The sequence below is a fragment of the Vibrio sp. 661 genome (assembly GCF_033339315.1).
Lineage (GTDB): Bacteria > Pseudomonadota > Gammaproteobacteria > Enterobacterales > Vibrionaceae > Vibrio > Vibrio alginolyticus.
This window is the reverse complement of the sequence record NZ_JAWOUJ010000004.1, coordinates 216,969-330,885: the sequence shown is the minus strand read 5'-3', so window position 1 is coordinate 330,885 and position 113,917 is coordinate 216,969. Positions and strand designations below refer to the sequence as shown.

General features: G+C 45.8%; 97 protein-coding genes and 5 tRNA genes (1 of these 102 running past the window's edge). 64 read left to right on the top strand and 38 right to left on the bottom strand.

All coding sequences use genetic code 11. From position 1 onward, the window contains the following. Positions 1-162: 162 nt before the first annotated feature. The gene (gene ilvY / locus R7P69_RS11700) at positions 163-1,053 is read right to left on the bottom strand and encodes an HTH-type transcriptional activator IlvY (RefSeq protein ID WP_005379097.1); all 891 of its coding nucleotides are present in this window, start codon (positions 1,051-1,053) and stop codon (positions 163-165) included. Positions 1,054-1,196: 143 nt separating this feature from the next. On the opposite strand from ilvY, the gene ilvC reads away from it, so the two are divergent. After that, entirely contained in the window at positions 1,197-2,681 is a 1,485-nt protein-coding gene (ilvC, locus tag R7P69_RS11695; RefSeq protein WP_005379098.1) for a ketol-acid reductoisomerase, read from the top strand. A 278-nt stretch (positions 2,682-2,959) separates the two neighbouring features. On the opposite strand, the gene ubiK is transcribed toward ilvC, so the two are convergent. From ubiK to R7P69_RS11675, 4 genes are all read right to left on the bottom strand, one after another. Beyond that, on the bottom strand, positions 2,960-3,211 hold the full coding sequence (ubiK, locus tag R7P69_RS11690) for a ubiquinone biosynthesis accessory factor UbiK (protein ID WP_005379099.1): 252 nt from the start codon (positions 3,209-3,211) through the stop codon (positions 2,960-2,962). Positions 3,212-3,342: 131 nt separating this feature from the next. Beyond that, on the bottom strand, positions 3,343-6,465 hold the full coding sequence (vmeD, locus tag R7P69_RS11685) for a multidrug efflux RND transporter permease subunit VmeD (RefSeq protein ID WP_104975727.1): 3,123 nt from the start codon (positions 6,463-6,465) through the stop codon (positions 3,343-3,345). A gap of 12 nt (positions 6,466-6,477) precedes the next feature. After that, positions 6,478-7,581: an efflux RND transporter periplasmic adaptor subunit gene (locus tag R7P69_RS11680; RefSeq protein ID WP_053349778.1), complete on the bottom strand. Its 1,104-nt coding sequence runs from the start codon at positions 7,579-7,581 to the stop codon at positions 6,478-6,480. A gap of 18 nt (positions 7,582-7,599) precedes the next feature. After that, positions 7,600-8,181, bottom strand: coding sequence for a TetR/AcrR family transcriptional regulator (locus R7P69_RS11675; protein ID WP_005384254.1), 582 nt, complete (start codon positions 8,179-8,181; stop codon positions 7,600-7,602). A 170-nt stretch (positions 8,182-8,351) separates the two neighbouring features. Between R7P69_RS11675 and rep the strand changes: the two genes are divergently transcribed. Further along, the gene (gene rep, locus R7P69_RS11670) at positions 8,352-10,367 is read left to right on the top strand and encodes a DNA helicase Rep (protein ID WP_005379104.1); all 2,016 of its coding nucleotides are present in this window, start codon (positions 8,352-8,354) and stop codon (positions 10,365-10,367) included. A gap of 73 nt (positions 10,368-10,440) precedes the next feature. Here rep and R7P69_RS11665 read toward each other — a convergent pair whose 3' ends face one another. Continuing rightward, positions 10,441-10,854, bottom strand: a complete 414-nt coding sequence (locus R7P69_RS11665; protein WP_005384252.1) for a c-type cytochrome — start codon at positions 10,852-10,854, stop codon at positions 10,441-10,443. A 335-nt stretch (positions 10,855-11,189) separates the two neighbouring features. Here R7P69_RS11665 and R7P69_RS11660 point away from each other — a divergent pair. The 5 genes from R7P69_RS11660 to R7P69_RS11640 all read left to right on the top strand — a co-directional run bounded on the left by R7P69_RS11660 (position 11,190) and on the right by R7P69_RS11640 (position 11,786). After that, a tRNA-Arg gene (locus R7P69_RS11660) sits at positions 11,190-11,266 on the top strand. 33 nt (positions 11,267-11,299) lie between these two features. Then, positions 11,300-11,375: transfer RNA gene (locus R7P69_RS11655), tRNA-His, on the top strand. Positions 11,376-11,444: 69 nt separating this feature from the next. After that, a tRNA-Pro gene (locus R7P69_RS11650) sits at positions 11,445-11,521 on the top strand. 48 nt (positions 11,522-11,569) lie between these two features. Beyond that, positions 11,570-11,645 (top strand) — tRNA-His (locus R7P69_RS11645). 64 nt (positions 11,646-11,709) lie between these two features. Then, positions 11,710-11,786, top strand: a tRNA-Pro gene (locus R7P69_RS11640). A gap of 338 nt (positions 11,787-12,124) precedes the next feature. On the opposite strand, the gene R7P69_RS11635 is transcribed toward R7P69_RS11640, so the two are convergent. Beyond that, positions 12,125-12,850 carry an HAD family hydrolase gene (locus tag R7P69_RS11635; RefSeq protein WP_005379107.1) on the bottom strand — a complete coding sequence of 242 codons (726 nt, stop codon included), beginning with the start codon at positions 12,848-12,850 and terminating at the stop codon, positions 12,125-12,127. A 661-nt stretch (positions 12,851-13,511) separates the two neighbouring features. On the opposite strand from R7P69_RS11635, the gene R7P69_RS11630 reads away from it, so the two are divergent. The 5 genes from R7P69_RS11630 (at position 13,512) to R7P69_RS11610 (ending at position 20,128) form a co-directional block, all read left to right on the top strand. Further along, complete coding sequence (locus tag R7P69_RS11630) at positions 13,512-15,227, top strand: dipeptide ABC transporter ATP-binding protein (protein WP_005379108.1); 1,716 nt, start codon at positions 13,512-13,514, stop codon at positions 15,225-15,227. A gap of 92 nt (positions 15,228-15,319) precedes the next feature. After that, complete coding sequence (locus R7P69_RS11625) at positions 15,320-16,873, top strand: ABC transporter substrate-binding protein (RefSeq protein WP_005379109.1); 1,554 nt, start codon at positions 15,320-15,322, stop codon at positions 16,871-16,873. A 147-nt stretch (positions 16,874-17,020) separates the two neighbouring features. Continuing rightward, positions 17,021-17,998 carry an ABC transporter permease gene (locus R7P69_RS11620; RefSeq protein WP_005379110.1) on the top strand — a complete coding sequence of 326 codons (978 nt, stop codon included), beginning with the start codon at positions 17,021-17,023 and terminating at the stop codon, positions 17,996-17,998. 2 nt (positions 17,999-18,000) lie between these two features. Then, entirely contained in the window at positions 18,001-18,951 is a 951-nt protein-coding gene (locus tag R7P69_RS11615; RefSeq protein WP_054730225.1) for an ABC transporter permease, read from the top strand. Positions 18,952-19,108: 157 nt separating this feature from the next. Beyond that, a complete protein-coding gene (locus R7P69_RS11610) occupies positions 19,109-20,128 on the top strand; it encodes an SPOR domain-containing protein (RefSeq protein ID WP_213908236.1) in 1,020 nt (339 codons plus the stop codon). 208 nt (positions 20,129-20,336) lie between these two features. Here R7P69_RS11610 and R7P69_RS11605 read toward each other — a convergent pair whose 3' ends face one another. From R7P69_RS11605 to R7P69_RS11585, 5 genes are all read right to left on the bottom strand, one after another. Next, entirely contained in the window at positions 20,337-22,658 is a 2,322-nt protein-coding gene (locus R7P69_RS11605; RefSeq protein WP_318121592.1) for an acid phosphatase, read from the bottom strand. Positions 22,659-22,920: 262 nt separating this feature from the next. Next, positions 22,921-24,489, bottom strand: coding sequence for a hypothetical protein (locus tag R7P69_RS11600; protein WP_104979900.1), 1,569 nt, complete (start codon positions 24,487-24,489; stop codon positions 22,921-22,923). 2 nt (positions 24,490-24,491) lie between these two features. Beyond that, positions 24,492-25,064 carry a sigma-70 family RNA polymerase sigma factor gene (locus R7P69_RS11595; protein WP_104979902.1) on the bottom strand — a complete coding sequence of 191 codons (573 nt, stop codon included), beginning with the start codon at positions 25,062-25,064 and terminating at the stop codon, positions 24,492-24,494. Positions 25,065-25,066: 2 nt separating this feature from the next. Beyond that, positions 25,067-26,539, bottom strand: coding sequence for a chromosome partitioning protein ParA (locus R7P69_RS11590; RefSeq protein WP_104979903.1), 1,473 nt, complete (start codon positions 26,537-26,539; stop codon positions 25,067-25,069). 13 nt (positions 26,540-26,552) lie between these two features. Further along, a complete protein-coding gene (locus tag R7P69_RS11585; protein ID WP_053349772.1) occupies positions 26,553-27,905 on the bottom strand; it encodes a serine/threonine-protein kinase in 1,353 nt (450 codons plus the stop codon). Positions 27,906-28,124: 219 nt separating this feature from the next. Between R7P69_RS11585 and R7P69_RS11580 the strand changes: the two genes are divergently transcribed. The 4 genes from R7P69_RS11580 to R7P69_RS11565 all read left to right on the top strand — a co-directional run bounded on the left by R7P69_RS11580 (position 28,125) and on the right by R7P69_RS11565 (position 31,123). Continuing rightward, entirely contained in the window at positions 28,125-29,132 is a 1,008-nt protein-coding gene (locus R7P69_RS11580; protein WP_047103689.1) for a substrate-binding domain-containing protein, read from the top strand. A gap of 55 nt (positions 29,133-29,187) precedes the next feature. After that, positions 29,188-30,123 (top strand): LysR family transcriptional regulator, encoded by a 936-nt coding sequence (locus R7P69_RS11575; RefSeq protein WP_005379132.1) that lies wholly within the window; start codon positions 29,188-29,190, stop codon positions 30,121-30,123. Positions 30,124-30,392: 269 nt separating this feature from the next. Next, positions 30,393-30,797 carry an SMR family transporter gene (locus R7P69_RS11570; protein WP_005379135.1) on the top strand — a complete coding sequence of 135 codons (405 nt, stop codon included), beginning with the start codon at positions 30,393-30,395 and terminating at the stop codon, positions 30,795-30,797. Next, entirely contained in the window at positions 30,794-31,123 is a 330-nt protein-coding gene (locus tag R7P69_RS11565; RefSeq protein ID WP_005478614.1) for an SMR family transporter, read from the top strand. Before R7P69_RS11570 ends, R7P69_RS11565 begins: the two co-directional genes overlap by 4 nt. Before the next feature lie 1,782 nt (positions 31,124-32,905). Here R7P69_RS11565 and edd read toward each other — a convergent pair. Both edd and R7P69_RS11555 read right to left on the bottom strand, forming a co-directional pair. After that, complete coding sequence (edd, locus tag R7P69_RS11560; RefSeq protein WP_213912312.1) at positions 32,906-34,702, bottom strand: phosphogluconate dehydratase; 1,797 nt, start codon at positions 34,700-34,702, stop codon at positions 32,906-32,908. Continuing rightward, entirely contained in the window at positions 34,702-35,226 is a 525-nt protein-coding gene (locus tag R7P69_RS11555) for a gluconokinase (RefSeq protein ID WP_005379140.1), read from the bottom strand. The genes edd and R7P69_RS11555 overlap by 1 nt, the downstream gene beginning before the upstream one ends. Positions 35,227-35,393: 167 nt before the next feature. Between R7P69_RS11555 and R7P69_RS11550 the strand changes: the two genes are divergently transcribed. Beyond that, positions 35,394-36,770: a GntP family permease gene (locus tag R7P69_RS11550; RefSeq protein ID WP_182016010.1), complete on the top strand. Its 1,377-nt coding sequence runs from the start codon at positions 35,394-35,396 to the stop codon at positions 36,768-36,770. A 9-nt stretch (positions 36,771-36,779) separates the two neighbouring features. Further along, positions 36,780-37,391 (top strand): bifunctional 4-hydroxy-2-oxoglutarate aldolase/2-dehydro-3-deoxy-phosphogluconate aldolase, encoded by a 612-nt coding sequence (locus R7P69_RS11545; protein ID WP_005379148.1) that lies wholly within the window; start codon positions 36,780-36,782, stop codon positions 37,389-37,391. 105 nt (positions 37,392-37,496) lie between these two features. On the opposite strand, the gene xapA is transcribed toward R7P69_RS11545, so the two are convergent. Further along, complete coding sequence (gene xapA, locus R7P69_RS11540) at positions 37,497-38,321, bottom strand: xanthosine phosphorylase (protein WP_258619053.1); 825 nt, start codon at positions 38,319-38,321, stop codon at positions 37,497-37,499. Positions 38,322-38,442: 121 nt separating this feature from the next. Between xapA and R7P69_RS11535 the strand changes: the two genes are divergently transcribed. Beyond that, positions 38,443-39,348, top strand: coding sequence for a LysR family transcriptional regulator (locus tag R7P69_RS11535; RefSeq protein WP_005379156.1), 906 nt, complete (start codon positions 38,443-38,445; stop codon positions 39,346-39,348). Positions 39,349-39,429: 81 nt separating this feature from the next. Here the strand turns inward: R7P69_RS11535 and gorA are convergent, their stop codons facing one another. Both gorA and R7P69_RS11525 read right to left on the bottom strand, forming a co-directional pair. Further along, positions 39,430-40,785 carry a glutathione-disulfide reductase gene (gene gorA, locus R7P69_RS11530; RefSeq protein ID WP_005379157.1) on the bottom strand — a complete coding sequence of 452 codons (1,356 nt, stop codon included), beginning with the start codon at positions 40,783-40,785 and terminating at the stop codon, positions 39,430-39,432. Positions 40,786-41,044: 259 nt separating this feature from the next. Next, positions 41,045-41,884 carry a 23S rRNA (adenine(2030)-N(6))-methyltransferase RlmJ gene (locus tag R7P69_RS11525; protein ID WP_047103871.1) on the bottom strand — a complete coding sequence of 280 codons (840 nt, stop codon included), beginning with the start codon at positions 41,882-41,884 and terminating at the stop codon, positions 41,045-41,047. 399 nt (positions 41,885-42,283) lie between these two features. Here R7P69_RS11525 and prlC point away from each other — a divergent pair, with 399 nt between their 5' ends. After that, on the top strand, positions 42,284-44,326 hold the full coding sequence (prlC, locus tag R7P69_RS11520; protein ID WP_258619052.1) for an oligopeptidase A: 2,043 nt from the start codon (positions 42,284-42,286) through the stop codon (positions 44,324-44,326). 66 nt (positions 44,327-44,392) lie between these two features. On the opposite strand, the gene asnC is transcribed toward prlC, so the two are convergent. Next, positions 44,393-44,857, bottom strand: coding sequence for a transcriptional regulator AsnC (asnC, locus tag R7P69_RS11515; protein ID WP_005389595.1), 465 nt, complete (start codon positions 44,855-44,857; stop codon positions 44,393-44,395). Between the two features lie 113 nt (positions 44,858-44,970). Here asnC and R7P69_RS11510 point away from each other — a divergent pair, with 113 nt between their 5' ends. From R7P69_RS11510 to R7P69_RS11500, 3 genes are all read left to right on the top strand, one after another. After that, on the top strand, positions 44,971-48,096 hold the full coding sequence (locus R7P69_RS11510) for an EAL domain-containing protein (RefSeq protein WP_238952167.1): 3,126 nt from the start codon (positions 44,971-44,973) through the stop codon (positions 48,094-48,096). A gap of 89 nt (positions 48,097-48,185) precedes the next feature. Beyond that, on the top strand, positions 48,186-48,965 hold the full coding sequence (locus tag R7P69_RS11505) for a class I SAM-dependent methyltransferase (protein WP_005379162.1): 780 nt from the start codon (positions 48,186-48,188) through the stop codon (positions 48,963-48,965). Between the two features lie 186 nt (positions 48,966-49,151). Beyond that, on the top strand, positions 49,152-49,724 hold the full coding sequence (locus R7P69_RS11500; protein ID WP_213880019.1) for a hypothetical protein: 573 nt from the start codon (positions 49,152-49,154) through the stop codon (positions 49,722-49,724). Between the two features lie 69 nt (positions 49,725-49,793). Here the strand turns inward: R7P69_RS11500 and R7P69_RS11495 are convergent, their stop codons facing one another. Both R7P69_RS11495 and uspA read right to left on the bottom strand, forming a co-directional pair. Beyond that, positions 49,794-50,672: a carboxylate/amino acid/amine transporter gene (locus R7P69_RS11495; protein ID WP_238855441.1), complete on the bottom strand. Its 879-nt coding sequence runs from the start codon at positions 50,670-50,672 to the stop codon at positions 49,794-49,796. Between the two features lie 64 nt (positions 50,673-50,736). Beyond that, the gene (uspA, locus tag R7P69_RS11490; protein WP_005379165.1) at positions 50,737-51,162 is read right to left on the bottom strand and encodes a universal stress protein UspA; all 426 of its coding nucleotides are present in this window, start codon (positions 51,160-51,162) and stop codon (positions 50,737-50,739) included. A 282-nt stretch (positions 51,163-51,444) separates the two neighbouring features. Between uspA and ftnA the strand changes: the two genes are divergently transcribed. The 3 genes from ftnA (at position 51,445) to R7P69_RS11475 (ending at position 53,761) form a co-directional block, all read left to right on the top strand. Continuing rightward, positions 51,445-51,972, top strand: coding sequence for a non-heme ferritin (gene ftnA / locus R7P69_RS11485; protein WP_005379167.1), 528 nt, complete (start codon positions 51,445-51,447; stop codon positions 51,970-51,972). Positions 51,973-52,063: 91 nt separating this feature from the next. After that, positions 52,064-52,387 (top strand): universal stress protein UspB, encoded by a 324-nt coding sequence (gene uspB / locus R7P69_RS11480; protein ID WP_005379169.1) that lies wholly within the window; start codon positions 52,064-52,066, stop codon positions 52,385-52,387. Between the two features lie 180 nt (positions 52,388-52,567). After that, positions 52,568-53,761, top strand: a complete 1,194-nt coding sequence (locus R7P69_RS11475; RefSeq protein ID WP_005382944.1) for an NAD(P)/FAD-dependent oxidoreductase — start codon at positions 52,568-52,570, stop codon at positions 53,759-53,761. A 93-nt stretch (positions 53,762-53,854) separates the two neighbouring features. Here the strand turns inward: R7P69_RS11475 and R7P69_RS11470 are convergent, their stop codons facing one another. Then, a complete protein-coding gene (locus R7P69_RS11470) occupies positions 53,855-55,198 on the bottom strand; it encodes a sigma-54 interaction domain-containing protein (protein WP_005382945.1) in 1,344 nt (447 codons plus the stop codon). Positions 55,199-55,633: 435 nt separating this feature from the next. Here R7P69_RS11470 and R7P69_RS11465 point away from each other — a divergent pair, with 435 nt between their 5' ends. From R7P69_RS11465 to R7P69_RS11445, 5 genes are all read left to right on the top strand, one after another. Beyond that, entirely contained in the window at positions 55,634-56,185 is a 552-nt protein-coding gene (locus tag R7P69_RS11465) for a BON domain-containing protein (RefSeq protein WP_238952168.1), read from the top strand. 45 nt (positions 56,186-56,230) lie between these two features. Then, a complete protein-coding gene (locus R7P69_RS11460) occupies positions 56,231-56,407 on the top strand; it encodes a DUF1328 family protein (protein ID WP_005379177.1) in 177 nt (58 codons plus the stop codon). 8 nt (positions 56,408-56,415) lie between these two features. After that, positions 56,416-56,613 (top strand): hypothetical protein, encoded by a 198-nt coding sequence (locus tag R7P69_RS11455; RefSeq protein WP_017821108.1) that lies wholly within the window; start codon positions 56,416-56,418, stop codon positions 56,611-56,613. 104 nt (positions 56,614-56,717) lie between these two features. After that, a complete protein-coding gene (locus tag R7P69_RS11450; protein WP_017821107.1) occupies positions 56,718-57,149 on the top strand; it encodes a hemerythrin domain-containing protein in 432 nt (143 codons plus the stop codon). Between the two features lie 144 nt (positions 57,150-57,293). Continuing rightward, complete coding sequence (locus R7P69_RS11445) at positions 57,294-58,958, top strand: diacylglycerol kinase family protein (protein WP_053307270.1); 1,665 nt, start codon at positions 57,294-57,296, stop codon at positions 58,956-58,958. A 202-nt stretch (positions 58,959-59,160) separates the two neighbouring features. On the opposite strand, the gene R7P69_RS11440 is transcribed toward R7P69_RS11445, so the two are convergent. Both R7P69_RS11440 and R7P69_RS11435 read right to left on the bottom strand, forming a co-directional pair. After that, a complete protein-coding gene (locus R7P69_RS11440; RefSeq protein ID WP_005379193.1) occupies positions 59,161-59,559 on the bottom strand; it encodes a hypothetical protein in 399 nt (132 codons plus the stop codon). A 148-nt stretch (positions 59,560-59,707) separates the two neighbouring features. After that, complete coding sequence (locus R7P69_RS11435) at positions 59,708-60,145, bottom strand: DUF2383 domain-containing protein (RefSeq protein ID WP_005379194.1); 438 nt, start codon at positions 60,143-60,145, stop codon at positions 59,708-59,710. A gap of 361 nt (positions 60,146-60,506) precedes the next feature. On the opposite strand from R7P69_RS11435, the gene R7P69_RS11430 reads away from it, so the two are divergent. The 4 genes from R7P69_RS11430 to R7P69_RS11415 are packed head-to-tail and all read left to right on the top strand — an operon-like array spanning position 60,507 to position 62,748. Next, the gene (locus tag R7P69_RS11430) at positions 60,507-60,755 is read left to right on the top strand and encodes a hypothetical protein (protein ID WP_005379196.1); all 249 of its coding nucleotides are present in this window, start codon (positions 60,507-60,509) and stop codon (positions 60,753-60,755) included. Between the two features lie 48 nt (positions 60,756-60,803). Further along, the gene (locus R7P69_RS11425; RefSeq protein WP_005379198.1) at positions 60,804-61,316 is read left to right on the top strand and encodes a phage holin family protein; all 513 of its coding nucleotides are present in this window, start codon (positions 60,804-60,806) and stop codon (positions 61,314-61,316) included. Further along, positions 61,306-61,632 carry a hypothetical protein gene (locus R7P69_RS11420; RefSeq protein WP_005379200.1) on the top strand — a complete coding sequence of 109 codons (327 nt, stop codon included), beginning with the start codon at positions 61,306-61,308 and terminating at the stop codon, positions 61,630-61,632. Before R7P69_RS11425 ends, R7P69_RS11420 begins: the two co-directional genes overlap by 11 nt. Positions 61,633-61,677: 45 nt before the next feature. Beyond that, on the top strand, positions 61,678-62,748 hold the full coding sequence (locus tag R7P69_RS11415) for an AI-2E family transporter (RefSeq protein WP_005379202.1): 1,071 nt from the start codon (positions 61,678-61,680) through the stop codon (positions 62,746-62,748). An 18-nt stretch (positions 62,749-62,766) separates the two neighbouring features. On the opposite strand, the gene R7P69_RS11410 is transcribed toward R7P69_RS11415, so the two are convergent. Both R7P69_RS11410 and R7P69_RS11405 read right to left on the bottom strand, forming a co-directional pair. Continuing rightward, on the bottom strand, positions 62,767-65,214 hold the full coding sequence (locus tag R7P69_RS11410) for an EAL domain-containing protein (protein ID WP_238952169.1): 2,448 nt from the start codon (positions 65,212-65,214) through the stop codon (positions 62,767-62,769). Between the two features lie 194 nt (positions 65,215-65,408). Continuing rightward, the gene (locus tag R7P69_RS11405; RefSeq protein WP_025768291.1) at positions 65,409-66,314 is read right to left on the bottom strand and encodes a DMT family transporter; all 906 of its coding nucleotides are present in this window, start codon (positions 66,312-66,314) and stop codon (positions 65,409-65,411) included. 168 nt (positions 66,315-66,482) lie between these two features. On the opposite strand from R7P69_RS11405, the gene rmuC reads away from it, so the two are divergent. The 7 genes from rmuC to tatC all read left to right on the top strand — a co-directional run bounded on the left by rmuC (position 66,483) and on the right by tatC (position 72,671). After that, a complete protein-coding gene (rmuC, locus tag R7P69_RS11400) occupies positions 66,483-68,015 on the top strand; it encodes a DNA recombination protein RmuC (protein ID WP_005379209.1) in 1,533 nt (510 codons plus the stop codon). 77 nt (positions 68,016-68,092) lie between these two features. Then, positions 68,093-68,872, top strand: coding sequence for a bifunctional demethylmenaquinone methyltransferase/2-methoxy-6-polyprenyl-1,4-benzoquinol methylase UbiE (gene ubiE / locus R7P69_RS11395; protein WP_005379210.1), 780 nt, complete (start codon positions 68,093-68,095; stop codon positions 68,870-68,872). Positions 68,873-68,883: 11 nt separating this feature from the next. Continuing rightward, positions 68,884-69,519, top strand: coding sequence for an SCP2 domain-containing protein (locus R7P69_RS11390; RefSeq protein WP_005379213.1), 636 nt, complete (start codon positions 68,884-68,886; stop codon positions 69,517-69,519). Further along, entirely contained in the window at positions 69,516-71,150 is a 1,635-nt protein-coding gene (gene ubiB / locus R7P69_RS11385; protein WP_005379226.1) for a ubiquinone biosynthesis regulatory protein kinase UbiB, read from the top strand. Before R7P69_RS11390 ends, ubiB begins: the two co-directional genes overlap by 4 nt. 52 nt (positions 71,151-71,202) lie before the next feature. Continuing rightward, a complete protein-coding gene (gene tatA / locus R7P69_RS11380; protein ID WP_005382958.1) occupies positions 71,203-71,448 on the top strand; it encodes a Sec-independent protein translocase subunit TatA in 246 nt (81 codons plus the stop codon). Positions 71,449-71,451: 3 nt separating this feature from the next. After that, a complete protein-coding gene (gene tatB / locus R7P69_RS11375; RefSeq protein ID WP_017635021.1) occupies positions 71,452-71,850 on the top strand; it encodes a Sec-independent protein translocase protein TatB in 399 nt (132 codons plus the stop codon). A 68-nt stretch (positions 71,851-71,918) separates the two neighbouring features. Beyond that, the gene (gene tatC / locus R7P69_RS11370; RefSeq protein WP_005379234.1) at positions 71,919-72,671 is read left to right on the top strand and encodes a twin-arginine translocase subunit TatC; all 753 of its coding nucleotides are present in this window, start codon (positions 71,919-71,921) and stop codon (positions 72,669-72,671) included. 459 nt (positions 72,672-73,130) lie between these two features. Here the strand turns inward: tatC and R7P69_RS11365 are convergent, their stop codons facing one another. Further along, positions 73,131-73,892, bottom strand: coding sequence for a TatD family hydrolase (locus tag R7P69_RS11365; RefSeq protein WP_025768294.1), 762 nt, complete (start codon positions 73,890-73,892; stop codon positions 73,131-73,133). Between the two features lie 184 nt (positions 73,893-74,076). On the opposite strand from R7P69_RS11365, the gene hemB reads away from it, so the two are divergent. The 3 genes from hemB (at position 74,077) to polA (ending at position 79,106) form a co-directional block, all read left to right on the top strand. Continuing rightward, positions 74,077-75,138, top strand: coding sequence for a porphobilinogen synthase (gene hemB, locus R7P69_RS11360; RefSeq protein WP_031777176.1), 1,062 nt, complete (start codon positions 74,077-74,079; stop codon positions 75,136-75,138). Between the two features lie 127 nt (positions 75,139-75,265). Then, complete coding sequence (locus tag R7P69_RS11355) at positions 75,266-75,700, top strand: GNAT family N-acetyltransferase (protein ID WP_005379245.1); 435 nt, start codon at positions 75,266-75,268, stop codon at positions 75,698-75,700. 619 nt (positions 75,701-76,319) lie between these two features. Continuing rightward, the gene (gene polA, locus R7P69_RS11350) at positions 76,320-79,106 is read left to right on the top strand and encodes a DNA polymerase I (RefSeq protein ID WP_005379246.1); all 2,787 of its coding nucleotides are present in this window, start codon (positions 76,320-76,322) and stop codon (positions 79,104-79,106) included. A gap of 747 nt (positions 79,107-79,853) precedes the next feature. Here polA and yihA read toward each other — a convergent pair. Continuing rightward, positions 79,854-80,513 carry a ribosome biogenesis GTP-binding protein YihA/YsxC gene (gene yihA, locus R7P69_RS11345; RefSeq protein ID WP_017635019.1) on the bottom strand — a complete coding sequence of 220 codons (660 nt, stop codon included), beginning with the start codon at positions 80,511-80,513 and terminating at the stop codon, positions 79,854-79,856. 159 nt (positions 80,514-80,672) lie between these two features. Between yihA and R7P69_RS11340 the strand changes: the two genes are divergently transcribed. From R7P69_RS11340 to hemN, 5 genes are all read left to right on the top strand, one after another. After that, entirely contained in the window at positions 80,673-81,290 is a 618-nt protein-coding gene (locus R7P69_RS11340) for a c-type cytochrome (RefSeq protein ID WP_005379248.1), read from the top strand. An 838-nt stretch (positions 81,291-82,128) separates the two neighbouring features. After that, on the top strand, positions 82,129-82,767 hold the full coding sequence (locus tag R7P69_RS11335) for a class I SAM-dependent methyltransferase (protein ID WP_017821951.1): 639 nt from the start codon (positions 82,129-82,131) through the stop codon (positions 82,765-82,767). Continuing rightward, a complete protein-coding gene (yihI, locus tag R7P69_RS11330) occupies positions 82,767-83,309 on the top strand; it encodes a Der GTPase-activating protein YihI (RefSeq protein WP_005379252.1) in 543 nt (180 codons plus the stop codon). Before R7P69_RS11335 ends, yihI begins: the two co-directional genes overlap by 1 nt. Positions 83,310-83,316: 7 nt before the next feature. Then, entirely contained in the window at positions 83,317-83,805 is a 489-nt protein-coding gene (locus tag R7P69_RS11325; protein WP_005379254.1) for a DUF2489 domain-containing protein, read from the top strand. Between the two features lie 184 nt (positions 83,806-83,989). Beyond that, complete coding sequence (gene hemN, locus R7P69_RS11320) at positions 83,990-85,381, top strand: oxygen-independent coproporphyrinogen III oxidase (RefSeq protein WP_017635016.1); 1,392 nt, start codon at positions 83,990-83,992, stop codon at positions 85,379-85,381. Between the two features lie 69 nt (positions 85,382-85,450). Here hemN and add read toward each other — a convergent pair whose 3' ends face one another. The 6 genes from add to glnA form a co-directional block, all read right to left on the bottom strand. Beyond that, positions 85,451-86,455 carry an adenosine deaminase gene (add, locus tag R7P69_RS11315; protein WP_172563432.1) on the bottom strand — a complete coding sequence of 335 codons (1,005 nt, stop codon included), beginning with the start codon at positions 86,453-86,455 and terminating at the stop codon, positions 85,451-85,453. Between the two features lie 147 nt (positions 86,456-86,602). Further along, entirely contained in the window at positions 86,603-89,149 is a 2,547-nt protein-coding gene (locus tag R7P69_RS11310; protein WP_025768297.1) for an EAL domain-containing protein, read from the bottom strand. Between the two features lie 102 nt (positions 89,150-89,251). Then, positions 89,252-90,655 carry a nitrogen regulation protein NR(I) gene (glnG, locus tag R7P69_RS11305; RefSeq protein ID WP_005379267.1) on the bottom strand — a complete coding sequence of 468 codons (1,404 nt, stop codon included), beginning with the start codon at positions 90,653-90,655 and terminating at the stop codon, positions 89,252-89,254. A 57-nt stretch (positions 90,656-90,712) separates the two neighbouring features. After that, positions 90,713-91,759 carry a nitrogen regulation protein NR(II) gene (glnL, locus tag R7P69_RS11300; protein WP_017821940.1) on the bottom strand — a complete coding sequence of 349 codons (1,047 nt, stop codon included), beginning with the start codon at positions 91,757-91,759 and terminating at the stop codon, positions 90,713-90,715. Between the two features lie 132 nt (positions 91,760-91,891). Further along, the gene (locus tag R7P69_RS11295; protein ID WP_017635013.1) at positions 91,892-92,473 is read right to left on the bottom strand and encodes a DUF4124 domain-containing protein; all 582 of its coding nucleotides are present in this window, start codon (positions 92,471-92,473) and stop codon (positions 91,892-91,894) included. A gap of 195 nt (positions 92,474-92,668) precedes the next feature. Further along, on the bottom strand, positions 92,669-94,078 hold the full coding sequence (gene glnA / locus R7P69_RS11290; protein WP_005379275.1) for a glutamate--ammonia ligase: 1,410 nt from the start codon (positions 94,076-94,078) through the stop codon (positions 92,669-92,671). 530 nt (positions 94,079-94,608) lie between these two features. Between glnA and typA the strand changes: the two genes are divergently transcribed. Further along, entirely contained in the window at positions 94,609-96,438 is a 1,830-nt protein-coding gene (gene typA, locus R7P69_RS11285; RefSeq protein ID WP_005379276.1) for a translational GTPase TypA, read from the top strand. Between the two features lie 72 nt (positions 96,439-96,510). Then, positions 96,511-97,053 carry an AAA family ATPase gene (locus R7P69_RS11280; protein ID WP_065275007.1) on the top strand — a complete coding sequence of 181 codons (543 nt, stop codon included), beginning with the start codon at positions 96,511-96,513 and terminating at the stop codon, positions 97,051-97,053. 31 nt (positions 97,054-97,084) lie between these two features. Here R7P69_RS11280 and R7P69_RS11275 read toward each other — a convergent pair whose 3' ends face one another. Further along, a complete protein-coding gene (locus tag R7P69_RS11275; RefSeq protein WP_005382972.1) occupies positions 97,085-97,726 on the bottom strand; it encodes a DUF2959 domain-containing protein in 642 nt (213 codons plus the stop codon). A gap of 34 nt (positions 97,727-97,760) precedes the next feature. Between R7P69_RS11275 and R7P69_RS11270 the strand changes: the two genes are divergently transcribed. From R7P69_RS11270 to R7P69_RS11260, 3 genes are all read left to right on the top strand, one after another. Beyond that, positions 97,761-98,705: a virulence factor BrkB family protein gene (locus tag R7P69_RS11270; RefSeq protein WP_005379281.1), complete on the top strand. Its 945-nt coding sequence runs from the start codon at positions 97,761-97,763 to the stop codon at positions 98,703-98,705. After that, entirely contained in the window at positions 98,677-99,111 is a 435-nt protein-coding gene (gene dtd / locus R7P69_RS11265; protein ID WP_005379282.1) for a D-aminoacyl-tRNA deacylase, read from the top strand. Before R7P69_RS11270 ends, dtd begins: the two co-directional genes overlap by 29 nt. A 106-nt stretch (positions 99,112-99,217) precedes the next feature. Next, positions 99,218-100,135, top strand: a complete 918-nt coding sequence (locus tag R7P69_RS11260; protein ID WP_005379283.1) for a bifunctional GNAT family N-acetyltransferase/hotdog fold thioesterase — start codon at positions 99,218-99,220, stop codon at positions 100,133-100,135. On the opposite strand, the gene R7P69_RS11255 is transcribed toward R7P69_RS11260, so the two are convergent. The 4 genes from R7P69_RS11255 to hslR all read right to left on the bottom strand — a co-directional run bounded on the left by R7P69_RS11255 (position 100,121) and on the right by hslR (position 105,687). Next, on the bottom strand, positions 100,121-102,238 hold the full coding sequence (locus tag R7P69_RS11255; RefSeq protein WP_213905868.1) for an AsmA family protein: 2,118 nt from the start codon (positions 102,236-102,238) through the stop codon (positions 100,121-100,123). The genes R7P69_RS11260 and R7P69_RS11255 overlap by 15 nt on opposite strands. A 190-nt stretch (positions 102,239-102,428) precedes the next feature. Continuing rightward, complete coding sequence (gene pckA / locus R7P69_RS11250) at positions 102,429-104,057, bottom strand: phosphoenolpyruvate carboxykinase (ATP) (protein WP_005382981.1); 1,629 nt, start codon at positions 104,055-104,057, stop codon at positions 102,429-102,431. Between the two features lie 336 nt (positions 104,058-104,393). Continuing rightward, a complete protein-coding gene (gene hslO, locus R7P69_RS11245; protein WP_005379290.1) occupies positions 104,394-105,269 on the bottom strand; it encodes an Hsp33 family molecular chaperone HslO in 876 nt (291 codons plus the stop codon). Between the two features lie 31 nt (positions 105,270-105,300). Further along, positions 105,301-105,687, bottom strand: coding sequence for a ribosome-associated heat shock protein Hsp15 (gene hslR / locus R7P69_RS11240; protein ID WP_005379292.1), 387 nt, complete (start codon positions 105,685-105,687; stop codon positions 105,301-105,303). Positions 105,688-105,940: 253 nt separating this feature from the next. On the opposite strand from hslR, the gene gspC reads away from it, so the two are divergent. The 9 genes in view from gspC to gspK are tightly spaced (at most 59 nt apart) and all read left to right on the top strand, a layout consistent with a single transcriptional unit that may run on beyond the window. Beyond that, positions 105,941-106,867: a type II secretion system protein GspC gene (gene gspC, locus R7P69_RS11235; protein ID WP_005379294.1), complete on the top strand. Its 927-nt coding sequence runs from the start codon at positions 105,941-105,943 to the stop codon at positions 106,865-106,867. Positions 106,868-106,903: 36 nt separating this feature from the next. Beyond that, positions 106,904-108,922: a type II secretion system secretin GspD gene (gene gspD, locus R7P69_RS11230; RefSeq protein WP_005379295.1), complete on the top strand. Its 2,019-nt coding sequence runs from the start codon at positions 106,904-106,906 to the stop codon at positions 108,920-108,922. After that, a complete protein-coding gene (gene gspE / locus R7P69_RS11225) occupies positions 108,922-110,424 on the top strand; it encodes a type II secretion system ATPase GspE (RefSeq protein WP_005379296.1) in 1,503 nt (500 codons plus the stop codon). The genes gspD and gspE overlap by 1 nt, the downstream gene beginning before the upstream one ends. Further along, positions 110,424-111,641 (top strand): type II secretion system inner membrane protein GspF, encoded by a 1,218-nt coding sequence (gene gspF / locus R7P69_RS11220; RefSeq protein ID WP_005379297.1) that lies wholly within the window; start codon positions 110,424-110,426, stop codon positions 111,639-111,641. Before gspE ends, gspF begins: the two co-directional genes overlap by 1 nt. A gap of 59 nt (positions 111,642-111,700) precedes the next feature. Beyond that, the gene (gene gspG, locus R7P69_RS11215; RefSeq protein WP_005379298.1) at positions 111,701-112,144 is read left to right on the top strand and encodes a type II secretion system major pseudopilin GspG; all 444 of its coding nucleotides are present in this window, start codon (positions 111,701-111,703) and stop codon (positions 112,142-112,144) included. Positions 112,145-112,173: 29 nt separating this feature from the next. After that, positions 112,174-112,773, top strand: coding sequence for a prepilin-type N-terminal cleavage/methylation domain-containing protein (locus R7P69_RS11210; protein WP_031779019.1), 600 nt, complete (start codon positions 112,174-112,176; stop codon positions 112,771-112,773). After that, a complete protein-coding gene (gspI, locus tag R7P69_RS11205; protein ID WP_017635009.1) occupies positions 112,760-113,149 on the top strand; it encodes a type II secretion system minor pseudopilin GspI in 390 nt (129 codons plus the stop codon). Before R7P69_RS11210 ends, gspI begins: the two co-directional genes overlap by 14 nt. Beyond that, a complete protein-coding gene (gene gspJ, locus R7P69_RS11200) occupies positions 113,136-113,813 on the top strand; it encodes a type II secretion system minor pseudopilin GspJ (RefSeq protein WP_025768305.1) in 678 nt (225 codons plus the stop codon). The genes gspI and gspJ overlap by 14 nt, the downstream gene beginning before the upstream one ends. Then, positions 113,806-113,917: the beginning of a type II secretion system minor pseudopilin GspK gene (gspK, locus tag R7P69_RS11195; RefSeq protein ID WP_005379302.1), read on the top strand. It continues 899 nt past the right edge of the window; only the first 112 of its 1,011 coding nucleotides appear in the window; its start codon is at positions 113,806-113,808; its stop codon lies off the right edge, out of view. Before gspJ ends, gspK begins: the two co-directional genes overlap by 8 nt.

Genomic DNA, 113,917 nt, shown 5'->3' with positions numbered 1-113,917 from the left:
TCAGAAGTGAAACGAAATAGCGCCGATGGTAGTGTGGGGCTTCCCCATGTGAGAGTAGGACATCGCCAGGCTTTAAATTTAAGAAGCCCGCTCGAAAGAGCGGGCTTTTTTGCATCTATAGAGTTTTAAAATTAGCTCACTTTATACCTAAAAAGTGTTCATCTAAGGTGCGATATACTTGCTCTCTGCAACCTTCCAAAAGGCTTTAACAAGCGGATTCTCCAGCTGAGTTTTGTTGCAGCAAACACCAAGTTTAAAAGGTTTAATTGGTAAGACTTTTAAACGATTTATCTTTTCTCTTACCGGACTGTTGTTGATTACAACATCAGGTGCGATACCTACTCCACACCCCAATGCAACCATACTTACGATGGCTTCATGTCCGGAGGTTTGTGCGTAGATCTTTGGCTTTATTTTCATTTGTTTGAGCCAAGTATTGGCCCTGTCCCTAGCCGTTCCTGCTTCTGGGAGTATGAATGGAATGACCGACCAGTCTGGTTTTTCTTTTTGTAGCTCTTCAGCAAACGCACTAACCCCAACAGGTACGATGACAGAAAGTGGGATTTCACTGATCGTTTCAAATGCGATTTTATTTGGCATCTGTTCTGACTTGGCTGATATGGCAATATCGGCTTCATCTGCTAGTATTTTGTCGATCGCTTGAGCTGGATCGCCGGTTGATAGTTTGAATTCAATGAAAGGGTTCTGAATACGAAAGTCAGATATTAGCTCCGGAAGATGGCTGTAGCTTGCAGTAACAGAACAAAAGAGACGGATTTCTCCTTTCAATTCATCCTCGGTTCCCTTCAGATGACTCTGATACTGCTGCCATTCGCCAAGAATCTTTAAGGCGACTGGGACTAGCTTTTTACCTTGGATAGTTAAATCAACGCTACGGTTGTCGCGTAAAAACAATTGTTGGCTGGTTTCCTCCTCTAATTTTTGTATCTGTCGGCTTAAGGCTGAAGGGCTAATATGCATTGCCGCTGCGGTCTTGGCGAAACTTTTACTCTCACAGAGATGAATGAAAAGTTGCAGGCTTTTGATATTCATTAAATTTTCATTTCCACGTTGCATAAATTGCAATAACTAATTGTGAATATATCACTTTAAGCAATCTCATGTCTGTTTTAGTATAAAGTTATTCGGTAAGGCAATTACTGACCTCAATGGAAGAATCTCAAAGGAGCACCCAGATGGCTAATTATTTCAATACCCTAAACTTGCGCGAGCAGTTGGACCAATTAGGTCGTTGTCGTTTTATGGACCGCAGTGAGTTCGCTTCAGAAGCGGATTATCTGAAAGGTAAGAAAGTAGTCATTGTAGGTTGTGGTGCTCAAGGTCTTAACCAAGGTCTGAACATGCGCGACTCTGGTCTAGACGTTGCTTATGCGCTTCGCCAAGCCGCGATTGATGAGCAACGCCAGTCATTCAAAAACGCAAAAGACAACGGTTTTGAGGTAGGTAGCTACGAAACGCTAATTCCACAAGCTGATCTAGTAGTAAACCTTACTCCAGATAAGCAGCACACAAACGTTGTTGAGACGGTAATGCCGTTAATGAAAGAAGGCGCAGCACTAGGTTACTCTCACGGTTTCAACGTTGTTGAAGAAGGCATGCAAATCCGTAAAGACCTAACGGTAGTAATGGTTGCACCTAAATGTCCAGGTACGGAAGTTCGTGAAGAATATAAGCGCGGTTTCGGTGTACCGACTCTTATCGCTGTTCACCCAGAGAACGACCCAAAAGGTGAAGGTTGGGATATCGCGAAAGCTTGGGCTGCAGCAACAGGTGGTCACCGTGCAGGCTGTCTAGAGTCTTCTTTTGTTGCTGAGGTGAAATCTGACCTAATGGGTGAGCAAACTATCCTTTGTGGCATGCTACAGGCTGGCTCTATCGTATGTTACGAGAAGATGATTGCTGATGGTATCGATCCTGGCTACGCTGGTAAGCTTCTTCAATACGGTTGGGAAACCATCACTGAAGCACTGAAGTTTGGTGGTATCACTCACATGATGGATCGCCTAACTAACCCTGCAAAAGTGAAAGCATTTGAGCTTTCTGAAGAGCTAAAAGAACTGATGCGTCCGCTATACAACAAGCACATGGATGACATCATCACCGGTCACTTCTCTAGCACTATGATGGCTGACTGGGCAAACGACGATGCAAATCTACTAGGCTGGCGTGCAGAAACAGGTGAAACTGCTTTCGAAAACTACCCAGAAACTGACGTAGAAATCTCTGAGCAAGAGTACTTCGATAACGGTATCTTGATGGTTGCTATGGTTCGTGCGGGTGTTGAGCTAGCATTCGAAGCGATGACGGCATCTGGCATCATCGATGAGTCTGCTTACTATGAGTCTCTACACGAGCTGCCACTTATCGCAAACACTATCGCACGTAAGCGTTTATACGAGATGAACGTGGTTATCTCAGACACTGCGGAATACGGTAACTACCTGTTCGCTAACGTAGCAACGCCGCTTCTACGTGAGAAGTTTATGCCAGCCGTAAATACTGACGTAATTGGTAAAGGTTTAGGTGAAACGTCTAACCAAGTGGATAACGCGACTCTTATCGCTGTGAATGAAACAATCCGTAACCACCCTGTAGAGTACATCGGTGAAGAGCTACGTGGTTACATGACTGATATGAAGCGTATCGCGGTGGGCGGCTAAATGACTGGCCTTAAGGCTCCATTTCGGTGTCGAAGGTGCTCGTTTACTATCGTAAAGTTCGCGCCTTCTCCTAGAAATGAAACCTTAATACAGCGTAATTTACTTAGTCTCAAGTAACGCAGTAGATAAACTCCAGGCAGACTGGAGTGATAAATACAAAATAAAACACAACATCTAATCAAAAGGCTTGGTCGCCGTTGACCAAGCCTTTTTGTTTTTAGCCGATTTATCTGCGCGCCGATAAGAAAAACGCTCCTTTGTGAGGAGCGCTTTGATACTTATTTTTCAGCAAGCTTTTCTTCAAGTTGCGCCAACTTCTGTTCCATTTCTGTTAGCTTTTGACGTGTACGTAGTAAAACTTGAGTTTGAACATCAAACTCTTCGCGACTTACAACATCTAGCTTGTTTAGCTGGCCTTGGATTACTTGACGAACTTTCTGATCGACATCAGAGCCCAATTCTTTTACAGGTTGAGGCATTGAGTCGTGAATCTGTTTAGCAATTTGCTCTAATTTCTTTGGGTCAAACATAGTGGCTAAAACTCCTTTTGATTTGTCCTCATTTTAAGTAAATGATACGTGAAAGTCGCCACTTAGATGGCAAAAAAGAGAGCGGCAATAAAAAAGGCCACCGAAGTGACCTTTTTGAATGCCTTAATAGCTTATCTGTTATCCGCTAATTCACGATGAGCTGCTTTCGCTTCGTCAACTCGCGCTAACTTCTCCAAGTCTTTGTCTTCAACAAATACTGGCAGAGGTTTGTGTTTTTCAGCTAGGTAGCTGTAAATCACAGGTAGTACGAATAGTGTGAAGAGTGTACCGATTGCAAGGCCAGCAACTATGACGATACCGATACTGAAACGTTGCGCGGCACCTGCACCTGTTGCGTACATCAGCGGGATCAGACCTGCGATCATCGCTGCAGTGGTCATTAGGATAGGGCGAAGACGCACTTTCGCAGCTTCCATCACCGCATCAATACGAGACCGTTTATTATGTAACTGCTCTTCTTTGGCGACTTCACAGATCAAGATACCGTGCTTGGTTATTAGGCCGACCAGCGTTATCAAACCAACCTGCGAGTAGATGTTCATCGAGGCCGTACCCCAGGCCAATGCGATCAAGGCACCACATATTGCCAGAGGTACAGATACCATGATGACAATAGGATCGCGGAGTGATTCAAATTGAATCGCCAGAACGAGGAAGATGATCGCAAGTGCAAGACCGAAGGTTGCATACAAGGCACTACCTTCCGTTACAAACTGACGAGATTCGCCCATGTAATCATGGTTATACCCTGCAGGCAGTTTGGTTTGTGCAATATTTTCAAACCAATTAACTGCATCCCCCATCGAAACACCAGGGCCTGTAACAGCCCCCACAGTTGCTGAGTTTAGCTGGTTGAAGTGTGGCAAAGAGCGAGGCTCAGCCACCACATCAATGGTAATCAGACTACCTAATGGAACCGCTTTACCATCCACAGAGCGTACATAGTAGTTCTTCATCGATTCTGGGTTTAGACGCCATTTACGCTCAACCTGAGGAATTACCTCATAAGAGCGGCCATTTAGGTCGATACGGTTTACATAACCATCTGCCATCATGGTGCTGAGGGTGATACCAATGTCTTGCATAGTCACACCGTAGGCACCCGCTTTGTCTTTATCGATCTTGATCTTCATCGTTGCAGAATCATATTTCAGATCCAGATCGGAATAGACAAACATTGGACTGCTTGCTACTTCCGACAGAATGTCATTTGCAACGGTAAACAAACTTTCAAAGTTGTTTGGCGTTGTAATTACGAACTGTACAGGAAGGCCTGAACCAGCACCTGGTAGCTCCGGCATTTCGTAGGCAGCAATAGACATTCCCGGAATGCTCGAAACAAGCCCGCCAACACGCTGTTTGATTTCTGCTTGGCTCGCTTCTCGTTCGCCCCATGGTTTGAGTGTAGCTAAACCAAACGCTTGGTTAGAATCCGGTACACCGTTAAATACCTGAGCGTATTCCACTTCTGGTTGATCAGAGAGAATCTTATTCACATCATCCATGGTGTTTTGGATGTAGTCCAAATTCGAATTTGATGGTGCGGTCCCTATGAGTACTACAACACCTTTATCTTCAGATGGAGCTAGCTCGCTAGGAATAAACTTGAATAGGACTGGTAAACTTGCGAATACAATTATCGCAAACACGATCACCACTGGTCGGCTAGCCATTATTGCTTTTAACATGCTTGCGTAGCGATTAGTCATGCCATCAAGTACATGGTGAACTTTTTGCTCAAACTTGCTTGGCTTCTCGTTCGCCTTCAGCATCTTCGAACACATCATTGGTGATAGTGTCAAAGCGATGATGCCGGATACGAATACTGAACCTGCCAGTGTCAAAGCGAACTCTTTGAACAATGAACCGGTGATACCACCCATCAATGCGATCGGCGCGTACACTGCACCTAGCGTCAATGTCATCGCGATAACTGGAACCGCAATTTCACGCGTACCAATAATTGCAGCTCGGAATGGCGATTCCCCTTCTTTGATGTGACGGTCAACGTTTTCTAGTACAACGATCGCGTCATCCACCACCAGACCGATGGCAAGCACCATCGCCAGTAGCGTCATCAAGTTCCAAGAGAAACCCATTGCCTGCATCACCATTGCCACACCAATCAATGAAAGTGGAATGGTCACGATAGGAATGATTACCGCGCGGAATGAACCTAGGAACAGTGTGATAACCACAAGTACGATGACCGCTGCTTCAAGAATCGTTTTCACTACTTCGTGAATCGATTCGTTGATGGCGATAGTTGAGTCGTACATCACGTTCATTTTGATGTTACTTGGTAGGTTGCGCTCAAGCTGAGGCAACAGTTCAAGTACGTCTGCTGCAATGTTGATTGGGTTAGCGCTTGGTGCTGCGTTGATCGCCGCAACCACGGCTTCTTGACCGTTTGCACTTGCGCGATAAACGTCGTGACTCTTCTCCAGCGTTACTTTAGCGATATCACCTAGGCGGATGACATCCCCTTCACCAGTTTTCACGACCAATGCTTCAAGTTCAGCAACGTTTGATACCTGAGTATCTGCGCTACCGTTATAAAGTACGAACTCACCCGTCGCTTGACCGGTTGCAGATTGGTAGTTGTTGGCGTTAAGAACGCTCATCACATCCGTAGCGGTCAACTTCAAAGCGCCCATTTTGGCAGGATCTAACCATACGCGCAGTGCGTACTTCATACCACCATACAGGTCAACTTTGGATACACCGTTTACAGTGAACAACTGCGGGTTGATTACACGCTCAAGGTAGTCAGTGATCTGGCTTGAAGATAACTCGTCACTCGTAAAGCCGATGTACAGTACCGCCGTTGTCGAACCTGTCGACATGGTTACGGTTGGATCTTCGGCTTCTTTTGGAAGCTGAGAACGTACTGAGTTCGTTTTCGCTAAGATATCAGCCAATGCTGCATTCGGGTCAGTATTCAACTTCATGTTGACAGTAATGGTTGATTTACCTAGTACCGATTGCGAAGTCATGTAATCAATATTATCGGCTTGCGCTACCGCTTGCTCCAATGGCTGAGTAATAAAGCCTTGGATCAAGTTGGCACTTGCACCGTAGTAACTGGTGGTCACGGTGACCACCGTATTCGTCATTTCAGGGTACTCACGAACTTGCATTTTGAACACCGCTTGCAAACCAAGCAATGCAATCAAAAAGCTGATCGATACCGCTAAAACTGGACGTTTTATAAAAACATCTGTAAAGCGCATGATGCCTCCAACTTAAAGCATTGGTGTTTCAGCAGGTGGGGTAGTTGCATCGCTTTCGACAATGCTTACTTTCGCATGGTTACTCAAACGGACTTGACCCGATGTCACTACCACATCACCTGGCTTCACGCCTTCTAGAATGTGTGCGATATCTTTAGAGCGTTCGCCAACTTTTACCACATGCTGCTTAACGCGTTTTTCGCCATCTTCTTCTGTTACGATGTAAACATTGTCGCCATATAGCGTAAATGTGATCGCGGTTTGAGGTAGAGTGACCTGATTTTCTAACTTAGGCAGAATGATGTTTGCACGCGCGAACATACCACTACGCAGTTTGCCGTCACTGTTAGGGATATCCGCTTGAACTTGAATCAAACCACTTTGTACGTTTACAGCTGGTTCAATCGCAGAAATAGACCCTTTGAAAGGTTGGTCTGGATAAGCGTCAACAAAGATATCCACTTCTTGGTCGATATTGATACGTGAAATATCGGTTTGCGGCACGGTAAAGCGTAAACGCATCACGCTGGTGTCTTCCAGGCGAACAATATCGGTACCCGCTTGTAGGTACTGACCTAGGTACACGTTACGAATACCTACTACACCATCAAATGGCGCTTTGATTTCGCGTCGGTCGATGGTCGCTTTCAAGCTTTCAATGTCCGCTTTTAAGGAGAAGTAGTTCGCTTCTGCTTCGTCATACGCTTCTTTAGAAATAGAGCCTTTTTTAAATAGCCCTTGGTAGCGTTTGTATTTCGCTTCTGCTGCTGGCAACTTGGCTTGCGAGCTCTTTAAATTCGCTTTCTCAACGTCAGAGTCAAGCAGTACTAGTGGCTGACCTGCTTTGACTTGAGTACCGGAATCAAATGCGATTTTATCGATAACACCGCTCGTTTCGTTCGCTACCGTCACGCCTTGATTTGGCTCGATAAAACCAATTGCCTCGATGACTGGTACCCAATCCACCGCTTGCACTTCAGTTACGGTTACTGGGAATGCTGGTTCAGGGCGATTGGCAAACTGCTCCATTTTGTCTTTGATATCAATTAGTCTGTATGTAACAACGCTACCAAAAAGTAATAAAACAATTGATAGCATCAAAATCCACTTTTTCATTCTATTAAGAACTCCAAGTTAGTGTTTAATAATTGCATCCCAACTGGCTTCAATAGCCGCCTCTAATGCCGTCTTATCCAGTTGATAAAATCCCAAAGCGTGTTTCCGAGCAAGTGCAACACTTGCCTCAAAACTTAATCCAGAAAGTACTTCGTTATCGAGAAGCTTGAATACTCCCTCGTCTTTACCCTGATTAAAAAGAAGATCTACTTGGGCAAACATTTGTCTCTCAAGTTCCCGAGCTTTGCTACTATTTGAACAGGGTAAAGATTCATATTGGACTCGGTTGCTGATCGCACTTAAGTTCGAGCTCGCTAGATTCCAAATATTGAGCCACATGGTTCGATAACGCTGTTTTAAAGGCATCTCTTCACTAACACCTAGTTGCACCGCAGTAGCAACACGCTTAGCAACGTTAAGGCGTAGTTCCTCTAAAAGATGTTCTTTATCTGAGAAATAACGGTAAATCGTCCCTGCTGCGACACCTGCCTCATTGGCGAGCTTTTGCATGGAAAGCCCTTGAAAGCCAGATTCAGCAATGAGTTGTTCAGCAGCGACTAAGATTTGTTCTCGTTTATCTACAGCAGGGTTATCCTTCATAATGTCACCCTTTAGTGAATGAACGTTCATTCATTATAGCTTAAATACCCGCCATTTATGCAACAGAATATTGCACTTAATTGGTGTGAAAATTACAAGAAATCAGCATAGCTTTCACGAGGCCACCCCTTTATCATAGGCGCCACATTCATCACCCGCAGAGAATTTCTATGAAGCTGAACCCTAGTCAAGATGAAGCCGTGAAATACGTGTCTGGTCCATGCCTAGTGCTAGCTGGTGCTGGCTCGGGCAAAACTCGTGTTATTACCAATAAAATCGCTTATCTGGTTCAGCAATGTGGTTACAAAGCGCGTAACATTGCTGCGGTGACGTTTACCAACAAAGCAGCACGTGAAATGAAGGAGCGTGTAGGTCAAACGTTAGGGAAAGGTGAGTCTAAAGGTTTGATGGTATCAACATTCCACACTTTAGGATTGAACATCATCAAGCGTGAGTACAAGCATTTAGGGTTGAAAGCGGGCTTCTCACTGTTTGATGACCAAGACCAGCTAGCGCTGCTCAAAGAACTTACCGAAAAGCAGCTTGATGGTGATAAAGATCTGCTACGTCAGCTTCTGAGTTGTATTTCCAACTGGAAAAACGACATGTTGACGCCAGAGCAAGCCAAAGCGCGTGCGCAAGGTGAACAGCAACAATTGTTTGCGTTCTGTTTTGATATGTACCAAAAGCAAATGAAAGCCTATAACGCGCTCGATTTTGATGACCTAATTTTGATGCCCGTTTTACTCTTACGTAATCATGAAGATGTTCGTCAGCGTTGGCAGAATCGTATCCGTTACCTACTGGTTGACGAGTATCAAGATACCAACACGAGTCAGTATGAGCTGGTCAAATTAATTGTCGGAGAACGTGGGCGATTGACGGTTGTAGGGGATGACGATCAGTCTATTTATTCATGGCGTGGTGCGAAACCTCAGAACCTCGTGTTGCTGGGTGAAGATTATCCGAATTTGCGTTTGATTAAGCTAGAGCAAAACTACCGTTCAACGAGTCGAATCCTGCGTGCGGCCAACATTTTGATAGCTAACAACCCTCACGTCTATGAGAAGTCCTTGTTCTCTGAAATTCCTGACGGTGAAAAACTCAAAGTGTTGTTGGCTAAAAATGAAGAGCATGAAGCAGAGCGCGTAACGGGTGAACTAATTGCGCATAAGTTCCTAAACCGTACCGAATATAAAGATTATGCGATTCTATACCGTGGTAACCACCAATCACGTTTGATTGAAAAGTCTCTGATGCAAAACCGTGTACCGTATAAAATTTCTGGCGGCACCTCGTTTTTTGCGCGCGCAGAGATTAAAGACATCATGGCGTATTTGCGCGTTTTGGTTAATCCGGATGACGACAATGCATTTTTGCGCATTGTGAATACTCCACGACGTGAAATTGGCCCAGTAACGTTAGAGAAGTTAGGCAGTTATGCCAATATGCGAGGGAAGAGCCTGTTTGAGTCGAGCTTTGAAATGGGGCTCGAACAGCACCTAACGGGACGTGGCCTAGAAAACCTGCGTCGTTTCACCCAATGGCTAGTGGCGATTGCTGATCAAGCTGAGCGTGGTGATACCGTCGAAGCGGTTCGTTCGCTAGTTCGTGATATCCATTATGAAGATTGGCTATACGAAACTTCAGCAAGTCCGAAAGCCGCTGAAATGCGAATGAAGAACGTTTCTGATCTTTATTCATGGATAGTGGCGGACCTAGAGGGTGACAACTACGATCAAGAAGAGAAAACGTTAAAAGAAGTCGTTCAACGTTTGACCTTGCGTGACATGATGGAGCGCGGTGAAGAAGATGAAGACAGTGATGCAGTACAACTGATGACCTTGCACGCATCAAAAGGCCTTGAGTTCCCATATGTATACTTAATTGGGTCCGAAGAAGGTATTTTACCGCACCAAACCAGTATTGATGAAGATAACGTGGAAGAAGAGCGTCGCCTGATGTACGTTGGTATTACTCGCGCGCAACGTGAACTGACTTTCACTATGTGCAAAGAGCGTCGGCAGTTCGGCGAGTTGATCAAACCGACTCAAAGCCGCTTTTTGGATGAGTTGCCATTTGATGACGTTGAATGGGAAGTAAACAAAAAGCCAGTATCAGCAGAAGAGCGTATGGCGAAAGGTCAAGCACACATTGCCAATATTCGAGCAATGTTTAAGAAGTAAAGTAACCCTGTTCTCACTGACTAAAAACAAAAAGGCTTGCCAACTGGCAAGCCTTTTTCGTTGATGTCTTTACTTATAGACCTTCAATCATGTGGTCAATTGCTGCGATGATTTCATCGTCAGAACAGTCCATACAGGTTCCTTTGGCTGGCATCGCATTGAAGCCTTCTAATGCGTGCTTCACTAACGTATCTTTGCCTTGTGCAATACGTGGTGCCCAATCATCGGCATTACCTGTTTTAGGTGCGCCGTTTACACCAGATGCGTGACAAGCAATACAAAAAGTACCATAAACTGTGGCGCCATCACGTGGACCGGTTGGCTCTTCTTTCACTGGCTCAGAACCCGCTAGATAAACATCACCGACAGGTTGGATGCGTTCTGCGATCGCATCGTATTCAGTTTGGCTGATGTCAGAAGCTAAAGCTGCCGTAGAAAACGTTAAGGCAGCGAACAAAACGCTAATCATTTGTCGAGACATATCCATTAAACCCACTTCACATTCCCGAGGTAAGTGACTTACCTATTTATATAGTTAGAGTATTAATGCCGAGCAGAGAAATCATTAAATTCCACTGAATGGCATAGAATGATTAGACAACTTGGTTGCAGCTGTTAAATCAATGTAAATAATGGGTGATTATATCCCGATAACTTGTTGCAATAAACAACAAGTTATCCATGACAGGGCGTGAATCACATCAAAAATCCACTTTAACGGAAGATAACTGTCGAAAAAGAGACCAAACGATAAAAAAAGTAAAAAAAGTACTAGACGGCATAGTGTGATATCCGTATTATTCCACTCCGCCGATAGGGCATGCGCCCGTAGCTCAGTTGGATAGAGCGTTGGCCTCCGGAGCCAAAGGTCGAAGGTTCGAATCCTTTCGGGCGTACCATTGCCTCGGAGGATACATCGGTAAAAATCAGTGGTGGCTATAGCTCAGTTGGTAGAGCCCCGGATTGTGATTCCGGTTGTCGCGAGTTCAAGTCTCGTTAGCCACCCCATTCTTTCTTTTTTAGATTGAATGCGGTAGCATTGCTCCCAATCTTGATTCAATCAAGATAAAACATCGTCGGTGAATAGCGCAGCTTGGTAGCGCATCTGGTTTGGGACCAGAGGGTCGGGGGTTCGAATCCCTCTTCACCGACCACTATTTAGTTTATGGCTCTAATAGAGCGGTAAACAGCAAAAATTGATGGTGGCTATAGCTCAGTTGGTAGAGCCCTGGATTGTGATTCCGGTGGTCGCGAGTTCGAATCTCGTTAGCCACCCCATTAATTAAGGTGACTTCTTAGTTGAAGTGTCCTGTCTGATTTGAGAAAATCAGCAAATACAGTTCGGTGAATAGCGCAGCTTGGTAGCGCATCTGGTTTGGGACCAGAGGGTCGGGGGTTCGAATCCCTCTTCACCGACCACTATTAGAAAGCCTGCTTTTTAGCAGGCTTTCGTCGTTTTAGAGTTTATGATCTCGCTTGGACTGTATTAGTCGGTAATGTATCAATGGATTTGAACCCAAGTGGGGTTCGCCTGAAGTTAGAATTCGGCTCTTCACCGACCGCTATTTAGAGCCTCAGTCGAAAGACTGGGGCTTTTTTGCATCTCTCCTGAAAAGAATCGGCATTCCATTTCAATTTTTCCCAAAAGTGTACAGCTCTAGGGGCTTTTGACCACCTATGATCCAAATGCTTTTCGAGCTGACAAAATAAACCCCAGAGCAGTGTCTGGGGTTTTGTAGTTTTCTAATCCGCTGCTTTTATTGGGCGAGTGTTTTAAGGATTTCTTTCAGTTCTACCGTTTCTTGGATTTCAAAACTTGGCGTTATATCCGTTGAGTTACTTGCGCCTGTCGCATTCACCCACACACTCAAAATACCCATATTGTTAGCGCCAGCAATGTCAGCAGGTAAAGAGTCGCCCACGTGTAGAGCCTCTTCTGGTTTTACTTCGACCAAGTCGAGCGCTTTTTGGAAAATACTTGTAGCAGGTTTCTCTTCTGGCTCTTCTCCTCCCACAATAATATGGTCCACCCAGTTGCTCATTTGTGTCGCGTTTAATTTAGGGTGTTGAGAAAAAATCGGACCGTTAGTGATCACGACGAGTTTGTAATGTTGACGAAGGTCGCTGAGCATTTCTTTTACACCAGGGAAGAAAGTGAACGCGCCCATACGTGCAGAGTCAAAGTAGTCTTGAGCTTGTTGAGCCTCTTTTGCAGTGATGCTGACGCCTTGCTCCGCCAAGATGTTTTGGATCAGGCCACAACGGAAGGCATTTTCATCGGGTAGCAGAGCCACAAGGTGAGGGAACTCAGCATTCAGCTTTTTGTATACACCCTGTAAGTAGCGCTGCAAAAACGCTTTTGGCTCGGTAACTTGTGGGTAGGTCTTATGAATCCAAGTTGTAAACGCTTGTCCTGCAACTTTATCGGCTTGTGACGTTGCACATAAAGTCTCGTCCATATCAAAAAAAATCGCTTTAAGCACAGGGGCTCCTTTTATTTACGGCTTGGCTTTGACACTGTTCATCTATTATCCCACTCTCAATTGTGTCGTAAAGGGTTAAAACCGGCGAGTTTTCTTATGACGTACGAATGAGGATAGCGGTACTTTCCTTTGCTTAGTCAATAAACCGCTTAAGTGGCGCATAATCTGCGTTGGAGCAGGATTTGTGTGGTTTTGCTGTTTTGTTCACGTTTTGACCTATCCTTTCTCTTCCTAAGTTTGGCTTTTTGTATTTGCCGACTATTTTATTAATAGTTTTTTATGTTGAAAAAACACTTTTTGCATATGATATTGTTTGTTAAATGTTAATAAATGCACATGAATAATATGGTTAATAATCTTGTTTAGCTCATGTTTACTTTTAGAGCATTTTTCTAGTTTTATTGGTGCATGACGCACAAAAATAGTGTGATATGAAAATGGTTAAATACTTGTTAATGCATTTTTATTCGCTAATTGTGCGTTTATTTAATGTTTTTTCGGCGGAATATACTTTAATTGTTGCTTTTTTGTGTGATTTTTGCCAAATTATTTCCGCATTAAGATTTCAGAGTATTATTCTGAATTTGAACGGATTCATTCAGGTGATGAATGGTGCCTTTGGCATGATTCGATACCACAGACAAGGCAGTAGAGGTCTGAAATGTCACTATTAGAAGTGAAAAACCTTCGTATTGAATACCCATCCCGACACGGCGTTCACGCTGCCGTGAAGTCACTTTCTTTTCATATTGAACGTGGTGAAATCGTGGGTGTTGTTGGCGAATCAGGTGCGGGTAAATCCACCGTTGGTAACGCTGTTATCGATTTGCTTAGCCCTCCAGGTCGCGTTGCTAGCGGTGATGTATTCCTGGATGGAGAAAAAATTTCTGGCCTATCACCAGAAGCGATGCGCAAGGTTCGCGGCTCGAAAATAGGTTTTATTTTCCAAGATCCGATGACCTCGCTCAATCCACTTTTTACTGTTGAGCAACAGCTGAAAGAGACGATCCACGCCAACATGAAGGTCTCTGATGAAGAGGCGTATCAGCGCGCGCTTTCTCTTATGCAGCAGGTTGGTATTCCTCAACCAGAAAACCGCTTAAAGCAGTACCCGCATCAATTCTCTGGTGGTATGCGTCAGCGTGTTGTCATTGCCATTGCTTTGGCTGGTGAGCCTGATCTCATCATTGCGGACGAACCAACTACGGCGTTAGACGTTTCTATCCAAGACCAAATCCTCAACTTGATCCGCGAGCTGTGTATCAAGAACAATGTCGGCTGTATGTTGGTTACTCACGATATGGGGGTAGTCTCCAACGTCACCGATCGCGTGGCGGTAATGTATCGTGGTGACTTGGTGGAGTTTGGACCAACAGCCAAAGTATTGGGCGATCCTGATCACTCTTACACTCGCAGTCTAATTTCAGCGGTACCACGTTCAGACAGAAAGTTAGATCGTTTCCCGTTAGTAAGCTATATCGAAGAAGCGGCGGAAATGGAGCCACTCGATATCAAGAACCACTGGTTAGGACAAAGCCAAGATGAGCGTGAGTACACTGGCCCGCTTTTGGACGTGAAGAACGTCAATCTTCGCTTTGTGACCAAAGACTCTTTGTTCGAGAGCCGCCGAGAATACGTGCAAGCATCTAATAATGTGAGCTTTGAAGTGCACGAAGGCGAAACCTTTGGTTTGGTGGGCGAGTCTGGTTCAGGTAAATCGACCATTGCACGTGTGATTGCTGGTTTATACCAACCTAACTCTGGTCAGGTGAAATTCGAGGGCATTGACCTGACCGCTTTAACCTCTGAGAAAGAGCGCCGCCCGATGCGTCGTCAAATGCAGATGGTGTTCCAAAACCCATATACTTCAATGAACCCTCGTATGAAGGTATTCGATATTATTGCTGAGCCAATCCGTTTCCATAAATTGACGAAAAACGAGTCGGAAACTCGCCAAATCGTGAATGACCTATTGGATCATGTTGGTTTGGGTCGAATGGCTGGGCTTAAGTACCCTCATGAATTCTCCGGTGGTCAGCGTCAGCGTATTTCTATTGCGCGTGCGTTGGCGACTCGTCCTCGACTTTTGATTTGTGATGAACCGACCTCAGCACTGGACGTATCGGTACAGGCACAAATTCTAAACTTGCTGAAAGATCTGCAAAGTGAGCTGAACTTGACTATGTTGTTTATCAGCCACGATTTACCTGTTATTCGTCAGATGTGTGACCGAGTAGGTGTGATGCAAATGGGTACACTTTTAGAAGTGGCACCAACAGAACAGTTATTCACGGCACCTCAACACGAATACAGCAAAAAATTGATTTCTCTGATGCCGGAGTTTACAGGCTTGCGAGAAGAGATCGAAACGGCATAAACCAAGCAATTCGCTTGGCTAACCTTTAGTCATAACAAAGACGCAAACACAACAACAAGGGATCCGTATCCCCGCATGAAGGAGTTATGCAAATGAAAACCATGAAAAGCAAATTAGCAGTGGCGCTAATGGCTGCGGGCCTAAGCTTTAACGCAATGGCAGCAGATATCAAAGTTGGCTATGCAGCTGACCCAGTATCGCTTGACCCACATGAGCAGCTATCAGGTGGCACACTGCAAATGTCACACATGGTATTTGATCCGTTGGTTCGCTTTACTCAAAAAATGGATTTCGAGCCTCGCCTAGCAGAAAGCTGGGAACGTATTAACGATACGACTGTTCGTTTCAAACTGCGTGAAGGTGTGAAATTCCATTCTGGCAATACTCTAACGGCTGACGACGTCGTGTGGACGTTCCAGCGTTTACAAAGCTCTCCTGACTTTAAAAACATCTTCGACCCGTACGAAAAAATCGTCAAAGTTGACGACAACACGTTCGATCTTGTAACTAAAGGTCCTTACCCACTAGTGCTGCAAACCGCAACGTACATTTTCCCAATGGACAGCAAGTTCTACACGGGCAAAACTGCGGACGGCAAAGACAAGTCTGAGCTAGTGAAGCACGGTAACTCATTTGCATCGACTAACGTATCTGGCACGGGTCCATTCATTGTGACTTCACGTGAGCAGGGCGTAAAAGTGGAATTTGAACGCTTTAAAGATTACTGGGACAAAGAGTCGAAAGGTAACGTTGATAAGCTAACGCTTGTGCCAATTAAAGAAGACGCAACTCGTGTAGCAGCGCTGCTTTCTGGCGGTGTTGACATGATTCACCCTGTAGCGCCAAACGACCACAAACGCGTTGAAGATGCTGACGGCATCGACCTAGTTACGCTACCTGGTACTCGTATCATCACGTTCCAACTAAACCAAAACAGCAACGAAGCATTGAAAGACGTTCGCGTTCGCCAAGCGATTGTTCACGCAATCAATAACGAAGGTATCGTGAAGAAAATCATGAAAGGCTTCGCAACGGCCGCTGGTCAGCAAAGCCCGGCAGGTTACGTGGGTCACGATGACAAACTGGTTCCTCGCTACGATCTGAAGAAAGCGAAAGAGCTGATGAAAGAAGCGGGTTACGAAAATGGCCTGACGCTAACGATGATCGCACCAAACAACCGTTACGTGAATGATGCGAAAGTAGCACAAGCGGCGGCGGCAATGTTGTCTAAGATCGGTATCAAGGTTGATCTGAAGACCATGCCAAAAGCGCAGTACTGGCCTGAGTTCGACAAGTGTGCGGCAGACATGCTAATGATCGGTTGGCACTCAGATACAGAAGACTCAGCGAACTTCAACGAGTTCCTAACGATGACTCGTAACGAAGAAACCGGTCGTGGTCAGTACAACTGTGGTTACTACTCAAACCCAGAAATGGACAAAGTGGTTGAAGCTGCGAACGTAGAGACGGATCCTGCGAAACGTGCAGAAATGCTGAAGGGCGTAGAAGCGACACTATACAACGACGCAGCATTCGTACCGCTACACTGGCAAAGTGAAGCATGGGGCGCGAAGTCTAACGTGAAAGCGGCAGATATCGTTAACCCAATGGTAATGCCTTACTTCGGTGACCTAGTGGTTGAATAATCACGGTTAGTCTACTTTGAGGAGGGATGGATTTCCCTCCTCAACTTAAAGCACTCGACTCAATTTTGTTTCAGTCGGATTGAGTTGGTTATTTAGACTGAATTTTCTCTCTAATTTAGAGATCTATGGATAGTTAAGGGGCAAGGAATGTTTTCGTTTCTGGTCAAGCGCCTGTTTCAGGCACTGATAGTGATGTTTGTGATCAGTTTGGTGGCGTTTGCCATTCAGGACAACCTGGGTGATCCGCTGCGTGAGCTTGTAGGTCAGTCGGTTTCGGAATCGGAGCGTCAAGCGCTACGCGACGACTTGGGCCTGAACGATCCCTTTATCACAAAGTACACGCGCTTTGTGGGTAATGCACTGCAAGGTGATTTGGGTACCTCATATTTTTTCAAGCGACCTGCGGTTGAGGTGATTCTCGACAAGCTGGTGGCTACATTAGAGCTCGTGTTTGGCGCGACGCTTATCATCATTGTTTTCTCTATTCCGCTTGGGGTGTACTCTGCGATTCATCCTAAGAGTGTTTTTACCAAATTTGTGATGGCGATGAGCAGTGTCGGTATCTCGATTCCGGTGTTCTTAACCGCAATCATGCTGATGTATGTCTTTTCAATAGAACTCGGTTGGTTGCCTTCCTATGGGCGAGGTGAAACCGCTAACGTACTCGGTTGGGAATCTGGCTTCTTTACCATTGATGGTATCAAGCACCTCATCCTACCTTGTATTGCGCTAGCGTCTATCATGCTGCCGTTGTTCATCCGTTTGGTACGTTCAGAAATGCTGGAAGTTCTGAGTTCGGAATACATTAAGTTCGCCAAAGCAAAAGGTTTGAACTTACAAAAGATTTATTACCAACATGCACTTAAGAACACCATGCTACCAGTATTGACGGTAGGTGGCGTGCAGATTGGTACCATGGTGGCCTACACCATTCTTACTGAAACCGTCTTCCAATGGCCGGGCACTGGCTTCCTTTTCCTAGAGGCAATCAACCGTGTAGATACACCGCTGATCACTGCCTACGTTATCTTTGTTGGTCTGATCTTCGTGGTAACCAATACCATCGTTGACTTGCTGTACGGCATCATCAACCCAACTGTGAACCTAACTGGAAAAGGAGCTTAATCATGAGCCAATCAAATTTAACACCAGCTCCTGCTCCATCAGCGTGGCAGCGTTTCAAAGAGTCAGATTTTCTGTATTACTTCAAACGCGACAAAGTGGCGATGGCGAGTTTTACCGTCTTTATGATGTTCTTAGTATTGGCATTGGCTGCACCGATTCTTGCGCCAACAGACCCGTACGATCTGACGTCTATCGACATCATGGATTCAGAGCTACCACCGTCTTGGATGGAAGAGGGCGATGAGCGTTTTGTTCTTGGTACTGATGAGCAAGGCCGCGATATTTTATCGACCATTCTTTACGGTTCTCGTTTGTCTTTGACGATCGGCTTTTTAGCCGTCGGTCTTCAGTTGATTCTGGGTATCATCATTGGTTTGTCGGCGGGTTACTTCGGTGGTCGTATCGATAGCTTCTTGATGCGCTTTGCGGATGTTCAACTATCGTTCTCGACCATGATGGTGGCGATCATCGTCTCTGCAATCTTTAAAGCCAGCTTTGGCAGTGATTTTTACAGCCAATATGCGGTGGTCATGCTGGTGGTGATCATCGGTGTGGCAGAATGGCCGCAATACGCACGGACCATTCGCGCCTCGGTATTGGCAGAGAAGAAGAAAGAATACGTAGAAGCGGCACGAGTGATGGGCTTTAAAGCGCCACGCATCATGTTCCGTCACATCCTGCCGAACTGTCTATCACCAATCTTGGTTATCTCGACGGTACAGGTAGCGAATGCGATCATGTCGGAAGCGGCACTGTCATTCCTAGGTTTGGGTCTTCCTGTTGATCAGCCGTCACTAGGTGCGCTGATCAGCATCGGCTTTAACTACATCTTCTCAGGTGCGTGGTGGATTACTGCCTTCCCAGGCATCGTGTTGGTTACACTGGTTCTGGTTATCAACTTATTGGGTGACTGGTTACGAGATGTATTCAACCCGAAACTGTACAAAGGTTAAGAATTTTCCCGCCAAGCGTTGTAAATTCGCTTAATTCCTTCCTAAACTGAGAGCCGGATGCAAATTCCGGCTCTTTTTTTGCTAGTTATTCTTTGTTCACATTTTTTTGGCGCTTTGCCGCCATAATGACCTTACCCACTAATTTAGAGTGAAGTGTATGGAAATGAAGAAGGCACAACACCCATCTCGTATCTTCCAAGCAAGCCTAGCTTTCGGCTTGTTGCTGGTATGCGCCCAGTTTTCTAGCCCAGTATCGGCGGAGGAGTTCCTTTGCCAAGCCACTCAAGCCAGCGAGAAAGAATTACCGATGCTTGAGAAAACGTGCCCAATTGGTAACGGAGTATGGGGAAAGAAAGTGCCGCAGGGGGGCAACTACCTTTACTGGATTCAATGCGGATTGCTACCCAAGCCTATGTCTCTCGCGAAAGCTAAGCCTCTCTATAGTAAAATCACGACTGACGTATGGATGAAGCCTGAATCCAAAGGCTATCGCTGTTTGATTGGACCTTACAAGGCATTGTCTGATGCGAGGGATGACTTACGAGGAGTCAAAACCTTGTCGAACTACAAAGAGGCGTTCATCCGAGTGGTTGGGAAAGGGACGAAACAACCAGTAACACCACCTACACCTAAATCTACTGTATCGTCGAAATCAGCCGCATCTTCGGTTAAGCCAACACCGACGGTGACCCCGAAACCCGCGCCAGTTCCTGCTGTGCGAGCTGATACCGACGCCTTTAAAGCGCGGGCAGAGAAGCCAGATACCAAGGCAAAAAGTTCACGTGATAGCTCTTCGTCTACGCCTGTTGCTAAGACCAAAGCGAAGCCAATTGTCACTGGAAATGATGACATTGAAGTTCGGTTGAGAACTTCAGTACAGGGCAAAACGTACGTGGTCCCATATTTACTCGATCACCATAATCAGTTTTACATGGAACATGGTAAGCCGTGGAACCGCCTCAACTACGAAAACTCGCACAAAGTATGTCAGCAACTGGGTATGAACTTAGCTAACCCTGCAGAGTTTAAAGCGCTGAGGGCGTCTGGGGTGATGGAAAAAAATCAATGGCCACTGCAACTGCCGTATTGGGGCAAAGATAAGAAAGGTTTGTTCGCCGATCGTGAGCCCAATCAGCTCACCGGAACCTCATTATTGAACGTGGTGTGCGTGAAATAACGACTCAGATATTGCGGTCAAAATATAGAAGAAAGCCCCGAGTTCGGGGCTTTTTTGCGGTCTCAAATATTATCGCTATTTGAGTGGCGTTTCTTTGTGACAGTTAGAGCAGATATACACTTCTTTGATGCCGACCAATCGTTCCCAAAATGTTCTGCGTCTTCTACGCAAATGCACGCTATCACAGCAAGGGTTAACGATGGTTGCTTTAGTCATCATCACCAGGCTCCAAAATCGGTAGTGAACTCGCGATGCTTGTCATGGCTTCTTTGCTGTTAGAGTACAGACCATATTCCGGTGCGGATTCATGACCGTTTTGTTCTTTACTCCAACGAATACCAATATAAAAGTCACCAAAATCGCGGTTGATGTAACGATGACGAGTTTTGTAATCTGACTCTGAGCCTGTTTCTTCTAGAATCAGCAGTTCACGGTCTTCATCATTCTGGATTTCCCAATTACCTGGAGTTTGGAATCCTGTTGGCATGAACGAAGTGTAGTTGTAAGTATCAGTGTCGTATTCGTACGCACCTGACGAGTATTTCAGGACTGTGTCGTCGCCTGTGCCATTACTTTCTACCATCAAGTCATGCTCTACCGTGCCTTGTTTGATGTGTTCTGCAACCGAAAGTGATTCTGCGAATGGGGTATTGCTTGAGTCCATCCAGAACAGCTCATCATCTGAGATTTTAACGATCATTTGAGTGCCGTTATGCTCGGTTTTGTGCTGGTACAACATTTCATACTCGTCGCCGTAGCTGTTGTATAGCTTGCCGTCTTTCAACTCAACGTCGTTACAGTCTTTATTGTTGTATTCTGTGTAACCAGTTTGTTGGTCCAGATCGGCAAGAATGGCGTAAGCATCGTGTTCCCATGTGTCTTTTAGGAAGTCACTGATGTTCGCTTTGTACTCTTGACTCATCTCATCGTGGTTTGAACCCCAGCAGAATAGTAGGCCTTCAGAATCTTGCATCAACATGGCGTAGCCGATTTCACCATCTTTCTGTGCAAAGCTACCCATTTTCCATTCTTGACCGTTGAAGTGCTCGTGAGTGAAGCCCAAAGTCGGTACTACTGGTGGTGGCGTGACGCCTTCGATAACCGTTGGCATGCTGAGCGCAATTTGTACCGCGGTATGGCCATCTGTTGCGCTAATCGCAAGTACTGCTCCAGCTTCACCTGCTTTTGTTGGTGTGCCTTTAATGGTGATAATTGCATTACCATCCTCAGATACTGTTAGACCTTCAATGTCTACATAGTCCGCTGAGTAGTCGGTAATTTGACCGTCTTTATCTTGGAACAAACCAGAAATATCGAGTGTTTGTTCAAACACTTCACCTTGTTGTAGGTACCAACCATCAACGATGGACTGCAGACGCGCTTGTTCTGTTTCTACAACCATTGGTGGTAAGTTTGCCGATTCGATTTCGAACTGAAATACGGTGCTTACCGTACCCAAAACCTTACCTGACGAATCAATGTCTTGCGCCGTTAGAACAATCTCAAAATCACCAGCTTTCTCTACGATTGCAGTTGGATGTAGAACAATCAGGTTGCCAGTTTGCACAACTTCAATGCCTGTGCCTGCAAAGCTGTGCGTCAGTTTGGTTGTCACAAGGTTTTGGTCTTTGTCTGCAAATAGACCTTCAATGTCTAGCTCTAAGCCATCAAAGTCCACGCCTTGTACGATTTTTGGTAGTTTTTCTAGCTTATCTTTAGCTGCCTTTTCGACGATTTTGTTTATGGTTAGCTTGTTATTAACTGCCGTTTCAGGTGCTAAGGTGTCGCTGTCTGGGGTCGCGTCAGTGATGATTGGACGTAGATTTGGGTCATTGATGTTTTCGCCAGATGCAACAAGACGTTCCACTTCTTGGTTTGCCGCTTGAGCAAACTCCGTGGCTTTTTTCTCGTAGTTCGTTGGGTTTTGTGCTTTCGAGTCGGTCAGAATCTGAGCGGTTTTATGTAGTTCGGCGTTTTTTGTCGCACCTTCAACAAAATCACTGTACAGATCAATTGGTGCTTCTTCTGAGCCTCCTAGCGCTTGGTTTACTTTCGCTTTCGCATCTTCTTCACTAATGGCTGGATCTTTTGCCATTTCAATCGCCACAAGATCCGTGATAGGTGAAATCACGTTTGACGATGTTGGTGCACGGAATACGATTTCGTGCGCCATAGCTTGGCCTGGATGATCCATATCAACCGTGTATTTGCCAGCGTACTCTTTCGCATCCAAGGCGATGAGCTGTTTCTGCTTTGAACCGTTTGGTGTGATGGTCTGTAGCGCTAGAGTGCTTTCTGGTTTTGCATCCAATTTCAGTTGACCTTTCTCATCGGTCAGACCAAGGAATGTTTCTTGAGTGTCCCATTGGCCGTTGTTGTTCGTATCTTCAAAAACAACGGCATGCTTGAAGTAGCCGTCAAAACCTGTGATCACAACGCCGTCGTTAGCACTGTTTGAACCACCATCTGAACCGCCACAGCCTGTAAGAGCGATAGCCACTGACGCTGCTAGTAAACTCACCTTATTCATTATTTATTTGTCCTTGTTTCGTTTCCGAATGAGAAAGTCGCTTTTTTTATTATTTTTTTCTTTATATCTCACTAGTGAGATATAAGAGAGTGGTGTCTTTTTAATGACTATTGAGCTTAGGTTCAAGACACGAAAATCCGCACAAAACCCGTAAAATTTATTTCTATTTTTTGTCTATGATGGAAAATTTATAATTTGATCACGGTTCCAGTTTTATTTTGGGAATGATTGTTTTGTTAAAATAACCACCGGTAAAAAAGGTTTATTGGGTGTCGCTAAGGACAGGGGCGTGATAAATCATGTTGATCTTAAATTCCTCAACGCGATCAGCGAGCTCAGGTTTTGGACGTAAAATGTAGCTATACACCTCGCCATCAAGTAGCTCGTCGTAAGGGGAATAGTTAAGATCAAACGATAACGATTGTTGTCCAGTAGCAGGGGTGCTGATGAACTCGTGGCAATCAATTTGGTAAGTCGGATCGTCTGGGTTAGGGTCTGATATGATGTCGATTTGATAGTCTCCTTGACCAGCAATGACATGGCTGTGATACCAAATGGCGACATCGCTACAATACAGGTTAGGACCATAAGTGTGTAAATTGAAATCGGATTCGATGCTTTCACCATGAGGACCAATGACTTGAGTACCATAGTGATAAATATAATTGCCAACTTCAGCAACCAGATACCCCCCACTTGGGAGAGGTAGCAAATAATCAAAAAAGGAGATTTGATGCAGATATCGTCCTGTCGGTGCATTGATGCGCTTCTCCATGGACTGCTTGTTCTTTTGCATGGTATAGCTTTCGAATTGTTTACCATCAAACACGGTGGTGAAGTAGTTCCGAGTATCTTCATGAACCTGAGATGGGTATTCTTTTTTGATGGTCCAAATTTGGCGTACACCTTGGACATAAACGATCAACGAGTCATCACTGATTTTGTACTTGCCCACTTTTTTCAAGTCTCCCTTTTCAGGACACTGGCGTTTGTTGTGTGAGGCGGCATAACTTACTTCGCCCCCCTCAAACTGAAAGGCCTCGCAATACACCACTTCATACGCGTACGCGATACCTGCAAGATTTTGTGTCGTCTCTAGGCGATAAACTACATCGCCAACTAACGGGTGTTCTGTGTCATTTTGATCGGGTGTGATAACGGGTAACTCAAAGCGCGTTGTGACCCATGCATGATCGCTATTACCGTGATAATCATCGCGCGCTGCTACCGCCAAATATGTGGTGGTTTTTATTTCCTCAGGCGCTCCTTGCACCATCATTTGTCCTTGGTTGAGGACTCTTAACCCATTGGCGTTTTCAAGCCAAATCTGAGTGGTGAGGAGATCGCCATCTGGGTCTTCAAAAAGCTGGTTAAGGTTGAGCGAATAACTCACCGGAGAGTTTTGTTTCAGCTCCCAAGCATAAATAATGGTTTGTAGCTGCTGTTCCACAGTGAGGTTGATGATGGGTTTATTATTCTCTGATGGGTCCTCTTGTGGTCGGCTGTTCTTATCACCCAATGCTGACTCGTAAAACGTGTTGTCTTCTGTGGTATGAAATGGATTCGTAACAGGGCCTGGTTGTCCTAAAAGGGCGGAGTTAAATGCGTCATCTCCCGTTTTTTTAGGAGTGCGATCCAACGCAGAACCTGTCAACGCTTGCTTTACTTCAACTAAAGATGTGCGCTCATATTGACGATGTGCTTGCTGGGTTGACTTGTCGGCGTTGTCTGACGAGTATTTCACAGATGCCAAATTGTGTTTGTTTGAAATGAAGTAAATACCGAACAAACCGACGCATACTGCGCCGATTATCCAAAGCTTTTTGTTCATGATTACGTGTGCGCCATTCGTGATTGTAGCCAACTGCGAGAGAATTTGAGGTCTTTCTCTATCAGGCTTGCGCTGCACTCGAGTAGCTCACTGATTTCTTGGTTTTTCATGCCCATTAAATACTTGAGTTTGAGTGCGCTCGATTGGCGTGGATAGCGGCTACTGAAACTATCCAGAGCTTTATCCATGATAATCAATTGCTCGAAACGATCTTCTTCATCTCTCATCAATGTAATGTGTTGACGCTTTTGTGCTTGGTGCGAGCGTGCGTTGTCGATCAAGATTTGACGCATCACTTTGGCGGCCATCAAAAAGAAATCGCGCTTTGTTTCAATTTCACTCATGTCGCAGTTGGACATTTTCAGGTAAGCATCATGAATTAATGCCGTGGTGCTGTTGACGCTGTCTGCCAGTACTTTGTTGTCGGTGCCGTACTTTTCTGCATTTCGTTCACGCTCGTGTTGGGCGATCTTACGCAACTGTAAATAAGCAAACTGATAGAGCTCGCTCTCAGCTTGTTTATCACCAGATTGCCATTGTTGAATGATTTGTGTCAGTGCTACTGCTGTTGCCATGGTTATACATCCTCGCTCACTTTGACAAATTCAGAAATGGTGTGGGTTTCAATGCGATCGGAACCGTCTTGGTTGCGCAGAACATTTTGTTGATAGCGATATAAAATGCCTTGCTCCCAAGTTGCACCAGCTGGCAAGTATTCCCAGGTGGTGTAATTGATTTCGGATGGGGTTGTTGACCAACGTACCATGACGTTCATTTGCGCGAGTTCGGCTTTGGGGGCGCTATTGTTGACCCACCACATGTCGGCAAATTCGCGGGTAACATCTTGGGTGTACAGGCTTGTATCGGTTGGGCAGGTGTCCGTATTTTTCGGCAGTCGCATGACTTGTTGATGGCGCATCAATAGGCACGATTGTGTCATGGACTGTTGGTGGTATTCGGTTTGCTGCCACACGCCGAGGTAGTCAATGTCGTGTTCGCTAGTATTGGGATACGTAAACCAGAGCATTTCTGTGCGGTTATTGTGTTGGATGTTTTTTTTACGCCCGAGACCTTGTACTTTTTCCATCAATAACTCGGTGCTCGGATCAAAATTGAGGGCAACGGAGCGGTACTTCCAGTCGCCTTCATCATCGAAGTCTTCGAGAGAAAAGCCATTCAAGTCGTTGCGGGTGCACCCTGTGATTGAACAACCAACGATATTAAACCAATCCGCAAACTTGCTTATCGGTTCGACGACATCTTCCGTGATAGGGCGCTTCATCGAGAGGAAGCAGCCTTGAAAATGGTCGCCAATGCTTGGGTGTTCAATCAATGAGTCTTTGGTGATGGTGAATCGAGTTTCACCAATAGGAGGACGATATTTGGGATGATGCTGATAGCGTAGATCGTAAGCACAAGCGCGGCCTTGCCAATCCTTCTTTTTGATGACGATGTTTTTGAACGTTATGTCGCGAGGTTCAAAAATGATCTCATCAGAGGTAAAGTTTTTTTCAATGTACTGCTGGCTTTCGTTTAGGTGCTCAATCGCCTCATTGACAGATACCCAATCGAGATTGAGGTAGCGTTTAGCGTCATCCAGGTAATTGAGATCAAGGCCTTTGAGCTGGCTTTGAAAGTGAGGATCAGACAGCACACGGTTTGCTAGGACAATTTCCTCACGATTCTCAGGCGTGCTGTCGAGAGAAAGCAGCAGACGCGTCATATTGATGCTGCGGCTAGGTTTGGTTGTCGCCATCGTCGGCGTCAGCACTTCTTGGCTTGATAAGGTCGTCAGCAGATAACCTTTATCATCGTTACCAAGGAAGAAGCTAATTACATCACCGGGTTGGTAATGAAATGCTCCTTGCTGAGTGACGCCAGTGATATTGGAACTGGTTTTGTAATACAGGCCAGTCACTGGGGCGTCGATAAAGTAGCCTTGCTTCAAGGTTGAAGCTGGTGGGTGTGAAGTGGCAACTGAAACGTCTGCTGCCAACGTGGACGTAGCCGTCAATGCAGACAGCCAAAATACCACTGAACGTGTATACATCTTGTTTTAAGCCTTATTGGTTGGTGCTGTCCTTAGACGCACAATTTGGCTGACAACTCATTGGTGTAGTTAGGTGCTTCTCTGGCACCGGTGTCATCATCGCCAACAACATTTTTTGTTTTATATGTTTGGGGATATCTGGGTTAGAGAGTATCCGCCTTCGTGTTAACTCCATCATGGAGTTCACTGAGAGATGTTCGACATTTTGCCCCTTCGCGTGGAAGATGAGGCGAGTCATTTCGTACATCATATCTTCTGCAATCTTCTTCTCTTGTTGCAGCTGGATATTCTTTTGCATCATGGCGCTGCCAAATAACACACCAGAGAGCACAATGATGCCTGACAATACCGAAGCAAGGGGACGTCGTTGTACCAAGCGAAAGGCGCTATACAATGGCCAGTTTTTTTTCTGCTCGATTGGACGGCGTTCGATAATTCGTTCGATATCAATGCGCAATGCTCGAACATTGATATATCGCATTTGAGTGGCAGGACGCGTTGCGCGTCTTATCACCCAGTAAACATCAGACCAAATTGTTGGTGATGGAAACATCAAAGCGAGAATTTTGCCTAAGGAGTACACGTCGCTTTGCTCTGTTAGAACCTGTCCTGCTTGCTGCTCTGGGCTGGCAAAATTTTGGCTAAACGCAATCAGCGCTGAGGGTGAATCTTCTCGGTTGGAGTGCGCTTTTTGAGTCAAGTTGAAGTCAAGCAGCTTGGGACGCTTGCTACGATCAATCAGTATATTTTCTGGTTTTAGATCGGCATGCAAAACCTGGTGCTGATGGGCGTGCTCCATCGCCTGACAGATCTGCTTAAACAGCAGCAGCTTCTCCGTTTTTTCTAGCTTATTTTCAGATAGGTACTCATCCAAAGTTTGACCAAACACCCGCTCCATCACGATGTAAACCGAATCTTGATGGAGACCGCCGTCAAACACTTTCGCGATGTAAGGATGGTTTAGACGCGCGAGAAGTTGAGCTTCATCGAAGAGTGCGCGTTGCCCTAACACATTGCTCAAATTGCTTTGAATAAACTTGATAGCCAGATCTTGCTCGAACGTTTCATCTGCACGTAGAGCTGCGTATACGACACCCATGCCACCACGCCCCAACTCATGAGTTAGGCGGTACTTACTGATAATTTCTCCGCTTAGATCGACGTCTTGGTTCGTTGCCTGATGAGCACCAAAATAAAGTAACTGCGTTAGTTGTTCTTCCGGTGTCTCGTTGGCTAAAAGAGGAACGAGTTGTCGATACAGCTCAGGTTGACTTCGTTGCAATGCTTGGAGGTATTGCTGCTTTTGGGAGTCGTCCAGATCAAGCAGGTGGTAGTAAATCTGGGTTTCGCTAGAGCCTAACTGCACTGTGACTAATGTCTTATTCTTTTAGGTACGGCATTTTATAAGAACTTTGATATAAATGTCATTTATTTATTCGGTTTTGATTCACAATCCATGAAACGCAATTTGATGGCTAATGGAGTAATAACGTCATGATTTTGCGAATTATTTTCACTGAACTTGTCGGCAGAGAGTCTATTCGTCATAATGTTACTTGTAACATTACTGATAAATCACATATTTATGGCTCAACAGAATAAGAAAACTCGTACGACATTGCAGGATGTCGCAGACCAGGTTGGCGTCACGAAGATGACCGTTTCACGCTATATGCGTAACCCTGAATCGGTGGCAGAAAAGACTCGGGCCAAGATTGCGACTGCGATTGAAGAGATGGGTTACATCGAAAACCGTGCACCGGCGATGTTGTCAAAGTCCTCCAGTAAAGCCATTGGTATTTTACTGCCGTCTTTGTCCAACCAAATTTTTGCTTCCTTTGTTCAGGGCATAGAGATGGTGACCAAAGCCAATGGCTATGAGACGCTTTTAGCGCATTTTAGCTACGATGAGCTTGAAGAAGAGCGCAAGATCGCGTCATTACTCTCTTATCAAGTCGATGGGCTTATTCTAACTGAAAGCCATCACACGCCGCGTACATTACAGATGATCAAAAATGCGGGCATTCCGGTGGTCGAAACCATGGAACTGCCATCGGAGCCGATTGATATGGCGGTTGGACTCGATCATGAAGATGCGTCGTACACCGTGGTTAAGCAGATGCTAGATACGGGGAAGCGTACAATCGTCTATTTTGGCGCGCGTCTGGATACGCGAACCAAATTGCGGATGCAAGGTTACGATCGCGCGATGACAGAAGCAGGGCTAGAACCCAAACATGTATTAACTGGTGATCATTCTAGTTTTTCTTTAGCGCATGATTTGCTCGAACGCGCACTGGAAACGCACCCAACGCTCGATGGGGTGTTCTGTACCAACGATGACATCGCAATTGGCACCATGCTGAGTGCGCAGCAACGTGGCATTCAAGTTCCACAGCAATTGGCAGTGGCGGGCTATAACGCGCTGGATATCGGTCAAACCATCAGCCCGAAACTGATCAGCGTTGATACGCCGCGTTTCCAAATTGGTGTAAAGAGCGCAGAGCTATTAATTGCGCGCCTGAAAGGCGAAACGCAAGAAGAAAAAGTCTTCGATATGGGGTATCAGATCACGTCGGGAGAGAGTGTTTAACTAATTGTTAACTGCTCTTTGTATTCGCTCATCAATGGTATTGGTAGGTTAGGGTATGGCACATCAGCTGGATGCATTGGATCTCAACTTAATGCGTTTATTAAAAGCCGTGGTGGAAAACCGCAGCATCAAGCTGGCCGCAATGCAGCTTGGCATTTCTCAACCGAGCGCCAGCCGCGGCGTGATGAAGTTGAAGCAAGTGTTTGATGACCCGCTTTTTGTGCGTAAAGCACATGGGGTAGAGCCATCACCCATGGCGATTCGTCTCGCCGCCGAGTTCGACAATATGGTTGCACCACTGGAAAAAGTGGTGCAAGAATTTGAAGTGTTCGACCCGCTGCAATACCAAGGGCAGATTGCTATTGTAACTGACCCTTATTTGATGGATGAACAAGGGCAGCGACTGCTCACTGGTTGTCATCGAGCCTTTCCCAAAGCGCACTTTGCTTTTTCCAGCTGGAATACTTACTCGCACGATGAAATGTTAGAAGGCGAGCACGATTACTGCATTCTTGACCAAGAGACCGAGCTGTCGAAAGACATTTACATGCGCCCGTTATTCGTTGAAAAACGAGTGATTTTGGCGCGCAAAAACCACCCAACGTTGTCGAAAGTCAGCAATGATTGGGACACGGTGTCCAAACTACCACTTGTCTCTTTGCCTGCGCCCGCGTCATATAAACCGCTTTGTACCGTGGAGTCCGAGTATCGACGCATGGGTTATGAGCCAGTAGTGTTACTGAAGTCCTATAATTTGCGTTTGGCTTGCCAAATGTTGCAAGAAACCGACGCGATTATGTATGCCAGTCAAAGCTCGGCATTGTTGATGCCAGAACTCGCCTCTTACGCAATGCCACCCGTTAATCGTGAGTTTAGCCAGTTTGTTGTCTCTGGCGGTTTCCTTCAAACCAACCGCAACCATCCTTTGCACAGACACCTACATAAAGTGGTGCGACAAACCCTCAATACGCCGCTGATTTTTACGCAATGACGTCACCTTATGGCATCGGCTGAATGAGAGAGTAGATGCTTTAACCTTATCAATGTTGTGTGATTACATAGACAACTTATTTCTTAAGATATTCAAAAATGAATATCTCAATTACCTGTCTCTTTTTCCTACCCAGCGCTAACCTTATCTCAAATAGTCAGGAGAAGTGGCTCATTTTTATCTTTTTAACTTTTTGAATGTCGATACAGGTACGTGGCATTCACCATTCTCCGTTATGCATTTTTTTAATTTCTGATGGAGGATTAATCATGCTAGTTGCACGTCTATTTTTATTGCTCGCCATCGTTGCCGAAGTGGCTGGCACCAGCACTATGTCTCTTATCGGACAAGGGCACGGGTGGTGGGGCTACATCGTAATGTATGTGCTGATCGCAATCTCTTACTACTTTCTCGCGTTTGCCGCGAAGAAAATATCTATCGGTGTGGCATACGCTGTCTGGGAAGGGTTAGGTATCTCGTTGATCACCGTGGTGTCGATCATCGCCTTTGATGCCAACTTAAACCATCAAGAGTTGTTTGGTTTGATGTTAGCCGTTGTTGGCATTGTGTGTGTGACCTTAGGGGAATCACATGGTCAACCTAACGCCAAGAAAAATGCCGATAAACCGGCAAAAGAACGTTCATTTTCTACTAGTACAAGGTGCGAATCATGAGTCAATTTTTTACGATGTCATTTGGATTTGTCGTGATGGCTGCCTTGGTCGATATCATGGCCAATATGGCGCTGACACGCTCAAAAGGTTTTAAATATAAAGGCTGGGGCATTGCGGCGATTGTGTTGGTACTGACAGCATTCACGCTGTTGGCACAAGCGGTGAAAGAGATCGACTTAGCCATTGCTTATGCCTCTTGGGGTGCGATCGGTATCTTGGGTACCGCAGTGGGTGGAGCCTTGCTGTTTAAGCAGAAACTCAAGCCAATCGGCTGGTTTGGTATCTTTGTGGTGATTGCTGCCGTCGTGGTGATGAAGACCGCTTGATGTAATTTAATGAATGCTAGATATCGTCATTCTGAGTAGCAAGAGACGAGTGTGATTCAGAATCTACCAACAAAAAGTGCTGTGGAAGAGGGGTTTTCTCTGGCTTCACAGCACCTTGATATTAGATTCCTGATCTCGCCTAGGCTCGTCGGAATGACGGACTCATTCATTTTTAAAAAGAACAGAGGCCAATCCTAAAGTTCGTCATTTTGAACAGCAAGAGACGAGCGTGATTCAGAATCTACCAACAAAAAGTGCTGTGGAAGAGGGATTTTCTCTGGCTTCACAGCATTTTGCTATTAGATTCCTGATCTCGCCTAGGCTCGTCGGAATGACGGATTCATTCGTTTTTTGGAAAGAACTGAGGCTAATCCCAAAGCTCGTCATTCTGAACAGCGAGGGACGAGCGTGATTCAGAATCTACCAACAAAAAGTGCTGTGGAAGAGGGGTTTTCTCTAGCTTCACAACACGTTGATAGTAGATTCCTGATCTCGCCTAGGCTCGTCGGAATGACGGATTCATTCGTTTAAAAAGAACCGAGGCCAATCCTAAAGCTTGCCATTCTGAACTGCGAGGGACGGTCGTGATTCAGAATCTACCAACAAAAAGTGCTGTGGCAGAAGTGTTTTTTCTGGCTTCACAGCACGTTGATATTAGATTCCTGATCTTGCTGAGGCTCGTCGGAATGACGGATTCATTCGTTTTTTAGAAAGAACCGAGGCCAATCCTAAAGTTCGTCATTTAGAACAGCGAGGGACGAGCGTGATTCAGAATCTACTAACAAAAAAGTACAGTGGCAGAGGAGTTTTCTCTGGCTTCACAGCACGTTGATATTAAATTCCGATCCTGCTGAGGCTCGTCGGAATGACGGATTCATTCGCTTTTTAGAAAGAACAGAGGCCAATCCTAAAGCTCGTCATTCTGAACTGCGAGGGACGAGTGTGATTTAGAATCTACCAACAAAAAGTGCTGTGGTAGAGGGGTTTTCTCTGGCTTCACAGCACGTTGATATTAAATTCCTGATCTTGCTTGGGCTCTTCGGAGCGACGGATTCATTCGTTTTTAGAAAGAACTGAGGCCAATTCCAACGCTCGTCATTCTGAACAGCGAGGGACGGGCGTGATTTAGAATCTACCAACAAAAAGTGCTGTGGCAGAGGTGTTTTCTCTGGCTTCACAGCTCGTTGATATTAGATTCCCGATCTCGCTTAGGCTCGTCGGAATGACGGATTCATTCGTTTTTAGAAAGAGCGGTGGCCAATCCCAAAGCTCGTCATTCTGAACTGCGAGGGACGAGCGTGATTCAGAATCTACTAACAAAAAAGTGCTGTGGCAGAGGAGTTTTCTCTGACGTCATAGCATGTCGATATTAGATTCCTGATCTCGCCTAGGCTCGTCGGAATGACGGATTCATTCGTTTTTAGAAATAGCGGTGGCCAATCTCAAAGCTCGTCATTCTGAATAGTGAGGGACGAGTGTGATTCAGAATCTACCAACAAAAAGTGCTGTAACAGAGGGGGATTTTCTCTTGCTTCACAGCACGTTGATAGTAGATTCCTAATCTTGCTTAGGCTCGTCGGAATGACGGACTCATTCATTTTTAAAAAGAACCGAGGCCAATCCCAACGCTCGTCATTCTGAACAGCGAGGGACGAGCGTGATTCAGAATCTACCAACAAAAAGTGCTGTGGCAGAGGAGTTTTCTCTGGCTTCACAGCACGTTGATATTAAATTCCTGATCTTGCTTGGGCTCGTCGGAACGACGAGGTCTTTCTTCTCGCCTTAAACAATAAAGCTTGCGCCTTCTTCTGCACTCGATACGTTTTGGCGGATCACGCTAAACAGACCTCGTCCCCAAGTTTGTTGGGTCGATTCGGTATCGAAATGAATCAACTCGCGACCAGTGGTGTCGCTTAAGTTGTTCAGTTCACCCGTTTGGCAATCCAGACGAATCAAATCACCGTTGCGCACCAAACCAATCGCGCCACCACGAATGGCTTCTGGAGAAACGTGAATCGCAGACGGAATTTTACCGGATGCACCAGATAAACGACCGTCCGTCACTAGCGCGACTTTAAAGCCCGCTTTTTGCACGTTCCCTAAAATTGGCATCAGCTTGTGCAGTTCAGGCATGCCGTTTGCCGCTGGGCCGTTGTGTGTGACCACAACGATGCAGTCTTTGTTCAGGTCGCCACGTTTGTACGCGGCCTCCACTTCGTGTTGGCATTGGAATACGATCGCTGGTGCCACAATCACGCGTTGCTCTTCTTTCACCGCAGACACTTTCACCACGGCTTTGCCTAAGTTGCCAGTCAATACGCGAGTGCCGCCAGTATTTTGGAATGTGGCGTCTGGTTTGGCGATCACGTCACCGTCTTGGCTGCCTTGGCACGATGTCCAGGTCAGTTGACCATCGACAAGGCTCGGTAGCGTCATTTGGTCTTCAAATTCACCAAACACGGGTTTCACATCGCGATGCAAAAGCTCGGATTCGTTCAAGCGGTGCAATAACGCAGGCACGCCACCCGCGTCTTGGAACGCGTTCATATCGGCTGGGCCGTTCGGGTAAACGCGAGCTAACAAAGGAACCACATCCGACAGATCGCTGATGTCTTGCCACGTGAGCAAGATGCCAGCAGCACGCGCCACGGCGATCATATGAATGGTGTGATTGGTACTGCCGCCAGATGCGAGTAGAGCGATGATGCCGTTGACCAAGCTCTTTTCTGTGACCACTTCTGCCAACGGACGGAAGTGTGCAGAACCCGCCGTCATTGAGGCGATTTTCAGAGCCGCGTGATCGGTTAACGCTTTACGCAGTTGGGTATGGGGATGAATGAATGCCGAACCTGGCAGCATCAAGCCCATGGCTTCGAACACCAACTGGTTGGTGTTGGCTGTGCCGTAAAACGTACACGTCCCCGCAGAGTGGTAAGCGCGACACTCCATATCCAGCAGAGCGTCTTTGCCGACTTCACCCGCTGCGTATTTTTGGCGCACGTCGACTTTCTCTTCGTTGCTGATGCCCGTAGCCATCAGACCCGCTGGTACAAACGCAGTCGGCAGGTGCGCGTAAGACAGTGCGCCCATCAGTTGCCCCGGTGCGATTTTGTCACAGATGCCAAGCAGTAATGTGGCATCAAAGACATTGTGACTCAAAGACAATGCCGTTGATTGCGCAATTAAGTCACGCGAAAACAGCGACATATCCATGCCTGCTTGACCTTGAGTCACCCCATCGCACATCGCTGGCACACAACCTGCGACTTGCGCCGTATGGCCGTAGTCCGCCAGCACTTTTTTGATTTGTGCTGGGTAGTCTTGGTACGGCTGGTGGGCGCTCAACATGTCGTTGTAGGCGCTGATCAGCGCGACATTGGCATGAGTAAAATCGAGAATATTTTTCTTTTCAGAAGAGCAAGAAGCGGCGACTGCATGGGCTAAGTTACCACAAGATAAACCAACACGGCCTTTGCCAGCTTCGGCTTGCACTTCGGTGCGAGCAAGAAAGGCAGCGCGCGCTTCACGGCTGCGCTCGGTCAAACGCTGTGTGACCTCAAGAACAACAGAGTGAGTCATTACGCCACCTCGATCGCTTGCATTTTGATTAGCTCAGCGGCAGAGCGTTCCACCACGTCGCTGATGTCTCCGTCGATACTGACGATCAGAGTTTGAGGCTCGTTGTCTGGGCGCTCTAGCGTCTCGAATTGGCTCTTCACCATGTTTTCTTTCATGAAGTGGCCTTTGCGCATACGCATGCGATTAAGGATCAACTCCCTATCGCCATCAAGGAACAGGAAGGTCACGTTGTTGTTGCCTTCGCGGATCTGATCGCGGTAAATCTTTTTCAGTGCTGAACAGACAATGATGCCGTGTTCGTTTTTGCTTTCTAGGCTGTACGCCGCATCACGAATGCGTTCTAGCCATGGCTTGCGATCATCATCGTTCAGAGGCTGGCCCGATGCCATTTTCTGAATGTTCGCTCGTGGATGAAGATCATCACCATCAATGAATTTACGCCCTAGCTTTTTCGCTAGATGCTCACCAATTGTGCTTTTACCACTAGCACAAACGCCCATAACGATGACACTACTACCAGCCATAACTTATCCTCATAACCAAATTTGCGCGTGATCTCAATTTTTGAATTCACTTTAAAATATGGGTTTATCTTATTCATGTTATCGGTAACATGTTACCGGTAACATGTTACCGGTAACTGAAATAAATGTGAACCATAACACAAACAATAATTCTTAAAGGTGAACCTATGGAGCAATTAACCCAAGCCCCAGATCCTACGTTCCTACTGACGATTGCAGGCCTTGCCATTGCAGCGTTACTCGTTCTGATCATTAAACTGAAAGTCCATGCTTTTGCTTCCCTTACTATGGTGAGTTTAGGTACGGCAATCGCCACTGGCGTTCCTTCTGAGAAAGTCGTATCGACCATGATGGGCGGCTTCGGCGGCACACTGGCTTCCGTGGCATTGCTGGTTGGTCTTGGTGCGATGATCGGTAAAATTCTTGAAGTGACTGGCGGTGCGAAAGTGCTGGCAGACACTTTGATTGGTCGCTTTGGTAAAGAGCGCGCACCATTTGCTTTGGGCGTCGCTTCATTACTGTTTGGCTTCCCAATCTTCTTCGATGCTGGCCTTGTAGTGATGATGCCAATCATCCTAAGTGTGGCGGCTCGTTTTGGTGGCTCACCAATTAAATACGCGTTGCCAGCAGCCGGTGCTTTTGCGGTTATGCACGCGTTTGTTCCACCACATCCAGGTCCGGTTGCAGCGGCAGAATTCCTTGGCGCAAACATCGGTCTGTTATTGGTGGTGGGTATTCTGGTGGCTATTCCAACTTGGTACCTTGGCGCTTACCTATTTGGTTTGTACGCGGGCAAAAAATTCGATATCCCACTATCTAAAGCCTTCTTTAATGGCGAAGCGATGGTGGATGAGCGCAACGCACCAAAATTTGGCACGGTTATGACCATCCTTGTGCTGCCAGTACTGCTAATCTGTTTGGATACGGTATTGAACACACTGGCGGTTGCGGGTGTGATTGATGGTAAAACGGCACTGGTTGAGTTCCTACGTATGCTAGGTAAAACCCCAGTTGCGTTGCTGATCACTTTGATTGTCTGTCTGGCTGTGTTTGCCAAAGACTACGGCATGGCAAAACTAGAAAAATTATGTGGTGAGTCATTGGCTCCTATCTGTGGTGTTATCCTAGTAACGGGTGCAGGTGGCATGTTTGGCGGCGTACTGCGCTCAAGCGGTATTGGTGATGCACTGGCTGACGTTCTTACAGACACAGGTATGCCTGTGATTGTGGCGGCGTTTGTGATTTCAACTTGTCTGCGTGTTGCTCAAGGCTCGGCAACCGTAGCGCTAACCACTACGGCGGCTCTTATCGCTCCAGTTGTGGCAGCATCAACAGGTTTGAGTGAACTCGACCTTTGCTTTATCGTAATCGCGATTGCGGGTGGTGCAACGGTACTGTCTCACTTCAATGACTCTGGTTTCTGGTTGGTATCTCGTCTGCTTGAGATGGATGAGAAAACCACATTAAAAACTTGGACGGTAATGGAAACGTTACTTGGCAGTATCGCGTTTATTATCGTCGCAACATTAAGCTTTATTCTTTAGAGGTTCCCCATGACAACACTTGAACAACGATTAAGAGAAATCAAAATCGTCCCAGTTATCGCAATCAACGACGTAGCACACGCTCTGCCACTGGCAAAAGTGTTGGTAGAAAACGGTTTACCATGTGCGGAAGTGACATTCCGCACCGAAGCTGCGGCGGAGTCGATTCGCATCATGCGTGAAGCGTACCCAGAATTGTTGATTGGCGCGGGCACCGTTCTGACCACAGAACAAGTGGACATCGCGATCGAAGCGGGCGTGGACTTTATCGTTAGCCCAGGCTTCAACCCAACCACAGTGAAATACTGTCAGCAACGTGGCGTGACTATCGTACCGGGTGTAAACAACCCAAGCTTGGTTGAGCAAGCGATGGAAATGGGTCTGCGTACGTTGAAGTTCTTCCCTGCTGAGCCATCAGGCGGCGTAAGCATGCTGAAAGCACTCACGGCGGTTTACCCAGTTGAATTCATGCCAACAGGTGGCGTAAGCCCATCCAACGTGGAAGATTACCTAGCGCTGAAATCGGTTGTAGCTTGTGGCGGTACGTGGATGGTGCCAACCGCAATGATGGACAACGGCGATTGGGAAGGCATTGCTGAATTGGTTCGCGCAGTTAAGTAAAACGCACAAACGGCTCCGAAATGCCCCCGAACGTTGGGAAACGTGATACGAAAAAGGGTCATCAAGTAACTTGATGACCCTTTTTCTTTTTGGGATGAAACGGCTTTAGAAGTGATGCTTCATAAAGCGCTTAATAAAGCGAATGAAATCGGCTTCGGCTAGCTTCGCGCACTTCAATGTTTGGGCGTGAGACAATTCTACATCTCCCAAGCCTTCTGCCATGTTGGTGATCGCACATACTGCCAATACGGGTAAGCCGCAATGCGCCGCAGAAATCACTTCTGGCACGACCGACATGCCCACGACATCACCACCGATGATTTGCATCATGCGGATTTCGGCTGCGGTCTCAAAATTGGGGCCTGTGTAAGAGACAAACACACCTTCATTCAGGTGAATACCATTGGCTTTGCCGACTTCAAACGCTTCTGTGCGTAGGTCTTTGTCGTACGCATTGGCGAGGCTGAAAAACCTCGGGCCGTACTCTTCATCATTCGGACCGATCATTGGCGATTCAGGCATGGTATTAATGTGATCATGAAATACCACCAGAGAACCGACATCAATGCGTTCAGGGCGAAGTGAGCCTGCCGCGTTGGTGACGAGCAAAAATTCACAGCCCAGCTTTTTAAAGGTGCGTACGGGCGTGGTCATGACCTTCATTGAGCCGTGTTCGTAGTAGTGACCGCGACCTTTCATGCACACTACGTCTACGCCGCCCATGGTACCAAGCACCAACTCACCAGAGTGGCCTTGCACGGTGCTAACCGGAAAGCCTTCGAGCTCTTCGTATGGAATGACCACTTTGTCTTGTAGTTCGTCTGCCAATACGCCTAAGCCTGAGCCTAAAATAAACGCCGCTTTAGGTTGGAAGTTTGGTTTGCGTTCGCGAATGGTTTGTAGCCCGCCGATTACTGGATCGTGATTCATGTTAGTCACCTTCTGGTTGTGTGTTGATTCCATTGTGTGACTTTCTGCGCTGGTTATCTTTGCTTTATTCGCTACTATCATCCTTAAAAAGAGGATGATGAAATTCGCTAGGACTCAATGCATGAAGTCAGAACCATTTGAGCGCGTGACGCTGAAGATGCTGCGTTACTTTTACGAGGTCGCACAAACCAAGCATTTCACTAAGGCGGCCGAGAACCTCAATATCACCAATTCGCCGTTGAGCAATCGCATCAAAGAGTTGGAAGAGGTGCTTAACGTCAAACTGTTTGAGCGCGATTCAAGAAATGTCATGCTGACGGAGGCCGGGCGATTGTTGGAGTCCAAATGCCAACTGATTTTTCAGACCTTGGATGTCTCGCTCAATCAAGTGCAGCAAGTGGGGTTGAACCAGAGAAATATCCTGCGAGTTGGTGTGGTAAGTAGCGCATTTTGGGGCGGATTTGATCGTCTGTTACAGCGCTTCCATGCTGAGCATGACACTTATCACGCCGACATTTTTGACCTTAACCCAGAGACGCAAAAGAAGCATCTGAGCGAGAAGAAAATCGATGTGGGCATTGTGCGTTTTGCTGATGCACTCAACATTTATCCGTATCAGTCGGTATCTTTGGGCAAAGATGTGTTTGTGGTGGCGGTGTCGGAGCAACATGAGTTAGCCAGCAAATCTTTGCTGCGGCTCCAAGATTTAAAGACGTGTGAGTTTGCGTTTATGAGTTTGGCGAATTCTGCCTCGGCAAACTTCATCATCAATGCCTGTCTGCAAGAAGGCTTTTCACCCCATATTGGCAAACAAGTGGTGGAGCCAAGCACCTTGATGGCATATGTAGCAAACAGCAATACCGTGACGTTGGTTCCGTCGACGTTTTCTCAGCATCATTGGCATGGGATTCGTTTTATCAAGCTGAAAGAGTCACTGCGTGCAGACTTGTGTCTGATTCATGATGGTAAGCAAGAGAGTGCTATTAAAGCCGAGTTTATTCGCACATTATTAGAGAATGCGAGTTAAGCATGGGATAACAAAAAAAGGTCATCCTAAGATGACCTTTTCAAATGATTCGCTGAAATCAGCAATGCGATTAGCGCGCAATTAACGCATCGTTACGAACTCTTCAGAGCCCGTTGGGTGGATAGCCACAACAGAGTCGAAGTCTGCTTTGGTTGCGCCCATCTTCATTGCTACGCCGAAGCCTTGGATCATTTCATCTACCGTGAAACCGATGCCGTGTAGGCCAACAACCGTTTCTTCTTCGCCCGCACATACAAGCTTCATCTTACATGGTTGACGGTGCTTAGTAACAGCGGTGTACATCGCAGTAAAGCCAGATGTGTAGACTTTGATGTTGTCTTTGCCGTACTTCTCTTCTGCTTCTTGCGTTGTAAGACCGATAGTGCCGATTGGTGGGTGGCTAAATACCACAGTTGGTACCAAATCGTAGTCCATCTTCGCGTTTGGTTTGTTGTTGAAAAGACGCTCAGAAAGTTGACGACCCGCTTTCACTGCTACTGGTGTTAGTTCGATACCGCCTTCCATGATGTCACCCACACAGTAGATGCCTTTCACGTTAGTTTCTTGGTATTCGTCTACCTTGATGTAGCCTTTTTCGTTCGTTGCCACGCCGGTTGACGCTAGGTTGATTGCGTCTGTCGCAGGGTGACGACCGATTGCCCAAATCAGTTGGTCAACGTTTTGGCTTTCACCGTTTTCTAGGTGCAGAGTTAGGCTGCCATCGGCTTCTTTTACCACTTCTTTTGGTACAGAGTGGGTGTGCAGTTTTGGACCTTCTGCGTCCATCACTTCAACCAACGTATCGATGATCATTGGATCGAAGCTACGCAGTGGTGACTCTTTACGTACGAACAGGTGCGTTTCTGTACCTAGCGCGTGCAGTACGCCAGCAATTTCAACTGCGATGTAGCCAGCACCCACAACCGCAACGCGTTTTGGTTGCTCTGCTAGGTCGAAGAAGCCGTTTGAATCGATGCCGTATTCAGCGCCTGGAATGTTTGGAATAGTAGGACGACCACCAACCGCGATCAGGATGTGATCCGCAGTATAATGTTCACCGTTTACTTCTACGGTTTTCTCGTCAACAAACTTAGCAAAGCCTTTAATCACGTTTACTTTGTTGTTGCCAAGAACGCGATCGTAAGATTGGTGAATACGACCAATGTACGCCTGACGGCTCTCAACCAGTTTGCTCCAGTCGAAACCTTTCACGTCGACATCAAAACCGTAATCTTCTGCGTACAGGTTCATTGCTTCTGCGATTTGTGCGCCGTGCCACATCACTTTTTTCGGTACACAACCTACGTTTACACAGGTACCGCCAAGGTCTTGAGCTTCGATTAGCGCAACTTTCGCGCCGTACATCGCCGCACGGTTTGCAGATGCGATGCCGCCACTGCCGCCACCGATACAGATATAGTCAAAATGAGTCGCCATTACTTTCTCCAAGAGCTTATAAATTTTATCTGGTACATAGATAGATTGGGATGACCTTGTCCGAACTCAATGCCACCGTTATCCCACTATCATAAATCGAATTCGGCTAATTCCTAAATGGGAAAAAGCGACAATACTTATGACAAATAGCGATGAGAGGCACAAAAAGAAGAATAAGCACGATTGGAGGAAGAAGGTGAGAGCATAAAAAAGCGCAACGAGAATGTCGTTGCGCTTGAAGATATCAGTACTGAAGTGCTTACTCTGGCACAATCCAGTCCACTTTCCAGTGGCCAGTTGCTGGTGCGATCGCGTCTTGCAGGAATGGCAGAATCTCTTTCATCTGGCTTTCCAGTTTCCATGGCGGGTTAATCACAATCATGCCGGATGCCGTCATGCCGCGCTCGTTGGTATCTGGTGCAACACCTAACTCGATTTGCAGAATTTTACGAATGCCCAGTGCTTCCAAGCCTTCGATCATATCTTCGATGTCGTGACGGTTTACCACTGGGTACCAAATCGCGTAGATACCGGTTGCCCAACGTTTATGGCTCTGATGAATCGCTCGCACCACATCGCGGTACTCTTTCGCGAGTTCGTATGGTGGGTCAATCAGCACCAAACCACGACGTTCTTGTGGCGGTAAGCTTGCTTTGAGGCGTTGGAATCCGTCCTCTTTGAAGATGCTCACTTGGCGATCACGATGGAATTCTTGCTCTAACAATGGGTGATCGGCTGGGTGCAACTCGGTCAGCACCATGCGATCTTGTGGGCGGATTTGCGCGCGCGCTACACGTGGTGAGCCTGGGTAGTAACGCAGCTTCTCGCCGTTGTTGAGCACTTTAATGGCATCGATGTAGCTTTTGATGTCTTTGGGAATGCTTGGGTTATCCCAGATACGTGCGATGCCTTGTTTGTATTCACCCGTTTTTTCAGACCATTCGTGAGTCAGATCGTAACGGCCCACACCCGAGTGGGTATCGTGATAAACGAATGGCTTATCTTTTTGTTTCAGCGCATCAAGAATGAGGCTTTGAACGATGTGTTTGACCACGTCGGCATGGTTGCCAGCGTGGAAGCTGTGGCGGTAACTTAACAAATTAAACTCTCGAAACACTCTTTGGCTGAGTGTGGTCTGTGATTTTCACTCTATGGCGGTATTATACTCAAGTAACTTAAAGATGTAGAACTTCCAATCAAATCTGTTCCTCTGATAAGGGGACGCTATTGAAATTTCTTTAAGTCACCCACACTTACTATTGGTAATCGAATTGAACTAGGTGAGTTTCTCGCACTCAAAAGGGTGTGAAATTTCATTTAGGTATAACAAGACTCAAGGACAGAGTAGCGCTGGTTGACTATATGATGGTCATCGCGGCATAGAGAAAGGGAACGGAGCTCCCCCAATCCATGTTGCTGGCTCGTCTGTACATTGAGTTGGCCTATCTACACAAAATAGACAGGCAATCACAGAGTCAAAACACAAAAGGAATTATTCATGTCTAATCCTCTTCTGACGTTTACGGACCTACCTCCGTTTTCTCAAATTAAACCAGAACACATCAAGCCTGCCGTTGAGCAAGCGATTGCTGACTGCCGAGCAAAAATCGATGAAGTTCTACAAGACAACGCTCACCCAACTTGGGACAGTGTGATTGCGCCAATTGAAGAAGCGGATGATCGCTTAAGCCGCATCTGGTCGCCAGTGGGTCACATGAACTCGGTAGTGAACAGCGAAGAGCTACGTGAAGCTTACGAAAGTTGCCTACCAATTTTGTCAGAGTACGGCACTTGGGTTGGTCAGCACAAAGGGTTGTACGAAGCGTACAAAACCATCAAAGCGAGCGAAGAATTTGCAACGTTAACTCGTGCCCAGCAGAAAACCATCACTGATGCACTGCGTGATTTCGAGTTATCAGGCATTGGTTTGCCATCCGATGAGCAGCACCGTTACGGCGAGATCAGCAAACGTATGTCTGAGCTGAGCTCTAAATTCTCTAACAATGTGCTGGATGCCACCATGGGTTGGACCAAGCACATCACAGACGAGAAAGACCTAGCAGGTATGCCAGAATCGGCGCTGGCAGCAGCGAAAGCTGCCGCAGAAGCAAAAGAGTTAGATGGTTACCTCATTACGCTAGATATCCCATCTTACCTACCTGTCATGACGTACTGCGATAACCAAGAGTTGCGTAAAGAAGTGTACGAAGCGTACGTGACGCGCGCTTCTGATCGAGGTCCAAACGCAGGCAAATGGGATAACTCAGAAATCATTACTGAGCAGCTAAAACTGCGCCATGAAATTTCACGTATGCTAGGTTTCAATACTTACAGTGAAAAGTCGTTAGCAACAAAGATGGCTGAAACGCCGGATCAAGTGCTGGGCTTCCTGAATGACCTAGCGACACGAGCGAAACCGCAAGGTGAACGTGAAGTCGAAGAGTTACGTCAGTTTGCGAAAAGTGAGTTTGGTGTTGAAGAGCTGAACGTTTGGGATATCGCTTACTACAGCGAGAAACAAAAGCAGCACCTGTTCCAAATTTCGGATGAAGAACTGCGCCCATACTTCCCAGAGTCAAAAGTCGTGAGCGGTCTGTTTGAAGTGCTAAACCGCGTGTTTGGCATGACCGTTACTGAGCGCGAAGGCGTAGACACTTGGCATGAGTCCGTGCGCTTTTTCGATCTCTTTGATGCTGAAGGCACACTCCGTGGCAGCTTCTACCTAGATCTCTACGCTCGTGAACACAAACGTGGCGGCGCGTGGATGGATGATTGTCGTGGTCGTCGCGTTACGCTATCTGGCGAGCTGCAAACGCCGGTTGCGTATCTAACGTGTAACTTCAACCGTCCAGTGGGCGACAAACCAGCACTGTTCACGCACGATGAAGTCGTGACGCTATTCCATGAGTTTGGTCATGGAATCCACCACATGTTGACGCAAGTTGATACAGGTGCTGTTTCAGGTATTAATGGCGTGCCTTGGGATGCGGTTGAGCTCCCAAGTCAGTTCCTAGAAAACTGGTGTTGGGAAGAGGATGCGCTGGCGTTCATTTCTGGTCACTATGAGACAGGTGAGCCGCTACCGAAAGCGATGCTAGACAAAATGCTCGCAGCGAAAAACTTCCAATCTGCGATGGGTATTTTGCGTCAGCTAGAATTCGGCTTGTTCGATTTCACGCTTCACACTGAATATGACCCAGAAGTGGGTGCGCGTGTACTGGAAACTCTGGCGAAAGTGAAAGAGAAAGTCGCGGTAGTTCCTGCGGTTGAGTGGGCGCGTTTCTCACACAGCTTCGGCCATATTTTTGCTGGTGGCTACAGTGCGGGTTACTACAGCTACCTATGGGCTGAAGTGCTGTCGTCAGACGCGTATTCTCGCTTTGAAGAAGAAGGCATCTTCAACAAAGAGACGGGTCTAAGCTTCCTGAACAACATCCTAGAAATGGGGGGCAGTGAAGAGCCAATGGAGCTGTTCAAGCGCTTCCGTGGCCGCGAGCCACAAATCGACGCACTGTTGCGCCATTCGGGTATTGCGGCGTAAATTGAGCAAAAAACATCAAGGCCAACCGAACGGTTGGCCTTTTTTGTACATTTTTTATAAAAAATTTTACGGATTTACGTTGCGGTTGATCGGGTTCTGCAACGATATCAATGTCTCCGTGGACTGAACCTCATCAATGGCTTGCAGCTTGTCGATCAGTACAAATTGCAGCTCTTCAATCGATTTGCACATCAATTTGACGAATATGTTATACGCGCCCGTGGTGTAGTAAGCTTCAACGACTTCGTCGAGCGCGTTGAGTTTTTCTAACGCGGAGTGGTAATCACGAGCTGCATTGAGGTTAATACCAATAAAGCAGCACACATCGTAGCCAAGCTTTTTGGTATTGATGATCACCTCCGTTCCTTCGATGATGTCCGCCGACTTCATCTTCTCGATACGCACATGGATAGTGGCAGGGCTGACATCGAACTGCTTTGCCATTTCTGCGTAGGGCGTTCTGGCGTCAGCCATCAGTGTTTTTAATATTGCGCGGTCAAGGTCGTCGAGTTTCGGCAGGCTCGCATTCATACTATGATTTCCGTTAGGGATAGAGTTTTACCTCCCTTTTATACTCATAGCGGATAGGATTCACAAGGTTTGGCAGGAGTAACTGCGGGTTAACTCCGAGCTATGGAGATAATGTGCAGCGTTTTCTGGTTATTGCCGCGCTATGTTGGAGCGCGTTTGCTACGGCCTCAGATCCGAAGGTGTTGGTCGTGCACTCCTATCATCAGGGGTTTTTCTGGACGGACTCCATACAGCGAGGCATCGAGCAACAGCTGGGCGATCGAGCGCTGGACATGCGTGTGCTCTATCTAGACTCGAAACGTAACCAGAGTGAGCAGTTTTTTGCGCAACTAAAATCCTTGTATCTTACGAAATTACGCAAAGAGCGATTCGATGCCATTTTAGTGAGCGATAACAATGCACTTGAACTCATGCAGCGTTTAGCCCCAATCATCAAAGACACCCCAGTTATATTTAACGGCATTAATAACTACCATCCTTCTTTACATCGTTCTCTGAATGCAACCGGAGTCATGGAAGATGTCGATTTGGAAGCGAATCTCGCTCTTATTGAGCGCTTACATCCGAACTACACACAAGTTCTCATCGTCAGTGACCACTCGGTGACCGGTGAGGTGTTGCGTTATCAAATCGACAATTTTGTCCTCAAGTTCCCGCAATATCGAGACAAAATCGTACAAGTTGTCCCAGACAGTATCATCGATCTAAAACAACAAGTCGCAAAACTGAGTTCCGATAAAGTCGTCTTGTTCTGGACCTATTACCGAGATAAACAAGGTATGGTTGGCAGCGAGCGTGACTGGGTTGGTGTCAACAAAGTCTCAAACGCGCCGCTGTTTATGGTGCATGACATTGGTTTGGGTCATGGCGCAGTTGGAGGGGTTATTCAAAGTGGTTATCGGCATGGTATTGAGAGTGCAGAGATGCTTGAATTCGTTTTGGATAACCCTGATCAGCCTCTGCCAGCCGTGAAAAAAAGTGATTCTGAAATAAAGCTCGATTACCAAGCGGTAGCGCGTTGGGGATTGGGGGCTGAACAAGAGGTTTCTGCGGTATTTTTTAATAAGCCAATGAAGCTTTCTGAACGTTTTGCCAAGGAAATTCGCCTGTTTGGTAGCCTGTTTGTGGTGATGTCGGTGGTCATTTTGCTGATGGGTTATTATTTACAGCGGATGCGTCGAAGTGAGAGCGCTGTGCGAGAAAGCCAGGCTATTCTAGAATCGATTTTCGATCAGAGTATGCAGTATATGGGCATTTTGGATGCCAACGGTGTGCTTAAATCGGGCAACGATCACCTTCAATCCTTACTTTATCACCAAGGACTGCGTTTAGACCGACCACTTTGGTTTCATCCCAACTGGAGTGAGAAAGCCCAAGTGCTGCTAGAGGAGTATTTCCATGCGCCTCACCATCAAGTGTCGACGTTTGAAGCTGAAATTTGGAGTAAAGAACACGGCGCCTTGGTATTAGAAGTTTCGCTCAAGCCTTTTTCTCAGCAAGTAGGGAATCATAAGCAATACTTGTTTGAAGCGCGCGATATTACCAGTCGTAAATTGATGGAGGACAAGCTCTACCAACGTGAGTCAACCCTACGCAACTATTACGAGCAGCAGCCCGTGATGATGGTGACGCTTGATAGTAATAACCGAATTCAAGAAGTGAATCGATTTGCTCAACTACTTCTTGGCTACAAACCGATGGACATGCTCGGACATCGCCTGAGGGAGTTCTATTTTGATGACAAAGTGCTGTTCCCTCGCCAAGTGTTATTGCAACCCAACCAGCAAGTGCATGGTGTTTGGCGACGTGAAGTCGAGTATCGTCATGCAAATGGTCATCGTGTTTGGGTGCGCGAGAATATTCGTCCGCTGAGTGAATCTGAGCAACTGCTGATTGTGGGCGAAGATATTACCGAAACCAAACTGCTCTCCGAGAAATTGGAATACCAAGCTCGCTATGACTTACTGACGGGGACTTACAACAGAAACCATTTTGAACTAGAGCTTAAGACCGCACTGTGCGAAGTGGACAGCCATCGTCGAGTCCACGCCATGCTGTACCTCGACTTAGATCAGCTAAAAGTCCTCAATGATACGGTTGGGCATGATGCAGGTGATGCGGCGATTCAATTCTGCGCCAGTATGCTGGAAGGCGTTCTGCCGTACAATTCCATCTTGGCTCGAATGGGAGGCGATGAGTTTGCGGTGTTACTCAAAGACTGTGACGAATATGGCGCCATCAATATTGCCAAACTGATCATCTCGACACTAAGCGAACACCTCTTTATTTGGGAAGACACACGCCTGTTCATCAGTTGCTCAATTGGTATCCGTATCATCGATCATACCGCTGATACGCCACAAATGGTGCACGCTCAAGCAGACTCTGCTTGTCACGCCGCTAAAGAGCAAGGCCGTAACCGCTATAATCTATTCAGCTTAGATAACGAAGAGTTGCAGCGTCGTCAGATGGAAATGCAGAGCGTCAATTTGGTGCATGAGGCATTGTCGAATCAACGTTTAGAACTGTTTGCTCAACCGATAAAAAGCTTACAAAAGCACGAGACTCAAATGTATTTTGAGATTTTGGTGCGTATTCGCAATGGGTACGGTGATTATGTTTCTCCTGCACTGTTTATCCCTGCTTCCGAGCGCTACAACATTGCCCATTGGATTGATAAGCAGGTTATTACTCAAACGCTAGAGTGGTTTGAACAGCGTCCTGAGGTGATTGAACAGCTTGGTCGCTGTTCGATAAACCTTTCAGGTCAATCTATGGGGAATCAAGAGTTTATTGACTTCTTATTGGAGCGATTGGAAAGTTCGACTCTGCCGTGTGAAAAAATCTGCTTAGAAATCACCGAGACAGCGGCGATGAGCAATCTGGATCAAGCCATTGAGCTGTTTACCAAGCTAAAGTCTTTGGGTTGCATGATTGCATTGGATGATTTCGGATCTGGATTGTCTTCATTTGGTTACTTAAAGAAACTTCCTGTCGATATCGTGAAAATTGATGGTCTTTTCGTGCAAGATATCAACATAAATGAAATGGACCGCGTGATGGTTCGTTCAATCAATGACTTGGCGAAACAGCTCGGCAAAGTGACGGTGGCGGAGTTTGTCGAAAATGACCAGGTTATGCAGCATTTGATAGACCTCGGTGTGGACTACGGCCAAGGCTACGGTATTGGCCATCCTAAGCCGCTTTCTGAGCTAGTGGAGCAACTGACGGCTGTATAACCTCTGCGTAGCAAGCTCAACCTAGCATTAATAGGTAACTTAGGTATACACTCAGCGCCAGTTACCTCGATTTTTATTGGAGCCTCCTTTTGCAACTGCAATTGATCTGTGAAAACCCGTCTCAACAATCTCATCTTGATGAACTCGCTGCGCGTTGGCAGCTTTCACACACTGACGATAGCGATTTTGCTTTGGTGCTAACCACCGAGCGTTTGGAGCTACGTAAAGTGGATGAGCCAAAGCTGGGTGCAATCTTTGTGGATTTGATTGGTGGTGCGGTCGGTCATCGTCGCAAGTTCGGTGGTGGTAAAGGCCAGGCAATTGCGAAAGCTGCGGGGTTGAACAAAGGGGCAACGCCAACCGTGTTAGACGGCACGGCAGGTCTTGGTCGTGATGCGTTTGTGCTCGCCTCGCTAGGTTGTAAAGTGCAGATGGTCGAGCGTCATCCAGTCGTAGCGGCTTTGTTAGATGATGGCTTGGATCGAGCGAAACAAGACCCAGAAATCGGCACCTGGGTATCTGAGCGCATGTCGCTAATCCATGCTTCTAGCCATGATGCGCTGGAACAATTGGCGCAAGATAAAGACTTTGTCCAGCCAGATGTGGTGTATCTTGACCCGATGTATCCGCACCCAGAAAATAAAAAGAAGTCGGCGCTCGTGAAAAAAGAAATGCGCGTTTTCCAATCGTTGGTTGGCGCTGATTTGGACGCCGATGGCCTACTAGAACCAGCCATGGCGTTAGCCACAAAGCGTGTAGTAGTTAAACGCCCAGACTATGCTAACTGGCTGAACGAGAAAAAACCGACCATGGCGATTGAAACGAAAAAAAATCGCTTCGATGTCTACGTTAAAGCATCGATGGCATAACTTCCTGACGGCTCAACTTTTCTTGTCACAGTATGGTGTATCGTGCTGTGACTCAGCCTCTCTTTCCTCGTCTCTATTGATAGTTTTCTCTTGCTAATTCCCTTCCCTGACTGTATATCTAACTAAGAATTATTATTATTTCACTTGTTGTGATGCGGTCGATAACTGGGAAGCTGGAGTAGTAGAATGGCTAAACGTTTATGTAAAATGAGTCGCAAACAGATCGCGGCAGAACTTGGTGATATCCATCGTTTAGTTGTCGCACCAAAATTCGTTTGTCGTTCTTGCGCACGCTCTTCATCGGCCAAAGATACCCTTTGTAAGCCAGCCGCAATTCCTCCACAAAAATGCCAAGACAAGCCATTGAGTGAGCAACAAGCATGTGGCTTATTGGTTGAAGCTCTGCCATCACAAGCGATTCCAGTGACAACTAAACAAAGCAACGAAAAAGCCGCGATTGTGAAGCGTGTTGTTGAGCGTGTGAAAGAGAAAAAACAAGCCGAAAAATCTCTGGAGCCAGTAAGAGCCGACGCACCAGTATGGTTTGATTTAGCGGATAAAAAATCGCTCAAGAAAGCGAAAAAAGCACTGAAAAAGCACTATAAGCAGCAAAAGAAGTTGCTAAAAGTGGCGAAAAAACAACAAAAGTTACTTAAGCGTCAGCGTAAACTGGAAGCGCGTAATGCGAAACTAGAAGTGTTGCTGCCAACGCCACCTAATGCTTTGATGAACGCAATCTCACAAGCCAAAGTGCATTAATCAAATAAAAAAACGCTCTCCAGTCGGAGAGCGTTTTTTATTGTCGAAATGTTTATAGGATTAGCTGCGTTACTTATTGGCGTAGCTCATCTCTACGCGCTTTTTCACCCAGGTTTCGTTAATCCATAGGGATAGCATGATGATCGCACCGCCAATGGCGAGTCGCATGACATCAACATCGCGGTTCCAAATCACAATGTTTACAATCAAGCCCGCCGGAACCAATGCATTGTTCATTACTGCCAGTGCACCTGCGTTCACCATAGTCGCGCCTTTGTTCCAAGCAAAGTAACCAAAACCAGAAGCAATCAACCCAAGGTATGTCAGAATGCCCCATTGCGTTGTAGTGGTTGGTAGTTTTTCGAGGTTACCCATGAGCGCGAAAGCCACGGTTGCTACACAAAGTGCACCTAAGTAGAAGTAGCCAAACACGGTGTGTTGTGGCAAATCGACGGGTTCACTCTCCATGATATATTTGTAGCCCACCTGACCGATGGCAAAGCAGAGGTTTGCTCCTTGTACGACCAAAAAGCCCAGTAGGAAATCTTCATTAATGCCTGCAAATTTAATCCAGGCGGCACCAAATACGGCTATTGCAGCGGTAACTAAGTACCAAGGTGAAAAGCGACCTTTCAAGAAGTCATAGATTAGCGTGACGTAAATGGGTGTGAATACGGTGAACAGCAATACTTCTGGCACGGAAAGGAGCAAAAAAGATTGGTAGTAGAAGCAATACATCAAGCCGAGCTGGAAGCCACCGACGGTCATCAGTTTCGCGATCAGGGGTTTGCTAACGCCACGGAATTTCAAAAAGGGAATGAAAACCAGGCTCGCCAGTGCCACGCGCATGAACACCGAGAACCAAGAATCAACCTGACCGGCGAGGTAAACGCCGATCAGGCTAAATGAGAATGCCCAAAGTAGGGTAACTGCGGATAGATAAGCCATGGATGAGAATCTTTATCAACAACAAATGTGCCCGCAGTCTAACCAAGTTTTATCGCTGCGCCAATCAGTCTTTTAGCGGTACGACCAGCATATCGACTGGTGAGCAGTTAATCAGCTGTCGAGTCGAAGATAGAATCTTGCTCCAGAAATCTTGGTGATGACCACAAACCACCAAATCAATACTGTAATCTTGAATGGTATCGCACAGCTCATTACTCAAATCGCCACTACCGACTAAAGTATGGGCAATTGGGTATTGCGCATATTCAGCGAAGTTTGCCAATTGTGTGCGCGATGCTTCCATTGCTTGATGTTGCGCTTCTGCCATATTGATATCGATAAGCCCGGTGTAGAGTTCTGCGTAGTTCACGTCGATGTGAATAAAAGAGACTTTCGCATCCAGAGGTTTAGCCAGTGATACGGCTTTCTTAATCAACACTTTACTGTCGTCTGAAAGGTCGACTGCCACAAGTATGTGTTTGTAACTCATATTGCTATCTCCTTGTAAGGTCATAGTTTTAGATTAGCACCAACCCCAAAAAAAATTTGCTGAAGTGATCTCATATCGGTGCCGTAGGTACAAAGTCTTGTCTCAGTAATCATGTTATAGTGGCGTTATACCCAAGTGACTTTGATATGCTGAAATAAGCGTAGTGTTACTGACTAGAGTTGAAGTGAAACTTCGCCGTGTCTGCCAGACCAAGCTATTCTCGCAGCGTCATTTATTTCGAGGTTACTTGGGTATATTGCATGCACAATAATAGGAGTTAACATGCTGTCTCAAACTATGGTCGAACAATTGAATGAGCAAATTAACCTAGAATTTTTCTCATCCAATCTATACTTACAAATGAGTGCTTGGTGTGAAGACAAAGGTTTTGAAGGTGCGGCTGAATTTTTACGCGCTCACGCCGTAGAAGAAATGGAGCACATGCAACGCCTATTCACTTACGTGAGTGAAACTGGCTCAATGCCAATCTTAGGCGCTATTGATGCGCCAAAGCATGACTTTGCGAGCCTAGGTGACGTTTTCCGCGAGACATTTGAACATGAGCAAATGATCACGGAAAAAATCAACAAACTGGCGCACGTTGCATTTACTAGCCAAGACTACTCAACGTTTAACTTCCTACAGTGGTACGTGTCAGAACAGCACGAAGAAGAGAAGTTGTTTAAAGGGATTTTAGATAAGATCGAACTGGTAGGTGAAGACGGTAAAGCGTTGTTCTTCATTGACAAAGATCTAGCACAAATGGCGAAAGAAGGTTCATCTTCAATCATGGATGCTCCAGCTGCGTAAACGCGTTTTGGGACGTTGTAAGTAGCGGGTAAAGACGAAGTGTTGATCGTCTTTTTCTCTTGAGCATTGTTGAAGATGTAGGGAGGAAAAGATGATCAGTGGAGACACAATCTTATTTGCGCTAATGGTGGTAACTGGAGTTAATATGGTCCGGTATCTCACCGCTCTTCGTTCTCTAATTTATATCATGCGTGAAGCGCATCCGCTGTTATATCAGCAAGTTGATGGTAATGGTTTTTTTACCACTCATGGAAATGTCACCAAGCAGGTGAGGTTGTATCACTACATTAAAAGTAAAGAATATCATCATCACCACGATGAAATTTTTACTGGTAAGTGTGAAAGAGTGCGTGAATTGTTTGTTCTATCGACCGCGTTGCTCGGCGTGACGCTACTTGCAGCCTTCATTCTCTAAGAGTCAATAATCTAGATAGTTGTTCTGTCTGAGATTTTGCGGACATACAGAGCGCTTAGAGTTTAAGCGCTTTTCCCTTTCGGTATTTGTCGGTAGAATGTCGCGCCTAGAAAGCAAGGATGTGCAATGTGCACATCCTTTTTTATTTTGATTCGATACCAATCAGTCTAAGAGCTACCGATGAGTAAGAAATTTGATGTTGTTGTAATTGGCGCAGGCGCAGCAGGTTTAATGTGTGCTGCAGAAGCAGGCAAGCGAGGCCGCCGTGTTTTGGTGCTCGATCATGCTAAAAAGCCAGGACGTAAAATCCTTATCTCGGGCGGTGGTCGTTGTAACTTCACTAACTACGACGTTTCAGCTAATCACTATTTGTGTCAAAACCCGCACTTTGTTAAGTCGGCGCTCTCCCAATACACTAACTGGGATTTCATCTCGATGGTGTGTAAACATGGCATTGAGTTCGAAGAGCGTGATCACGGCCAGTTGTTTTGTGTCGATGCATTTACGGCCAAAGATATCGTGAAGATGTTGTTAGCTGAGTGTGACATGCCGAACATCGAGCAGCGTTACCAATGCGATGTTCATTCGATTGAAAAAATTGATGAAGGCTTTCGTTTGCATGCTGGTACTGAGATTGTCGAATGTGAGTCTTTAGTTATCGCAACAGGTGGCTTGTCGATGCCAAAACTGGGAGCGACACCATTTGGTTATAAAGTCGCGGAACAATTTGGTCTTCGAGTTATCCCAACCACGGCAGGTCTTGTACCATTTACTCTGCATAAAGAAGACAAAGAAGACTTTGCTGAGTTATCCGGTATCGCGGTACCTGCGGAAATTACGGCTGAAGATGGCACCATGTTCAAAGAAGCCCTGTTGTTCACACATCGTGGGTTATCTGGTCCAGCAGTGTTACAGATTTCTTCATTCTGGCGGGCCGGACAAAAGGTGTTGATCAATCTTGTGCCAAACGATGATGTTGCTGAGTTATTAGAACGCAGTCGTGAGAAGCATCCAAATCAGTCACTCAAGAATACGCTTGCCAAAGTGCTGCCTAAGCGTCTGGTTGAAGTCTTAATTGAACGTAAAGAGCTAGTCGATAAACCGCTAAAACAGTTCAATCAAAAGGAGCTTGCGGCGATTGTGGAGCGCCTAGAGCATTGGGATATCGCCCCGAATGGCACTGAAGGCTACCGAACTGCGGAAGTGACACTCGGCGGTGTCGATACTGATCACTTATCCTCGAAAACCATGGAATGCAAAGACATTAAAGGGCTTTATTTTATTGGTGAGGTGATGGATGTGACTGGTTGGCTAGGGGGCTACAATTTTCAGTGGTGCTGGTCGAGCGGCTTTGTTGCGGGGCAGTGGGTTTAATCAAACACCAAACGCAGCCTAACTGCATAAAAGATAAGATACAAAAAGAGCACTGAATAAAAGTCAGTGCTCTTTTTGTATTCCCATAGCGAGTTACTCGTCTTGATACTTTTCGAGTTTGTTATAGAGCGTTTTCACGCTAATGCCTAACTCCTGCGCTGATTCCGTTTTATTGCCTTGATTCTCTTCAAGGGTATTGAGAATGGCGGCTTTTTCTAGCTCTTCTAGCGAAACGCCCGCCGGAACAAGGTCTTCGATGCTGGTGCCTGTTTCCAATGGTGGTGTGTCGAAGATAAGGTGTTCATCTCGGATGGTGTCATCAGCCAAAATAAATGCACGCTCGATCGTGTGTTTGAGCTCACGGACATTACCTGGCCAGTCGTGTGCAGCGATTTTTTGGATCGCAGAGTCAAGAATCGTTTTGGTTTTTGCCTCATTGGCGTTGCGGTGCGCGATAAAGTGCTTGGCCAGACCGACGATATCACCGCCTCGTTCTCGCAGTGGCGGTATCGTTAATGGGAAATGCGATAAGCGGAAAAACAGATCTTCACGCAGGAACTGCTCCTCAATGGCGATTTTAGGATCACGGTTTGTAGCAGCAATGATGCGAGTATTAGCGATATGAACCGTATTACTGCCAACTGGGCGATACTCTCCGGTTTCTAGCACCCGTAATAGCTTCACTTGATGCTCGATAGGCATCTCGGTGATTTCATCTAAAAATAGGGTGCCGCCCTCTGCCTGCTTAAATACACCTTGGTGAGTTTTATTTGCTCCGGTAAAAGCGCCTTTCTCATGGCCAAACAGTTCACTATCAACCAATTCAGGGCTAATGGCACCACAGTTAATCGCTATAAAGGGCTGTTGTTTACGCTCACTCGCTAAGTGGATGGTCTGCGCCACCAGTTCTTTGCCTGATCCACTTTCACCGACAATAAGGACGTTGGCTTCTGTTTTAGCAACGCGCCTGATCATACGATAGAGCTGATGCATCGGAGAGGAAGAGCCGACCAAAAGACCAAATTGGTCAAGATCGCTGGTGGACACTTTACGCCCTTGATCTTGTTTGTGTTGATAGTACTGGCTGACTTCGCTCAGGGTGTCCGTCAGAATGGCAATATCAACGGGCTTTCTGTAGTGAAAAATAGCACCCAAGTTCATCAGCTTATCCAAGTTCTCGTTTGGAGCGCCTGAGCTAATGATGATCAAGTCCATATCGTAGATGTCTTCGATATTAGAAAGACGTTGATAATCTGCACTAGTAAAGTGGGCGACTTCAACAATCGCAACTTCCGGTTTGAGTTGTAGGAAATCTTCAATCCATTGGTCTGCGGCATCGATGTCATGCAGACGAAATTTGTTCAGTTCCTGGCAAGAAGCGATGGCATTTTTAAGTGATGGATCTTGTATTCTTAGAAACAGGCTTGGCATCGACATAGAAATGTCCTCTTTACTATGACAGAAACAATGTACGTGGATTATTCTCACTTCACAAGACAAAATATTGTCAGCATAGATTTAAGGATTTGTTCGGTATTTTTATGTTGTTAGCCCCTTTTTGATATATATCGGTGAGAGCCATCAGTAGATATTTCCTTTTGTTCAGATTTTTATTTTTTAAATAATAATTTTGCTATTAATTGATTCTGGAGAAATAGCCTTTCTGTTTTATCAGGTTATTTCGGCACAAGTGACGGAGGCTTATCACCGATTAAAAATTACATTTTTTACGTGTAAATAATTCATGCTTATACTTTATTGCTCATCTCATTTTTACCTCTTTTCTTTATTAGTTAATTAAAAACAATAAGTTATAAAGTTGGCACATGGTTTGCTCCTAGGGAAGTGCAACGTCAATAAAGGAGAATTACCATGAATAACATCGCAGCTAAAATTGTACTTACGTCAGTTCTTGCTACTTCATCTACAGCAGTCTTAGCGAGTGATAAATGGAAAAAAGAATCCATGGACGCTTGGCTAGATGGTAAAGCTGAAACCACACTACTGCTAAACAGCAATCTCAACTCTTTTGATATCAATACCGATGTTGAGAATCAGGTCGTTACCCTTTCTGGTTCGGTAAACAATGATCTTGAAAAATCACTTGCCGAAGAGCTTGTTACTGGTCTTGATGGTGTGAAAAAAGTAAACAACGAATTGTCAGTAGTGAATGAAGGCAAGAAAGAAACTGATTCAGAAGCTTTAGCTACACTGACCGATTCTAAAATCACGACTATAGTTAAAACGCGCCTACTAATGGATACCAATGTGAGTGGTACGGATATTGATGTAACGACAGAACGCAAAACGGTAACGTTGGCAGGTAAAGTTAATTCAGATGCGGAGCATGATCTTGCAATTTCAATTGCAAATAACACCAATGACGTAAATAAGGTGATTGATAAGCTAGAAGTGGTTCAATAATAGCGAGCCGAGTGATTTAACCCACTTTTATTAGGAGGTAACACTATGGTTCGTTGGATGTTTATTTTTCTGGCACTGGCACTAATTTCTGCACTATTAGGCTTCACCGGTATTGCAGGAGCTGCTGCCTCTATCGCGCAAGTGATATTTTACCTATTCCTATTGTCATTAATTGTATCAATAGTGATTGTTCTGCTGGGAAGAAAAAACGTAAATAGATAGGAGATTCCATGCGACTTACGTCATTTGTTTACCGTATCGCCGCAGTATTCGGTTTGGTGTTTGCGTTGGCAGCTTGTAGTGAAGAAGGGCCAATGGAACAGGCCGGCAAAAAGATAGATGAAGCCGCCGAAGAAACCCAAAATGCGATTGAAGATGAATGTGAAAACATTAAAGAAAATCTAAACGCTGAAGACCAAGACTGTTAGCCGAATCAGGTTAGGTTTTTTACGCATAGCTATGTAAGAGAGGGGCGGTCAATAACCGCCCTTCCTTTTGTCCCAATTGTTTACAATCAGATAAGGAGTCAAAGATGAAAAACATATTTGATGTACTGAAAGAGAGTCATGAAAAGCAACGCCTTTTACTCGATGCTCTGATGGAAACGTCTGGAGATTCCCCCGCTCGTGAAGAGTTTTATCACAACCTTAAAGAGGAACTCGAACAGCACGCAGCGGCAGAAGAGCGGTTTTTCTACGCGCCTTTAATAGATAGTGATAAGACCATTGATCTCACTCGCCATGGCATCGCAGAGCATCATGAAATTGATAAAGTGATTGCACAGCTTGATGCAACCGATATGAGCTCGCCAGCGTGGCTCAACCTAATGAAAACCTTGCGTCACAAAGTGTTGCACCATCTTGAGGAAGAAGAGCAGCGTTTCTTCCAGTTAGCCGGTAAGGTAATGACCGATAAGCAGAAAATGAAACTAGCGGATGGTTATGTTGAAGAGATGGTAAGCTAGGTAGAGTGTTGGACCTTTTCGTGCCATTTCGGCACGGGAAGGCACTCAATCAAGGCGTTTACTAAAGTTCATGTATCCAAGCTCAATCCCCCGCGTATTCTAACTTCCACTAAAAAGTGCACTCGCTGAAGGCAAGGAGAGCGAATGTTTATCATCAAATATTATATTCTTGGCGCTCTGATCAGTTTATTGGCCGCTATCTATACGCCTCAAATTATCGTTAGTTTGCTGTTCTTATGGATATCGCTTTCTTTAGCGTTGGTCAGCGTAGCCTACGTATTCGACATTCCCTCTATTTTTAGAAAAAACCAAGATGGCAAGATTGTCAGGTGGATTCGCTGGGCATTCATCCCATTTCTATTGGGGGCTAGAGCGTATAACGCCTGGGAAAGACGGCGTGATACAGTGCCTCCAATCCAAAAAGTCAGCGACAATTTATACCTATCTCGCCGTTTGTTTCAGAGTGACTTAGATTTTCTCGAATCCAATGAAATCTCTTGTATTGTCGATGTCACCGCAGAATTTGCAGGCCTTGAAAGTGCGATGACCGACAAGCAGTTTCATTACCTTTCGATTCCGGTACTCGACCACAAAGCCCCAACGCTAGAGCGCCTTCGCCATGCGATTAACTGGATTGATACTCAAATCTCGTGCTCGCGGGCAGTGGTTGTGCATTGTGCGTTAGGGCGTGGTCGTTCAGTGTTTGTTGTGGCGGCGTATTTACTGAGCAAAGACCCGTCACTGACGGTTGAATCCGTGATGAAAAAAATCAATGACGTACGCAGTACCGCGAGATTGAATAAATTACAGATTAGAACGTTACGAGCGATCAGTGAAAAAGGCGTACTAGGGCTGGATCAATCCACTTGGATGGTGGTTAACCCTGTTGCAGGTGGCGGAAAATGGGAGGAAAACGAACAGCACCTGATTCGTGAACTAACCAAAAAATATCGCTTGAGTATTCATCAAACCACCACAAACCTCAGCGCCGAGCAGCTAACACAACAGGCAAAAGAAAGTGGAGCTAAGCAAATCATCGTAGCTGGTGGCGATGGCACAGTAACAGAGGTGGCGAGCCAATTGGTGGATACCGACCTAAAACTCGGTATTGTTCCGCTCGGAACTGCCAATGCGTTATGTCATGTGCTCTATGGCGTTGGCGCAAAATTCTCACCGGTCGAAAAAGCGTGTGAAGCGTTGCTTGGCGGACACTGCCAACGTATTGATACTGCGGAATGTAATCAGCGGCTTATTTTATTGGTCTTAGGCATTGGGCTAGAACAGAAAATGATCGAGCACGCTCAGCGAGAAGAGAAAAATGTTTTTGGACAACTCGCTTACCTCACCGGCTTTTTTAATGCTGTAGTGGCGGAAGAAACGCAAGCTTTAACCGTATCGTTAGACGCTCCAACTGAAGATGGAAACCACGACAAGAATACACAAACGCTTGACGTCCATAGTTTTGTCGTTGCGAATATCGCTCCATTTAGTACGTTGCTTGCCCAAGGTGGTGATGCGCCGCAGCCTGATGATGGCAAGCTGCATATCACATATTTAGATAACACCGAGTCTTTAGGCGGACGTCTTATCGCCTTGTCGGATCTGACATTAACGAGCGTAGGCGCACAGGAAGAATCGACACATTTTCAATACGCGACGGCTCAGAGCGTCACTATTTCTGCGAATAAACCGATTGAATATGTGATTGATGGTGAACTGTATTCTGATGAGCAACTGGCAATCAAGCTGCGTCCAAAGTCATTGAACGTATTTGTTCCAAGCCAGAGACGTAAATCAGCTTCGCTTTAACACAGATAATCCGCGGATAACGCGCCATTTGCTTCGTATTCTACATGGCGCTTTTTCTGTGCTGTTTGATGATTTGGTGTGCGTCGTAAAAAGGCTATCAAGGTCGCTGCGTAGATGCAGCGGCTTTTGTCTATCTGCACTTTTTTATTAGGTTGATTGGGGATGAGGGTTAAACAAAGTGAAGAAAGAAGGGCGAGTATAATTACTCACCCTGAGGTAAGTGCTTTTCAATTTCATCGTTTTCAACTTGTAAAGCAGCTAACCAATAAGAAACAAGTGCGGTTAAGTTGGTGTCGTCAATGGCTCTAAGCAGGGCTTTTAAATCATCTAACAGTAATTTATTCATAAAATGCATTTCTTTGTAATTGCCTAACTCGGCAACGCCGTATTCGGTGGCATTTTCTGCAATGAATTGTTCACCATCTTGATCGAAGAACAGCTTCGCCATCTTTTTGATCATCACTTTTTCTATTTTCACGAATCGATATGCCGCTCTTGCGAGTGTCATATGTGATTGCGGGTTAACGAGAGGCAAACACGTTTGGCGATGGTGTGTCATTTTTACGAGTAGCTCCCTTACTCGATTGTTATCCAATGTCATAGTGACCTCTTTATTTGTGATTATTGTCGTGGGACATTTCTCGTGACGGTTATGTTAATGCGCCTGTGGGCTTGTCAGAAATGGCCAAAGCAAGTTGGCCATTTCTTTGCTCAATACCGAGCTTTATTGCAAGGGCGACCACCAGGTTTTAGCTAATAAGGCTGATGCTGCTGAGTTTTTCTTTGCAACTTTTTATATCGCTACGAACTTTCAGCAGAACCGAGTTATCCGCCTGCTCTGGGTGGGAAGTAATCAAATTCTCAATCTCTTTGAGTACCTTGCTTTCGACACCTTCAAGCTGTTCTAAATACATTGACTCTTTGTCAGAGGACACTTCCTTCATCACGTCGCTGTAGACCTCACGCGCCTTGATGGTGTAGGAAACCGGAGTGTCGTCGGCAGATTCTTCATTGTTACTTGCTAGAGAGTAGGGAGTGAGCTCAATGACTGCACGCTCACGTACTCTGAGCAGTTCTACCAACACATTATTCAAGGAAGTGTTGTCGATGTTCTCGATGGCCTTGTTGTAAATTTCATTTCCGCTTTCGATAAGCTCAATGATTGAGGCGATGTTTTCATTTTTCATATGCCACTCCTTATTTACTGGTGATAGGGGTGTTTGAGTGTATGGAATACAAACACGATGTTTCGTCTTCAGTTGCAGGTTGTATGCCAATGAACTTTAAGTCTTATTAATCAGTGACTTAATATCTTGTTTTGCAATAACTTGCTAACAGTCGGTAAGGCGCTAAGAAAAAATTACAAGAATGGCGGGGAAAGCCTGGAAAGAATTACACGTACAGATACGGCTTTTTATCGAAATAAAAATAAAATCAATAAAAAACAATAGCTTAAAATTCTGGCATGGATATGGCTTTGTAGGGAGTAAGTGAGGTCAAACATTGTTTCACTTGATTCACTATTCAACTCATTAATGGAGGCTAGTTATGGCTACTACAAAAGAAAGCACAGTAAAACCTCAAGAGCAGTTAGAAGAAGCATATCACTTAGCGGAACAAGCCACGACGGAAGCCGTTGGCGCGATGAAAGACCAAGCCAAAGAGAAGCTGGATGTCGGTGCACAGCAAGTTCAGCAGGCGACTAAGTCGGCAGAAAATGTAATCAAGGAGCGCCCATTGCTGAGCATAGGCTGTGCCTTCCTTGCTGGTTGGGCGGTTTCGAAGCTGATCAAATAATAGTGGTCACCAAGGATTAAGCCACACAACAGAAAGGCGAGGCTTCACATGAATAACTCAGGGCAAGTTACCAATCAGCAATCAGGCTCGGCGGCTTCAGACAGCGGCCGAGCCCCTGATGGGGCAGAAGAACAGGATATCCAACAAACCATTAATGGTTTGAGCAGCATTCTTGCGCAATTGGACCAACTGACGAAATCGCTAAAAGCATGGTCAGGTTCAACGTTGGATTTGTTCCTCTTGGAGATGAAAGTTAACGTGTCCGCAGTGCGTCAGATTTTGCTGTGTACCGTTGTTTTTACCCTATTGTCGGTATTGTTCGTATTCAGTTTGTGCCTTGCCTCTGGGGTGGTGGCTTATCAGTTAACTGCCAACGTATATGTTGCCGTGGGTGTATTTATCACATCATTAGGCTTGGCATTATTTGCTTTAGCCTGGTGGCAGAAGCGTTTAGTTGGATTTCTTGGATTCAAAAATACGACAGAACAATTACAGGAGGGGTGGGATGCGCTCGCTACAAAAGCTCAATCGAGCCATGCGGATCAAGCGGATGGAAGGTAAAGCGTCTCTAGAGCAATGCTGTTTGTCGATGGAAATGTTCACGTTTACCACCAAGAAGTTTGTGAGAGAAAACCCTTGGACGACATTAGGCATTAGTGCTGTCGTTGCCGTTACCGCAGCAAAAGCAGGTCGATTGTCTCGACTGACTTCTTCTATTTCGTCAATGGGGCTATTGGTTAGCAGCGTGTCTGATATTACCGATTCGCTCACAAAGCCGGTCGCGGCAGCTTCTCTGGATGAGTCAGATGCGGAGCAAAATGGAAATGCAGCAACACAAGTAAGCAACGCTGCGACGACAGAGGGCGAACCACTCTAATAGCGGATTTCACCGCAAAATTTTCTTACCGATTCTGAGCTTATTATGACAGCGAAATTGAACATTCCTGCCAACACTGCGATTGGTGCAACGCTTCTCGTCCTGTTACTCGTCCCAGGGCTGTATTTTGCCAAGCCAATATTGTTACCTATTGTGCTTAGCACCTTTATTTCTCTGCTGTGCAGCCCTTTCATTAATTATCTTGAAGACAAAGGTTTACCACGTGCTATTACCGTCGTGTTGACGCTGTCATTCCTCGTTGGCGCCTCAATTATTGGTCTTGCCGCCATGTCGGAGCCCGCCAAGCAATGGTGGTCTGAGCTGCCCAGTATCGTGAAAAATGTGTCGCAAGAAGTAAGCGAAGTTACTAAAGCTTCGGCTGATCACCTTAATACTCCATTGAATATCGCCAACGATATGAGTATGGATGAGGTCGGGAACAACACCGTATTTTCTTTGGTAAAAACGCTCGCGACCACTACGCCGACGATTTTGACACAAGCGATGATCGTGCTGTTTATGGTTTACTTTATGCTCAATCATGGACGAAGCTTATTTCGAAAGTCAGTGTCTTACTTACATGGGTTCGCCAAACAGCGCCAAGCGATTGAGTTGGTCAAAGCGCTACAGAAAGACCTATCTCGATACATTGGCACCATCACGTTGGTGAATGCGGGACTTGGGTTGAGTGTTGGGGCCGTGTTTTTTGTTCTAGGCCTTGAAGATCCATTTCTATGGGGCGCATTTGCAGGCGTGATGAATTTTGCGCCGTACCTCGGCCCTGTCATATCCATGGTGAGCTTTGGCTTTGTTGCTTATCTTCAGTTGGAGTCGGTCAGTTTTATGCTGACGGTGGTGTCTATCTATTTACTGCTCAATTTGATTGAAAGTCAGTTTGTTACACCAACACTATTGGGGAAAAGGTTTAACTTAAACCCGTTAGTGATTTTTGTTTGGCTTGTTTTTTGGGGCTGGCTTTGGGGCGGAATGGGGCTATTGATCGGTGTGCCGTTGCTGGTTTGTATCAATATTTTGGTTGATCGTCTAGAGCTATGCCAATCAACCCAAAATCAAGCAAAACAAATCACCTCCGCGGACGTGGCACCGCGAGAGTGACTTGAGGAGCAAGCTGGTTCAACGAAACAGTTTTTCAGCGCTCACTGGCTGACTAAATAAATATCCCTGACCATAAATACAGCCTTTTTCGAATAAATAATCGGCTTGTTCCCGAGTTTCTATCCCTTCCGCGACGACTTTCAACGACAGCGTTTTTCCCATGGCAATAATGGCATTCACAATCGCGTTGCTGTCGCTATTACTTGGGACATCACTGACAAATGAGCGGTCAATTTTCAGTTTGTTGATTGGCAAACCTTTCAAGTAAGACAAAGACGAATAGCCAGTTCCAAAGTCATCCAGAGAAATCTCAATACCCAGCTCTCGTAATTGATTTAACGATGCAATGGCTTGTTGAGGGTCGATCAGTAAAAAGCTCTCTGTGATCTCCAAATCTAACCGTTGGGCAGGGTATCCGGTGTTATCGAGGATAGTACTTAATCGCTGAATGAAATTTGACTGCTGAAGCTGCAACGCAGAAACATTGACGGCGATTTTGCCAAACTCGATGCCTTGGTCCAGCCAAGCATTACCTTGCAAACAAGCTTGTTGTAACACCCACTCACCAATGCTTTGAATCAGCCCTGTTTTTTCTGCAATTGGAATAAAGTCTGCTGGTGGTACAGGGCCAAACTCTGGATGCTGCCAGCGTAATAAAGCTTCCACGCCGACAATCGAATTTTGTTCCAAGTTGTATTGCGGTTGGAATTCTAACCGGAGTTGTTGTTTTTCTATTGCTTGATGCAAAGCGGATTGAATGCGTACATGGGATACGGATTTATCGGTCAAATCCGGTGAGTAAAACGCGTAGCCGTTGCGTCCATTTTTCTTCGCTAAGTACATCGCGGTGTCTGCGTTTTTCAGTAAGGTTTCACTGTCTTGACCGTCTCTTGGGTACAAGGCAATACCAATACTTGTCGAGACACGAAGTGAGTCGTGGTTTGCCAAGTCGAATGGTTGCTGGAATACGCTTAGAATATCGCCGACGGTTTCCAATAAGGAAACATCACTATGGATGTCTGGCAAAATAATCACAAATTCATCGCCGCCAATGCGAGCCACATGCGCATTGAGGTGAAGCACATCTTGCAGACGAATCGCTAACTTAGACAGCAATTGGTCACCACAGAAGTGGCCCATGCTATCGTTGATGTGTTTGAAATGGTCGATATCTAAGAATAGGGTGGCAAACGTCTGCTGGCTTTTGTGTCCGGTTTCGATGTGTTGCTCGAGTAAGCTAAGTAAATGAGTGCGATTAGGTAGATTGGTTAATGGATCGTAAAAAGCCATGCGCTGCAGCTTTTCTTCGTGTGCCTTACGCACAGAGATATCTTCAAACACACAAATGTAGTTAATAAGGTGGTTTTTATCGTCCATTACGGCGCTAATGGTCGCTAATTGCGGATAAATGCTGCCATCTTTCTTTCTGTTGATGAATTCGCCTTTCCATTGGCCTTTGTTTTCGAGTTGATGCCACAACTGTTGATAGAAACCTTGATCATGATGACCTGAGCGCAGAATTCGTGGGTTTTTTCCTATCACCTCTTCAGAGCGGTAACCTGTAATTTGGGTAAAAGCCGTGTTTACATCAATGATGTTGGCATTGCGGTCTGTAATGACCATGCCTTCTTGCGAATTGTTGAAAATTTGGGACGCTAAGGAGAGCTGCGTTTCTACCATTTTTCGGCGGGTGATGTTACGTGTCATCCCCAGAATGCCGATTAAGTTTCCCGCATGATCACGGACAGGAGACTTAATGGTTTCTAGCCAAGTGGGGTTATTGTTGTCATCAATTTGACGGCATTCTTCAACAATATTTTGCGTGCCAGTGGCTACCACCAATTTATCGGCATCAATGAATTTTTCCGCACGTTCATGGCTAAACAGGGCAAAATCGTCTTTTCCAATGATTTCACTGTTGGTTTTTTGCCACGCGTTTTCTACGCTTCGATTGGTCATCGAATAAAGACCATCCATGCCTTTTATCCATACGTGGTCTTCAAGGCAGTCGATAAACTCTTGTAGTGTTGGTGTTGGCTTTATTTCCGCGCTTTGATGTCGCGTTTGTTCTTGCTGACAGTGCAAGTTGATATCAAAGCTGATCCGCCCCGCGATTGCGCTTAGCCATGCCGAAACAACCGTTGATTGATCATTAGGGTGAGTCAGTGTCAGTACGGCAAGCAATTCGCCATTAGGTAGCCAAATCGGTCCAATGCTCAAGGTTTGCTCTTCAAAGGGGGTATGGCTAACTGTAAAATCTGTCGGCGTAAAGTGATCGACAACTTGCGTTATCACATCGATGATAGCACGATGATTTTGGGTTGAGGTGGACACCTCAGTCGATAGCCACTGCTGAGTATCGCTCAGAGTATAAAGCTGTCCCTGAGCTTGAGTTACATCACAGCATTGTCGCAGAACGTGTTGCCAGTCTGCCATCAAAGGCGAAGGAATAGCGAAGCGAAACATAATTAATAACGAGTCCTAAATCGCCCAAAGGTAATTATATTAGAATCTAGCGTAAGCTATTGGGCTTTGTGAGTATCGTATCCAACGCGTAGCTAAATCCTAGCAGCGTAAAGTGCTTTCTATCATTAAAATGTTATCTATATCTCTTTTTTATCCAACTTATTGCATCGTTTTTTAGGGCTTTTGATAGGTGATTAAGAAGCGTTTACCGCTTTGGTTTTCTTGCCCCATGAGACTTGCTGAATGACTAAGCCACTGATGATCAATACCAGGCCAATCAAGGTTGAAGGATGAATTTCTTCGCCGATGATGGTAGCTAACAACATGAGTGAGATAAATGGAGAAGCAAAGATCAGATTACTGATACGCGCGGTGTTTTGCGTTGATTTGAGTGCGCTCAGCCACAAAACGAAAGTGATCCCCATTTCAAACAGTCCGACATACGTCACCGCTGCCCAGCCTTTAATTGAGATTGCCTGCCAGCTCGCACCTTCATAAAGACTTAAACCAATGGCGAATGGAATAGCGACCAAAAAGCCGAGCAGAACGCCAACCACAGGGTCGGCCTTATTTTTGGTATTTAAAATCCAGTAACCGGCCCACAGCAGCGTTGATAGCAGCGCAAGACCAACACCCAACGGGCTCTCAAATTCCATGCCTAAAAGATTTCCTTGTGTGGCAATCACTATCACGCCGACATAACTAAAACCGCAAGCCAGCCAGTCCTTACCACGGATCTTTTGTCCTAAGAAAACAGCGGCCATTAGCGTTAAGGTGATGGCCCAGCTGTAGTTGATCGCTTGAGCCTGAGATGCGGGCAGCAAGTCATATGCTTTGAACAGAATAACGTAATACGCCAAAGGGTTAATCAACCCAAGCAGTAGGTAATACCAAGGGTTTGAGAAAAATGTAGCGCTTAACTGGCCCAGTTTACCTTGCACACCACAGATTACTGTTAGCGCAATCGCAGAGACGATGCTGGCAATGCATAGCATTTGAATCGGCGTAAATTCTGCCAACGTGAGTTTAAATGCGGTTGCAACGGTAGACCAAAGTAATACTGCTGAGAGCCCAAATCCTAGGGCGCGACGCTCGTTCATGATGCCTCTGCGTGATGATGTGCCGCTCGGTTTGGATAATTTGAGCGGAAGAAAGAATATTATAGGAAGGCCTAGTGTATGCGAGGATTTTTCATCCAACAAACTGGACATTTATCCAGTGTCTAAATACCATTGTTATAGATACAAAACACAGGCTAACTCGCTATTATGCAATGGATTCTTGAGTACCAATCTCTCATTCTCTCTTCTCTTTGTGCTGCCACGCTTAGTGGTGTCGCTGCCGGTTGGTGGGTGAAACAGCGTTTTATCACCCAAACTCAGCTTCTCGAGCAACAACTTGTTTCAGAAAAACAGCTTCATCAACAGCAACTTGAACAGGTCAAGCAAAGCCTTGCCGATGCCCAGCAAGAGTTGGATGAATTAGATGATGAGCGCGATAAAGCCGCGTTTGAAGTGCGTCAAACGCACGGAAAGCTGATGGCAGCTATGGAAAAACTGCGTTACTTCGAGGCCGTAAAGCAAGAGCGCCAGCAATACTTTGATGAGCTTGGTCAAATGCGTGAACACAAATCACGTCTAGAAACGCAACTGCGTGAACAGCAAGCTCGCCATGAGCAAATTAACCAAGCTAATGCCGAAAAACTGCAAATTTTAGAACAAGCGGAAGCACGCTTGAAACAACAATTTGAGCACTTGGCAAATCAACTGTTTGAAGAAAAAACCGCGAAGGTCGATTTGCAAAACCGTCAGAGTTTAGAAGGCTTGTTGTCACCGCTTAGAGAACAGTTAGAAGGGTTCAAAAAGCACGTTAATGACAGCTTTAGCCAAGAAGCTAAAGAGCGCCATACCCTAGTGCATGAGCTGAAAAACCTGCAACGTTTGAACGAGCAAATGACGCGCGAAGCGGTTAATTTGACCCAAGCGTTGAAAGGGGACAACAAACAACAAGGTAACTGGGGCGAAGTGGTGCTCGCTAGGGTACTTGCCGAATCTGGCTTGCGTGAAGGGCACGAATATCAGACTCAGGTGAACTTACAAAATGAAGCAGGCAAGCGTTACCAACCTGATGTCATTGTTCATCTCCCACAAAACAAACAAGTGGTTGTGGATTCTAAAATGGCGCTGGTTGCCTATGAGCGCTACTTCAACGCCGAAACTGATGCTGAGCGCGATCAGGCTTTGAATGCGCATTTAGCCGCTCTACGTGCACATATCAAAGGGTTAAGCATGAAGGACTACCACAAACTCAAAGGTATTCAGAGTTTGGACTATGTTCTGATGTTTATCCCGGTTGAGCCGGCGTTCCAAGTCGCGATTCAAGCCGATCCAAGTTTGATCAAAGACGCGATGGAGCAAAACATCATTTTGGTGAGCCCAACAACGTTGCTGGTGGCACTGCGCACCATTGATAATCTATGGCGCAATGAACGCCAAAATGAAAACGCCAAAATGATTGCGCAGCGTGCGACAAAACTCTACGACAAATTACGATTGTTTGTAGACGACATGGAGGGGCTCGGTGGTGCGCTGGATAAGGCGAATCAAAGCTATCAAGGTGCGATGAACAAGCTTGCCACAGGGCGCGGAAATGTGATTCGCCAAGCCGAAAGCTTTAAACACTTGGGAGTTGAAATTAAACGACCGATTTCTTCCGACCTCGCGCAGTTAGCGCAGAGTGATGCATTTTCAGAAAATGACCCGTTAGTAGAAAGACATCCGGCTGAGGATAAAGTAAACTAATCGCCCGCAGTGCAGTGGGCGATTTTATTTGTCAACAAACGCCCCGTAGAGGAAAGCGCTGCCTAAGAGGAATTAGAATGACGGACACAAGTTTGCAATCCAATACAGCGTTAGAGAATGAAACCACTCACTTTGGTTTCTCTACAGTGGCAAAAGACGAAAAAGTGACTAAGGTTGCCGAAGTATTCCACTCCGTGGCAACAAAATACGACATCATGAATGACCTGATGTCTGGTGGTATTCACCGCCTTTGGAAGCGCTTCACTATCGATTGTAGTGGTGCTCGCCCTGGCCAACGTATTCTTGACCTAGGTGGTGGTACGGGTGATTTGACGGCGAAATTCTCGCGCATTGTTGGCGATGAAGGCCATGTCATCCTTGCCGATATCAATAACTCAATGCTTAACGTTGGTCGCGATAAACTGCGTGACAACGGTATTGTGGGTAACGTGCATTACGTTCAAGCCAACGCAGAAGAACTGCCGTTCCCTGATGATTATTTTGATGTCATCACCATCAGTTTTTGTTTGCGTAATGTGACAGACAAAGACAAAGCGCTTCGTTCAATGTTCCGCGTACTGAAGCCAGGCGGCCGTCTATTGGTGTTGGAATTTTCAAAACCAGTGCTAGAGCCGTTATCGAAAGTATACGACGCATATTCATTCCACTTGTTGCCGAGAATCGGTGAGCTAGTTGCGAATGACTCAGAGAGTTACCGCTACCTAGCGGAGTCAATCCGTATGCATCCAGACCAAGAAACGCTGGAAGGCATGATGCAAGACGCAGGTTTTGAAAACACCAAATACTACAACTTAACTGGTGGTATTGTGGCTTTGCATCGCGGTTATAAATTCTAAGGGTTAACGGCATGCCATTTGAACCACTTATCACCGCTGTGATTGAAACGTCACTGAATACACTGATCAAAGACGACCCTGCATTGGGCCGTCGTTTAGCGCGTCTAAAAGGTCAAGTTATTCAAGTTCACCTGAAAGAGATCAATAAAACACTGACATTTGTTTTTAGTCAGCAAATTGATGTGCTTGGTCATTACGAAGGGCAGCCTAACTGCTATCTATCGCTCAACTTGAGTGTGTTACCAGAGCTGCGCGATCAGGCCAACATCACTCGTCTTATTAAACAAGATAAACTTGAACTCGAAGGCGATATTCAATTGGCGCAGAAATTCTCTCAGTTGATGGTGGATTGCAAACCAGATGTTGAAGAGTGGTTGTCTCGCGTGACTGGCGATGTCGCCGCACATACCTTTGTGCAAGGCTCAAAAAACATCGGCAACTTTCTTGCGTCTCAAGCAGAAAAACACCAACGTCATCTTGCGCAAGTAGTGACTGAAGAATGGAAACTGGCTCCCGCTCCGTTAGAAGTGGCCTATTTCTGCGACCAAGTTGATGAGGTTCGCAGCCAGGCTTCTCGCATTGAAGCTCGTTTAACGGCTTTGCTGAATAAGCTGGATGCAGATAAGCCTGCATTGGAGAAACCATGACGCCAGCAGAACTAAAGCGCTTATACCACATCGCCAAAGTACAACTGGAATACGGCTTAGATGAGCTGCTTCCCGATCACCAACTGACCAAAGCTCCGCTTTTACTGCGCAAAAGCTTGTTTTGGATTAAGAACAAGCACCCAGAAAAACCACTCGGTGAACGTCTGCGTTTAGCACTGCAAGAGCTGGGGCCGGTTTGGATTAAGTTCGGTCAGATGATGTCGACGCGCCGTGACTTATTTCCTCCGCATATCGCTGATCCCCTAGCTTTACTTCAAGACCAAGTCGCGCCTTTTGATGGCGAGTTGGCAAAAAAGCAGATGGAGCAAGCATTAGGTGGTCCGTTAGAAAAATGGTTTACCGAGTTTGATATCAAACCACTGGCGTCTGCGTCGATTGCTCAGGTACATACTGCGCGCATAAAAGACACTAACCAAGAAGTGGTATTAAAGGTTATCCGCCCAGATATTCGCCCAGTCATTGATTCAGATCTAAAACTGATGCACCGAATGGCGCGTATAGTCGCCGGAGCGATGCCTGAAGCACGTCGTTTAAAACCAGTTGAAGTCGTGCGTGAGTACGAGAAAACCCTGCTTGATGAACTCGACTTGCGACGTGAGGCGGCGAATGCCATTCAGTTGCGCCGCAACTTTGAGGGCAGCGAAGAATTGTATGTTCCTGAAGTTTTTCCCGACTTCAGTAATGAAACTGTCATGGTTTCTGAGCGAATATATGGCATTCAAGTCTCTGATATTGAAGGCTTGAAAGCAAATGGCACCAATATGAAATTGCTCGCGGAACGCGGTGTGAGTGTGTTCTTCACTCAGGTGTTCCGAGACAGCTTTTTCCATGCCGATATGCATCCGGGTAATGTGTTCGTCAAACCCGAACATCCAGAGAACCCAATGTGGATAGGGCTAGATTGCGGAATCGTTGGTACACTTAATAGCGAAGACAAGCGTTATCTGGCGGAAAACTTCCTGGCGTTTTTCAATCGTGACTACCGCCGAGTGGCGGAGTTACATGTGGATTCAGGGTGGGTGCCTGCGGATACCAATGTCGATGAGTTTGAGTTCGCGATTCGCATTGTGTGTGAGCCTATTTTTGCTAAGCCATTGTGCGAAATCTCCTTTGGTCATGTGTTGTTGAATTTGTTCAACACGGCACGTCGATTCAATATGGAGGTTCAGCCACAGCTTGTACTGTTGCAAAAAACGCTGTTGTACGTGGAAGGGCTTGGTAGGCAGCTATATCCTCAACTTGATTTGTGGGAGACCGCAAAACCATTCCTGGAGGAATGGATGATGAATCAAGTTGGGCCGCAAGCTCTAGTGAATGCGATTAAAGACCGCGCACCATTTTGGGCAGAGAAATTACCTGAACTGCCAGAGCTACTTTACGATAGCCTGAAACAAGGTAAAGCGATGAATCAACGTATGGATCAGCTTTATCAAGGGTATCGCCAGAGCAAGCGCCAGCAGGCGACAGGAAAGTTTTTGTTTGGCGTTGGCGCGACTTTAGTCGTATGCTCGGCAATATTGGTGAACGATGCTTTTGAGCAGCTTTCGTTGGCCTGCGGTATCGCAGGTGTCACATTTTGGCTGCTTAGTTGGCGAGCTTATCGTCAATAGACGTTAAACTCTTGAAATATTTTTGTTTGTTTAAAGACCCGAGGTAAAGAGAATGGGTGGTATCAGTGTTTGGCAACTTCTAATCATTGCTGTAATTGTTGTATTGCTATTCGGAACAAAGAAACTACGCGGTATCGGTGGCGATCTGGGTGGTGCCGTTAAGGGCTTCAAAAAAGCGATGAGCGAAGATGAACCTGCGAAAAATGACAAAGACGCAGACTTCGAACCAAAAAGTCTAGAAGAGCAGCAGAAAAAAGAAGCTGCTCCTGAAACGAAAAAAGACAAAGAGCAGGCGTAAAACGTGTTTGATATCGGTTTTTGGGAACTGGTATTAATATCTGTTGTTGGTCTGGTCGTTCTTGGGCCGGAGCGTTTGCCTCATGCTATTCGCAGCGTGTCTCGCTTTATCGGTGCCGCTAAGAGTATGGCAAATAGCGTCAAAGACGAATTGTCACACGAGCTGAAAGTCCAAGAGCTGCAAGAAAACTTGCGCAAAGCAGAACAAATGGGGATGGATGATTTGTCCCCTGAGTTGAAATCTTCAGTTGAAGAGTTGAAGAAGGCAGCGCAATCTGTAAATCGTCCTTACGCAAAGAACACCGATTCAGAGGCTGAGCCTGTAAAAACAGAGCCAGCAGTCGAAGAGGCCGTGAAAGCGCAAGAGAGCAAGGTTACAGCGGCAGATAAGAAAGCCGAATAGTCTCATTCGGAGGAGCTACTAGTGATTGGTAGCTCCTTTTTGATCTGGTTTTTAATAAGAGGTTTGCCATGTCTACCGTCGAGCAGACACAACCTTTAATTAGTCATTTGTTGGAGCTTCGCAACCGACTACTGCGTTCAATCCTCGCAGTGTTGGTCGTGTTTGTTGGACTAATTTATTTCTCTAACCACATTTACGAGTTTGTTTCCGCACCTTTAGTAGAGCGTCTACCTGAAGGCGCGACCATGATTGCTACGGATGTAGCGTCACCTTTTTTTACGCCACTTAAGCTGACGTTAATTGCTTCGGTATTTATTGCGGTGCCTTTTATCTTGTATCAAGTGTGGGCATTTGTAGCGCCAGGTTTGTACAAGCATGAACGTCGATTGATCATGCCACTGCTGTTTTCGAGTTCGCTATTGTTCTACTGTGGAGTGGCATTTGCCTACTTCGTGGTATTTCCATTGGTGTTTGGCTTCTTTACCGCTATCTCTCTTGGTGGAGTAGAGTTTGCAACTGATATCTCGAGTTATCTCGACTTTGTGCTGGCGCTATTTATGGCGTTTGGTATCGCATTCGAGGTGCCTGTTGCGATTATTTTGTTGTGTTGGACTGGGGCCACTACACCAGAAGATTTAAGACAGAAACGTCCTTATATTATAGTGGCTGCGTTTGTCGTAGGTATGGTGTTAACGCCACCAGACATGATCTCGCAAACCTTACTCGCTATTCCGATGTGTTTACTGTTTGAAGTCGGTTTGTTCTTCGCGCGTTTTTATACTCGTCGAAGCGAAGAAGTAGAAGCGGAAACCGAAGAATAAGGCTAATCTAGATGTGAAAAGCGGCTCAATTGAGCCGCTTTTTTTGCGGTTGGTTTTTTCTTGGGCTAATTACTTAACTTTCATGACGTAACCACATTTTGTGCATACGTATACTTCCTTGATGCCCAGCAGCTTTTGAAAAAAACTGCGCGGTACGCGTTGTAAGTAAGCACCATGTGTACACACTTCAACTTCCATATTCATGCTGTTTTACATTTGTGCTAATTAATGGGCGTAAATCAGTATAGAAAAATAATGTGTCGAGTTGTCGACAGTTTTGCAAAGCGGACGAAGTAAAGTGACGATATGAGAAGTAAGTAGAGTTGCTAGTTAATTATTATGTTTATCAATAATTTTGTATGGATTGTTCTACTATTTCAACGGGTTGAATCGTTCATTCAATAGTTTAGGTGATAAAAAAGCGACGTTGATTTCGTCGCTTTTTTCAATTCTCGTGAATTAAATATTAAACAGCTTTTTGGCATTCTCAGTCGTTATGGCATCGATGGTTGCGATGTCGACATCACGCAAGTCGGCAACACGTTGTGCAACGAGAGAAGTGTAGGCTGGTTCATTACGTTTACCACGGTGTGGCACAGGCGCTAAATATGGACAGTCGGTTTCTAAAATGACCCACTGCATATCCAAATGTGGAATGACTTTATCCATCCCGCCATTCTTAAAGGTCGATACGCCACCCAAGCCTAAGTGGAAGCCTAGCTCATTGATTGATTGCGCTTCTTCTAAGCTGCCTCCAAAACAGTGGAATACACCACGCAGACGACCATCTTGCTCTTGTCTTAGCAAAGTGAGTGTTTCTTCAATCGAATCACGAGTGTGGATAACGACTGGTAAGTCCATCTCTTTTGCCCAGTTAAGTTGAGCTACGAACGCCATTTCTTGCTCAGCACGATAGGTTTTATCCCAATACAGGTCGATACCGATTTCGCCCACCGCAATAAACTTGTGTTTCTCAAACCAACCGCGGATGATCTCCAACGTTTGTTCAACATTGCTGTCCACATAACAAGGGTGGAGTCCCATCATTGAGTGGCACACGTCAGGATATGCCGCTTCGGTTTGTAGCATGGGCTCAATAGAGTCCAGATCGATGTTTGGCAACAGGATTTTATTAATGCCTTGCGTTAAGGCGCGTTGTACTACTTCATCGCGGTCGTTATCAAATTCGCTGGCATAGATGTGCGCGTGGGTATCGATCATCGTTACTCTCTGTGCTTCATAGTTGGTTTCGTATTCGAAGTATACTTGAGTGTGAGTGCTGGGTCATTTTCAGTTTTTTTCATTACCTTTTTCCAGATTGTCACTCGCAACATGCATCAAGAGTGATATGATTTTGTTCACCAGATGATTTGATCATCATAACCGTCCAGACAAGGAGAAAATGGTGTCTGTATCAATTCAAGGTCCATTCCCTGCACGCCGTATGCGTCGTTTACGTAAGCACGATTTTAGTCGTCGTTTGATGGCTGAGAACCAACTTTCTGTTAATGATCTGATTTACCCAATGTTCATTCTTATGGGTAAAGATCGTCGTGAGAGCGTGGAGTCCATGCCGGGTGTAGAGCGTTTGTCGATTGATTTAATGCTAGAAGAAGCACAATACCTTGCAAATCTAGGCGTTCCAGCAATCGCGCTTTTCCCTGTCGTAAACCAAGACGCTAAAAGCTTATGTGCTACTGAAGCCTACAACCCAGAAGGTTTGGTTCAGCGAGCAGTACGAGCGCTTAAAGAACACATTCCTCAAATTGGTGTAATCACAGACGTGGCACTCGACCCATTCACGACACATGGCCAAGACGGCATCATCGATGAAGATGGCTACGTAATGAATGATGAAACCACAGAAGTATTGGTTAAGCAGGCTTTGTCTCATGCAGAAGCGGGTGCTGACGTAGTCGCGCCTTCAGACATGATGGATGGCCGAATTGGTAAGATCCGCGAAGCATTAGAAAACGCGGGCTACATTCATACTCAAATCATGGCTTACTCGGCTAAGTACGCATCGAACTACTACGGACCATTCCGTGATGCGGTTGGCTCTTCTTCAAATCTAAAAGGCGGCAACAAGAAAAACTACCAAATGGACCCAGCAAACATTGATGAAGCGATTCACGAAGTGGCGCTAGACATCAACGAAGGTGCGGACATGGTGATGGTTAAACCTGGTATGCCATACTTAGATGTAGTTCGCCGAGTAAAAACTGAACTTCAAGTACCGACATTTGCTTATCAAGTCTCTGGCGAGTACGCGATGCATAAAGCGGCGATCATGAATGGCTGGCTCAAAGAGCGTGAAATTGTGATGGAATCACTATTGTGCTTCAAACGTGCAGGTGCAGATGGCATCTTAACGTACTTTGCGAAAGACGTTGCTGAGTGGTTGGCAGAAGAGAATGCACAAACTGCTCAACACCTAAATCGTACTCCGGAAGCGACAGAAGAGTAATTATCGCTCAGTGAGAAATACCAGACCAACAAGAGTTGTTCGTCTGTATATACCCAAGTAACCTCAGGCGGATTACAACAGTAACAATCCAAGGTGCTTGGGTATTTTTATTTTGGAGAAGAGAACAATGACAATGCTGATTCGTGAAGGCACATTGGAAGAAGCACTTCAAGTTGTGGCGCGTGTTACCGAGTTTTCGAAAGGAGAAACGGTAGACTCCATGACTCAACGTTTAGAAGAGAAAAACAGTTTAATCCTCGTTGCAGAAAAAAATGGCACGATTGTCGGCTTCAAAATAGGTTACGAATTAGAGGATGGTGTTTTCTATAGCTGGTTAGGTGGTGTTGTCCCTGAAGCTCGAAATGAAGGCGTGGCACAACTGCTTTTGGAAGCTCAAGAGGATTGGGTGGCAGAACAAGGCTACAACACATTAAAAGTGAAATCTCGAAACCAGTTTCCGGCTATGCTTCGCTTGTTATTGAGAAATGGCTATATAATTGAAAAGTTTGAAGAAAAAGTAAATCTTCGAGAATCTCGAGTGCATTTCATTAAAGCAATGTGAAAATAAATGAGATTTTTTCTCATTTAACTGTTGACTACGAAATGAGAATCATTATTATTAAACCTGTCTTAGGGAATGAGGAAAGTTCACAAGGACGTTGAGTGACTTATTAACAGAAGTTAATTAACTGAAAGTTGAGAAGTGATGAAACATTTTTCCGAGAACTTGCACGAATTCTTTTTGACACGACATTGCTCACATTGCTTCCAGTGTAATTTATAGCTTCTTGGTTAAGCTGCTCTATTTACAGAATTTGCTTTACCACTTCTGCTAGGCGACCCCATTCGGGTCGCTTTTTTCTTTTCTACGATTTCTATTTGACGTCACTATTAATATCTTTTCCACATGCGATGATCATTTTAGGAACGTTGATCTTCTCGCTGTTATGAGAATTTGTTGTTATTAATCAATGGTTTGGGTTGGTGTTTTCTTGTTTTTTTTGTTATTGGATAACCAGTGGATAATTTCTATAAACAGAGTTATCCACAGGAGGTGGTGTTTTCGTGAATAAAGTCGGAAAAATTTACGCGACCTAGATCGAGCGAACAAGATAGATTCAGATCAGCAGTCATGGCATCCTAGGCAGATCTCTCAAGTACTGAATTGGATACAGACAATTATGGCAAGTATTCCTGAAAATCCGTTGATCCTTATCGACGGCTCTTCTTACCTATATCGCGCTTTTCACGCCTACCCGGGCACCATGAGCAATGGTGAAATTCCAACTAATGCCGTTTACGGCGTCGTGAACATGTTACGCAGCATGATGCGTCAGTTTGCGTCTGAGCGCATCGCGGTGGTTTTCGATGCAAAGGGAAAAACCTTTCGTGATGATATGTATGCAGAATACAAAGCGAATCGTCCGCCAATGCCGGATGACCTGCGTTGTCAAATTGAACCATTACACAATGTTATTCGTGCAATGGGTTTGCCGCTGATCTGTGTTCCTGGCGTCGAGGCGGATGACGTCATCGGTACGTTAGCATACCAAGCATCACAAAAGGGCATGCCTGTATTGATCAGTACTGGTGATAAAGACATGGCGCAGCTAGTGGATGATAACATTACCTTGATCAACACCATGACGAACGTCGTAATGGATCGTGAAGGTGTGGTTGAAAAGTTTGGCATTCCACCTGAGTTGATCATCGACTACTTAGCACTGATGGGCGATAAAGTAGATAACATTCCTGGTGTACCGGGTGTCGGTGATAAAACAGCGACCGCACTACTGCAAGGTATTGGTGGTCTGACGAAGTTGTATGAAAACCTCGATGATATTGCAGGGCTTGGTTTCCGTGGTTCTAAAACCATGGCGAAAAAGCTCATCGACAACAAAGAAAATGCCATGCTTTCGTATGAGCTCGCGACCATCAAATTGGATGTTGAGCTTGAGGAAACGCCAGAATCATTGCTGAAAGCGGAACCAAATAAAGACGAATTAGTGAAGCTGTATGGCCAACTGACGTTTAAATCTTGGTTGAATGAACTACTTGAAGGCGGTTCTGGATCTGTGGAGGCCGTAGAGCTTGCAGGATCTTCACAAGCTTCTTCTTCTCAAGCCGAGATGGAAACTTCTGCGGTAACAATCGATCGCAGCCAATATGAAACAATTCTGGATAAAGAAACCTTCAATGCTTGGCTAGATAAACTTCAAACGGCTGAGCTGTTTGCATTTGATACGGAGACCGATAACCTAGATTACATGCTAGCGAATCTAGTTGGTTTGTCATTCGCTGTCGATGAAGGTATTGCGGCTTATGTGCCAGTTGCACATGACTATTTAGATGCGCCTGAACAGCTTGATCGTGATTGGGTACTAGAACAGCTGAAGCCAATTCTTGAAGATGCAGCGAAAGCAAAAGTCGGTCAAAACTTAAAGTATGATGCGTCTGTACTCGCTCGTTACGACATTGAGCTAAAAGGTATTAAGCACGACACGATGTTGGAATCGTATATCTACAACAGTGTCGGCGGTAAACACGATATGGACAGCTTGGCGCTTCGCTTCCTACAGCACAGCTGCATTTCTTTTGAGCAAATTGCAGGTAAAGGCAAAAATCAGCTTACGTTTAACCAAATCGAACTGGAACAAGCATCGCCATACGCGGCAGAAGATGCGGATGTGACCCTTCGTCTGCACAATCGCTTGTTTGCTAATATCGAGCAGGATGAAAGCCTAAAGACAGTTTACGAAGAGATTGAAATGCCGTTGGTGCCAGTTCTTTCGCGCATTGAACGCACTGGGGTCTTTATCGATGAAATGAAGCTGAGTGCGCAGTCGGTCGAGATTACCGCTCGCCTTGATGAGCTTGAAAAGAAAGCGTACGAAATTGCTGAGCAAGAGTTTAATATGAACTCTCCAAAGCAATTACAAGCCATCCTATTTGAAAAAATGGGTTTACCGGTTGTGAAGAAAACGCCATCAGGCACACCATCGACGAATGAAGAAGTTCTGCAAGAACTCGCGCTAGACTACCCACTACCAAAACTGATTTTGGAATACCGTGGTCTGGCGAAGCTAAAATCAACTTACACCGACAAACTGCCGAAGATGATCAACCCATCAACGGGTCGCGTGCATACTTCTTACCACCAAGCAGTGACCGCAACGGGTCGTCTATCTTCTACTGATCCGAACTTACAGAATATTCCAATTCGTAACGAAGCCGGCCGTCGTATTCGTCAAGCGTTTGTCGCGCCATCAGGGCATAAAATCTTAGCGGTCGACTACTCGCAAATCGAACTTCGCATCATGGCGCACCTTTCTGGTGACCAAGCGTTATTGGATGCATTCCGTGATGGCAAAGATATCCACGCGGCAACCGCAGCAGAAATCATGGGTGTTTCTATTGAAGACGTTTCAAGTGAGCAACGTCGTCGTGCGAAAGCGGTTAATTTCGGTCTTATTTACGGCATGAGTGCGTTTGGTTTGGCGAAGCAATTAGGCATTCCTCGTGGTGAAGCTCAAGCGTACATGGATACATACTTTGAACGTTACCCAGGCGTGATGCAGTACATGGAAGACACACGCAGCACGGCAGCAGATAAAGGGTATGTTGAAACGATTTTTGGTCGACGTTTGCATTTACCAGAAATCAAATCGCGCAACGGGATGCGTCGTAAAGCTGCTGAACGTGCGGCAATCAACGCACCAATGCAAGGTACGGCTGCGGACATCATTAAGAAAGCGATGCTGTTGGTTGATCAGTGGATTCAGGAAGAAGGCAATGGTCGTGTGAAGTTATTAATGCAAGTACACGATGAATTGGTCTTTGAAGTTGAAGAGTCATCATTGTCCGAAATTGAAAGTAAAGTACAGAAATTGATGGAATCTGCAGCAGAGCTAAAAGTACCGTTGGTTGCAGAAGCAGGTCATGGTGATAACTGGGATCAAGCTCATTAGTCACTTTTAGACCAAAATAACCAATTAATTATGAGCCAGCGCACAAACGCTGGCTTTTTTTTGAGATTAAAAAAGCTAGCGCAAAGTTAACTTTGATGTTGCTTAATAAAAATTTCATGAAAAAAAACTACAAAAATTCTTTGCAATTCTGACCAATTGTTGTACATTAATACTCGTAGGGTACAGAGGTAAGATGTTCTATCTTTCAGACCTTTTGTTTCACGTTATTGGATTAGGCTGATTCAGCCGCCCCAGTCAGTTTTTGACTGGGGCGTTTTTTATTGGGCGAAAGAAAATTATTCTTTTGGATCAGCAGCTTAAAGTTAGCCTTCAAAAACCTTCTTTTTTGACCTTTCTAAGTCACTGCAAAATCTCGATTTTTCCTTCAAATTTATTGCGTTATTCATCCTGTAAATTTACGCCAGTCACACTATTATTTTTTCTTGAAAGAAACTAAGTTACATCTTTTTGAAGATTTGCTTGGCTTAACTGTCTGAATTGTAACGCTATTGGGTGTTTTTGGAGTGAATGTTTGGTGATACACAGGAAACAAGAGCGCTTTTTAACCTATTGAAATCGAATCTCAGTTCAGCAATGCTTCGTCACATAACAATAATTACCAATTTTTCTCTCCCGTTATCCCTGCCAGGAAGGCGGGGATTTTTATTGCCTGTTATTTAGTTCAGATAAACAAAAGCCCCACCAAATGGCAGGGCCGTGTCGAAGAAATTTAACAAATATTGTTAATTATTCTTCATCGCTCGCTGGTATCTCTTGTTCGTCTTCTTCTATCAGGTGTGCTAGTGCTGGTGCAAACCAGGTATCCAGTTTTGCACGTAGCTGATCGACACCTAATCCTTTCAGTGAAGAGAACACATCAACAGAAACGTCACCACCGAAAGTTTCTACTTGCTTACGAACTTTCAGTAGAGTTTGTTTGCGTGCACCACTTTTTAGTTTATCTGCTTTGGTTAGCAAAACTTGCACAGGAATGTGGCTATCGATGGCCCAGAAAATCATTTGTTGGTCGAGATCTTTCATTGGATGACGAATGTCCATTAGAACCACTAAGCCTTTTAGGCACTCGCGTTTCTGTAGGTATTCACCCAAAGATTTCTGCCATTTGTTTTTCATCTCTACCGGTACTTGAGCAAAACCGTATCCAGGTAGATCGACAATGTGACAACCTTCTTCTACTTTGAAAAGGTTGATTAATTGCGTACGACCAGGTGTCTTTGATGTCTTGGCTAAGCTTTTTTGATTAGTTAGACGGTTAAGTGCACTCGATTTACCAGCGTTTGAGCGTCCTGCAAACGCAATTTCGACACCTTCGTCTTCCGGCAGGTGACGAATATCGGGTGCGCTGGTGATGAAATGCGTATTTTGGTAATGAATTTTTACGCTCACTGTTAACTCCATCTCGACTTTGTGTAGTCGATTGATTACTTTTTTGTGAAAATGTGTAAAATAACCGTGCTCGGCATAAGGTCGCCTATTGTACCATGAGTGTACGCGGTATGTTCACATTCCGTGGTACTGGAAGCTTGATAATTATAATGGAATGTCATGAAGAAATTAGCGCTAATTTTGAGTCTTTTAGCCAGTTGCTCAGTATGGGCCCAAGGTAATATTGAGGCTGGTAAAGCAAAATCACAAACCTGTGTCGCCTGTCACGGAGCAGATGGCAACAGTGCAATAACAACGTACCCGAAACTCGCAGGCCAACACGCTAAGTATCTTGAGAAGCAGTTAAAAGAACTTAAGCTAGGCATGACAAGTGGTGGTAAACAAGGTCGTTACGATCCTGTAATGAGTGGTATGGCAATGCCACTGAGCGATGAAGATATCGCAGACCTATCTGCTTACTACGCTTCGCTACCAGTTTCAGAAAACTCAACACCTGAAGATGTAGTAGCAAAAGGCAAAACGCTTTATACCGCTGGTGATGCCGAGCGTGGCCTAACCGCATGTATTGCATGTCATGGTCCTCGTGGCAATGGTACTGAGCTTTCAGGTTTCCCGAAAATTTCTGGTCAGCATGCTGACTACATCAAAGCTCAGCTAGAAAAATTCCGTGATGGCGACCGTGGCAATGATATGAATGCCATGATGCGCGACATCGCGAAGAAAATGACAGACGAAGATATCGAAGTGCTGTCTAAATACGTTGGCGGTCTGCACTAATATACCTAAATCGCTCAAGATCCTGCATCTTGAGCTGGTTGGGTAGATGTCCCTACATCGTTCGAGCAACTTGTACAAAAATGCCCTAGTGAATCCACTAGGGCATTTTTGTTCGTGACAGATATCACAGTCGAGTTTGGATGCGAAAGCGATAGTTGGCTCGGCAGTTTGTGAGACATTTGCCATACTTGATGTTGGCTTTTTCTTGTTAGTGTTTTTAAGTTTTTGATTAAATGATAATTTTGATTTTTTAGAAAAATAGGCGGATTATTTTTTCAACCCATTACTTGTGAGCATAACGGGATGGCGTAAAGTAGAAGTCGTTCACAGGGAGTGAATGTAAGGATTTAAGACCACGGTTTAGGTCTCCAAGGATGTAGCTCGGATGCTTGGTGATTTAGAAAGGGATTTAGATAGGTAGGGAGCCTATCAGATAAGGATGGTCATCTCGTCTGACGGTTAAGACAGTGAAACGGATCAGGCACAGGAAGTTGCTCAGTAGACAGGAAGTAAACGGATAGCCAAAATTCATCAGGAAGATGAAAAACAACTCTTTTTGGCAGGGAAAGCTCTAAAAACAAAGGGATCATTGGTGCACCAAATGTGTGCAACACAGTTTCGCCAATTGATGGCACTTAGAAAGCGACAGTCTGACTGTCGCTTTTTTTATATCCGTTGACTTGCTCAGTCGTAACTTGAATTGATATTACTGCACTTATTTAGCTTTATAGGTTGTAAACAAAGTTTTTTAACAAAAATTGCTGAAAAAATACTCAACAACACTCCAATCCGAGTTCACTTTCTGGTATGTTTCGCATCCCTGTTTGAGGAAGTCAGCATGCATACCTGTCCTTTATGCCAAAATCAGCGCACTCACCATTATTTTGAAGATAAGCGTCGTGAATATCTTCAATGTGAGCAGTGCAGCTTGGTATTCGTAAATCCAGACCAACGTTTGGATGCGGAAAGCGAAAAAGCTCACTATGATTTGCATGAGAACAACCCCGATGATTTGGGTTACCGACGCTTTTTGTCGCGTATTACTGACCCGATCACAGAGCGAATTTCTCCACAATCAAATGGTATCGACTTTGGTTGTGGTCCTGGCCCAACGCTCTCCTTGATGCTGGAAGAGGCGGGGCACAACATGGCGTTGTACGATCTCTACTACCACCCTGATACGTCGGTTTTAGAAAAAACGTACGACTTCATGACAGCAACAGAGGTGATAGAGCACCTCTACCACCCAGATTTGGTGTGGAAGCAATGGTTGAATTTAGTTAAGCCAGGGGGCTGGATAGGCCTGATGACGAAAATGGTCATCGACGTGGAGGCTTTCAAATCATGGCATTATAAGAACGATCTCACTCACGTAGTGTTCTTTAGTCGTGACACGTTCCAGTTCCTAGCAGAGCGGGATAAGCTCGAACTCGAATTTATTGGTAATGATGTAATTTTACTGAGGAAACCCCAGTAATGAGCCGTAGTAAAAAATCTAGAAAACCGGGTGCCGCTGGTGCACCTGAGTTTGTTGTAACTCGTAACCGTACAGAATCTGATGTGGAAGGCCGCTTACGCAAGCGTGCTAAAAAGCGTAAAGGTCTGAAAACGGGTAACCGTAACTCAGAAGTTAACGAGCAGAAAAAGCAAGCTGCTGCACAAAATCGCGACCCGCGCTTAGGCAGCAAAAAGAAAATACCTCTGATTGTTGAACCTGCGAAGAAAATGACGAAGCAAGAGCGTCGTTTGTCGGCAGAGCAAGAACTAGAGATGCTAGAAAATGACGCGCAATTGAACGTGTTGCTAGACCGTATTGAAGCGGGTGAAAACCTGGGCACAGGTCTACAGAAATTCGTCGATGAGAAACTCGATCGCATTGAGAAGCTAATGGACCAACTAGGTTTGTTGGAACCTGAAGAAGAGGAAGACTTCACTGCACCTGCTGAGAAAAGCACGCGCAACGATGATGACTTGCTGGCAGATTTCGACGACATTAATTTCGACGACTATAAAGGATAATTAAGCTATGAATGTAACCTTATTAGCTATTGCTGGTGTTGTGATTATCATCGCACTCGCTTCTTATGCAGGTTACCTTCTGCTTCAATTGAAAAAGCAAAAGGAATTGCAGCTGAAGCATCAAAAATTGGCGATAGACAAACGTAACGCCAACATTTTTGAGAATGTGCATACCTTGTGTCAGGCGGGCATTCAAGGGCAGTGCGATTTATCTGAAATCAGTATCCGTGTGTATAACATCATGGATTATGTACAAGGTGAAGACCGCGTTGATTTCGATAAAACGTACCCTGCGATTTCTGAGCTTTACCACATAGTGAAAGATATGGCGCGTGGCGAAGAACGCCAACAACTTGCCAAGAAAGAGCGTATGCAACAGAACTTGACGCGTCATAAAGCGGAAAGCCGCCTCACTGATGCGATTATTGAGGAGCTCAAAGTGTTGCAGAAAAACGTCCAGCCACTGAATAATCAAATCAATATTCAGATGATTTAAGCGCGACCCCCAATAGTCTCCTTATGGCTAATGGGGGTATCGTGATCACGCTAGCACTTCTTTAGTTTTATACTTAAAAAGCCAGTCGGCGTTGCCACGCTTGTCATCGTCGTATGGCAAAATAGCGGCTCTGAATATCGGGTGACGGCTTTCGTTGCCCTAGCATTTAACGGAAAGTACCACCATGTCGAATCAACACACTGAATCGAAACAGCAAATCGTCTGGGATCAAGCGGTATTGGATAAGTACAACTATTCCGGGCCTCGTTATACGTCATACCCAACGGCGCTGGAGTTTCATGAAGCGTTCACCATTTCTGATTATGATATGGCATGCACTCAATACCCAGAACGCCCATTATCGCTGTACGTACACATTCCGTTCTGTCACAAGCTTTGTTACTACTGTGGATGTAATAAAGTCATTACGCGCCACTCGCACAAAGCGGATGAATACCTTGACGTGCTTGAACACGAAATTCGTCAACGTGCTGCATTACTTGTTGGTCGCACCGTGACGCAATTGCATTTTGGTGGTGGTACACCGACGTTTCTCTCTGAAAAGCAAATCACGCGTGTAATGAGCCTGCTACGCCAAGAGTTTACTTTTAGTAGCGATGCTGAAATCAGTATCGAGGTTGACCCGCGTGAAATCGAGCTGACCATGCTGGATCATCTGCGTAGTGAAGGCTTCAATCGCTTGAGCATCGGTGTGCAGGACTTCAACAAAGAAGTGCAAAAACTGGTGAATCGTGAGCAAGATGAAGAGTTCATCGTTGCGATGGTTGCGCGCGCAAAAGAGTTAGGCTTTCGTTCGACGAACCTAGATTTGATTTACGGTTTACCGAAGCAGACCAAAGAATCTTTTGCCAAGACTCTAGAACAAGTGCTAGAGATGCAGCCGGGCCGTCTATCCGTGTTTAACTACGCGCACATGCCACAGCTATTTGCAGCGCAGCGTAAGATTAAAGACGAAGACCTGCCAAAAGCAGAGGAGAAGATGGCGATTCTGCAAGACACCATCGCGACACTGACTGGTGCTGGCTACCAATTTATCGGTATGGACCACTTTGCTTTGCCGGACGATGAACTTGCTGTTGCCCAGCGCGAAGGTATTTTGCATCGCAATTTCCAAGGCTACACCACACAAGGTGAATGTGACTTGGTTGGCTTTGGTGTTTCTGCAATCTCGATGATCGGCGATGCGTACGCGCAAAACCAGAAAGAGCTGAAGAAATACTACGCTCAAGTCAACGAACTTCGTCACGCTCTATGGAAAGGGGTCTCGCTGGACTCTGATGATTTGCTCCGTCGTGAAGTGATTAAGCAGCTGATTTGTAACTTCAAGTTAGACAAGAAAGCCATTGAGTCTGAGTTTAAAGTGAAGTTTGATCAGTACTTTAAAGAAGACTTACAGCTACTTCAGACCTTCATCAACGATGAGCTGGTGGAAGTGGATGACAATGAAATTCGTGTGACGCTGCGAGGTCGTTTGCTGATCCGTAATATTTGTATGAGCTTCGATAAGTACCTGCGAGCGAAGGCGCGTCAGCAACAATTCTCTCGTGTTATTTAATCCGAGATACAGATTCAAGATATAAAAAATGCCAGCAGATGCTGGCATTTTTTTATGTTTTCGCTGGATTTAAGCGCGATCTTTTACTTTTTCTTTCAGTTCCGCTTTTTCTGCTTCTGAAAGGAACGCAATCTCAAGGCCATTGATTTGCGCTTGGCGAATCTGGTCTTGGCTCAGACCAGCGGCTGGTGCCGCTACTTCGTATTCGTATGGCAGTTCGATACCTTCAACCGCTGGATCGTCAGTGTTAAGACACGCAAGAACGCCATGCTCTAGGAACTGCTTGAGAGGGTGGTTTTCTAGCGTTTCTACCGTACTTGTTTGGTAGTTTGACGTCAGGCAAGATTCAATACCAATGCGGTTTTCTGCTAGGTAATCCATCAGTTTTGGATCGTGAATCGCTTTTACGCCGTGACCGATACGAGTTGCGCCTAGCTCATTGATTGCTTGCCACATGCTCTCTGCACCTGCTGCTTCACCAGCATGGACCGTTACCCCAAGGCCAGCATCGCGTACTTGCTTGAAGTGAGACACAAAGCGATCACCCGGTTGGCCTAGCTCGTCACCCGCAAGGTCGACGGCAACGATGTGATCTTTCTGGCTCAGAATGCCGTCCAGTTCTTGTTGACATGCGTCAGTACCAAATGTACGACTCATGATACCGATCAGGTTGGCTTTCACGCCAAAATCGCGCATACCCGCTTGCACACCGTCCACGACGGCTTCAACAACCCCCGCTACTGGTAGTTTGTGTTTCATCGCCATGTAGTAAGGAGAGAAACGCAGCTCTGCGTAATCGATTTGTGCGTTTAGCGCGTCTTCTACGTTTTCGTACGCGACACGACGACACGCATCTAGATCGCCCAGTACAGCAACACCCCAGTCGAGCTTAGAAAGGAAAGCAACAAGAGAGGGTTCCGCTTCGACAATTTGAACGTGAGGAGTGAGAGACTCAATATCGTACGCTGGTAGGGTAATGCCAAACTTTTGGCCTAGCTCAAGAATCGTTTTAGTACGAATGTTACCGTCGAGGTGACGGTGCAAATCAGTAAGAGGAAGGTTCTTCGTTATCATTTTGTCGATCCGGATAGTTATGAACTGGAACAGGGCCCAAACATCATCTGTGACAATACATGGGTAAGATTTGCAGTTAAGTATAAATAACAGTTGGGTAGATTGTCAGTAGAGGATGACTAGGAAATCAACGATTCTCGCTCTTTTCTACTTCATGTTCACCAAATGTGTTGGCCATTCTTCTAGTGGCATAGGGCGGCTGTAGTAGAAGCCTTGCACCTGATTACAGCCTAAAGAGCGCAGTAATTGTGCTTGATTGCTATCCTCGACACCTTCCGCGACGACATTAGTTTTGAGACCTGCTGTGATATTGATGACGGCAGCGACGACTGAACTGTTTAAGTTTTCTTGTGTGAGTTGATTGATGAAGGTGCGATCAATCTTCAAGCAAGTAAACGGTAGAGAGTGGAGGTAACCCAGTGATGAGTAACCAGTGCCAAAGTCATCTATCGCGATACCAATACCCATTTCACGCAGTTTAGTCATGTTTTCTAGTGTGGTCGGTGCGCTATCAATGATGCGTGATTCTGTGATCTCTAGTGTGAGGTTACTTGCTGGTAATTTCGTGATATCCAATACGCTTGTCACCGTATCGACAAAACTTGGGCAAGATAGTTGATTAACGGAGATATTCACATGCAGTTGGAAGTCCGACGGCCACTGTTTGCTTTCGATCGCTTGGTAAGTGTCGCGACAAGCTTGTAACAGAATCTGTTGGCCAATGGCTTTGATCATGCCGCTTTCTTCCGCGATTGGAATAAAATCTAATGGTGACACCATACCTGAGTCGCTATGCCAACGCGCAAGTGCTTCGGCGCCACACACTGTGCCACTGACGAGATCCACAATCGGTTGGTAATGAGGAATAAACTCTCGGTTTTCAATGCCAGTTTGGATCTTGGTCAGCATTTGCGTACGAAACTTTGAAGCGCTCGCTAGTTCTGGGCTGTAGTGACAAACACCAGTCAGTGAGTCTTGTTTGGCGTAACTTAATGCGATGCTGGCGTTGCGTAACCATAAAGGCATGGTTTCGTTTGGCTGGGTTTGTACAATACCAAGTGAAATCTTCATCACTACATTCTCGCCTTCCACCATAAATGGGGTGGAAAAGAGTTGCTGTAATCGACGCTCGGTTTGTTTAATTTTGGTTTCTGTGTCGACATTTGAGAGAAATACCGCGAATTCGTCACCACCAATCCGAGCCAATAATGCGTTGTCACGAAACTGCTGTTTTAACCTTTCAGCGATGCTGACCAACAACTGGTCGCCGTTGTGATGACCCACACTGTCGTTGATATCTCTAAATTTGTTGATGCCAAGTAAAAATAAACTGCCGTGACAAAGATCAGACTGATTTTCACAGATTTCGACCAAACCCTGACGGCTATATAAGCGTGTTAGAGAGTCATAAACCAACTGTTCACGCAATGCTTTGAATGAAGCTCTTAGATTGTTCGCCATTTCATTAAAAGCATGGACCAGTACGGTTGTCTCATACACATAACCAGGCTTTGGCATGCCGCTATCCCAATCCCCATTTGCCAGGTGCTGAGCGGCGGCGGCCGTCGCGTTAATTGGTCTGGTAACTCGGTTGAAAATGATCCAACTGATGGCGATACCAAATAGGCTTACAATAATGCCAACGAGCCAGCTCTCTTGCTGGCTTTTTGGTAACAGGCCGAGAAGCTCAGACTCCGAAATGGAGGTGCCGATAAACCATGTTAAGCCGTCTTGGTCTCGATACGGGGTTAGCCGACTGAAAATACGTTGGCCATCATGTTCAAATGAAAAAGTATAAGGTTGCTTGGTGTTGTTGAGATCGAAAGACCGGACTCGGCTCGCACTGATTTTGATGATCGGGTCTGCGTTTTCAGCGGCAAGCAAACGCTGCCCTTTATCCGAAAATTTTGTGCCCCATGAGATGACGCTTCCCGGGCCTGAGTGAGCGATTAAACGATGATCTGGGTCCATGATGTAGACCGACGCTTTAGTGTTGTATTTTAACTCGCGCAGGAATTCGTTGAATGTATTGATACGAATGTCTGTCACCAAAACACCAGCAAATTGGTCGTGTTTGTACACCGGCGTCATGGCTGATAGCGTAATATCCTGGCGTTCATCAGCATTGGTATAAATTTCAGACCAAGTGGCGTTTTGGCTCTCTGCAACGGGCTTATACCATGGGCGAGTGCGAGGATCGTATTGGGAGATAACCGTTCGAATGTTGTTACTCACATGGTTGGTTCCATAAATAACCAGATCACCATCGGTGTGGCGATCTTGCACCATTAAGGTGTAATCGTCGGAAAGTTCGCGGCGAAAGCCTGCAAAGTCGCCGTTTTCTGAACCAAATGCGATTACATCCAACTGCGGTATCGATTGGTAAAGATTTTTGAATGCACTTAGCAGGTAGTTTTGAATGTCTGAGGTATCGTGAGGGCGATAAAGGTTGTGATAGCTGACGTTGTGCGCGAGAGCCATAACCGCAGTAAAAGGCTTACGTAGATAGCTATTGAGGTGGTCGTGGACACTTTCGGTTAACACGGAAAGTTGCTTGTCACTGATATCCGTGACCACTTCTTCGTAACTTTGTTTTTGGACGTAGACAATGACACCGATCGCCAGTAAGAAGATCATGACAAATGGAATCAGAACAGCAGTACGCAGTGTAATTTGAGTCGTAGCAGTAGACATCGCCTAATCACATAGATGGTGGTGCGCCACAATTGTACTGATGTTTTTATTAATATCGAGTGACAAACGACGCTCGTTGTTAACGCACCACGTAAGTGATTGTCAGTACAATTCTTTTAATTTTCTGGTGAGTGTATTTCGCCCCCAGCCTAATACTTTAGCGGCATCTTGCTTATGACCTTTAGTGTGCTCTAAGGCTGCTTCTAATAAAATGCGTTCAAATTCTGGTAAAGCGTAAGAAAGTAGTTCTTTATCTCCTGCTGCGAGTGAATGCCGTGCCCAATCCGCCAATTGTTCTTGCCAACTACCATGTGCAGAGTCTGAAATGGATTTTTTCTCTTCTAGTAGTTCGCTTGGCAAGTCATTTGGTAACACCTCGCTACCACTGGCCATAACGGTTAACCAACGGCAAATATTCTCTAATTGACGCACGTTGCCAGGCCAATCAAGGCGGTTAAGAATCTCTACAGTCGACGGGTGGAGAGTTTTTGTTTCCACACCAAGCTCATCAGCCGCACGGATAAGAAAATGCTGTGTAAGCTTTTCAATGTCTTGCTTACGCTCACGCAGTGCCGGGATCTGAACGCGAATCACGTTTAAGCGATGAAATAGGTCCTCACGAAAGTCACCTTCGTGCACCAGCTTTTCTAAGTTCTGGTGTGTTGCCGCGACAATTCGTACATCGACACTGATCGGAGAGTGACCGCCCACTCGATAAAACTGCCCGTCAGCTAGAACGCGTAGTAAACGAGTTTGAATGTCCAATGGCATGTCGCCGATTTCGTCTAAAAATAGAGTGCCGCCATTGGCTTGTTCGAATCGTCCTTGACGAACATTGTTTGCCCCCGTAAACGCGCCTTTTTCGTGGCCAAACAGTTCTGATTCAATCAAGTCTTTGGGAATCGCCGCCATATTGAGCGCAATGAAAGGTTTGTTAGCACGTGGACTGTGACGGTGCAGTGCATGAGCAACGAGTTCTTTACCCGTGCCCGATTCACCGTTAATCAAGACTGAAATAGAGGAGCGAGAAAGACGACCAATGGCGCGAAACACCTCTTGCATCGCTGGTGCTTCACCGATAATTTCAGGCGTTTCTGCTGGAATGTCTTCTGGAGAGAGCTGCTCGCGTTTGTTTTCGTGGCTGTGTGCAATGGCTCGTTCAACCAGAGTTAAAGTTTCATCAATATCAAAAGGTTTTGGTAAATATTCAAAAGCACCTTTTTGGTACGCATTCACTGCCGCATCTAAATCTGAATGCGCGGTCATGATAATCACGGGAAGGTCTGGGTAATCGCGCTGTACTTGCTTTAGTAGCTCCAACCCATCAATACCTGGCATGCGAATGTCTGATACTAGAACATCCGGCACTTCGCGTTCGAGCGCCATTAACACGCTTTCTCCATCGGCATAGGTTTCACATTTGATGTTGGCAGAGGAGAGCGTTTTCTCCATTACCCAGCGAATTGAACTGTCGTCATCAACGACCCAAACATATCCTTTACTCATGTAGTAATCCTTGCAGCAAACCGAAAAACTGACGCGACTTGAAGTCCATTAGCGCACTCAGATCGGCAGATAAATAGTAAATGTTGTGTGACCAGGCCAGCTTTCTACGTCTATTTTTCCATTGTGCTGGTCGATCAAATTTTGCGAAATAGATAGCCCTAATCCAGTTCCTCCCTCGCGGCCACTGACCATGGGATAGAACAGCGTGTCTTGTAGTTCCGGTGGAATACCTGGGCCGTTGTCTGTGATTTCGACACGAGCAGCGAGTTTACAGCGTTTGCCGTGAATATTGGCTTGATGCACCGTTCTGGTGCGAATGGTTATTTTCCCGTGTTCTTGATGGCTAAGAATTTGTGCGGCGTTGCTGACGATATTAAGCATTGCCTGCTCGATTTGGTCTGTATCCATCAAAATCTCTGGCAAGCTTGGGTCATAATCTCGTTCAATGATGATTGAGCGTTGTGACTCTAATTCAACCAGTTGGCGAACCTTTTCAAGGATTTGGTGCAGATTCTCTTGTGTCTTCTTACCTGGCTTTTGCGGTCCTAGTAATCGATCCACGAGCGCCCTTAAACGGTCTGCTTGCTCAATGATGATGTGTGTATATTCGGTGAGAGAGGGCTCTGGCAGCATTTTTTCTAGCAATTGCGCCGCACCGCGTAAGCCGCCAAGCGGATTTTTAATCTCATGTGCAAGCCCTCGGACTAACAGCTTCGCTGCTTGTTGTTGGGCGTGTTGGTTCAGTTCTTGAGAGAGTCGGCGCTGCTGATCAATTTTGCGCATCTCGACCAGAAGCATCAACTGCTTTTGCCAAGTGATAGGGCTAACCGTCACCTCTAGCATTAAAGGGCGGCCATCAACAACGAAAGTGACGTCACTGTCGGTGATGCTTTGGCCACTTTGCAACGGTTGAGTGAGCAGCGCGAGATCCAGCGACGCATGCTGAATCAATTGAGAAAGTGATTGTTCAATAATTCGTTTGGCGCTTTGAGAAAACAGCAATTCGGCAGCCGGATTGGCATAACGGATGGCCAATCCATCATCAAGAATCAGCGTTGCTGTCACCATATTGTTGAGAATGGCACTAGGAAGACTGGTATCCACATTACGTCCTTGTTTTGCTTTAAGATTGTGCGATGCACAATAATGGTGCAATTGAACGTTAAGTATGGCGAATAAATCTTAGAAGAAAAAGTGAAAAGCATCGCTGTGATGTGATTTTTTTCACCAGATATTCTATTTTGCCCCTTTTACGGTCGGCTTAACACTTGCTCTATGTAAATGCACCGTTATAGGGCTAGTAGATGCAATAAGCTTGCCGCTTCTTTTCGCGTGCACAGCAAGTGTGTGAGTGCCTCGGTCAATATTGTTTAACTGCCACACTATATGGTTTTGTGGTGCACCATAAGGTTTTCCATCGAGTAACAATTGCAATTGCTCACCGATACCAAGCTTGCGATTGGTTTCTAATTGAATATTGATGATGCCTCGATTGCTGCGGATGGTCTCGTTGTGCTTGGGAGCCAGCATCGAGAGTTGTAATGGGAGAGGCTTCTCGGTTGTTTTATCTGGCTTGTTTTGTGATGCAGTAGATGGCGTAGTCTGAGGTGCGAGCGATTCAGTACTTTCTACCTCAGGAGCTGGTGCGCTGGCTTCAAGGTTTGGCAGTGCGATCGCTTTTGCTCCTTTGTTTGGCGTATCGCTAAAGTGAACCACGCCATTTTCATCTACCCACGTATACGCGACCTGCGCGAAGGCGATAGAGGCGATTAACAATCCGCTGAGTGCACACAGTGATGGAATAAGCTGAACTTTCATTGCTCACCTTCTCTTGTTCGATGATTTCACGTTTCAATGGCTTAGCTCTTTGACCTGTAAGGAAAAATTCTAAGCGTATTTTTATTATCCCCTCATGTTAAACGTCGAAGCTTGAGTGGCGAATACAAAAAAGGCCCGCCTGCGAGGCGAGCCTAATATTTTATTGCTGTGTTTACATTTTACACAGTGTCGACCTTACACAGAGTAGTAAAGTTCGAACTCAACAGGGTGAGTTGTCATGTTCACACGCTCTACGTCCTGAGACTTAAGGTCGATGTATGAATCGATGAAGTCGTCAGAGAATACGCCGCCCGCTGTTAAGAACTCACGATCAGCATCTAGCTCTGCTAGCGCGTCTTTTAGTGAGTATGCAACAGTTGGGATTTCTGCTGCTTCTTCAGCTGGAAGATCGTAAAGGTCTTTATCCATCGCTTCGCCTGGGTGGATCTTATTCTTGATACCGTCAAGACCAGCCATAAGCATTGCTGCGAAACATAGGTATGGGTTCGCCGCTGGGTCACCGAAACGAACTTCGATACGACGTGCTTTCGGGCTTGGTACCACTGGGATACGGATTGAAGCAGAGCGGTTACGCGCTGAGTAAGCTAGCATTACTGGTGCTTCGAAGCCTGGTACAAGACGTTTGTACGAGTTGGTTGATGGGTTAGCGAATGCGTTGATTGCACGAGCGTGTTTGATGATACCACCGATGTAGTAAAGCGCCATTTCAGATAGACCGCCGTACTTGTCACCAGCAAATAGGTTTACGCCATCTTTAGCTAGAGACTGGTGAACGTGCATACCGCTGCCGTTGTCGCCAACAAGTGGTTTAGGCATAAACGTCGCTGTTTTACCAAACGCGTGAGCAACGTTGTGTACAACGTACTTATAGATTTGGATTTCGTCAGCTTTGGTTGTTAGCGTGTTGAAACGAGTTGCGATTTCGTTTTGACCCGCCGTTGCCACTTCGTGGTGGTGCGCTTCAACAACAAGACCCATTTCTTCCATTACTAGACACATAGCAGAACGGATGTCTTGAGATGAATCTACTGGAGCTACTGGGAAGTAACCACCTTTAACGCCTGGACGGTGACCTTTGTTACCTTCTTCGTAGTCAGAACCTGTGTTCCATGCCGCTTCTACGTCGTCGATTTTGAAGAAAGAGCCTGACATGTCTGTCGAGAACTTCACGTCATCAAATAGGAAGAATTCTGGCTCAGGACCGATAAGTACAGTATCTGCAACACCTGTAGAACGCATGAAGTCTTCAGCGCGTTTTGCGATAGAGCGTGGGTCACGGTCGTAGCCTTGCATTGTTGCAGGCTCTAAGATGTCACAACGGATATTTAGTGTTGCGTCTTCCGTGAATGGGTCAAGCACAGCAGAAGATGCGTCAGGCATCATTACCATGTCTGATTCGTTGATACCTTTCCAGCCAGCAACTGATGAACCATCGAACATTTTACCTTCTTCGAAGAAGTCTGCGTCGATTTGGTGAGCAGGGATCGAAATGTGCTGCTCTTTACCTTTTGTATCAGTGAAGCGTAGGTCAACAAACTTAACTTCGTTTTCTTGGATCAGCGATAGAACGTTTTCTACTGACATCTTGGATAACCTCCAGTGTTAATAAGCGGTAAAAGCTCGATTTATGAATTATTCATGAAACCTGGCATTGATTAATCAATTTGACTTTTCATTAATCGATGCTGTTTTAACTTAAGCCAAAACCGTGCCAAAAAAAATATTCCATTAATTTCAAGCAATTGTGTTTTTGAATGCTAGTTTGGTGCACTTGCTTGCACCAAAATGATCTTTGCTTGCACTATTATGGTGCCAAAAATCATTGTTGCACCATAATGTGACAGGTACATTGCGTATTCAGCCCAGTTTTTGAGCAAGAGTCAATTTGAATTATGCATCGATTAGAATAAAGTTGCGTTTAATCAATTCGTTCTGAGGAAGAAAATGGGCATTAAGCGTAAAAATCGCAGAAATGCTCGGGAGTAGATCACATATTTCTAGGCTTTTTGCTAAAATCTGGTACATTATGGCCGTTTTTTTAATCAGCAAATGTCGCCAGAGAGCACCCGTTCTCAGCGTGGGGGCATTTCATCTATCTAAGTGAATCAATATCCATGGCTACTCCACAGATTGATAAATTAAGAAATATCGCGATCATCGCGCACGTTGACCACGGTAAAACCACGTTGGTTGACAAGCTGCTACAACAATCAGGCACGCTTGAGTCTCGCGGTGAAGCTGAAGAGCGAGTCATGGACTCGAACGACATCGAGAAAGAGCGCGGTATTACCATTCTTGCTAAAAACACAGCAATCGACTGGAACGATTACCGTATCAACATCGTAGATACTCCGGGACACGCGGACTTCGGTGGTGAAGTTGAGCGTATCATGTCGATGGTAGACTCAGTACTACTTATCGTTGACGCAGTCGATGGTCCAATGCCTCAAACGCGTTTCGTAACACAAAAAGCGTTTGCTCACGGTCTAAAACCAATCGTTGTAATCAACAAGATTGACCGCCCTGGCGCACGTCCTGATTGGGTTATGGACCAAGTGTTCGACCTGTTCGACAACCTAGGTGCAACTGATGACCAGCTAGACTTTAAAGTAGTTTACGCATCAGCACTTAATGGTTGGGCTTCTCTAGAAGAAGGCGAAACTGGCGAGAATATGGAACCACTATTCCAAACTATCGTTGATGTTGTTGACGCGCCAAATGTTGACCTTGATGGTCCACTACAGATGCAAGTTTCTCAGCTAGACTACAGCTCTTACGTTGGTGTTATCGGCGTGGCTCGCGTAACTCGTGGTAGCGTTAAGCCAAACCAGCAGGTAACCATTATTGGTGCTGACGGTAAAACTCGCAACGGTAAAGTGGGTACAGTAATGGGCTACCTTGGCCTAGAGCGTCACGAAGTGGAACAAGCTAACGCGGGTGATATCATCGCAATCACTGGTCTTGGCGAGCTGAAAATTTCTGACACTATCTGTGCACAAAACGCAGTAGAAGCATTACCACCATTGTCTGTTGATGAACCAACAGTAACAATGACGTTCCAAGTAAACACGTCTCCATTCGCGGGTAAAGAAGGTAAGTTCGTAACGTCACGTAACATCCTTGAGCGTCTTGAGAAGGAATTGGTACACAACGTTGCACTACGCGTTGAGCAAACAGACGATCCAGATAAATTCCGCGTATCAGGTCGTGGTGAACTTCACCTTTCTATCCTGATCGAAAACATGCGTCGTGAAGGCTTTGAGCTTGCGGTATCTCGTCCAGAAGTAATCATCAAAGAAGAGGATGGTCAGTTGATGGAACCGTTCGAAACGGTAACTATCGACGTAATGGAAGAGCACCAAGGCGGCATCATGGAGAACATCGGCCTACGTAAAGGTGAGCTGAAAGACATGTCTCCAGACGGTAAAGGTCGTGTGCGTATGGACTTCGTTATGCCATCACGTGGTCTGATCGGTTTCCAAACGGAATTCATGACACTGACTTCAGGTTCAGGTCTTCTTTACCATACGTTTGATCACTACGGCCCTCACAAAGGCGGTAACATCGGTCAACGTGTAAACGGTGTACTAATCGCGAACGCGATGGGTAAAGCGCTAACTAACGCACTGTTCAACCTTCAAGAGCGTGGTCGTCTATTTATCGGTCACGGTGTTGAAGTTTACGAAGGTATGGTTATCGGTATTCACAGCCGTGACAACGACCTAACGGTAAACGCACTGAAAGGTAAGCAGCTAACCAACGTTCGTGCATCTGGTACAGATGACGCACAGGTTCTTACTCCGCCTATCAAGATGACTCTTGAGCAAGCACTAGAATTCATCGATGACGACGAGCTAGTAGAAGTAACGCCTGAAAGCATCCGTATCCGTAAGAAGTTCCTAACGGAAAGCGACCGTAAGCGTGCTTCTCGTGGCGCGAAATAATTTTCGTTAAGCGATTCAATTAAGAAGAAGCCTCGAGTTATGCTCGGGGCTTTTTGTTTTCTGGAGTTGAATATGAACCCGATTATTATCACCGGTGGGCCTGGTGCGGGAAAAACAACACTGCTGAATGCGCTAGACGCGTGTGGTTATGCCACGTTTCCTGAAGGGTCTCGCGACTTGATTGAGCAGCAAAGCCAGTTAGAAAATGGTATTTTGCCGTGGACGAATTTACCTGAGTTTGCCAAGTTATGCCTTGGGTTGATGGACAAACAAAAGAGTGATGCGCGTTGTCATGATGTTGCGTTTGTTGATCGCGCCATCCCCGACATCATTGCATACCTACAAGTGGGCGGCTGTAAGGTTGACCAAGCTTTCTTAACCGAAAGCGCTGGGTACCATAGTCAGGTGTTTACTTGTCGACCTGAAGCATCCATTTACGTACAAGATGAAGTGCGTCCGCACAGCTTTGAAGAAGCATTGGAGATTCATCAGTCGTTAGTGAGTGTCTATACTGAGTTGGGTTATGAAGTGGTAGAAGTGCCATGGGGAACTGTGCCAGAGAGGGTAGGCTTTGTTCGAAGAGTCATCGGTTTACTCGGTAAGGTCGCCGACTAAAACCTCCTCACTTGGAGGAGGTCTAAATCATTTACTTTTGATTGAGCTTTTGTAGGAATTTATCGGACTCTGCAATCGCTTCGTTCATTTGTTTGATCGCAAACTGAATGTCCTTCTCTAAGCTAGAGAACTCACCTTGCAAAGAACCAATCGCACTGGCGTTAAGGTTGTGTTTTAAGTACAACGTGTTGTCACGCAGCGTGTCCAGTACCGGTGTCATCTTTTTCTCTGCACGCTTCATAGCGCTAAGCATGGTTTTGTACGAGGCTTTGGTTTCACGTAGCTTTTGCTCGCTTGAACGACGCAGTTTCGCACTCGAGTACAGCTCTAGCTCATCTTGCCACTCATCAAACAGTGCGCCGGATACGTCTTCAATCGCAGCAATACGGTCACGTACGTCTTGAGCCGCTTTTTCGCTATCTTCGTATTTGTCATTGATGTTGTTGTAGACATTTTCTAGCTCACCACCATCAAAGTTGGTGATCGCAGACAAGGCTTCAAGTGCACTGGTGAATTCTTCTTGTGCATCTTGTTGAGATTCTTTGGCATCTTCGACGCGGTCGACCATAATATCTCGTTTATGATACCCAACCTGCTCCATTGCTGAGTAATAAGCAGATTGACACCCTGTTAAAGTGAAAATTGATAGTACAATTGCTAATAAATAAGGCATTCTTATGTCCTCGGCGCTAATTATGGGATGAACTATGAACCAGTTATCAGAGAGTTACAAGGCGAGATTAATCAATCTACTGCCAAGTTGCGTCGCGTTTTTTAAGTATCTTCTTAAGCGATTAACGCATGACCGTGTGAATGTGAACGCGGGCTATCTTGCCTACATTACCTTGTTATCCATCGTGCCAATGCTGACGGTATTGTTATCAATATTGTCGAAATTTCCCGTTTTTGCGAACGTTGGTGAGGTGCTGCAAGGCTACATTATTGAGAATTTTGTGCCAGCTTCTGGAGAAGCTGTACATACGGCATTACAGGAATTTGTGGCGAATACGGGCAAAATGAGCGCGGTTGGCGGTGGGTTTTTATTCATCGCAGCGGTCATGCTGATTTCCAACATTGATAAGAACTTAAACTACATTTGGCGAGTTAAAGACAAGCGCCGTTTAGTCTTTTCATTCTCTATGTATTGGATGGTACTCACGTTAGGGCCGATCATGGTCGGTGCGAGTATTGCGGCGACGTCGTACGTGACTTCGCTGCAAATTTTAGAGAACGAGACATTATCTGGTGCGTTTAATTTATTTCTGCGTTGGCTACCGTTGTTGCTGTCCTTTTTTGCTTTTCTTGGCTTGTATATTCTAGTGCCGAATAAAAAAGTACACCTCGCTCATGGTGCCATGGGGGCAGCAGTCGCCGCGATACTGTTCGAGTTGAGTAAAAAAGGCTTTGCGCTTTACATCACTCAGTTTCCGTCTTATCAGCTCATCTACGGCGCGTTAGCGGCGATTCCTATCTTATTTGTTTGGGTGTATTTATGCTGGATGATCGTGTTATTGGGGGCGGAAGTTACGGCTGCGCTTGGTGAGCGAGAGCACTGGAGTGAAGATTTAGACATGATACACTCGACCGCTGAATCTCAGTTAACAGATGAAGGAAGCGAGAGTAGTGATAGCGCTAATTCAACGAGTCAGTGAAGCAGCCGTCCGCGTGGATGGTGAAGTCGTAGGAGAAATTGATCGTGGTCTGCTGGTCTTATTGGGCGTAGAGAAGGACGACGATGAAGCTAAAGCAAAGCGTTTAATGGAGCGTGTTACAACCTACCGTGTGTTCGAAGATGACGAAGGCAAGATGAACCTGAACGTTAAACAGGTGGAAGGTAAAGTGCTGGTGGTTTCTCAATTTACGCTGCCTGCGGATACAAAAAAAGGCACGCGAGCTGGCTTTTCTCGCGGTGCGCATCCTGTTGATGCAGAGCGCTTGTATGATTACTTTTCTGACTTGTGTGAAGAAGTCTTACCCACACAGCGTGGCCGCTTCGCTGCCGATATGAAAGTGTCCTTGGTGAATGACGGTCCTGTGACGTTTTGGTTGCAGGTCTAATCTGGTAACACAGGCGCCATAGTCTAAGCTTTAACTCCAAGCTCATGGAATTGGCTTGGAGTAATTTTTCCGACACTGATTAGTGTTGTGCTTTCAAAGGATTGATATGTTCAAACTCATTACTCCCAAAACCGATAATCAGATAAACAAGTATTATCAGTTTCGCTGGCAACTGCTTCGTGAGCCATGGCGTATGCCGATCGGCTCAGAGCGCGATGAATACGACGAAATGAGTCATCACCGCATGATTGTTGATGGTCGAGGTCGTCCTATGGCGATTGGCCGTTTATACATTACGCCGGACAATGATGGCCAGATCCGCTATATGGCGGTTAAAAATAATCGCCGTAGCAAAGGGATGGGTTCGCTGGTTTTGGTTGCACTAGAGTCGTTAGCACGCCAGGAAGGAGCGAAACGCTTGGTGTGTAATGCCCGTGAAGATGCCATCGCCTTTTATGAAAAAAATGGCTTTGAGCGTCGAGGTGAGCTGACCGATGAGCGTGGCCCTGTGCGCCATCAGCAAATGGTGAAGCAACTGGATCCGATGGCCAATGTGTTACGTCGCCCTGAATGGTGTACTGAGCTTCAACAGCGCTGGGAGCAACAAATCCCAATTAGCGACAAAATGGGGATCAAGATTAACCAGTACACGGGTTACCAGTTTGAATGCTGTGCGCAGCTTAATCCTAACCTTAATCCGCATAACACCATGTTCGCTGGGTCAGCTTTTACCTTAGCAACCCTGACAGGGTGGGGGATGACGTGGCTGCTGCTTAAAGAGCGTGGGCTGCACGGTGATATTGTGTTGGCCGACAGCTCGATTCGCTATCGTCAACCAGTCGAACAAAACCCCGTGGCGAGTACTTCGTTGGATGGGATCAGTGGTGACCTAGACCGATTGGAGTCGGGACGCAAAGCACGCATCGTTATTCACGTAGTGATTTATAGTGGTGACACGCCAGCTGTTGATTTTGTCGGTACCTATATGTTGATACCGAACTACTCGCAGTTACTCAGTTGCTGATGGGGTAAGCGCCGACTGATCTGCTGGGCGCTTATCTGTTTCACCTTCTTGCTCTGTCGGTGAGAGGGTTTGTTCTGCTGCGGAATTCGTGTCGGGTACTTCATCTTCTTCGATAACTTCTTCGTAAAGCTCTTCCTCTTGAGTCTCCAAATTGATGTTATCAATCACGATTGGCTTCTCGATGGAAGGTTCATTTTTCTGTGGAGTCTCAATATCAGTAGGCTCGGCCAGTTTTGATGCGTTCACGCACTCATTACGGTGGGTTTCGCCACTTAGTAGATCGCCTTCAATGTTTCCGCACGACTCTTCCAATTGATAAGTAATGCCACTTAGCGGGTTGTTGGCCATATCAAATGTACCCCAAACCTTACCACTTATGGCTTTTCCTGAGATGGTGACCGGCTTTATGGCAACTTCCCCTCGTTGCGCGCTTAAACGCAGTGGACTTAAGGTAATGGCTTTGAGCGAATGATCCGCTTGGGACTTCAAGCGGGTATCTCGGAGATTGGCTTCCACTTCACCCGATAAGCTGTAGGCCAGCATGTTGCGATCACCTGATAACCCTTGTAGATCGAGGCTGAGATCGGAAAAACCATCAATAGCCAGTGTGTCGGGTAAAAAATAATCGTGGAAGAGCGATAAGGGAATACCATCAGCATTGACGTTGAGCGCCCAAGGTTGGCTCGGGGTACTCAAATCTATTTGTCCGATGCCTTCTACGTAGCCTTGCTCGAGTGGCGCAAAAAGGCGAGTCAATTGCCAAAAGCCATCTTTGCTTTGCATGGCAAGTGCTGCGTGAGACGTGAGTATTTGGTCATAGCTGGCGTTGACAACGCTGACTTCCAATTCGCCTTGCCAAAGGCCCCAACGTTGAGCCGACTGTTTAATATCAAGCTGTTGCCCTTCGATATTTAAACCGGAAAGTTGCCAATAAGGTTCGTGAGATAGCTGGATAATTTGGCTGCGCTCAATGTCGAGTCGTTCGATTGCAACATGCTCTAACTCGCTGGTGGCGGCGTGCCACCAATTTAGGTTGTCTTCTGGCTGTGTTGCCCACTTGAGGCCTTGAATAGAGGCTTCTTTGAGCTTCCATTGTGTTGGCGTGAACAATCCAGAAACTTGCACTCGACCTTGCTGCCAATCTAAGCTGAGCTCGTTGAGCTGGATTACTCCTGGCTCGATAGCGGCACTCAAACGTGGCTCTATTGCGGTTTGCTGCTGGAATCGAACGCTATCCGCCTGCAATGACACTTGAGCTTTTGTCTTCCAGAGAGACAGTGGCAGTGTGGCGTTTTCCACAGAAAGATCCAAGTTCTGCCAGTGCCAGTCGCCCCATTCAATATCGGCGTTAAGCAAATCTAAGCTATTAATATGATTAATGTTAAATGGTAGATCGTGCCAAGGTTTTGCAAGCAGTGATTGGCGCTGCGTATTACTCAGTTTCAGCTTGTTGATGGTCACATTTACTAAAGACCAGCCTTGAGGATACTGCTCCCCTTGCCCAGATATTTGACTGTTACGCCAGTTAAAAGAGGTGCCATAAAGCGTACTGTCTTGCGGTTTGTAGTCTATATCGACTAAGACTTGATTAAAGGCTTCGCCATTCCAATAGAGTTGGTCGGCCGCAAGTTGAACTTCGCCATATGGTATTAACTGACCATTCCATTGTGGTGATTGAATTTGAATATCAATGCCATTGGCAGAGAACTGCTCGTCGGCGTAATCAATATTTTTGAGCGCGATTTGATGGAATAAAACGTTATCTAAAGCTGGGAGCTTTGGTGCGCCATACTGCAAGCTCATACCATCAATCAATAAACTATCAACGATCCATTTACCATCGCGATAAACATCGGGATTCATCCATAAATCGACTTGCTCGATGTAAGACGCATCGTCTCCGCTGGTGTTCACGCGTTGTAAAGTTAGGTGATAGGGAAAGCCATAACGCACGCTTTCGGCCCGGAAAGGAAGAGAAAAGGTGTTTGACAGCAAGCGCCAGGTTGCGTCCGCGTAAGATGTTGTTAGCAGCGCAATCGTAGCGGCTGGAATGGCAACTAAGATAACCAGTAACAGAAGTAGAACTCGACGCGCTGTTTTCATCTTTGCTAGAACCTACGTGTGTTATGAAATAAAACTAGATAGGCTTTAGCTTGTATCAATATTCTGTGGTATTCAATAAAAAGCCCCTCAAAAGAGGGGCTTGAAGCAATTTTTGTAACTTGGCCTACGTAAAGGTGATAAGTTAATGCCAACTTTTCACTGCGTTTACGCGACGTCGCTGTTACTCGATTTAATCAATCTGAGGACCAGCCGCAACCAGGGATTTACCTTCAGCGTTGTCTGTGTATTTATCAAAGTTATTGATAAAGCGCTCTGCTAAATCTTTCGCTTTGCTTTCCCACTGAAGTGGGTCAACGTACGTGTCGCGAGGGTCTAGAATGCTAGGATCCACACCTGGTAGTGACGTTGGTACTTCAAGGTTGAAGATTGGAATGTGCTTAGTTGGTGCATCTTCAATCGAACCATCAAGAATGGCATCAATAATTCCGCGTGTATCTTGAATAGAGATACGTTTGCCAGTGCCGTTCCAACCAGTATTCACTAGGTAAGCCTCAGCGCCTGCTGCTTCCATGCGTTTAACCAGTACTTCTGCGTATTTAGTTGGGTGAAGCGTTAGGAACGCCGCGCCGAAACAAGCAGAGAAAGTTGGTGTTGGCTCAGTAATACCGCGCTCTGTTCCCGCTAGTTTGGCGGTAAAGCCAGACAGGAAGTGGTACTTAGTTTGCTCAGGTGTCAATTTAGATACTGGAGGCAGTACGCCAAATGCATCGGCTGATAGGAAGATCACTTTATTCGCGTGACCGCCTTTTGATACTGGCTTAACGATATTATCTATATGGTAGATAGGGTAAGAAACACGTGTGTTTTCTGTTTTCGAACCATCATCAAAGTCGATAGAGCCATCGCCACGTACTGTTACGTTTTCTAGCAGTGCATCACGACGAATTGCATTGTAGATGTCCGGCTCCGCTTCTTTCGAAAGTTTGATGGTTTTTGCGTAACAACCACCTTCGAAGTTGAAGACACCGTCATCATCCCAGCCGTGCTCATCATCACCAATTAGCGCACGTTTAGGATCAGTCGACAGGGTCGTTTTACCCGTACCAGATAGACCGAAGAATACCGCTACATCGCCATCTTTGCCCATGTTAGCGCTACAGTGCATTGATGCGATGTCTTTTAGTGGAAGGAAGTAGTTCATCATGGCGAACATACCTTTCTTCATTTCACCGCCGTACCAAGTACCACCGATAAGTTGCATGCGCTCGGTTAGGTTAAATACGGTGAAGTTTTCTGAGTTCAGGCCTTGCTCTTCCCATTTTGGATTAGTGCATTTTGCGCCATTCATTACTACGAAGTCTGGTTCAAATGTCGCTAACTCTTCTTCTGTCGGGCGAATAAACATGTTTTTAACGAAGTGCGCTTGCCATGCGACTTCTGTGATAACACGAATGCTCAAACGTGTATCTGGGTTTGCACCACAGTAACCGTCAACAACAAACAAGCGTTTGTTAGAAAGCTGGTTTGTGACCAGTTCTTTTAGCTCGTCCCACACTTCAGGAGTGATTGGCTTGTTATCATTTTTCACTTGATCAGACGTCCACCACATATGTTCTTCTGTCGTAGCGTCTTTGACGATGTATTTATCTTTTGGTGAGCGACCAGTAAAGATGCCAGTGTCAACGGCAACCGCACCTAGTTCAGTAACCACGCCGCGCTCATAACCGGTTAGGTCTTCACGCGTTTCTTCCTCAAACAACATTTCGTAGCTTGGGTTGCGAATAACCTCTTTTACGTTATGCAGTCCGTGCTTGGTTAGATCAAGTGTTGCAGCCTTAGTATGTTCCATAACGGTCATAGGTGCTCCTTATAAGGATTTTGTAGGGATTTTGTAAGAATGTTTTAATTTTAATCTGCTCACCATGCTAGCAACGGGGCGGGGAGAAAACAGGGAGATAGCTCAAAATTTACCCATGATTTCAATAAGGTTTTAGGTAACCCGTCACATATTGGTGGGAATAGTCTATCGTGCACGCAATCCTTTGCGCTAGGGCAAAATCATTATTAATTGTTTAAAATTAAGCAGTTGTTTTATTACGCTTGAGGCTAGTTATTACGAGGGGTTGATCACAAAAAGGCCAGCATTAAGCTGGCCTTTTGTAGGGTAAATTACGTGCTTGATAAGCTATGTAAATTAATGCAGGGTTTTCTTGTCTGTAGAAGCTTGTGCATACAGTTCAGTGACTTCAGATTCGTCGAACGTATAAGTTGTGCCACAGTAATCACAATGTAAAGAAACTGATCCAACTTCTGCCAAAATGTCATAAATTTCAGCTTTCTCAACGGTGATGATTGCGGCACCGCTACGCTCACGTGAACAGCCACAATGGAACTCGACAGGTTGCGGCTCGTACAGACGTACTTTGTCTTGGTTATATAGTCGATACAATAACTCGTTCGCTTCTAAACCAAACAATTCTTCATCTTTTACTGTGTCAGTGAGCTGCTCTAGATGTTCGAAATCATCTGGAGAGCCAGTGCCGTCAGGGATCACTTGAATCAACATACCTGCTGCGTGTGCTTTGCCCTCATGCTCACCAGTGCGGATCCATAGGCGCGTTTTTAACTGCTCTGAGTTTGCAAAGTAGCCTTCTAGCACTTCTGCTAAAGTGTCACCTTCTAATCCAACGACGCCTTGGTAACGCTCGCCGTTTTTCGGTTCGATGGTGATCACAAGGTAGCCCTTACCCATTAGATCGTGAATGTTTGCGTCATCGGCAACATCGCCTTCCCAGCGAGCTACGCCACGAACACGTTGGTTATGGTCACCGTTGATAACGGCAAGAGACACAGGACCGTCGCCTTGTAGCTGGATGGTGATCGAACCTTCGAACTTAAGAGTGGCAGTTAAAAGAGTAGTTGAAACGAGTAGCTCACCCAGCAGTTTCTCTATTGCTGCCGGATATTCCTTGCTGGAGATAACACGTTGGTACGCTTCATCCAATTGTACCAACTCGCCACGTACTGAAAGATCTTCGAATAGGTAGCGGTTTAAAACATTATTTGCCATGGAGTGCTTTCCTCGTTGGTAATTCCGGCTTTTATTGGTGTTTGAACTTAATGATGTCTCTGCGCTGCTTTTTATCTGGGCGGCGTTCCGGACTTGGGTTGTGGGCATTAAGCTTACGTTGAGTCGCGTGTTCCTCACGTTTCGCGATACTCTCATTGGTTTCGCGATATAAGGTTTGTGCGATGGGAGCGCCTCGGCGTTGATCTGAGATTTGTTCGATGATCACGATTTTTTCTTCGTTGCCTTGACGAAGTCTGACTTCAGCGCCCACTTCAACGATTTTACTCGGCTTGCTTCGTTGGCCATTATAGTGGACTTTACCGCCATCGACCATGTTACGTGCGATGGAGCGGGTTTTGTAAAATCTTGCGGCCCATAGCCATTTATCTAGCCTAACGGCTTCATTTAGGGAACTCATAGAACACTACGCTATCTAATCACTGCCCGAATACGGCAATGAGTGATGGATTATTCACCTACAGATGGAGTCAAGGCGTATTTTTTTCAAGGGAGTTGGCAAAAACTGCATAAGAAAAAGGTATGAAAGACAACTTGTGATATAGTTCACTGCTCTTTGTTGAGTAATAATTTTATTGCAAATTTAGCAATTTAAAGTCGATAGCTATCGTTATAGCTTAAATGACGGACGTTAGAATAAAGGAATCCATTCAGTGAAACGTTTAGAGCTAAGTGCAGGATTATCAAGCAGACCGCTACTGGCTCAGATCAAGTCCAATCATTATACCATTCAAGCCAAACTTAGCTTGTTGCTTACCTGTCTGTTTATTGCGATAACCGGATGGATACTTGGCAAAATTGTGTGGTTAGCCATACCTCAATCGTCGGAAGTGCCGCAATGGCGTCCATCGGCGAGTAGCGTTGCTGCGAGCAATAAAGGCGACGCGATAGATTTTAATGCCCTTCAGAATGCCAACCTATTCGGTAAATACACTGAGCAAAAAGCGGCGGTTGTAGAACAGCCTATTGTTAAAGACGCCCCTAAGACGCGCCTTAACCTTACGCTGGTCGGTGCGGTTGCAAGTAGTGATGCCAACACCAGCCTTGCTGTTATTGCTAACCGAGGTAAGCAAGCTACGTACGGTTTGGGTGAAGAAATCGAAGGGACACGTGCGACACTAAAAGCGGTATTGGTGGATCGCGTCATCATTGATAACCAAGGTCGAGACGAGACCTTAATGATGGAAGGTATAGAATATAAGAAGCTATCTGAATCGCCGCAGGTAGCCAGGGCGCAAGCTCAGCGAGCAGAAGCAGCGACGTCTGACGTTGGAGAGAAATTAGAGCAAATCCGCGAGGAAATTGCGAAAGATCCACAAAGCGTTTTTAAATACATCACCATTTCACCCGTCAAAAAAGACGGAGACATTGTTGGTTATCGAGTATCACCTGGTCGTGATGCCGCATTATTTAATGATGTAGGACTACAACCTGGCGATATTGCGGTTCAACTGAACGGGATCGATTTAAGTGACCCGTCTTCTTCAGTACAACTGATGCAAGTGATGAGCGATCCGCAAGAATTAAATTTAACTGTTGAGCGAGACGGCCAACAGTACGATATCTATATCCAATTGTAAGACTTAGGCAACCGGCGTAAGTTCAGGGAGACATACGTGAAACATTGGTTCAGCAAAAGTGCTTGGCTACTAGCAGGAAGTTTACTCTGCGTACCAGGTGCAATGGCAAACGAATTTAGTGCGAGCTTTAAAGGCACTGATATTCAAGAATTCATCAACATAGTGGGTCGTAACCTCGAAAAGACCATCATTGTTGATCCTTCAGTACGCGGTAAAATCGATGTCCGCAGCTATGACGTTCTTAACGAAGAGCAATACTACAGCTTTTTCCTTAATGTCCTTGAAGTATACGGTTACGCAGTCGTAGAGATGGACAATGGGGTACTTAAGGTTATCAAAGCAAAAGACTCAAAAACCTCAGCAATCCCTGTGTTAGGTGATGGCAGCGCGCAAGGCGATAGTGTTATCACTCGAGTTGTCGCGGTGCGTAATGTGTCGGTTCGAGAGTTGTCTCCTCTACTTCGTCAGCTGATTGATAACGCCGGTGCCGGTAACGTGGTTCATTATGATCCAGCGAATATTATCTTGATCACAGGTCGTGCGGCAGTAGTGAATCGCTTAGCAGAGATCATCAAGCGTGTTGACCAAGCCGGTGATAAAGAAATTGAATTGGTAGAGCTGCGTAATGCATCTGCTGCTGAAATGGTACGCATTGTTGAAGCACTGAATAAAAGTGCGAATCAGAAAAGCACGCCAGAGTTCCTTGAACCTAAAATTGTGGCCGATGAACGTACTAACGCGATTTTAATTTCTGGTGATCCAAAAGTAAGAGCCCGCTTGAAACGTTTGATTCGTCAACTTGATGTTGAAATGGCGACAAAAGGTAACAACCGAGTTGTGTACCTGAAAAATGCGAAAGCTGAAGATTTGGTGGATGTATTGAAAGGTGTTTCCGATAACCTGCAAGCTGAAAAACAAGCCGGTCAGAAAACATCAGGTGCATCGCGTGGTGAGGTCGTCATTGCTGCTCACGCTGCAACTAACTCGTTAGTTTTAACAGCGCCACCAGATATTATGATGGCATTACAAGACGTCATTTCTCAACTCGATATTCGTCGTGCTCAGGTTCTTATTGAAGCGTTAATTGTCGAAATGTCTGAAGGTGATGGTATTAACCTAGGTGTTCAGTGGGGTTCATTAGAAACGGGTGCTGTAATTCAGTACGGTAACTCAGGAGCCCCGATTGGTCAGGTGATGGTTGGGCTAGAAGAAGCAAAAGATCAAACCCGAACTGAATACTATACCAACTCTAATGGCGAACGAACGCCATATGATGTTACTGAATCAGGTGACTACTCTACGCTAGCGTCAGCACTTAGCGGAGTAAATGGTGCGGCAATGAGTATTGTCATGGGTGACTGGACAGCGCTAATTAGTGCTGTTGCTTCTGACTCCAACTCAAACATTCTATCTTCTCCAAGTATCACTGTAATGGATAATGGCGAAGCATCATTTATTGTGGGTGAAGAGGTTCCGGTTATTACGGGCTCTACGGCTGGCTCAAACAACGACAACCCATTCCAAACGGTTGACCGTAAAGAAGTCGGTATCAAACTCAAAGTAGTGCCACAAATTAACGAAGGTGACTCTGTACAGTTAAACATTGAACAAGAAGTTTCCAACGTATTAGGCGCAAACGGTGCGGTTGACGTTCGCTTTGCTAAACGACAGTTAAACACCTCTGTCATGATCCAAGATGGTCAGATGTTGGTTCTTGGTGGTTTGGTCGATGAACGCGCACTTGAAAGTGAGTCTAAAGTGCCGCTATTGGGTGACATTCCGGTACTTGGCCATCTGTTCAAGTCAACTAGCACGCAAACAGAAAAACGTAACTTGATGGTGTTCATCAAGCCGACGATTATTCGCGATGGTGTGACGGCCGACGGTATTACGCAGCGTAAATACAACTTTATTCGCGCAGAACAGCTTTACAAAGCGGATCAAGGTTTGAAGTTGATGGCTGACGAGAAGATCCCGGTTATGCCAGCCTTTGGCCAGGAGCGTCAGCACCCAACAGAGATTCAAGCGTTTATTGATCAAATGGAAAACAACTAATGGTTGATATGTTAGACACAGCGCCAAGTATGCGTCGTCTGCCATTCAGTTTTGCCAACCGCTTTAAACTGGTGCTGGAGACAGAGCATCCTGAGCGTCCACCTATTCTTTACTATGTCGAGCCGCTTAACCCTGCGGCTCTGGTTGAAGTCCGTCGTGTATTAAAGAAAAGCTTCGTACCGCAACCTATCGATAAAGAAGCCTTTGATAAAAAGCTGACTGAAGCATATCAACGCGACTCGTCTGAAGCGCGTCAGTTGATGGAAGATATTGGTGCTGATAGCGATGATTTCTTCTCTTTGGCTGAAGAACTGCCGCATGATGAAGACTTATTAGAATCGGAAGACGATGCGCCAATCATCAAATTGATCAACGCCATGTTGGGCGAAGCGATCAAAGAAGGTGCGTCGGATATTCATATTGAGACGTTCGAGAAAACCCTTTCGATTCGTTTCCGTGTCGATGGCGTATTGCGTGAAGTTCTGACCCCAAGTCGTAAGCTAGCGCCTTTGCTGGTTTCTCGTGTGAAGGTTATGGCTAAACTAGATATCGCAGAAAAGCGTGTGCCTCAAGATGGCCGTATTTCGTTGCGTATCGGTGGTCGTGCGGTGGACGTGCGTGTATCGACGATGCCGTCCTCTCATGGGGAGCGCGTGGTAATGCGTCTGTTGGATAAAAACGCGACTCGTCTTGATTTACATAGTTTGGGCATGACCCCTTCAGTGCATGACAACTTCCGTCACTTGATTGGCCGCCCTCACGGTATCATCTTGGTGACGGGCCCGACAGGTTCTGGTAAATCCACCACCTTGTACGCTGGCTTGCAAGAGATCAATAGCAACGAACGCAACATTCTAACGGTTGAAGACCCGATCGAATTTGATATTGATGGCATCGGTCAAACTCAGGTGAACCCAAAGGTCGACATGACGTTTGCGCGCGGCTTGCGTGCCATTCTGCGTCAGGACCCGGATGTGGTGATGGTCGGTGAGATCCGTGACTTAGAAACCGCACAAATTGCAGTGCAAGCGTCCTTAACGGGTCACTTGGTAATGTCGACTCTCCACACCAACACCGCAGTGGGTGCGATTACGCGTCTACGTGATATGGGTATTGAGCCATTCCTTATTTCTTCTTCGTTATTAGGGGTGCTAGCGCAGCGCTTAGTTCGAACGCTTTGTCCAAGCTGTAAAGAGCCGTATGAAGCCGATGCGGAACAGAAAAAACTGTTTGGTATGGAAGCGCATGAACCGTTAGAACTGCACCGAGCAAAAGGCTGTGAAGCGTGTAACCAAAAAGGCTACCGAGGTCGAACAGGTATCCACGAGCTCATTATGGTTGATGAGCAAGTACAAGAGTTGATTCACCGAGAGTCTGGTGAGCAAGAAATTGAGAGAGCCGTTCGCGCCCATACGCCAAGTATTCGCAGCGATGGTTTAAGCAAAGTGCGTCGTGGCATTACGTCACTTGAAGAAGTGATGCGAGTGACGAAGGAAACCTAATGGCGGCATTTGAGTACAAAGCGCTAGATGCAAAAGGCAAGCATAAAAAAGGCACGATAGAAGGGGACAACGCCCGACAAGTGCGCCAGCGACTCAAAGAGCAAGGGATGATCCCGATTGAAGTGGTTGAGACGAAAGCTAAATCGGCTAAGTCTTCAGGTTCAGTCAGCTTTAAGCGCGGCGTCTCAACATCTGAGCTGGCACTCATCACACGGCAATTGTCTACGCTAGTCCAATCAGGTATGCCTTTGGAAGAGTGTTTGCGTGCGGTCTCTGAGCAGGCTGAAAAGCCGAGGATTCGTTCTATGTTGGCTGCGGTTCGCTCGAAAGTAACAGAGGGTTATCCGCTTGCCGACAGTTTTGCCGATTACCCACATGTGTTTGATGAACTGTACCGCTCCATGGTTGCGGCGGGCGAAAAATCAGGTCACCTCGATACCGTATTAGAGCGTTTGGCAGACTACGTCGAAAACCGCCAAAAGATGCGATCTAAATTGCTTCAAGCCATGATTTATCCTGTAGTTTTGGTGGTATTCGCGGTTGTCATCGTTTCGTTCTTATTGGCGACAGTTGTTCCTAAAATCATTGAACCCATCATTCAGATGGGCCAAGAGTTACCTCAATCGACGCAATTTTTACTGGCAGCCAGTGAGTTTGTGCAAGATTGGGGGCTGATTATTTTCGTTGTGCTGGTGGCGCTTTTCTATGGCCTCAAACTGGCGTTGCAAAAGCCAGACTTTCGCTTAGCTTGGGACAGAAAAATCTTGAGCTTACCGCTAATAGGTAAGATCTCTCGAGGTTTGAATACCGCACGATTCGCACGAACGCTTTCGATCTGTACTTCCAGTGCGATTCCAATTCTAGAGGGTATGCGCGTTGCGGTAGATGTTATGTCTAACCGTTATGTGAAGCAGCAAGTCTTGCTTGCAGCGGATAACGTTCGAGAGGGGGCTAGTCTGCGTAAGGCGTTGGATCAAACTCGCTTGTTTCCACCAATGATGCTACACATGATCGCCAGTGGTGAGCAAAGTGGTGAATTAGAGAGCATGTTGACGCGGGCTGCCGATAACCAAGATCAAAACTTTGAATCAACAGTCAATATTGCTCTGGGTGTGTTTACTCCTGCGCTGATTGCATTAATGGCTGGATTAGTGTTGTTCATTGTGATGGCGACCTTGATGCCAATGCTAGAAATGAATAACTTGATGAGTGGATAATTTCGAATTAAGACGTGTCTACTAACGGCATGGCTTTAATCTAACTTTCGGAGAAAAAAATGAAGTTTAAGCGTAGTAAACAACAGGGTTTTACACTTTTAGAAGTGATGGTTGTTGTGGTTATCCTAGGTATTTTGGCAAGTTTTGTTGTTCCAAACCTATTGGGTAACAAAGAGAAGGCTGACCAACAAAAAGCGATTACGGACATTGTCGCGTTGGAAAATGCCTTAGATATGTACAAGTTGGATAATAGCGTTTACCCAACAACGGACCAAGGTCTAGAAGCATTGGTTAGTAAGCCATCTAACCCAGAGCCACGCAACTACCGTGATGGTGGTTACATCAAACGTCTTCCTAATGACCCTTGGGGCAACCAGTACCAATACTTAAGCCCAGGTGATAACGGTACAATCGATATCTTCACTCTAGGCGCAGATGGCCAAGAGGGTGGAGAAGGTCCAGCTGCAGATATTGGCAACTGGAACATGCAAGACTTCCAATAATTGAGCCTAAGCCAGCACTAATGAAACAAATGCGAAAACATAACGGTTTTACATTGATAGAAATTCTATTGGTGCTGGTTTTGCTATCTCTTACGGCTGTGGCCGTGATCTCGACGTTACCGACTAGCCAAAAAGATCTTTCCAAACAGTATGCTCAAAGCTTTTTTCAGCGTTTACAGCTGCTCAATGAAGAAGCGGTGCTGAGCGGTAAAGATTTTGGCGTTCGAGTGGATGATACCAAATCGACCTACGCTCTACTGAGTTTAACCTCAGAAGGTTGGCAGCCTCTGAAATTAAAGCAGATTCCGAGCAAAACCAAGCTAGAAGAAGATATTACGCTACAACTCGAGCTCGGAGGTGGTGCTTGGGATAATGATGAGCGCTTATTCAAACCAGGTTCTCTTTTTGATGAAGACATGTTCGCAGAAGAAGAGGACGAAAAGAAAATTCAGCCACCGCAAGTGTTTATCTTTTCCAGCGCCGAAGTCACGCCATTTACCCTGTCTTTTTTTCCGCAAAATGGTGATGCCTTTAATGACGGTTGGCGAGTCATTGGCAAAGAAAGTGGACAAATTTTGTTATTAGCTCCGGGCGAAGAAGTGAAAGAGGATGAGAATGCGCAATTTTAAGCAAGCTCGCCCAAATTTGAGTCATCGCCGGACGAGAGGCATGACCTTACTGGAAGTATTGGTCGCACTGGCAATTTTCGCTACCGCTGCCATCAGTGTCATTCGCTCTGTGAGCCAGCATATTAATACAATCAGTTATCTAGAAGAAAAAATGTTTGCAGCCATGGTTGTGGATAATCAGATGGCAAATGTGATGTTGAATACCGGAGAACTCAAAGCGAAAAACGGCACAGAAGAGCTGGCAGGACGCACTTGGTTCTGGAAAGTCACGCCAGTCGCCACGACGCAGCCATTGCTGAAAGCATTTGATGTGAGCGTCTCGGTAGAGAAAAGCGCGAGCCCTGTAGTAACGGTACGAAGCTATGTGGCGCAATAATCATCTCCGCGCAAACACGCGCCAAAGGGTAAAAGGTTTTACACTTATTGAAGTGTTGGTATCGATTGCCATCTTTGCCAGTTTAAGTGTCGCAGCGTACCAAGTGGTATCGCAAGTACAGCGTAGCAATGCGCTATCACAAGAACGAACCCAACGCTTAAACGAAATTCAGCGTGCCATGGTTATGATGGATAACGATTTTCGTCAAATGGCGATGCGTCAAACACGTACTAATGGTGAAGAGCCTGCTAGCCGGCTAATTTTTTGGTCCGATTACCTGTTGGACTCCGATACCAAAGGACTGATGTTTGCCCGTTTAGGTTGGCACAACCCTCAGCAGCAGTTCCCTCGTGGAGAAGTAACCAAGGTTGGCTATCGCTTAAAAGAAGAAACACTGCAGCGAGTATGGTGGCGCTATCCTGATACGCCGGTTGGGCAACAAGGTACTGTTACTCCATTGCTAACGCAGGTCGAGTCATTTGATATGCGTTTCTATGATGGTAAGCAATGGAAAAAAGAGTGGGCTGAAGAAAAAGCGCTGCCGAAAGCGGTTTCTGTTGTTCTCACTCTCAAAGACTATGGAGAAATTGCCCGCACTTATCTCACTCCTGATGGCACATTGAGTCAGAAAGATGAAAGTTCAGGAGACAGCAATAATGGTTAACCGTCAACGCGGTGTTGCTTTGATTATAGTGTTGATGTTGCTGGCGATTATGGCGACGGTTGCTGCCAGCATGTCGGAACGTTTGTTCTTGCAGTTTCAGCGAG

What these genes read in the sequence shown, in the direction of transcription:
- ilvY (WP_005379097.1), bottom strand. Translation starts at nt 1,053, where the DNA reads ATGAATATCAAAAGCCTGCAACTTTTCATTCATCTCTGTGAGAGTAAA.
- ilvC (WP_005379098.1), top strand. Translation starts at nt 1,197, where the DNA reads ATGGCTAATTATTTCAATACCCTAAACTTGCGCGAGCAGTTGGACCAA.
- ubiK (WP_005379099.1), bottom strand. Translation starts at nt 3,211, where the DNA reads ATGTTTGACCCAAAGAAATTAGAGCAAATTGCTAAACAGATTCACGAC.
- vmeD (WP_104975727.1), bottom strand. Translation starts at nt 6,465, where the DNA reads ATGCGCTTTACAGATGTTTTTATAAAACGTCCAGTTTTAGCGGTATCG.
- R7P69_RS11680 (WP_053349778.1), bottom strand. Translation starts at nt 7,581, where the DNA reads ATGAAAAAGTGGATTTTGATGCTATCAATTGTTTTATTACTTTTTGGT.
- R7P69_RS11675 (WP_005384254.1), bottom strand. Translation starts at nt 8,181, where the DNA reads ATGAAGGATAACCCTGCTGTAGATAAACGAGAACAAATCTTAGTCGCT.
- rep (WP_005379104.1), top strand. Translation starts at nt 8,352, where the DNA reads ATGAAGCTGAACCCTAGTCAAGATGAAGCCGTGAAATACGTGTCTGGT.
- R7P69_RS11665 (WP_005384252.1), bottom strand. Translation starts at nt 10,854, where the DNA reads ATGGATATGTCTCGACAAATGATTAGCGTTTTGTTCGCTGCCTTAACG.
- R7P69_RS11630 (WP_005379108.1), top strand. Translation starts at nt 13,512, where the DNA reads ATGTCACTATTAGAAGTGAAAAACCTTCGTATTGAATACCCATCCCGA.
- R7P69_RS11625 (WP_005379109.1), top strand. Translation starts at nt 15,320, where the DNA reads ATGAAAACCATGAAAAGCAAATTAGCAGTGGCGCTAATGGCTGCGGGC.
- R7P69_RS11620 (WP_005379110.1), top strand. Translation starts at nt 17,021, where the DNA reads ATGTTTTCGTTTCTGGTCAAGCGCCTGTTTCAGGCACTGATAGTGATG.
- R7P69_RS11615 (WP_054730225.1), top strand. Translation starts at nt 18,001, where the DNA reads ATGAGCCAATCAAATTTAACACCAGCTCCTGCTCCATCAGCGTGGCAG.
- R7P69_RS11610 (WP_213908236.1), top strand. Translation starts at nt 19,109, where the DNA reads ATGGAAATGAAGAAGGCACAACACCCATCTCGTATCTTCCAAGCAAGC.
- R7P69_RS11605 (WP_318121592.1), bottom strand. Translation starts at nt 22,658, where the DNA reads ATGAATAAGGTGAGTTTACTAGCAGCGTCAGTGGCTATCGCTCTTACA.
- R7P69_RS11600 (WP_104979900.1), bottom strand. Translation starts at nt 24,489, where the DNA reads ATGAACAAAAAGCTTTGGATAATCGGCGCAGTATGCGTCGGTTTGTTC.
- R7P69_RS11595 (WP_104979902.1), bottom strand. Translation starts at nt 25,064, where the DNA reads ATGGCAACAGCAGTAGCACTGACACAAATCATTCAACAATGGCAATCT.
- R7P69_RS11590 (WP_104979903.1), bottom strand. Translation starts at nt 26,539, where the DNA reads ATGTATACACGTTCAGTGGTATTTTGGCTGTCTGCATTGACGGCTACG.
- R7P69_RS11580 (WP_047103689.1), top strand. Translation starts at nt 28,125, where the DNA reads ATGGCTCAACAGAATAAGAAAACTCGTACGACATTGCAGGATGTCGCA.
- R7P69_RS11575 (WP_005379132.1), top strand. Translation starts at nt 29,188, where the DNA reads ATGGCACATCAGCTGGATGCATTGGATCTCAACTTAATGCGTTTATTA.
- R7P69_RS11570 (WP_005379135.1), top strand. Translation starts at nt 30,393, where the DNA reads ATGCTAGTTGCACGTCTATTTTTATTGCTCGCCATCGTTGCCGAAGTG.
- R7P69_RS11565 (WP_005478614.1), top strand. Translation starts at nt 30,794, where the DNA reads ATGAGTCAATTTTTTACGATGTCATTTGGATTTGTCGTGATGGCTGCC.
- edd (WP_213912312.1), bottom strand. Translation starts at nt 34,702, where the DNA reads ATGACTCACTCTGTTGTTCTTGAGGTCACACAGCGTTTGACCGAGCGC.
- R7P69_RS11555 (WP_005379140.1), bottom strand. Translation starts at nt 35,226, where the DNA reads ATGGCTGGTAGTAGTGTCATCGTTATGGGCGTTTGTGCTAGTGGTAAA.
- R7P69_RS11550 (WP_182016010.1), top strand. Translation starts at nt 35,394, where the DNA reads ATGGAGCAATTAACCCAAGCCCCAGATCCTACGTTCCTACTGACGATT.
- R7P69_RS11545 (WP_005379148.1), top strand. Translation starts at nt 36,780, where the DNA reads ATGACAACACTTGAACAACGATTAAGAGAAATCAAAATCGTCCCAGTT.
- xapA (WP_258619053.1), bottom strand. Translation starts at nt 38,321, where the DNA reads ATGAATCACGATCCAGTAATCGGCGGGCTACAAACCATTCGCGAACGC.
- R7P69_RS11535 (WP_005379156.1), top strand. Translation starts at nt 38,443, where the DNA reads ATGAAGTCAGAACCATTTGAGCGCGTGACGCTGAAGATGCTGCGTTAC.
- gorA (WP_005379157.1), bottom strand. Translation starts at nt 40,785, where the DNA reads ATGGCGACTCATTTTGACTATATCTGTATCGGTGGCGGCAGTGGCGGC.
- prlC (WP_258619052.1), top strand. Translation starts at nt 42,284, where the DNA reads ATGTCTAATCCTCTTCTGACGTTTACGGACCTACCTCCGTTTTCTCAA.
- asnC (WP_005389595.1), bottom strand. Translation starts at nt 44,857, where the DNA reads ATGAATGCGAGCCTGCCGAAACTCGACGACCTTGACCGCGCAATATTA.
- R7P69_RS11500 (WP_213880019.1), top strand. Translation starts at nt 49,152, where the DNA reads ATGGCTAAACGTTTATGTAAAATGAGTCGCAAACAGATCGCGGCAGAA.
- R7P69_RS11495 (WP_238855441.1), bottom strand. Translation starts at nt 50,672, where the DNA reads ATGGCTTATCTATCCGCAGTTACCCTACTTTGGGCATTCTCATTTAGC.
- uspA (WP_005379165.1), bottom strand. Translation starts at nt 51,162, where the DNA reads ATGAGTTACAAACACATACTTGTGGCAGTCGACCTTTCAGACGACAGT.
- ftnA (WP_005379167.1), top strand. Translation starts at nt 51,445, where the DNA reads ATGCTGTCTCAAACTATGGTCGAACAATTGAATGAGCAAATTAACCTA.
- uspB (WP_005379169.1), top strand. Translation starts at nt 52,064, where the DNA reads ATGATCAGTGGAGACACAATCTTATTTGCGCTAATGGTGGTAACTGGA.
- R7P69_RS11475 (WP_005382944.1), top strand. Translation starts at nt 52,568, where the DNA reads ATGAGTAAGAAATTTGATGTTGTTGTAATTGGCGCAGGCGCAGCAGGT.
- R7P69_RS11470 (WP_005382945.1), bottom strand. Translation starts at nt 55,198, where the DNA reads ATGTCGATGCCAAGCCTGTTTCTAAGAATACAAGATCCATCACTTAAA.
- R7P69_RS11465 (WP_238952168.1), top strand. Translation starts at nt 55,634, where the DNA reads ATGAATAACATCGCAGCTAAAATTGTACTTACGTCAGTTCTTGCTACT.
- R7P69_RS11460 (WP_005379177.1), top strand. Translation starts at nt 56,231, where the DNA reads ATGGTTCGTTGGATGTTTATTTTTCTGGCACTGGCACTAATTTCTGCA.
- R7P69_RS11455 (WP_017821108.1), top strand. Translation starts at nt 56,416, where the DNA reads ATGCGACTTACGTCATTTGTTTACCGTATCGCCGCAGTATTCGGTTTG.
- R7P69_RS11450 (WP_017821107.1), top strand. Translation starts at nt 56,718, where the DNA reads ATGAAAAACATATTTGATGTACTGAAAGAGAGTCATGAAAAGCAACGC.
- R7P69_RS11445 (WP_053307270.1), top strand. Translation starts at nt 57,294, where the DNA reads ATGTTTATCATCAAATATTATATTCTTGGCGCTCTGATCAGTTTATTG.
- R7P69_RS11440 (WP_005379193.1), bottom strand. Translation starts at nt 59,559, where the DNA reads ATGACATTGGATAACAATCGAGTAAGGGAGCTACTCGTAAAAATGACA.
- R7P69_RS11435 (WP_005379194.1), bottom strand. Translation starts at nt 60,145, where the DNA reads ATGAAAAATGAAAACATCGCCTCAATCATTGAGCTTATCGAAAGCGGA.
- R7P69_RS11430 (WP_005379196.1), top strand. Translation starts at nt 60,507, where the DNA reads ATGGCTACTACAAAAGAAAGCACAGTAAAACCTCAAGAGCAGTTAGAA.
- R7P69_RS11425 (WP_005379198.1), top strand. Translation starts at nt 60,804, where the DNA reads ATGAATAACTCAGGGCAAGTTACCAATCAGCAATCAGGCTCGGCGGCT.
- R7P69_RS11420 (WP_005379200.1), top strand. Translation starts at nt 61,306, where the DNA reads ATGGAAGGTAAAGCGTCTCTAGAGCAATGCTGTTTGTCGATGGAAATG.
- R7P69_RS11415 (WP_005379202.1), top strand. Translation starts at nt 61,678, where the DNA reads ATGACAGCGAAATTGAACATTCCTGCCAACACTGCGATTGGTGCAACG.
- R7P69_RS11410 (WP_238952169.1), bottom strand. Translation starts at nt 65,214, where the DNA reads ATGTTTCGCTTCGCTATTCCTTCGCCTTTGATGGCAGACTGGCAACAC.
- R7P69_RS11405 (WP_025768291.1), bottom strand. Translation starts at nt 66,314, where the DNA reads ATGAACGAGCGTCGCGCCCTAGGATTTGGGCTCTCAGCAGTATTACTT.
- rmuC (WP_005379209.1), top strand. Translation starts at nt 66,483, where the DNA reads ATGCAATGGATTCTTGAGTACCAATCTCTCATTCTCTCTTCTCTTTGT.
- ubiE (WP_005379210.1), top strand. Translation starts at nt 68,093, where the DNA reads ATGACGGACACAAGTTTGCAATCCAATACAGCGTTAGAGAATGAAACC.
- R7P69_RS11390 (WP_005379213.1), top strand. Translation starts at nt 68,884, where the DNA reads ATGCCATTTGAACCACTTATCACCGCTGTGATTGAAACGTCACTGAAT.
- ubiB (WP_005379226.1), top strand. Translation starts at nt 69,516, where the DNA reads ATGACGCCAGCAGAACTAAAGCGCTTATACCACATCGCCAAAGTACAA.
- tatA (WP_005382958.1), top strand. Translation starts at nt 71,203, where the DNA reads ATGGGTGGTATCAGTGTTTGGCAACTTCTAATCATTGCTGTAATTGTT.
- tatC (WP_005379234.1), top strand. Translation starts at nt 71,919, where the DNA reads ATGTCTACCGTCGAGCAGACACAACCTTTAATTAGTCATTTGTTGGAG.
- R7P69_RS11365 (WP_025768294.1), bottom strand. Translation starts at nt 73,892, where the DNA reads ATGATCGATACCCACGCGCACATCTATGCCAGCGAATTTGATAACGAC.
- R7P69_RS11355 (WP_005379245.1), top strand. Translation starts at nt 75,266, where the DNA reads ATGACAATGCTGATTCGTGAAGGCACATTGGAAGAAGCACTTCAAGTT.
- polA (WP_005379246.1), top strand. Translation starts at nt 76,320, where the DNA reads ATGGCAAGTATTCCTGAAAATCCGTTGATCCTTATCGACGGCTCTTCT.
- R7P69_RS11340 (WP_005379248.1), top strand. Translation starts at nt 80,673, where the DNA reads ATGAAGAAATTAGCGCTAATTTTGAGTCTTTTAGCCAGTTGCTCAGTA.
- R7P69_RS11335 (WP_017821951.1), top strand. Translation starts at nt 82,129, where the DNA reads ATGCATACCTGTCCTTTATGCCAAAATCAGCGCACTCACCATTATTTT.
- yihI (WP_005379252.1), top strand. Translation starts at nt 82,767, where the DNA reads ATGAGCCGTAGTAAAAAATCTAGAAAACCGGGTGCCGCTGGTGCACCT.
- R7P69_RS11325 (WP_005379254.1), top strand. Translation starts at nt 83,317, where the DNA reads ATGAATGTAACCTTATTAGCTATTGCTGGTGTTGTGATTATCATCGCA.
- hemN (WP_017635016.1), top strand. Translation starts at nt 83,990, where the DNA reads ATGTCGAATCAACACACTGAATCGAAACAGCAAATCGTCTGGGATCAA.
- add (WP_172563432.1), bottom strand. Translation starts at nt 86,455, where the DNA reads ATGATAACGAAGAACCTTCCTCTTACTGATTTGCACCGTCACCTCGAC.
- R7P69_RS11310 (WP_025768297.1), bottom strand. Translation starts at nt 89,149, where the DNA reads ATGTCTACTGCTACGACTCAAATTACACTGCGTACTGCTGTTCTGATT.
- glnG (WP_005379267.1), bottom strand. Translation starts at nt 90,655, where the DNA reads ATGAGTAAAGGATATGTTTGGGTCGTTGATGACGACAGTTCAATTCGC.
- R7P69_RS11295 (WP_017635013.1), bottom strand. Translation starts at nt 92,473, where the DNA reads ATGAAAGTTCAGCTTATTCCATCACTGTGTGCACTCAGCGGATTGTTA.
- glnA (WP_005379275.1), bottom strand. Translation starts at nt 94,078, where the DNA reads ATGTCAGTAGAAAACGTTCTATCGCTGATCCAAGAAAACGAAGTTAAG.
- typA (WP_005379276.1), top strand. Translation starts at nt 94,609, where the DNA reads ATGGCTACTCCACAGATTGATAAATTAAGAAATATCGCGATCATCGCG.
- R7P69_RS11280 (WP_065275007.1), top strand. Translation starts at nt 96,511, where the DNA reads ATGAACCCGATTATTATCACCGGTGGGCCTGGTGCGGGAAAAACAACA.
- R7P69_RS11275 (WP_005382972.1), bottom strand. Translation starts at nt 97,726, where the DNA reads ATGCCTTATTTATTAGCAATTGTACTATCAATTTTCACTTTAACAGGG.
- R7P69_RS11270 (WP_005379281.1), top strand. Translation starts at nt 97,761, where the DNA reads ATGAACCAGTTATCAGAGAGTTACAAGGCGAGATTAATCAATCTACTG.
- R7P69_RS11260 (WP_005379283.1), top strand. Translation starts at nt 99,218, where the DNA reads ATGTTCAAACTCATTACTCCCAAAACCGATAATCAGATAAACAAGTAT.
- R7P69_RS11255 (WP_213905868.1), bottom strand. Translation starts at nt 102,238, where the DNA reads ATGAAAACAGCGCGTCGAGTTCTACTTCTGTTACTGGTTATCTTAGTT.
- pckA (WP_005382981.1), bottom strand. Translation starts at nt 104,057, where the DNA reads ATGACCGTTATGGAACATACTAAGGCTGCAACACTTGATCTAACCAAG.
- hslO (WP_005379290.1), bottom strand. Translation starts at nt 105,269, where the DNA reads ATGGCAAATAATGTTTTAAACCGCTACCTATTCGAAGATCTTTCAGTA.
- hslR (WP_005379292.1), bottom strand. Translation starts at nt 105,687, where the DNA reads ATGAGTTCCCTAAATGAAGCCGTTAGGCTAGATAAATGGCTATGGGCC.
- gspE (WP_005379296.1), top strand. Translation starts at nt 108,922, where the DNA reads ATGGTTGATATGTTAGACACAGCGCCAAGTATGCGTCGTCTGCCATTC.
- gspF (WP_005379297.1), top strand. Translation starts at nt 110,424, where the DNA reads ATGGCGGCATTTGAGTACAAAGCGCTAGATGCAAAAGGCAAGCATAAA.
- gspG (WP_005379298.1), top strand. Translation starts at nt 111,701, where the DNA reads ATGAAGTTTAAGCGTAGTAAACAACAGGGTTTTACACTTTTAGAAGTG.
- R7P69_RS11210 (WP_031779019.1), top strand. Translation starts at nt 112,174, where the DNA reads ATGCGAAAACATAACGGTTTTACATTGATAGAAATTCTATTGGTGCTG.
- gspI (WP_017635009.1), top strand. Translation starts at nt 112,760, where the DNA reads ATGCGCAATTTTAAGCAAGCTCGCCCAAATTTGAGTCATCGCCGGACG.
- gspJ (WP_025768305.1), top strand. Translation starts at nt 113,136, where the DNA reads ATGTGGCGCAATAATCATCTCCGCGCAAACACGCGCCAAAGGGTAAAA.